This is a genomic window from Pseudoalteromonas sp. C12FD-1 (assembly GCF_037414265.1).
Classification (GTDB): Bacteria; Pseudomonadota; Gammaproteobacteria; order Enterobacterales; family Alteromonadaceae; genus Pseudoalteromonas.
On the sequence record NZ_JBBEVD010000072.1, the window covers coordinates 171558 to 286900 of the forward strand.

The following is a 115343-nucleotide window of genomic DNA, read 5'->3' on the forward strand; positions in this document are numbered from 1 at the left end:
GCCGCCATGGCGTGGCCGCCAAATTTATTAATTAAGTGCGGGTCGGTGGTATTTAGCCCTTCGAGTAGGTCGCGCATGTGTAGCCCCTCAATTGAGCGGCACGAACCTTTTATTTCACCGTTTTCGCCACCAGCAAAAATAACAGTTGGGCGGTGGTACTTTTCTTTTAAGCGGCCCGCTAAAATACCAATAACACCTTGGTGCCAATCCTCTTGGTATAAACAAATAGCATCGGGAATGTTGTCGTCGTTAAAGGCGAGTCTATCAAGTACAGCTTGCGCCTCGGCTTGCATGCCCTGCTCTATTTCACGCCGTGCATGGTTTAAGCTATCAAGCTCACTGGCAATGCGCCTGGCTTGGTTTATATCATTACTTAGCAAACACGCTATGCCTAAGCTCATATCGTCTAATCGCCCTGCGGCATTTAAACGCGGCGCAAGCGAAAAACCAAAGTCACTGGCGCTTAATCGTGCTGCGTTTCGGTTAGCCACTTCAATAAGTGCCGTTATACCTGGGCGTGTTTTACCACTGCGAATACGTGCTAAACCTTGGTGCACTAAAGTGCGGTTATTTGCATCAAGCGCAACGACATCGGCTACAGTGCCAAGGGCAACTATATCAAGTAGGTCGGCCAAGTTTGGCATAGCGTGGTTTTCAAAGTGTCCTTGCTCACGCAACGTGCTTCTAAGGGCTATAAGCAAGTAAAAAGCAACGCCTACACCGGCAATAGATTTTGATGGAAAACTACAATCGTGGCGATTTGGGTTAACAATTGCATCGGCATTAGGGAGCTGCTCGCCTTGTAAGTGGTGATCAGTAACCAGCACTTTAATGCCCACTTTTTTTAATATATCTATTCCTGCAATACACGAAATACCGTTATCTACCGTAATAACCAGCTCTGGCTTTATATCTACAATTTGCTCTGCAAGCGCTGGGCTTAAGCCATAACCTAAACTAAATCTATCTGGTACTAGGTAGTCTAAGTTGTTAAAGCCAAACATGGCCAAGCCTTGCATTAAGGTGGCAGTACTGGTTGCGCCATCGGCATCGAAGTCGCCAACAATTAAAATGCGACTTTGCGCATTCAGCGCATCAATTAATAGCTCGGTGGCTTTGTCGATATCTTTAAACAGTTTAAAGTCGATTAGGGTGGCTGCACTATTATTTAGCTCGTGTGCATTTTGCACGTTACGTGTGGCATAAATTTGCTTAATAACAGGGTGCAGATCGTTTGGCAGGTAAGAATCGCCTACTTTTTCGCGCGCAATGATCAGTTTTTTCATGCTGAGGTTTACTTATAAATTCAAAATAAAAAACAAAAAAAGGCCATTACGGCCTTTTAATAAACGCAAGCGCCTTATTAAGACGCTTTGTTTGCCTCAAGCGCTGCACTTAATGCGGCGGCAGGCTGGTAGCCTGGGATCATTGTACCGTCTTCTAAAATAATGGCTGGCGTACCGCTAATACCAAAGCTTTGGCCTAGCTGGTAATGCTCGGCTACTGGCGCACTACAACCGGCAACCACTTTTGTATCTTCGCCTGACTTAGCCTCTGTTAGTGCTTCTTGTTGGTCGCGTGCACACCATACATTCATTAAGTCGGCATAGCCTGAACCTTGCAGCCCACCACGCGGAAACGCCAAGTAGCGCACAGTAATGCCTGCATCAAGCAAGTCGTCTAATTCGCGGTGTAATTTACGACAATAGCCACAGCTAATATCGGTAAACACGGTAATTTGGTGTTTTTCGTTTGGCGCTTTATAAACAATCATTGAGTCTTCATATTCTTTAATGCCTTCAACACGTACACCATTTAGCGCTTGCTCGGTTAAGTTGCTACGGTTGTTTAAATCAATCAATGTGCCTTGCATTAAGAACTGGCCATCTGGGCTGGCGTAAAGTACACCTTTATTTGTAATAAGCTCTTTTAAACCAGCAACAGGGCTTGGATTTATTTGCTTAACGGTTACACCTAACGTGGCAAATTTAGTAACAATAGGATCATTAGCATCTGGCGTTGTGGCTACGCCATTTGCAAATGCACTCATACTTGTGCACAACATTGCACTTGCTAACATTAATTTTTTCATAATTTTCTCTATCTAATAATACATACTAAATTGACCGCTAAGCTGATAATAAATTTCATATTAAGCGCGCGGATGATGCTCTGAGTGTACCGATTTTAATCGCTCATTGGCAACATGGGTATAAATTTGTGTTGTCGATAAGTCACTGTGCCCTAACATCATCTGCACTACTCTTAAGTCGGCACCATGATTAAGTAAATGTGTTGCAAAGGCATGACGCAATGTATGCGGCGATAAATCTGACTCAATACACGCCAAAATAGCATAGTGTTTAATACGATGCCAAAAGGTTTGTCGGGTCATGCCTACACCACGTTTTGACGGAAACACAAAATCGGTGGCGTGTTTTATCATTTGCGCACGCCCACCTTTTAAAAACTGCTCAAGCCAGTACATGGCTTCTTCGCCAAGCGGCACTAAGCGCTCTTTGTTGCCTTTACCTTTTACAAACACAACCGACTGGCGCAAGTTAATTTGCTCCATACGCAGCCCTACAAGTTCGGTTACACGTAAGCCTGTTGCATAAAGTAACTCTAGCATGGCTTTATCGCGCAGCCCCATGGGCTCTTCAATATTTGGCGCACTCAATAATGCTTCTACTTCAGCCTCTGAGAGCGTTTTAGGTAGCGATTGACCTGCTTTTGGTTGAGCAATGTTTTCAAGCGGTGAGCTTGCGATACGTTTTTCACGTACAAAATACTGATAAAACCGCTTTAAAGCACTTATGCTGCGTGCGGTGCTACGTGGTTTTAGCCCTAAATCTACGCGGTGCGCTAGGTAACTTTCTATATCTAAGCTGGTTACCGTCATTAAGTTATCGCCTTTAAAAAATTGGCAAAACTTATCTAGGTCGCTGCGATACGCACTTAAAGTATTTTCGCTTACACCTTGCTCTAAATACAAGCTATCTAAAAAAGTTTCTAAAAAGTCGCTATTACTGTTTAGCTCGGTATTTTGCTCTGGTAAATCGTCAGGTAGCGTTGTCACGTTGTGATCTCATGTTGGTAATACCCACGGTAGAAGGTATCAATTAAAAATACCTTACGGTAAACTGCGCCCTATCATAACAGGCAATTACACAGTGATAAATACGATGCAGATTGGTTTATTTTTTGGCTCTACTACATGCTACACAGAGATGGCAGCAGAAAAAATTCGCGACCTTATTGGCGCCGATGTAGTGACCTTACACAATATTAAAGACGAACCACTAAAAAATGCAGAGCAGTACGACTTTATCATCTTTGGTATTTCAACATGGGATTTTGGTGAAATACAAGAAGACTGGGAGTCTAAGTGGGATGACATTAAAGATGTAAACCTAAATGGTAAAACCATTGCTTTATTTGGCATGGGCGACCAACAAGGTTACGGACAATGGTTTCAAGACGCCCTTGGTATGCTTCACGATGAAATAAATACCCAGTCGTTTACGCAACTTGGTTTTTGGCCAAACGATGAAAACTACGAGTTTGAAGCGTCAAAAGCGCTCACTCCCGATGGCAAACATTTTGTAGGGCTCGCGCTAGATGAAGACAGCCAATACGAGCTAAGCGACGAGCGCATAGCCAGCTGGGTTGAACAAATAATGACAGAGTATAGCGAAACACTATAACGAGTTTGGCCTAAACCATGTTTAGGCCAGCGCATTACAAATAACTCAGTTTTTTAGCGCACTTTTTTTCACGTATTTTTGCTTGCCTTTGCAATAGCCAATTAGGCGCAAAGGTATTGATAATACATGCCAGAACAATAAGCGCTGAGCCTATTACTTGCGATAGACTTAACGTTGTATCGTAAAAAATTAGCTGAAATAACAACGCAAATAATAAGTTAGAATAAATAAGCGGTGCTAGCTGCGAGTTAGAGCTCGCTAATCGGTACGCCTTTCCTCTAAAAAACTGCGTCGCAGCGGTCGAAAACCCAATTAATGCCACCATCAGTAATAAACTGTAATTGCTTATATCGATTGCAAAGCCTTGGTAAAAGCTTGCCTCACCGGAAGAAAACATCAATACCGGCACCATAAAAATGGCGGCCAGCGTAAAACTCCAACCGTTTATTACCATCATGGGGAGATTAATTTTACTGGCTCTAAACAAGGTAATTTGCGAGCAAGCATTAAAAACCCCTGCCCCTAAGCCAATTAATAAGCTCCAGCGCCATTGTATGCCATCGCTATGAATATTTTGAATAATCACACCCGCAAACATAAGCGCCATTGTAGGTAGTAATAGCCAATTTAATTTAGTTTTAAAAAGTACTCGCTCTATTAGCGGTATAAATAACGGCCCAGTGCTAAATAAAATAACCGCCTCCACCAGCGTTAAAGTATTTAGCGCCACTAAAAAGCAGTTTTGGCACAGCACTATAAAAATTGCGCGAATAGCAAAGGTTCGCCATGCTGATTTATTAGGCAGTTGCCATTTAATACCCGCCGCCAAAGCCAGCATAATAATCGCGGGTAAAAACACCCGTAAAAAAACCACTTCGCTGGTGCTAAAGTAATCGGTAAGTAACTTGGCTATAAAGCTATTTAACGCCAAGGTAAATGTAGAGAGCAGCATAAACACACTAGCACGAGAATTTAACGTCACCGCAGTTATCCTTTGAATAAAAAATTAATAAAAACCGATTTAAAAAGCTTAATTTTTTTAATCTATTTATTATTTTTTAAAAAATTGGTATGTGCTTTTATGGTGCTAATTTTACGTGTACTTTATAAATATAAAAGCGAATAATACTAAACTAACCTGTAAGTAAAACTTAACTGTTAATAAGTATCCTATGATTAAATCAGCGCCGTTAAAATCTCTCTATACGTTTATAGCTGTTGCCGAAACTGGCAGCATGGTGCTCGCGGCTGAGCAGCTAAGTATTAGTCACTCTGCAATAAGTCAGTCAATTAAAGCTTTAGAGTTACAACTGAATACGCCACTTTTTAATCGTATTGGTCGCCGCGTTGAACTCAACCCTGTAGGTGAGCGCTATTACAAACGCATAGCCCCAGCCATGGCTGAAATTTTAGCTGCCAGCCAAGAGGCAAAAAACACAGCGAATGAGCCAACCTATTTAACACTCAATATGGTTAACTCGCTAGCTCTGCACTGGTGGATCCCTAGGGTGGCTGATTTTCAGCGCATTTCGCCAAATAGTGACATCCGTATTTCTAACTTGGTGGGAGAATTTGATTTAGATCGCGAAGGGATTGATGCAGCGATTATTCATGGTCAGCCCGATCAGTGGCAAAAATATCACTGTGAAAAGCTAGCCGACGATCAGTTAATTTTAGTGTGTAACCCACAACTTTTAGTTGGATTAAATAAAGATGAATTAACCGCGCAAAATTTGCTGCAGCGTTTTAAAGCAATCTACGTTACCAACCCACGTAGGCAAAACGATTGGCAAACATGGTGCGAGGCCAATAATTTAGCGCAGCCTAAGCAGCATAATAACTTAACCTTTAATATTTCAGTGCAAGCAACGCAAGCCGCTATGCGCCAGCTTGGCGTTTTGGTCACCCACAAACAATTTGTATGCGACGATATTAAGCACGGCATGCTCACGCAAATTGGCCAAAGCATTGTAAATCCGCATCAGCAGTTTTATTTTGCAACAAGCCACGCCATGCTTAATCACCCACAAGTAAGCGCATTACGAGCGTGGCTTAAACGCGAATTTTTAAAAACAGCAAGCGAGTAACGCTACTCTATGCGCTCCCAATATTGGTTACGGTAAAAAAAGCCAATATAGCCACGTACTTCTAACGTTTTACCGTTGTTTTGTGGCGTTAGTTGCACGGTATAGGTTTTACCATTTGTAGGGTCAAGTATTTCACCATCGCCCCACACGCCATCACCTTCTGGCTTAACGTCAGTGATAATAGTCATCCCTAAAATAGGCTGATCTTTTAATGCGCCATCGCACTCTTTACAAATACCGGTTTGTTTAGCAGGGTCTAAAATAGTCTCAACTTTACCACTTAACACCTTATCGTTTTGAGTAATACGTACGTACGATTTAGATTCGTTGGTGTCTTCATCTATGGTTTTCCAAAGCCCAACAGGAGTCATGTTTGCAAGCGCACCTTGGCTTAAAAATAAAGCCGCAGCAAGTGTAGTTAGAAACCCTAGCTTGTTCATTCCTTTCATTTTTAAATTCCTACAAAATTTTTTATTATCATAGCAAGAGTAGTTTTAACATTACATCTTCAAGTAAAACCCTTTACATAACGCAATATAATCATCGCTGTAGCGATTGTTTTCATCTTTTATGCATAGGGAGGTAAGCTCAGGTAAAGTGTTTACTAAGCTAAAGCGCATTAAACTGCGGCTAAATGCTTTACTTGGTGTGGTTTTTACTTGGCAGTGCGCGTTTAAATAAAGCCCGTTTTGTTTTGCCAATTCAATAAATATGCCCGCCTCTGTGGTGGGTAAAATTACGTTAAAACACGAATGCTTATGGCTTAAACGCATATAGGCATGTATTAACTCGTCAAAACTTAAACCATCGGTATGGCGTGCGGTGTTACGGGCATCGCTTAGCCCTTTTAAGCTGTGGTTAAAATAAGGGGGGTTAGATATCACAATATCAAATGGCAGCGCCTGTTTAAACGTTTGAATAGTGGTGTGCTTTACTGTGATATTTGGCCACGGACTAGAGGCTATATTTTGTTGTGCTTGCTTGTAAGCTGCTTCATCAATTTCAACAGCAGTTATACTAAGTGCCGGTTGGCGCTGTTTACACATAAGTGCGAGTAAACCGGTGCCTGTGCCTATATCGAGTAGTGACTTTGCATCACTTAAATTAGCCCAAGCGCCAAGTAAAATGCCATCGGTTGAGACTTTCATGGCGCACTTATCGTGCTCAACCTTAAATTGTTTAAACGTAAACCCTGACATTTTTTCACCTTTTCATTCACCAACTGGCGTATAGCGCGTATAATTGCAGGTAATTGTCCCTTATTTTAGACACTCTATGCAATTTTCTGAATTTGATCTTGATACTAAACTACTCAACGCCATTGATAAAATGGGCTACGAGACACCAACCAGCATTCAACAACAAGCTATTCCTGAAGCGCTGCAAGGTCGCGATATTTTAGCATCAGCACCTACTGGCACAGGTAAAACGGCGGCATTTTTAATTCCGGCTATTCAATACTTAATGGATTTTCCGCGTCGCGACCCAGGTTTTGCACGTGTGTTAATAATGACCCCAACCCGTGAACTGGCTTATCAAATTCATGAGCAATGTGAACTGCTTGCTAAAGGCACTCACCTTAAAATTGGTGTAGTAACAGGTGGTATAAACTACGGTACCCACAAAGAAATTTTTGAAAACAATAACGATATTTTAATCGCCACACCAGGGCGTTTAATGGAATACCTTGAAACCGAAAATTTCCATGCTGAAAACGTAGAAATGCTTATTCTTGATGAAGCTGACCGCATGTTAGACATGGGCTTTAGAAAAGAAATGCTGCGCATATGTGACGAAGCTAAAAACCGTCGTCAGTGCTTTTTATTCTCTGCGACTTTAGAAGGCGATAGCGTTGAGTTATTTGCTGAGCGTATTTTAAACGACCCAGCGTTACTTGAGGCGGAATCATCGCGTAAAGAAAAAGCAAAAATTCACCAGTGGGTTCACCTTGCTGATGACTACCACCACAAGCTTGAGCTGTTGGTTAATACCTTAAATGGCCCAGACGTAAGTAAAGCCATTGTATTTGTTAAAACCCGTGAGCGCCTAGAAACACTTATTGGTGAGCTTACTAATAATGGTGTAAAAGCAGCATGGCTACGTGGAGAAATGCCGCAAGATAAGCGCATGAAAGCCATGGAAAACTTTCACAGTGGTAAAACGCGCATATTAATAGCAACCGACGTTGCGGCCCGTGGTATTGACGTTTCTGACATTAGCCACGTAATTAACTTTGATATGCCACGCACTGCCGATGTTTATGTACATCGTATTGGCCGTACTGGCCGTGCTGGTAAAAAAGGGATTGCAATATCGCTTGTTGAAGCACACGACATTGGTATTTTATACAAGGTTGAACGCTACACAGAGCAAAAGCTTAAGCGCCGTATAATTAAAGGGCTTGAGCCACAGCATAAAGAGGCTAAGCCACCCGCTAAAAAGCGTAAAGACCCTGTAAAGATGAAAGCTAAGAAAAAAGCCAAAGCTAAAAATAAAAAGAAATAACCCCTAAATAAGCCGGCAATTGCCGGCTTATTTGTACCTGTTACAAATGTAACCCAAGCATGTAACTCATTCCCATTAAAATGTAATTATTGCCCACCTGAAATTCCACTTAACAAAATACCCTTACATTTCAATAAATTAAAATTGGCATCGAAATTGTAACTGAGAAAGTAACTCAGCTAATAATTGCTGCACTATTAACCGTAATGTAAGGATAAAGTTATGAACCGCTTTAAGTTAACTATCGCTTTAGTATCATTTTGTTGTTTATTTTTATTAGCTTGCGCTACAAAAGTAAGTGCAGCAACTAACTTAGCCGTAGTAAGCAGTGTGGCTACTCAACCTAACTTACAACAAACAATCACCAATACGTTACGCACTAACCCAAATTTAGCATTAAACGATATTCGCGTGCAGGTAGAAGACGGTGAAGTAGATTTATACGGTGAAGCGCAAACAGGTTTTCAACGTGCACTTGCGCAAAAGTTTTTAGAAAACATGGATGGCGTTAAAATTATCCGTAATAAAATTAGTGTTATTTAATATACCTTTTTCCAAACTTATTTCTCAGCGCTGCTTGTTACTCCAACACAAGCGGCGCTTTTTATAGCCTGCATAATCTCACCGGCTGCAAACATATTCATAAACCAGTTTAAATAGCTTAGTAAATGCATTTTAGCTTACTCCCTTCACACAAAAAACACACAGTGCCCTACTCATATAAACGTTCTTTAAGAAGCGACAAACTCTGTAGAGCTTTAACCAACGTCAGTAGTAATTTAATTAATCTATTTTAATATAGGGTAACCTCGCCGATGCAGTTGTTATAGTTGCAGCAGTTTTAACGCAGCTAGCACATGTGTGAGCTCTTAAACTAGTTAAGCATTATTATGGGCTGGTACTATTGCAGGTTGGGATTGTTGCAGGCTGGAAATATTAACAGCGTAGATGGTTAGCGTTACTTAGCTTAAACTAGCAGCAATGTGAAAGCGCTAGAGCCTGAAAGCACACCGGATAAAAAAGTGTGCATATACCCGCGGGGTATTTAAGGGAGTAGCAAAACTTAAAATATTTTTGCTCACCAATTCCTTTTTTAGTACAAAAAGCGCGCTTTTACTTTGTAAAAACGCGCTGATAGTCGGTAACTATTTCCCAATGCCTTTGCCTTGTGAGTTTTAAATTATTTACTTACCTTGGCTTGCATCAGTATTATTATCACCCTCTTTATTTGTTGATTGCTGGCTTATTTTATCGCTTATCATGGCATCGAGTTTTTCACCGCCTTTTATACCAAAATCTAAAGTACGTATTGGGAATGGAATACTAATATCAGCTTCATCGAGTGCTTGTTTAACGGCCACTACGCCCTTGTGGCGTACTGTCATAAAGTCTGGCTCACCTGGGTATTTAATCCAAAACCATACCAGTAAATTAATGCTACTGTCGCCAAAGCCTTCTGCGTATACAGCGGTTTCGTCTTTGCGTATTACAAAGTCAAATTCATTAATTTTATCTACTATTACTTCTTTGGCTTTTTCGATGTCGTCGCCGTACGAAATACCAACAGGTACTTCTATGCGCCTAACGCCTAACGTGGTGTAATTTTTTAGCACGTTTCTAAATAATACCTTGTTTGGTACCAGTATTAACTGCCCGTAAAAGCTCTCTATTAGCGTGTTACGCAGGTTTATTGAGTGCACTGAGCCAAATACATCATCGGTTTCTATAACATCACCTGCTTTAAACGGTTTGCGTATGCCCATAGCAATACCGGCAATTAGGTTTTCGGTCATGTCTTGAAATGCAAAACCTATGGCTAAACCCACAATACCCGCACCGGCTAACAACGAGGTTACGGTGCCTTTTAGCCCCATAAAATCAAGTGCTATAAATAAGCCTACACATAACACAATGACCTTAAAAATAGAGGCCATTAGGTCGGCTATTTGTTTTGAGTCGAGTGAACGCCTTAATAGGTTTTTCATCAGCTGACCGGCAAAGCGCGCTATTATTGAAAATACAATGGCTATCACCACGGCCACAATAAAGTTTGGGATGTGGCTAATAACGACATCAAACCACCCACCGAGTTTTTCTTCGATGAGCTTTTCGGCTTCGCCAACTGAAGGAATACTGATCATATTTTTACACCTATCTATTTTTTATCTCATTAATAGTAGGTGAAGTTAGCAAGTTTAGCGCCAGCATAAAAAAAGCCATGCATTGCATGGCTTTTTAACTCATTGTTTGCTGAGTATAAACGCTTAGTTTTGTTCGTCGCGCATAAATACAGGCTCAAGATCTTTAGTGGTTGCTTCAGGACTAAAGTAATAACCCGCCACACTAAACTCTTTTAATTGGCTAAGCTGCGTTACTTGGTTTTCTATGATGTAACGGGCCATCATGCCGCGTGCTTTTTTAGCGTAAAAGCTAATTACTTTATATTGACCATTTTTACAATCTTTAAAATGCGGCGTAATAATTTGTGCATTAAGCGCTTTTTTATCTACTGCTTTAAAGTACTCATTTGAAGCAAGATTAACGAGGTATTGTGCGTCTTGCGCTTTTAGTTCCTCGTTTAATTTATTAGCAATAATACTGCCCCAAAATTCATACAAGTTTTTACCGCGAGGGTTATCAAGCTTGGTGCCCATTTCGAGGCGGTAGGCTTGCATTAAATCAAGTGGTTTTAATAAACCGTATAAACCTGAAAGTATACGTAAATGGCTTTGCGCATAATCGAGGTTGGCTGCAGTAAGTGTTGCGGCATCTAAACCACCGTACACATCGCCGTTAAAGGCTAGCACCGCTTGTTTAGCATTACTTTGCGTAAATGGTTGCGACCATTCGCTAAAGCGCGCAGCGTTAAGCCCTGCTAGCTTATCGCTAATTTTCATTAGGCTGCCAATTTGCGCTGGAGTTAGTTCACGGCATACTTTCATGAGCTCTTCGCTGTGCTCTAGTAATTCAGGTTGAGTGAACTTATCTGTTGCGGGTGGCGTTTCGTAATCAAGATTTTTTGCTGGTGAAATAACAGTGATCATAGTTAGCTATTGACTTGTAATTTATTTAATGTCAATTTCAACATTAAATGAGACGAAAAGCACGTTTTGTTTATAAAATACCATTGAAAATTAATCTCAATGGCCTAAATCCTACCTTAATAAATCATGCATCGTCGTTTTTCTATTGATAAGGACATAAGACCTATCAAGCATTGTCACACTGTTGCAGTATTGAATACTTATATTAAGGTAGTTTAGATTTTCTTTTAACTTGCTTGGAATGAGGAAGGCAAATGACTAGCGCTCTACAAAGGCTAAAACAACATTCATCTATCGTAGCCGACACTGGCGATATTGAAGCGATCAAAAAGCATCAACCTGAAGATGCAACCACAAACCCGTCGCTTTTATTAAAAGCGAGCGAGATTGAAGCTTACAAGCCTTATTTAGATAAAGCTTGGAGCTATGCAAAAGAAACAGAGCAAGATGCAGCTAAACAGCTTGAACTTGCATGTGACTACTTTGCCGTATTAATTGGTAAAGAAATTAGCGAAATTGTACCTGGTTATATTTCTACAGAAGTAGATGCTCGTTTATCATTCGACACCCAAGCAACTATTGATAAAGCCCATACCTTGCTTAGCCTTTATGAAAAAGAAGGTGTAAGCAAAGACAAAATTTTAATCAAAGTTGCGTCTACATGGGAAGGTATTAAAGCGGCCGAACAGCTAGAAAAAGAAGGGACTAAATGTAACCTGACTTTATTATTTAGCGATGCTCAAGCACGTGCATGTGCTGATGCAAATGTATTTTTAATCTCGCCATTTGTTGGCCGTATTTTAGATTGGCACGTAGCAAATGGTATGGAAAAACCAACCGACCCGCTACAAGATCCAGGTGTTCAATCTGTACGTAGCATTTTTGAGTTTTATAAACGCCATGATTACAAAACCGTTGTTATGGGCGCAAGCTTCCGTAATACCGGCGAAATTATTGCACTTACAGGTTGTGACAAGCTAACAATTAGCCCTAACCTACTTGAAGATTTAGGCAATTTAGAAGGCGCTGAAGAATACTTACTGCAAAGTGATATTCCTAAAGAGCCAAAGCCTGCTCCACTTACTGAATCGCAGTTCCGTTGGTTACATAACCAAGATGCAATGGCAACTGAAAAACTAGCTGAGGGTATTCGCTCATTCGCAGATGCACAAGAGCAGCTAGAAGCACGTTTTAAAGCTATGTAATACGCGCTAATTATTTATTAAACGCCGCACCTGCGGCGTTTTTTTGTGCCTTTAATATAATCGCTTCTGCTTTAAACTAACCTGCCACAGCATGTACCATTGCCTACACAGCTAAATAGCTAACTTTTAGTATTTTTTTATTTATTTTTTCTATCTCAAAATAGCGCGGCCATTAAAGAAAGTTAGTATTAAACTTCATCAATGCATCACATACCTGTAACAAATTCGTCACTTTTTTATTCTATTTTAGCTAGGCCTGTGGTATAGGTATTCTCGAGGTTCACTAAAATCAATAGGAGATAGTCATGGATAGCCTAAACGATATATTAGAGATATTAGAAGGTCCTGATACAACAAGAAAAACCTCTCAAAAGAATAAAAAAAGAAAGTGGCGCGAGATTGAGGCCATAAAAGACAAACAACGGTTACGTAAAGAACTACAGGAGTTAGACTTTTTTACAGACAGTATTGAAATTGATGAGCTAGATTTTTAATTTTAATACACATCAACTAATCAAAAGGCTTTCACGTATGAAAGCCTTTTTACTATATCAATTAAACCTGCCAATTAATGGGCTTATCGCCTTGGGCTTGTAATAATTCATTTGTTTGTGAAAAGTGCTTACAACCAAAAAAACCACGATGCGCAGAAAGCGGTGATGGGTGCGGCCCTTTTAAAATATGATGGCGAGCGCTGTTAATATTTTTACCTTTTTTTTGTGCATGAGCGCCCCATAAAATAAACACGACCCCTTTGCAGTGTGCATTTATATGAGCTATCACGTTATCGGTAAATTGCTCCCACCCTAAATGCTTATGTGAGTGGGCTTGGCCTGACTCAACCGTGAGTACGGTATTGAGTAAAAACACGCCCTGCTCAGCCCAGTTTTGTAAGTAACCATGCTCTGGTATGTCAAAACCGGGAATATCCGTTGCCAATTCTTTGTACATATTTTTTAGCGACGGCGGTAACTTTTTAACCTCTGGCAACACAGAAAAACATAAACCATGGGCTTGGCCTTCTCCGTGGTATGGGTCTTGGCCTAAAATAACCACGCGAATATTGTTAAGGGCTGTAGCTTCAAAGGCGCTAAATACTTGTGACTCTGGCGGGTAAATAGCAACCCCTTCTTCGCGGCGCTTTGCGACATAATCTAACGTTTGCTGCATATAAGGCTGCTGTAATTCATATTCTAAAAAGGCTGACCAATCGCTCATTGTATACTCTTAATTTGTTTGCGTGATGCATCTATTTTATCACACATATTAGCCAAGCCATCTAGCATGCGCGGCGAAAATCTATGCAGTAAGTCAGCATTTACACGTACAAATTGATTGTGTTTTACAGCGGGAACTTCTGGCCATTTTTGCCAATTAATTTTAGGTTGTGGCTTATCGGCGTGTTCATCAGGAATAATAATAATCTGTGGTTTTTTAATCATCACGTTTTCAATACTTATTTGCGGGTAGTCGGTTGGGCTGTGTGCAAATACATTGCTTACTTGGCAAATCTCAATAAGCTGGTTTATCCAAGTTTTATTATTTACTGTCATCATGGGCTCAGCCCAAAGCTGATAAAAACCACTTAGCGGCTCTTTACTATGGTAGCGCTGTTTAATTGCAGCTAACCTTTTTGTAAAGTTTGCTGCTACCTGCTGACTTTGCTCAACATACCCAGTAAGCTGGCCAAGTGTAATTAGCTCATTAGCCAAGCTCTCTATTGTGGTTGGGTTACTTAAGTGAACATTTATACCTAGGCGCTTTATTTGCTCTAAATCTTCACTTTGATTACCGCTTTTCCACGCAATCACTAAATCAGGTTTTAGCGCTAATAATTTCTCAAGGGAAATACCATAGTAACCTCCAATCCGCTCTATACTTTTAGCTTCAATTGGGTAATCGGCGTAATCAACAGTGCCAACAATATTACTCCCCGCACCTATAGCAAATAGGTTTTCTACTATGTGGGGAGCCAGTGCAACAACACGTAGTTTATCTTGTGTAGTTGTATCACTCGCTGCAGCATTGCCCCCTAGACACAAAAACAGTAGTGCAGCAAAAAACGCGTTGTACATTAGTAATCAAATCCTTCAAGCGCCTTAATACCTGAATCGAAGGCATGTTTAACATTACGCACTTCGCTTACCGTATCGGCAAGGTCAGTTAACGTGCGATGCGCTGCACGACCTGTAATAATAACCGACTGCATGGAAGGGCGATTATTTAGCGCGTTTACTACCTCATCTAAATCAATATAACCGTAGGTCACCATGTAGGTAAGCTCATCAAGTAATACCAAATCAATACTGCTATCGGCCAGCATACGCTTTGCCTCTTGCCATGTTGCTTGCGCGGCTGCGGTGTCTGCTTCTTTGTTTTGCGTATCCCACGTAAACCCTGTATTCATCACGGCAAATTCAACCCCTGCGCCTTGTAATAAGTTACGCTCTCCACACTCCCATGTGCCTTTAATAAACTGACACACAGCAGCTTTTTTACCATGACCAACACAACGTGCAACCACACCAAAGCCCGAGGTTGATTTACCTTTACCATTTCCTGTAATTACTTGAAATATACCTTTTACTTCTTGCGCTGCGGCCACACGCGCATCTACCTGTTCTTTTACTTTTTGCTGGCGCTGCTGGTGCTTATCGTTGCTTTTATCTGTCATTATTGTGTCCTTCATAAATCGATATAATATGTTGTATGTTTAAGTGTGTCTCACACATAGTGGCTAAGCGTTCTAACTGCTGTTCGCGGTGCTTAGCAATACTAATGGGCTTTATTGCGACCTCTGGTTTTACCCAGTTTAAAATTTGCAATGTGGCGTTGGCTTCATCAAACAAGCCGTGTAAATAAGTACCAGCAATGGCATTGTCATCACTAATAAAACCATCGCTTACAAATCCATTAGGGTGCGCGTTAAACATTAAAAATGGCTTATTAAGTGCTGCGCCTTCACTAATGCCCGCATGTATTTCGTAACCACTACAGGGGGTTTTATTATCATTTAACTGCATAGTTGCGGTTACTTTAGTAAGTACTTTTTGTGTGCTAAGAGTGGTATCAAAGTCACTTAATCCAAGGCCTTTAACACGCTTTAATGACGATTCCACTCCCATCGGATCAGCAATGCTTTTGCCTAACATTTGCATGCCGCCACATACACCCAACACTTTACCGCCATAACGTATGTGGCGCTGTATTTGCGTATCCCAGCCTTCACTTTTTACAAAGCTTAAATCGCCCAGCACGTTTTTACTGCCAGGAATAATAATCAGATCAACTGGTGGGATCACGTGTGTGTGGCGTACATAATTGATATTAATATTTGGGTGCAGCCGTAATGCATCAAAATCGGTGTGGTTACTAATATGCGGCAATAAAAGCACGGCTATATTAATAGTGGCAGTCGTCACCTTGTTATCTATAGCAACGGCATCTTCAGCATCAAGGGCTAAATCATGTAAATAGGGCAGTACTCCAAGCACTGGTTTTTTTGTATAGCACTCAAGCCAATCAAGCCCGCTTTGCAGTAAACTTATATCGCCTCTAAAACGGTTTATAACAAAGCCTTTTACGCGCGCTTGCTCGGATTCGCTTAGCAGCGCTAATGTACCCACTAAATGCGCGAACACACCGCCTTTGTCTATATCGGCAATAATAATGACAGGGCAATCTACCGCTTCTGCGTAACCCATATTGGCAATGTCGTTTTCGCGCAGGTTTATTTCTGCAGGGCTGCCTGCGCCCTCAACCAATAATAAATCAAACTGTTTAGCTAAGCGTTTATGCGAGGCAAGCACTGCATCCATCGCAACCTGTTTATAATTATGATATGCCCCTGCCTCCATATTACTAATGGCTTTTCCATGTACAATGACTTGCGCTCCCGTATCACTATTTGGTTTGAGCAATATGGGGTTAAAGTCGTTTTGAGGCTCTACTTTAGCGGCTATGGCTTGCAAAGCTTGCGCACGGCCTATTTCTCCGCCCTCTTTTGTAACCGCGCTATTAAGCGCCATATTTTGCGGTTTAAAAGGCGCAACCTTTGCGCCTCGCTTTGCAAACACTCTGCAAAGCGCAGCGACTAAAGTGCTTTTTCCGGCATCTGACGTCGTGCCTTGAATCATTAAGGTTTTCATCAGCACTATGCCTTTGTTTTTTTAAAAAAGAGTAAGCTTAAAAAAAATACGCTACCCATAGCTGCTGTAATCACCCCTACAGGGAGCTCTTGGTTTTTAAGTAATGAGCGCGAAAGCACATCGACCCACACCATAAACGTGCCACCCACTAAGCTGGTAATTAGTAAGCCAGCGGTACTGCCCTGAGATATAAAAAAGCGCACTATGTGCGGCACCATTAAACCTACAAAACCAATACCGCCACATAAGGCCACCAGCACAGCCGTTATTAATGAGCTCAATACCAACATTAAAATTCTAAAACGGTGCACACGCACGCCAAGCGTTATCGCGCTTTCATCGCCAAGTAATAGCGCATTTAACTGCCTTTTAAAGCTCAGCATAAAGCTAATGCACACCACTATAACCATGCATGGCAACCATAACGTGGTCCATTGTGCGCGGGCAAAGCTACCTAACGTCCAAAACAAAATACCAGCCACTGCTTGCGGGTCGCTCCAATACAACAATAAACTTGTAAATGCGCTAAATAAAAATGACAGTGCCACCCCCGCTAGCAACATAGACTCTACTTGCGAGCTTTTTTGCCGCCCAGCAATAAGTATCAATAAACCCATTGCTAAAAAGCTCCCTAATAAGGCCGCAGCCGATAACATAAACCCAGCACTAATACCCGCAACAGCCATAAGCAGCACTACCCCAAACGACGCGCCTGACGATATGCCAAATAAATACGGATCAGCAAGCGGGTTACGGGTAACCGTTTGTAAAATAAGCCCTGCTATAGCCAAACCTGCGCCCGCCATAAAAGCAAGTAAGGTACGGGGTAATCTAAGCTCATAAATAATACGCGCGTTAAACGAGCCCTCTCCTGCTGATAAAATCCCTTTGAGCACATCACTTAGCGGCGTATCTGCGGCGCCAAAACTCAGTGCACTAAAAAGGCTGAGCAGTGCAATTAATACGGCTGCTATAAATGTTGTCCACTGGTTTATTTTTGTTATATCCATTTAATTAATAGCCATAAAAGTAAGTTATATGAGGGATAGTTTGGCCTTTTTCTGTGCGCTGTGGATGGCAAGTTACGCGCGCACATACTCCAAAAATATCTGCTAGCATGTCCTCACTAAGTACCTGCGCAGGCGAGCCTGTATGTGTTATTTTGCCTTTATTAATAACCACCAGCTCATCGCACATAGCGGCCGCTAAATTTAAATCATGAAATGAGGCAAACACAGTGACCCCTAGCGATTTTGCCAGTTCCATCACTTGTATTTGGTATTTAACGTCTAAATGACTGGTTGGCTCATCCATGATGAGTAATTGCGGTTGCTGCACTATGGCGCGGGCAATCAACGCACGCTGCTTTTCGCCCCCCGAAAGCGACTCAAAATTTTGCTTACACTGGTGCTCAAGTCCTACGGTTTTTATAGCCTGTGTTATTTTTTGTTTATCGTTGTGGGTGGTGGCGCTAAATAAAGATTTATGGGGCGTAAGCCCAAGGGCAACCACATCAAATAATGTGAGGTTAAATTGCGCAGGTGTTTCTTGTAGCACCACAGCAACATATTTTGCGTAGTCTTCATTTTTAAGCTGCCAAATATCCTGCTGATTAAAGGTAACGTTACCAACGGTGGGTTTATTAAAGCGATACAAACAGCGCAGTAGGCTCGACTTACCCGCCCCATTTGGGCCAATTAAGCCAACAAACTTACCCTTAGCTATGCGTAAATTAATATTATTTAAAATGACGCGGTTATCGACTTCCCACGACACATTTTTAACATTTAACAAGGGTGTATTTGGCGCTAATGTAGTTTGCAAAAGTGAGTCCTTAGAAAGCGTGCACTCACTAACACAAAGCTAAAAAGCTAGTGCATCAATAAAAATGAGTTTACCCGCTCGTTAAAAAAGTATACCAATCTAACACTTCTCAAGCTAATTGATATGTTTCATTTGTATCTGACTTAAAGCCTGGTGCTAATTACAGTTACGGGAATAGTTGAGGAATTTCACCCCATTCCAAATGAGGGTCTATTATGGGCGGGTAAGTAAATAATTTAAAGCAAAAAAAACCGCGCTCATCAGAGCGCGGTTAATAAAGGGAGTGTTTAAGCAACGCTTAAAACTTGTATTCCATACCTAGGCCAACGTAGTCTTGGTCAACATTGTTGTCCATATCGAAGCTTGAGTAAAAACCAAATACTTTAATGTTTTTATTTAATTTATGATCAACACCTACAGAAACTGCCGTTTTGTCATCACTGTCATCAAAGTCCATTGCTTGATATTGCACTTTAAATGTGTTTTTACCCATGCTGTAGGCTGCGTTTAATAAATAGCCGTCTGCTTCTGCGCTACCGTCTACTTTTTCTTGAGTTTGGTACATAGCGCCTAATTTAAAGCTCTCTACTTTACCTTGAATTGATGCACGTACTACATCGTAACCATTTACTTCGCTATCAGCTGCAACCGAGGCGTATACCGCACTCTTTTTAAGCGCAGAGTCACCGTAGGTCACTGCCATTGAATAACCGTTATCTGCATCTACATCGTCCTCGGCAATAAATGTAGCAAGTACTTTAAAGCCTTCGTAGCTTTTAGATGTATAAGTGATCGAATCACCTAAGCGGTTTTCACCTTTAAAAACATTTTTAATATCGCCTTCAAGGTCATTAAATAAATCTAACTTACCTTGTGATTGTTTAAGCGCTGTATCGTTACGACCCACAACAACTTGACCATAGGCACCTTTTAAACCTACGTACTGGTTACGTGCAGAAATATTGTCGTCATTATCACCTTTCGAGTCAGCATCAGATACATCAACTTGAAACTCAAACTTATAAACTGCTTCTAATCCATCAGTAATCTTTTCAGATCCTTTTAGGCCAAAGCGAGATGCATTACTTTTAATTTCAGTGAAAGACCCTTCACCATCATCAGACGATTGCACAGTAACATTAGCTTTACCGTATACATCAACGTCTGCAAGCGCACTAAAAGATAAACCACTTACTAAAGCAACGCATAAGCTCGATTTTACAAAATTCATGTTATTTCCTCGATAATCACAAGACTAATTTTTTAAAACAGCTGCAGTTTGTCACCGTTAAATGACAGATATATTACAAAGGAAACATTTTTGTCTTTTTATTTTAATAAAAGTGTCTAAATTCTGAAAACAAACCGACATGAATATTTAATAAACAAAATTGTACCTATTCAACCTCTTTAAAAATCATAGTCGTTATTTAATGTTCATCAATAGGCTGATAAGCATTTATTTTAGGCAGTAAGTTGATCAAGGTTTCTATTAACTCTTTTTGGTCGTTGTCTCTGTGGTAGGCCACAAAAATATCACGCGAAGTATGCTCTACATCTTTTACATGAAACAGCTCACCTTTTTCTAAATGAGACTCAACAAGTACCTCGGGGATAAACGCACTGCCACCACACTGAAGGATTAAATCCAGCGCAATACGCCCCGTACTGGTTCTAAAATAGGGTGGCGTTTTACCGGTAAACTGACGCGCATGCCATAACGAAAAAGTTGTGCCCCAATCAACGTATACATATTGATTATCAAAAAAGTTCTCGTTTGTGGCCGTGTCATAGCCACTTACCGGAATAATTGGCAGCTCGCAAATTCGCTCAACCACCAGCTCGTCTACTTTAGGGGGGTCAAATAATATGGCTAAATCAAGCGTACGCTCTAACAATAACCGCGTGCTTTCTTGTTGGGCTTTAACCTCAGCGACCAACGACACCCCAGGCATAGCCGAAACAATATTAGTAATACCAAATTGTAAAAACGCATCCCATATATTAGGCGTACCCGCTAAACTTATTTGCTTGTGCATGTTATCGGCAAGTGCCACATCCACTTTGGCGCGCTGCATGCCGGTGATGATCATTTTAGCATGCGGAAGTAATCGCTCTCCTGGCGCCGTTAATTGAATGTTGTTACGCTGGCGAATAAACAAGTTTACACCCAACCCCTGCTCTAACTGGCGAATTCGAAAGCTTACTGCCGATTGCGTGATATACAGGTTTTCAGCCGCTTTACCAAAGTGACGCGTGCGCACAACCTCTACAAATGTTTTTAATAAATCTATATCCAATTTTTTATCCTCACGATAAAAATAACTTGTTTAATAAATTGTCAAACTTGCATCATACTCCAGCAATAAACAGGGTATGAGGATACAGTTATGAGCAACGATATTTCACTACTTCGCCAAGCGTTTGTTAGCCAACGTCAATTTTATGATGATCAAAACTTTCCTCGCGGGTTTAGCCGCAGCGGAAACTTTACCTTATTAGAAGCCAGCATATTAGAGCAACACGGTGTTGTACTAAAAGGGCTTTATAATAAAACTTTAGCGCCACAAAATGCCCTACAAGAGCAATTTGTTGACGTAGTTTGTGATAGTAAAGAGCCTACAAACCCAATCGAAAAAGCGTGGGTTAAATATTTAAAACTAACAACCTGTAAAACTAAGTTTCATACACTTTTTGGTCGCTCAAAAATGTCAGGGCCAATGCCAATAAGCCAAGAAGATTATAGCGAGTCTGATAGCGTATAAGCCTCTAACTTATTTGCTTTTTTGCGTTTTAACAGTTACAACTTGTATAAGCAAACAATTTTGCAAAATATCAAACAAGGTTATTACGTGACGCGAAAAATACTCATAGTTGAAGATACGCCTACTATAGCGCGTGTGCAAAAGCATATCGCGCTTAAAGCGGGCTACGAAGTAGACATAGCCAAATCTTTAGCGGCAACCAAAGAGTTAATAAAACACAATAGCTACTTTTGTGCCGTTGTTGATTTTATCCTCCCTGATGCTCCCGCGGGAGAGGCGATTCCGCATACTATTAATGCCGACATTCCTACCATCGTAATGACAGGTAACATAGATAAACAAACTCGCGACACAGTAGAAAAGTACCCAATAATTGATTACATAATCAAAGAAAACAAACAAGCTTACCAATACCTAGAAAAACAACTAAGCCGTTTACCACGTAACGAAAACGTAAAAGTGTTGGTCGTCGACGACTCCACCTCTACACGTAAATATATTTGCAATTTACTAAAACGCCATAAGTATCAAATACTCGAGGCAAAGGACGGCAAAGACGCGCTAGAGGTACTTGAAAGCCAAAAAGACGTGGCTGTTATTATTACCGATAACGAAATGCCAAACATGAATGGTGATGAGTTATGCGCTGAAATTCGCAGACTTTACAGTAATGACGAAAAAGCCATTATCGGTATTTCGGGTGCCGACTCATCAGCATTATCGAGCCTATTTTTAAAAAATGGTGCTAATGACTACCTCCATAAACCCTTTAACAGCGAAGAGTTTTACTGTCGACTAAGCCAAAACGTCGACATGCTTGAACAAATAGCAACAATTAAACGCCAAGCAAATACCGACTACTTAACAAAACTACCTAATCGCCGCTACTTTTTTGAAGAGTCGAGCAAGTCACTCAAGTATTTAAAAAAATCGAATCAAGATGGCGCGCTTGCCATGCTTGATATAGACCATTTTAAATCGATTAACGATACATACGGCCACGATGCTGGCGATGAAGTCCTCAAAGGATTGGCGGTGTGTTTTAAAAAGTACTTTGAAAAGCAGTTAGTCGCTCGCTTAGGCGGTGAAGAATTTGCCGTTTACTTTACTGATGCAACCACAGCGCAAGCGCTAAAACGCCTTGAAGGATTTAGGCAATTTATAGAGCTTAATAGCCAAGAATTTAGCCAAGAAAAAATTAAATTTACAATTTCTATTGGTTTTGCAAGCGGCCCTATTTACCAAATAGATGAGCTACTTAAACAGGCCGATTTAAAACTATATGATGCAAAAGAAACCGGCCGCAATAAAGTAATAAGCTAAACCTTCACACTATTTTATCAACTTGCCTAAACTAGTATTCTATTTTGAGGATTAAACATAACGATAGCTAACGCCATGTTTAGCTCCTCAAAATAATTAACTATTATTACGCATAGGTATTAAACTTCGGCGGCAGTTATAGCCGCCTTTTTACGCTTACGTGATTGATGATAAGAGTCCCACGTAAATATAGCCAGCGCACTCCAAATACAGGCAAATGTAATCACTCGCTCTGCATCAAACACTTCATCGTAAAACACCACAGCAAGCATAAACATTAAGCTTGGCCCTATGTACTGAAAAAAGCCCAATGTTGTGTACTGCAAACGCTTGGCCGCTCCGGTAAAGCAAAGCAGCGGCAAGGTAGTAATAATACCGGCACTAATTAACAGCGCATTGGTATGCCAATCGTTTAGGGCTAAATCGGAAGTAGGCGTTGGTGCCATTACCCACCAGTAAATTAAAGCAACCGGCAATAAAATTAGCGCTTCGAGTAAAATGCCTGGCAGCGCTTCAACAGGTAACTTTTTACGAACTAAGCCATAAATAGCAAAAGACGTTGCAAGCGAAAACGCCACCACCGGAAACGAGCCAAAACTGACCAATTGCAGTAGCACGCCAGCAAAGGCTAAAAACACCGCAAACCCTTGTAATTTTCGCAGCCGCTCACCTAAAAATAGCATGCCCAACAGCACATTAAGTAGTGGGTTAATGTAATACCCTAAACTGGCATCAAGCATATGGTTATTGTTAACAGCCCAAATAAACAACCCCCAATTAAAGCCCAGTATAGAGGAGGTAAGCACTAACATTAAAATAATTTTTGGCTGAGCAACTATACGCTTAACTTTATCCCAATATTTAAGCACACTAACCACAAGCACTAAAAAAACCACAGACCAGACAACACGGTGAGTTAAAATTTCAAAGGCAGAAACATGCTGAATTTGTTTGAAATAAATAGGCGCGAGGCCCCACATTAAAAAAGCTAAACAGGCAAAAATGCCGCCTTTACGCTGCTCGTTTGCAATCGACATATATAATACTTACTAATACTAAAAGGCCGACAGTTTATATCAATTTGCGCTATTAAGTGATTTATTTTGAGGCGAGTAAACCTAAACGCAAGACAATTTATTTTAACAACTTTAGCCAACTAAATACGTACCGGTGCCATAAGCAATTTGTATTGCCTTTTCGTTGTGCAGCTCCATTCTACATACACACACTTTATTCCCAGAGCGTATCAAAGTAGCACTGGCTGTAAATATCTCCCCTTTACCAGGGCGTAAATAATCTGTGCGTAAATCAATAGTGCCTAAGGTAGCTAGCTTTTGCTGTACGCTAGGAATGTCTAAGTCGGTTAACTTATCGATAACACTGGCTGCTGCAAGCATGCCGCCCACATTATCGAGCACCGCTGATATAATACCGCCGTGAAGAATTTTTTGCGCAGGATTGCCTATAAATACATCCTGCCATGGGAAGGTAATTTTAGCTTGCTCAGGGCTAAGCGACTCTACCGAGATATTTAAAAACTGATTAAATGGCATGCCGTTTACAAACAGTGCGCCTACTTGTTCAATTAACATTTCTTTATTCATTATTATTCTCTATGTTTAAATTAACACTGGTATGACGAATTAAGCATACCTGAAGCAAAACCACGAGGCACTAATTAAATCATTTACCGCTAAGCTAAAGACATCCCATAAAAAAAACACTAAAATAGCCGCCGATGAATACTCTAATCCCAACACCTAGCACATTGGTCCGCAAGCCCGACACGGTTCTTAAACAAGTGTTTGGCTACAGCGAGTTTCGCGATGGCCAAAAAGCCGTTATCGACGCAGCTATAAACGGCCAAGACTCATTAGTACTATTACCTACAGGCGGTGGTAAGTCTGTGTGTTATCAAGTACCTGCTTTAGTGCTTGATGGTGTTACCGTGGTTATTTCTCCGCTTATCTCGCTCATGCAAGATCAAGTAACGCAACTGCAAGCACTAGGTGTAAAAGCCGCTTATATTAACAATAGCTTGGCTCGCGAAGAGCAACAATTAGTGTACCAGCAACTGCACCAAGGGCTAATAAAATTACTGTATGTTGCCCCTGAAAAAGTACTTCAGCATGAATTTACTGAACGACTAAGCCACTTAAATATTAGCTTATTTGCAATTGACGAAGCACATTGCGTATCGCATTGGGGGCACGACTTTAGACCGCATTACTTTAGATTAAATGAGCTTAAACAACGCTTCCATCATGTGCCTATGATGGCACTGACCGCCACGGCTGATAAAGCCACACGCTTTGATATAGTTGAGCAATTAAAATTACAACAGCCCTATATACATACCGGCAGCTTCGACAGGCCTAATATTCGTTACACCATCGAAGAAAAGTTCAAGCCCATGGCGCAACTACTGCGCTATTTAAAGGAGCAAAAAAATCAAAGTGGCATTATTTACTGCACCAGCCGTAAACGCGTTGATGACATTGCCGAAAAACTAGCAGATGCAGGTTTAAATGCCGCAGCGTATCATGCAGGCATGAGCAATGAACAACGCCAATTTGTGCAAACCGGATTTGCCCGCGATGACATTCAAATAGTGGTTGCAACCGTTGCCTTTGGTATGGGCATAAATAAACCAAATGTGCGTTTTGTACTACATTACGATATTCCAAAAAGTATTGAAGCCTACTACCAAGAAACCGGTCGCGCTGGGCGTGATGGCTTAGCCGCAGAAGCCATTATGTATTTTGATCCCGCCGATATAGGCCGCGTTAGGCGCTTTTTTGAAGACATAGACGATGAGCAACGTCGCCGCGTAGAAGAGCAGCGTTTTAATGCCATGGCCAGTTTTGCCGAGGCGCAAACCTGTCGTCGGCAAATATTATTAAATTACTTTAGCGAGTATAAACGCGAGCAATGTGGCAACTGCGATATTTGCATTAATCCGCCAAAAAGCTTTGATGGCACATTAGTAGCACAGCAAGCACTTTCGTGTGTATACCGAGCAGGGCAGCGCTTTGGCTTAGGCTATATTGTAGAGTTATTACGTGGTGCCAATACCAGCCGCATACGCGACAATAACCACCACGAACTCAGCACTTATGGTATAGGTAAAGATAAAAGCAGTGAATTTTGGCTCAGTATATTACGCCAACTTATACACCAAGGCTTATTAAGCCAAGATATTACCCAAGGTGCCTCGCTGCGCTTAACCGAAGCAGCGCGCGCAGTACTTAAAAGTGAATACGCCTTACAACTTGCCGAGCCTCGCTTGCAAGCTAAGCACGTATACCAAGATAAACTAGCGCAGTTTAATTACGACAAAAAACTATTTGCCCGCTTACGGGCTCTGCGTAAAGAGCTCGCTGATGCCGACGACGTACCGCCGTACGTTGTATTTAACGATAAAACCCTCGCCGAAATGGCGCAGTTAATGCCTACCAACGACAGCGAGTTTTTAAAGGTGTCGGGCGTTGGCTTTACTAAACTCAACAAATATGGCGGCGAATTTTTAACTGCAATTCGCAACTACCTAGCAACCAATTAAGAACCCTATGACCCAGATTGAATATAATCACGCCCATAAATGCATTGTAGTTAGCCCCGTAGAACCACCCCACGATGAAGACTTTGAGCTGTGGAGCACATTGTTTTTACACGCAGATGAAATAACAATTATTGACTACGCAGCCGGTGCTGACCGTCATCAATTGCGCTTTAGCTATCAACAACAAACCTTTAATTTAAACTTTGAACACTACAGCGAAAGTATTTGGATTAATGGCGAAGGCCAAGAAGCCGAGCACTTATTGGCAGCCCTTGCTTTTTACTTAAGCTAAAACGCCTCGTATATGCTCTAATTAACAAAAGTGCATAACGGTAACAATTAATTAGTTTCAAAATCCATACCTTTTACTTACATTGTAATAACAATGATGTAAGCTGATATTACGACTCGTATTGGCAGTAGTATTGAAGAGGTTCAATGGTGAATAAAAAGTGGATAGCACACTGTTGTATAAGCTTAGCCCTTGTAAGCTTTAGTGCGCCTAAGGCCTTTGCACAACAGCCACCCAATAAAACTAACACCTGCCCCACGGTGCAAACTCACTCAGACAAAAGCAATAATTTACGCCGTGAGGTTGAAGATAAAACCACACTAGTTAATAGTCGCAGTGATGCCCAAATAGCTTCAATTACCCTAAAACAGCTTAATGTGTTTAATACCGAGCTGGAAGAGGAAAATAACGCGCTTTTTCGTTTTGCCAACCGCGCGCATATTCAAACCGAGCCAGACGTTATTAGCAATATCTTGCTATTTAAACACGGCGATAATTACAATGCCAAAAAGCTCGCTGAGTCGGAGCGTTTATTACGCCAACAAAACTATTTATATGACGCGCAAATAAGCGCGGCTGAAAATTGCGACGGCAACGTAGATGTAACGGTGGTAACTCGCGATTTATGGACATTACTGCCCGAAATTAGTTTTAGCCGCAGTGGTGGCGAAAATAAATCGAGTATTGGTTTTCGCGAGTCAAACTTACTGGGCTGGGGTAAGCGTTTATCATTCTCTCGCACCACCGACAGCGACAGAAATGGTTACTTATTTGTTTATGACGATCCTAATATATTATCAAGCCGCTATCGCGGGCGCTTAGAATATGCCGATAACAGCGATGGTAAACGCCACTTAATAGAGCTTACCTACCCATTTTATGCCATAGATACGCCTTATAGCTACGGTATTAAAAGCTTTTCAGAACAGCGAGAAGAGTCGCTGTATCGCCGTGGTGATGAATACAGCAAATTTGATCAAACCACCGATTTTTTTAGTGCTTTTTTAGGACACTCTAAAGCATTGTCTGATAGCTGGACACAGCGCTTAACGCTTGGCTATGTAAACCAAGAAGACCGCTTCGCAGAAATAGAAACAACCTTTGCTCCTCTTGCTCAAAACAGAAAACTGAGTTACCCGTATGTAAGCGGGCACTGGTTTGAAGACAGTTTTATAAAGGTGCGTAATTTTGACAGTATTTCGCGCACCGAAGATTTAAACTTAGGTTGGAACATCAAGGCCTTATTAGGCTACTCAGATAAGTCACTTAGCAATGACGACAGCAGAGCCGTATATTCATTAAAAGCTAAAAAAGCGCACTTTACCACCGACAGAACATTGTGGCGCTTTAGTGCTCAAGTGGATGGTTATTGGAATAAAGAGCAAAAGCAACTAGAAAACTTTTTAGCCACCAGCGAAGTGCAGTACTACTTAAATACCAGCGAAAACCAATCTTGGTATGTTAAAGCTCGCGCCCAGTATGCTAAAAACCTAACCGCTGATAAGCAGCTAACACTTGGCGGCGAAACAGGTTTGCGCGGCTATCCAATGGATTACCAGCACGGCGATCGCAGCTTTTTAGTTAGCCTAGAGAAACGTTATTACTGGGAATACGATTTACTGCAACTTTTTAAAGTAGGTGCGGCAGGCTTTTTAGATGTGGGCCGTGCTTGGTTTAACGATGAAGATAACGGCGAGAACGATCATGTTTTAAAAAATGTTGGTATTGGACTGCGCTTAGCGCCAAGCAGAGCAAATTCTGGCACCATGATCCACCTTGATATTGCCGCTCCTCTTGATAGCTACGATGATGTTGATTCAGTGCAGTGGTTAGTTAGCGTCAAAAACACCTTTTAAATAGCGAGTAATAAGCGAAAGCGCTAAACTAGCGCTTTAAACTTACTTATAAATAGTACGGGGAGCACACTTTGGAATTGTTCGAGCTTCTAGAGCTAATGGGTACGCAATATAAATTAATTGTTACCCTTATTGCTATTTTACTTTTTCCACTTTTATTAAAAGCCACAAAAAAACTGCTCGAAAAAGCCATTAAGGGCAAAGTAGATATACATCGTAAATTTAGGGCGGAGCTTTTATTAAAAATCATTTTAGCGTTTGTTGTACTGTGTTTAGTGCTGATATTTTGGGGCATTGAGCTGCGCGGCTTATTAGTACTTGGCTCATCATTATTTGCTATGCTTGGGGTGGCTTTATTCGCAGCTTGGTCTTTATTAAGTAACCTTACCGCTTTTTTACTCATGTTTATTCAAAACGGTTTTCATGTAGGTAATTGGGTACGTATTGTTGATGGCGCAAACCACATAGAAGGCCGCATAGTCGAATTAGGCTTAATGAACGTACTACTTGAACATGTAGATGGACATAGGGTTGTTTATCCTAATAACCTGTTTGTTACCCGCCCTGTTATAGTGTTAAATAAAGAACCAAAGCCTACTAAAGCGCCGGTAATAAAACGCATAATCGGCCCTAAAAAGACATAGTTTAAAAAGTCATATTCACAAAAAAGCCGCAGTAAGGCAAACCTCACTGCGGCTTTTTACTAGCTAACACAATGCTAATTATTTAGCTCAGCTGTTTTAAGCTCTTCATCTAAATCATTTATCTCATCAATAAAATGCTCTAGCTGCTGCTCTACTATGCTATTTGCACTTGCAAAATAAGCCAAATGAAAAACTGCATCCCCCTCGTTTACAAGTGGCATTGTTTGCTGGCCTATAACAATACCGCCTTTAGGCGCTAAAAGTTCAAGTTCAGCGTCTCCAAGCGGACTACTTATGTATGCCAACACTTGGCCTTTTTCTACATGCTCACCAAGTGATACCTGCGCGCGTACAATGCCATCTACCTCAGCACGTATCCAACTTGTAGAACCTGCAATAATAGGATCAGGCAGCTTTTTAGGACGTTTGCCACGGATCATTTTTAAATGACGCATCACATAATCTACCCCTTGCACACCGGCGGCAATTGCAATCGGGTCAAATCGTAGTGCTTCACCCGCTTCGTAAGTAATAACCGGAATACCTAAATTAGCAGCTTCGCTGCGCAAAGAGCCATTACGCAAAGATGCATTTATAACCGCTGGCGTACCAAAAGCTTTAGCCATCTCTGCAGTTGCTTCATCTTCTAAATTAGCGCGTATTTGCGGTAAGTTAGTCCGATGAATAGCACCGGTATGTAAGTCAATAATATGCGTACAATGTACCGCCACCTGATTAAAAAACATATGTGCCATACGCCCCGCTAGCGATCCGCGCTCAGAACCTGGGAAACTTCGGTTCATATCGCGTCTATCTGGTAAATAACGCGATTTATGAATAAAGCCAAATACATTAACAATCGGCACCGCGATTATGGTTCCGCGTAACTGGCTTGCATCTATTTTAGAAAGCAGCTGGCGTACAACTTCTACACCATTTAGCTCATCACCATGAATAGCTGCACATACCATTAAAACAGGCCCTTCCATCACACCATTAACCACCTCAATAGGTATATTAAGTGGTGAATGGGTGTAAAGTTTAGCAGCCTCTAAAGCAAGGGTTTTACGCTCGCCCACGCCAACGCTTTCACCTAATAAGGTAAAAGGGCGGTTAATTTTAACCTTTGCCACGAGTTGCAGTTCCTTTAATAGCAGCATTTTTTTCGATAAAGTCGATTACCATGCCCGCAATATCTTTACCTGTTGCTACTTCAATACCTTCAAGGCCTGGTGAAGAGTTAACTTCCATTACCAGTGGTCCACGAGATGAGCGAAGTAAGTCAACACCCGCTACATTTAAGCCCATTGCTTTTGCTGCAGCTACAGCCGTTTTACGCTCCTCTGGGGTAATGCGTACCAGTGTAGCGCTACCACCGCGGTGAAGGTTTGAACGGAACTCACCCTCTTGAGCTTGGCGCTTCATCGCTGCTATTACTTTATCACCTAATACAAAACAACGAATGTCGGCACCGCCGGCTTCTTTAATGTATTCTTGAACCATAATATTGGCTTTTAAGCCCATAAACGCTTCAATAACACTTTCAGCCGCTTTGCGTGTTTCAGCAAGCACCACGCCAATGCCTTGTGTTCCTTCAAGTAATTTAATAACAACCGGTGCACCACCTACCATTTCAAGTAAGTCTTTTACATCATCGGGTTTGCTGGCAAAACCAGTTACTGGCATGCCTACACCTTTACGTGACAACAGTTGAAGTGAACGTAATTTATCGCGCGAACGTGAAATAGCCACCGATTCGTTAACAGGGTAAACCCCCATCATTTCAAACTGACGTAAAACAGAGCAACCATAAAACGTCACCGATGCACCAATACGCGGAACAATGGCGTCAAAATCTTTTAAGTTTTCACCACGGTAGTGAATTTCTGGCTGCTCTGAGTTTATATTCATATAGCAACGAAGTGCATCAATCACTTTTACCTCGTGACCGCGTGCCTCAGCCGCTTCAATTAAGCGGCGCGTTGAATACAAATTTCTGTTGCGAGATAAAATACCAATTTTCATAGTTAAAACCTTAACTATCTAATAAATGAGATAAAGCCGGGTCAACGACTATACGATTTTCCATGGCAGTACGCCCTAATAACATTCTAAACTTCATTGTTGCTCTACTTGTTAAAGTAACTTCTATTGGCCAGCTATGCTGCCCTGCATACAATGTTGTTTCTACAAAATAACGTAACTCTTTTTGCCCACTTGAGCTGGTTACGTACTTCATTTTTTTAACTTTTGCATTGCAAGTGATTTGCGTTTGTTCATCATCTTGCAATGGCTGGGCGGTAAATTTAACCCATTTTTCTCCGCTAACTTCGTACTCTTCAATGTTAATTGCATGAATACATGAAGTGCGGGCGCCAGTATCAATTTTTGCTTTTATCTTCTCAATGCCTAGCTCAGGTAAACTTACCCACTCACGCCAACCAACGGTGATCTTTGCTGTCATAAATGTGCCCTTATTAAAAAAGTGACTTATACGCTATGGGTCAAAAAACACCAACGAAATAAATTTATCTAGTCGATTAGTAAATTAAATTGATCTTTAATAGGAACTAATCACACAATGCGCGCCTTGCTAATTACAGCTTATAGCCGCTTTATTACGCATAAATACTCTGCGTATGTTTTATAAAATAAACTTAACTTATTAAAAGTTAAGGTAAGTTTGTAAAGCACTGTGCAGATACACTATAGTTAACTGTATTAAAAATACACTATTATATGAGTTTTAAATATGATTAATGGTTTACTGCATGCACTGGTGCTTGATGAAAAAGGCGGCGCTCGCGCCATAGAAAACACCCGCGATTTAAATAATTGGCAGCCAAACCAAGGTAAACTTTGGATACACATGGACTATAGCCAAAGCGAAGCGGTTACATGGCTAAAAAACCAAGAGCACCTTACCGACTTTGAGCTTGACTCGTTGATTGCAGATGAAACTCGTCCACGCTTAACACCGAGTACTAACGGCCATATGCTGTTTTTGCGTGGTGTTAATTTAAATCCAGCACAAAGCCCTGAGGACATGGTCTCAATTCGTTTATTTATCAGCGAATCAGTGGTTATCACAACGCGCAAACGTCGCCTGCTTTCGATTCAAGATATATTAGCAGAGCTCAATGCTGGTCATGGCCCATGCACTATATCTGAACTGGTGTGCGCTATTACCCAAAAGCTGACATCACGAATGCAAAGTGTTATTGATTCGCTCGATGAAACACTCGACGAGTTTGAAGAAGAAATAGATGAACCAAGTAAAAAGTTTGATAACCAAGGTTTATCTCAACTGCGCCGCCAAACAATTGCCTTAAAGCGTTACTTAAAACCGCAAAAAGAAGCACTTAGTTTAATGGTAAATAACCACTACCCATGGCTTTTAAATGAAGATAAAGCAAAGCTAAACGAAACCACTAACTTACTTATTCGTTACTTAGAAGAGCTTGATAGTGCAATAGAGCGTGCGCAAATTATTCAGCAAACCATTACCAACCAAGTATCTGAGCAATTAAACCAGCGTATGTATGTTATGTCGGTGGTGGCTGCACTTTTTTTACCGCTGGGCTTTTTAACGGGCCTTTTAGGGGTAAATGTCGGCGGTATACCTGGCACTGAAAACCCTTATGCATTTAGTGCATTTGTGATTTTTTTAATAGTGCTTACAGGTGGTATCGGCGTGTATTTTAAAAATAAGAAATGGCTGTAAATTAAAACGCATATTTAATATGGCCACTCAATTGAGTGGCCATAATTAAGTGACTACTTAGTTTGTTTGACGGGTATAACTAACATTCGTCATCGTCACTTTAGACTCTGTAATGCCTAAATCCTCAAAACAGTTTTTAAACGAGTTAGAGTTTCCTGCCTCACCACATTTATCAAGTGTGTATGGGTCTTGCGATTGCAGATAGTTACCAAACTTAAAGTATGACTGCGAATCATCCTCTACCGGTATACCGAACGAGTTTCCAAATGCCGTAACCTCCACATCGCCGTAGTTGTTAACAACACGCAAGTTAAATGACTCGCCGCTGGTCATTGTACCCAAAGCAAATTTTTCTTCATTACCGCTGGTATTTCGTAAACGGACATACACATCAAAAATACCGTTATTCGCTACACTGTCATTAAAACCAGACTCATCAGTATCTGACACATACACTTTAGATATAGTACCGGTATCGCTAGCATGGTGCTGCGATATAATTGTTTTGCCACCATCTGACATCTCAACTTTTACAGTAGCTTCAAACACCTCATAGGTTTGAGTCATTGCAACGCGTAAGCTTTCTTTAACCTTATATTCATGACGCCAGCCATTACCATTAGGCGTAATATGTTGCGCTTCTAAAGGCACAAACACCAAGGTGCTATCGTCAACGAGAGGGTTTGGGTTATCCCCTTCTAAATCAAAAATACTACCACTGGTTATGCTACTAGGAATTGTTGAGCTATCTGAGTTATCGCTGCCGCCACCTGAACCACCATCGTTGCTGTCACTGCCTTCAACCAAGGCAAAATTATCAAATCTTACATCGCTGGTGTTGTTGTAGTGTTTAGCGAAAACCTGCAGTGAATTGGTATTGGCTGAGGTAAAAGTTTTTGTAACTTTAGTCCACGAAGAAACATTAAAAGTTTGGTTTTTAAATAAACCATTTAAATCGTTTACACCAATTTGCCCTTTACCCAGCACATAAGCACTTAGGGTGTATTCAGTATTGGGCTGTATATCTACCACTTGATAAACCCGTGCTGGGCTACCCTGAATTTTTAACGATTTTGAGCCACTGTAAGCATCTGAAGAAATAGCGGCTGGATCAGTTTCGTTCCAGTTACTAAAGCCACTTTCAAAGCCTGCATTATTAATTGTTGCAGCATGAGATAGTGCTGAACTTGTCGCAATTGCGCTGTAAAAAAACATTTTTTTATGGTTAATCATTATCTTTATTCCTTTAAACCTGAATATAAAAATAACCTAACTACCTAGTTTTGTGTCAGTCACTAAAACTTAGATCACCCTGTGTAAGCAGGTTTCTATTTTTGTGTGTGAATAGATTTGGCAAGAAACTCAAGGTTACAAAAAGTGTTAAAAAACCCCAAATTGGCCTTACCAATACTAATGCCATATGGCGACATAAAGGCTATATTCTTTGTTACCAATATGTCAACACAACTTGTAATAGCAAATAAGTATTAGTTTTATTAAATATTGTATTTATAACATATAAATAATCACAATTATTCAATTAGTTACACATTAGGAACATGATAGCGATAAATATAAATATTTTTTAATTTAATAAATAAGTAGTATGGCGAAATAAGCTCTATTACCAAAAAAATATAAACAAGCTTAACTTTTAATGAATAAACTAAGGGGAATTACATTTTTTATATGAAAGATAATAATTGGTTATAACAAAAACAAAATTGGTAATATGGAATAAGTTGAATTTTTGCCGTTAAATAAAGGGGAATATTAAAGCGAAATTACACAAAAACGTGAATTAATATCTGAAAATAGGCTGCGGTTTAAAGAGTCATGTTTAGCCTAAGCACAAAAAAGCGAGCATATATAAATGCTCGCCTTTATCAACTAGCTAACGCCTTACTCTTGAAAGTAAGTGCCCCAACCGTCGTATTCAACGTCACACTCAACAGCTAGCGCTGCAAGTTTATCAACGTCTTCCATTATAACTTCTACATCCAGCTCAGCTTCAACGACTATATCAAAGCTCCAAATTTTGCTGCCATCTTCCAGCTCAAGCTCTGCTGGTTCTTCAACATCGTAACCTAATTTAAAGGCAGCCAGTGCCGCTTGCTCTAATTTGCTAAAATCTTCGCACACAAAATGATGCTCAACTTCATAAAGTATTTCAGGATCAGAGCCATCTTCAAGTAGTGAACTTACGATGTCTTCACTTATTTCACGCCAGTTTTCCATTATTTATCTCTCGCTTGAGCATCTAATTCAGTTATTTTAGCGGCCATAATACTATGTACTTGGGTGGCCTGTTCACGGGCACCCACTTTTTTATCAAGTGATATTGGCGCTAACATTTCAATGTAAATTGTACCATTATCCCAGCGATTTAGCTTAATAGTTTTATCAGTTGTGCTCATACATACCGGTACTATGGGTACATCTGCGCTTAAAGCGGTGTGAAATGCGCCAGTTTTAAAAGGCAGTAAACCACGGCCATAGCTTCTTGTGCCTTCTGGAAATACCCAGATAGATAGCCCTTTTTGTTTAATTTTTTCAGCGGCTTTTGAAATTGTACCTGCCGCTTTTGAGCGATTAGCTCTATCAATCAATATGTTGCCAGACAACCAGTAAAGTTGTCCAAAAAATGGGATCCACTTTAAACTTTTTTTACCTAAGCTAACGCAGTTTTCTGGCACCATGGCCGAAACAGTAAATAAATCGTAATTATTTTGATGGTTTGATAGGTAAACAGCAGGGCCAATATTGAGCGCATCAGGGTGGCGCTTAAGGACAAGTTTAACCCCTAACATTTTAGCCATCGAGCCAAACCAGCCGGCTATCACATGCACATTATTAGGATGAAATGGCCTCACTACCGACAATAACAACCCAAACACGCAGCTGAAAAATATAAACAGCACCATAATTAAAATACGTATAACAGCTAACAAACTACTCTCCAAAATGTGTGTGCAATGCGCTAAAAGCCACGCATATTTCACTATTATAACGTGATTTTATGACGATCACGAGACAATAGCGAACAGCTGTAAGCTGAAATGTACAGGATAAACAAAAACGGCCTGCAAAAGCAGGCCGTTAGAGGTATATATTACGGGCTTATTCCTCAGCTAACGTATCATCACTTTGCTCATCAGCCGGTGTAAATTCAACAACTGCTTCATCAACACGCTGTAAGCCTCGAGGTAACTTATTACCTCTGCGCCCACGCTCACCATGATAATGCTCCAAGTCGCTCGGTTTAAGTGTGAGCTTTCGTTTACCAGCATGGAGCGTAACGCTACTGCCTTGTGGTACTACTGCAAGCACTTTTACAAACTCTTCTCGAGCTTGCACTTTAGCGCCTGGTATAGAGATAATTTTATTGCCTTTACCTTTACCCAGTTTTGGTAAGTCACGCAGTGGAAATAACAGCATGCGCCCTTCGTTCGAAATAGCCATGCAGTAATCGGTTGCCACATCGTTTACTCTAATTGGTGAGAGTAACACTCCGCCCTTAGGTACACTTACCAACGCTTTACCGTTTTTGTTCTTACTCACTAGGTCTTTAAAGTCAGTAATAAAACCATAACCCGCGTCAGAGGCCATAAGTAGTACTTGGCTATCCTCTCCCATAACCACGTGCTCAAAATTAGCCCCTGCGGTGAGGTTAAAACGCCCAGTCATTGGCTCGCCTTGGCTACGTGCCGATGGCAAGCTGTGTGCATCGGTTGCAAATGCACGCCCTGCTGAATCTAAAAATACCGCAGGCTGATTGCTCTTCCCTTTAGCGGATGCTTTGTACTCATCGCCAGCACGGTAATTTAGCCCTTCTACGTCTATGTCATGGCCTTTACCAACACGTGCCCAGCCTTTATCAGAAAGTACGACCGTTACCGACTCTGAAGGTATTAAATCTTTTTCACTAAGTGCTTTTGCTTCTACGCGCTCAATAACCGGTGAGCGGCGATCGTCGCCATACATGTCGGACGCTTCTTGAATCTCTTTTTTAAGAAGCGTGGACATACGACGGTCTGAGCCTAAGGTTAGCTCTAACTTGTCGCGCTCTTTGGCCAGCTCATCTTGCTCGCCACGTATTTTAAACTCTTCTAATTTTGCTAAATGACGAAGTTTTAACTCTAAAATGGCTTCGGCTTGAATTTCGGTTAAATCAAAGCGCTCCATTAACACAGGTTTTGGTTTATCTTCTGTGCGAATAATTTCAATCACTTCATCAATATTTAAAAAGGCAGCGAGTAAACCTTCTAAAATATGTAGCCGCGCAAGCACCTTATCTAAACGATACTGCAAACGTCTACGTACTGTTTCACGTCTAAATGTTAACCACTCGGTTAAAATACTGCGTAAGTCTTTAACTTGTGGGCGGCCATCAAGGCCCAGCATGTTTAAGTTTACACGGTAGTTTTTTTCAAGGTCGGTGGTGGCAAATAAGTGCGCCATTAACGGCTCAGCTTTAATGCGATTTGAACGCGGTACTATCACGATGCGGGTTGGATTTTCATGATCAGACTCATCACGTAAATCAGCGACCATTGGCAGCTTTTTAGCATTCATTTGCGCTGCTATTTGCTCAAGTACCTTAGCCCCTGAACACTGATGCGGTAGCGCCGTAATAACAATATCGCCGTGTTCTTCAGTATACACCGCGCGCATTTTAATTGAGCCTCGGCCGGTTTTGTATATTTTATGAATATCGGCTTTAGGGGTAATTATTTCAGCGTCGGTTGGGTAATCAGGCGCGTGTACAAGCTCTAGTAATTCATCAAGCTCGGTTTTAGGCTTATCAAGTAATAAACAACACGCACTGGCTACTTCGCGCACATTATGTGGTGGAATATCGGTTGCCATACCTACTGCAATACCGGTTACACCATTTAACAAAATATGCGGTAAACGCGCGGGTAACACTAATGGCTCGTCCATGGTGCCGTCAAAATTTGGCGTCCAATCAACGGTGCCTTGGCCTAGCTCTTTAAGTAAAACCTCAGAGAACTTTGATAAGCGTGCTTCGGTATAACGCATGGCCGCGAAAGATTTAGGGTCATCTGCTGCACCCCAGTTACCTTGCCCATCCACCAGCGGATAGCGATAAGAGAATGGCTGCGCCATTAATACCATAGCTTCGTAACAGGCGCTGTCGCCATGCGGATGGTATTTACCTAATACATCACCTACCGTACGAGCCGATTTTTTATATTTAGCTGCGGCCGATAAACCCAGCTCGCTCATAGCATAAATAATACGACGTTGAACCGGTTTTAAACCATCACCAACATGCGGTAATGCACGGTCCATAATTACGTACATAGAGTAATTTAAGTAGGCGTCTTCGGTAAAACGCCCCATTGTTTGTTGTTCAATTCCTTGCATTAGCAAGGTATCTGTATCACTCATTAAAGCTTACCTAGTTTTTCTTATAGCTTACGCGGTAGATCACGTTTGCGTAATCGTCGCTTATTAGCAGACTGCCGTCATTTAATTGTGCAAATGCTACTGGGCGTCCAAATGTTGTTTCGTTATGCATAAAGCCGGTAATAAATGGCGTGTATTTAGTAATACGCCCTTGCTCTACATTGGCTACAGCCACTTTATAACCTGACTTTTTAGTGCGATTCCACGAACCATGTTCAGCAACAAATAGCTGCTCTTTATAATTTGCTGGAAACTGCTTGCCGGTATAAAAGTGAATGCCAAGGGGTGCAACGTGAGCACCTAGCGCAAGCGCTGGCGCACTGTAATCACTCATGTTTTTACCTTTACCAAACTCTGGGTCTACAATGGCACCAGCGTGAACGTAAGGAAAACCAAAGTGCTCGTTTTCTTTACTTACACGGTTAATTTCATCCGGTGGAATGTCATCGCCCATCATGTCGCGGCCATTATCACTAAACCACAGCGCTTGCGTACTTGGGTGAAAGTCAAACCCTACTGAGTTACGAACGCCTTGTGCAATCGTTTTTATTTGTTTGGTTTCTACATCAAGAGCAAAAATTCGCCCGTAACGCTCATCTTCAGCGCATATGTTACACGGAACACCAACCGGAATAATAAGCTCACCGGTGGGTGCAAAACGTAAAAATTTCCAGCCGTGGTGACGATCCGATGGCAGCGCGTTGTAAACCACGTCAAATTTAGGGTCTTTTAATTGGGTATCGATATTTTTAAATCGAATAATACGATGTACTTCACCTACGTATAAATCGCCATCTTTAATAGCTAATCCAGAGGGCATATTTAGCCCCTCGGCAATCACCATTTTTTTATCGGCTACGCCATCACTATTATGGTCGATTAACGCATACACATTACCTGCTTTACGCGAGCCTGCGTAAACAATGCCTTTTTTTGATACTGCAATTTGGCGTGCATTTTCAACATCATCAGCAAATAAGCTTACCTCAAACCCAGGTGCTACGGTAAGTTTGTCTAGTATGTCTTTTGCCATTGCTGGGGCAGTTGTTAAGCCAAGCAGTAATAAACTTCCTAGTATTTTATTCATTTGCCTCTCCAAGTGTTAAACACAAGCCTATTAAACTTGTGCTTTATTACCGTGATCTTCTAGCCACTGGCGTCTGTCTGACGAGCGCTTTTTAGCAAGTAGCATATCCATCATTTCTAATGTTTGCTCTTCTTCATCAAGTGTAAGTTGCACTAAGCGGCGAGTATTTGGGTCCATTGTGGTTTCGCGCAGCTGTAGCGGGTTCATTTCGCCCAGCCCTTTAAATCGTTGTACGTTTACTTTACCGCGTTTTTTCTCAGCTTCTATGCGGGCCAAAATACCTGTTTTTTCATCTTCATCGAGGGCGTAATACACCTCTTTACCAATGTCGATTCTAAATAGTGGTGGCATAGCCACGTATACATGTCCTGTTTTAACCAGTTGTGGAAAATGACGCACAAACAAGGCACATAATAAAGTGGCAATGTGTAGTCCATCCGAATCAGCATCGGCCAGTATACAAATTTTATTATAACGCAGGCCGGTTAAATCACTTGAGTCTGGGTCAATTCCCAACGCCACCGAAATATCATGCACTTCTTGCGAGGCTAATATTTGCCCTGATTCAACTTCCCATGTATTTAGAATTTTACCACGTAGCGGCATTATTGCCTGAAACTCACGATCGCGTGCTTGTTTAGCCGAGCCACCTGCTGAGTCACCCTCTACCAAAAATAGTTCTGTACGGTCGTTATCGGCTGCACTACAGTCGGTCAGCTTACCGGGCAGTGCAGGGCCTGAGGTAACGCGTTTACGCACTACTTTTTTAGCCGCTCGCAACCGTCGCTGTGCATTTGAAATACACAGTTCAGCAAGCAGTTCTGCCGTGTCCGTGTGCTCGTTTAACCATAAGCTAAATGAGTCTTTAACCACACCCGATACAAACGCTGCACATGAGCGAGAAGAAAGCTTTTCTTTGGTTTGGCCGGCAAATTGTGGGTCTTGCATTTTTACCGATAACACATAGCTACAGCGCTCCCAAATATCATCTGGGGTAAGCTTTACGCCACGCGGTAATAAGTTTCTAAATTCACAAAATTCGCGCATGGCTTCAAGTAAGCCTTGGCGCAAACCATTTACGTGTGTACCACCTTGTGCAGTCGGAATAAGGTTTACATAGCTCTCGGCAATTGACTCGCCGCCTTCAGGTTGCCATACAACAGCCCAATCAGCCCCTTCTATCGAACTTGAAAATTCACCTACAAATGGGTCTTTAGGCAGTACCTCAAAGCCTTTAACCGCTTCAATTAAGTAATCCTTTAAGCCCGTTTCGTAAAACCATTCTTGGGTTTCTTTAGTTTGTTTATTAACAAACTTAATGCGCAAGCCTGGGCATAAAACCGCTTTAGCTTTTAATAGATGGTTTAATTTAGTAATTGAAAAGTTAGCTGAGTCAAAGTAACTCGCATCAGGCCAAAATCGTACAGTTGTACCCGTGTTGCGCTTACCGACAGTGCCAATTACATTTAAGTCTTCAACTTTATCGCCATTTTCAAAGGCCATTCTAAATTGTTGCGCATCACGTCTAACCGTTACTTCTACACGTGTCGATAACGCATTTACAACCGAAATACCTACCCCGTGTAAACCACCCGAAAACTGGTAGTTTTTGTTTGAGAATTTACCACCTGCATGTAGTTTGGTAAAAATCAGCTCCACCCCCGGAATGCCTTCCTCAGGGTGAATATCTATTGGCATACCACGGCCATCGTCTATAACTTCAAGTGAGTTATCTTCGTGTAAGATCACATCAATTTTAGTGGCATGGCCCGCCATGGCTTCATCGACACTGTTATCGATAACCTCTTGGCCTAAATGGTTTGGACGTACCGTGTCGGTATACATACCTGGGCGGCGTTTTACCGGCTCTAATCCATTGAGAACCTCAATGGCTTCGGCGTTATAATTTTGCTGACTCATAATTTTTATCTTTATATGCGCTTAGGCTAATTTGTTTTAGGTAATTTAAGAAACTCTACAATACTATCTAGGGTACGCTCAAAGCCCACAAAGCTGTGATCGCCACCAAACTCAACTAACTGTTTGCATTGTGAAAAATAATTTACTGCGTGTTGATAATTTAACACTTCATCTCCCGTTTGCTGTAACAAATAAAGCAATTCGGGTGATGTTAATTTAGGCACATACAATGCTTTTAATGCATTCATGTGGCTGGTATTTAACTTATAATGATAATCTTGGTACGGATTATAATTGTGACCAATAAGCGGCGCTAATAAGTTAAATGGTGCTACTGCTGGGTTTATTAATGCTGCTCGCAGGTTGTAACGCTGCGACAAATAGGTAGCATAAAATCCACCTAGTGAGCTCCCGAGTAACGCGGTATCTGGCGTTAATAAATGCTCAAGCTGCAAAATAGCTTGTAAGGGCTCGTGATTTAAACGCGGTACGCAATAGTCAACGTCATAGTTTGCCATAAGCTCGCCAAAGCGCACAGCTTTATATGATTTTTCAGAACTATTAAAACCATGAATGTAAATTACGCGTTTAACCATACAACATCCGTTTTAACTGTTAAAGCATTGTCCTGGGTAGTTAAATACAACATGCGATAAGCGGGGCCATGGTTTTCTTGGTGCCATTGCGAGCTATGTTTTGTAAATTGCACTGAACTGGCGGGCGTTGCATAAATACTCAGCTCTCTAAATGATTGCGTATATTGATTATGCACATGGCCATGAAATACCCCTGCAACATTGCCACTATTAACAAGTACGTTTAATAATTGCGGGCCGTTTTCAAGCATGTGTTTATCAAGGTAGCCATTTATAGCAAGCGGATTGTGATGACAAAATACCACTTGCTGCGATTGCGAACTTGCTAAACAGTGGGTAATTTCATTTAAGTGCTCGCAAGACACCCACCCTGCAGGTGTAGGCCCTTTTGAGTTTATGAGTAACAGCTCAAATCCTTGTGCAATAATGTGCTTAGCTGACACTATTTGCCCACCACTGATGCGATTTAGCATGGCAATTTCATCATGATTGCCTGGTACCCAAAATACCGGACAGGTTAAATCAGCATTGTTGACCAATTCGGCAAATAATAAATACGACTCAAAGCTATGATCTTGTGTTAAGTCACCACCAAATATAACCGCGTCTAATGACTGCGTGGCCATGTGCGCTAATGCTTGGGCAAAATGCGCGGCGGTATTTACGTTAAAGTACTCTGCGTTAGGGTTTGCAAATAAATGGCTATCGGTTATGTGCGCTACTCGTAGCGATGAGGCATTAAAGTGATATTTCTCATCAAACCAAGCCATTATTTACATCCCAATTTAATACTGCTCGGCCATGCTCTACGCAGGCTACTAACCAGTCATATAAAAATGCGTTAAGTTGATATTTTTCATCTTTTTGGTGCATTTTAGGGTTTGGATAACCATACGATGGTTTTATACGTTGATGGTAGTCGTGATGAATAATCTCAGCCACTTTCGCATCTTGATAAAGCCTGACTGTTAAATACAAAGGAGAAACGCCTTTAACCATCCCTGTTAGCTGCTTAATAGAAACATCCAGTGTGTACTTAGCACTATCGTCAATGATAATGGCAAATTCACTATGACCTAATTTAATTTCACGCACGCTATTTGCGCTGCGCTCTTTAGGTAATAGTTTTGAAAGACGTACGTAATTATGCTCGCAAAGTGTCATATACTTTGGGAGGCTCTGAATATATCGTTGGGTTGCTAAAAGTGCTGTCAAAGTACCGCCGTATTAAAAAGTTAAAATTATGTCCACTTACTGCTTATTTTTTCTCGATTTAACGCCAACCACTGCAAACATATTACCGTTGCCGCGTTATCTATTTCACCGTTATTGAGGCGCGCAAGCGCATCATCAAGGGTTAAAATATGGGTTTTAATATCTTCACCTTCGCTTTCAAGGCCGTAAACACCACTTTGTACTTGGCTTAAATCTGCCCGCGCTAGGTATAAATGTAAGCGCTCAGTTGTACCACCAGGACTTGAAAGGTAAGAGAGCATAAATTCAAGCTCTGTAAGCTCAAGCCCTGCCTCTTCATAGGCTTCTTTTTTTACCACCCCTTCGTAATCAGTACTGCCATCGGTCATACCAGCAATACATTCTAGCAGCCAGGGCGAGTGTTTGCTGTTAATAGCGCCAATACGTATTTGCTCTATTAAAAGTACACTTTGCGTAGCTACATCATAAGGTAGAACAGCAATCGCATCGCCCCGCTCTAGTATTTCGCGCTTTATAAGCTGCGATGTACCACCATTAAACAGGCTATGCTCAAACTCATACATATCCACTTTAAAAAAACCATTATACAGACTTTTAACTGCTTTTAAGCTCACATCTTTATGTGTAAATTGCACCAAGCTTTTATCTGCCATATTATACATCCCGCTTATTTAAACGATTAAAAATTGTTAATATATTCTGTTACATTTGAACATACTGTTTTACTAATTTCTTTTTTAGTTATTGAGCAAAACACGTTACCATGCTTTTAGTACAAAATTTGTCTAAGGACTGAACCTAACATGAAAAAGAACATCCTTGCAGCGCTCGTTAGTTTATCGTGTGCATTAGGCACAACCACAGCAAGTGCTGAAGATTTAATGCAAGTTTTTGAAATTGCTACTGCCAACGATCCCACTGTTTTAAAAGCAAAAGCGCAAGCAGATGCGCAATCTTACGAAAGCGATTTAGCCATGAGTGCATTACTGCCGCAAATAGGCGTAAGCATGGGCTATGAAAAAAGCGATTCTACCTCTTTTCAGAGCGTTGGTAATTTAGCTGACCAAGTTAAAATAAATAGCGATACCGACCAATTCACGCGTGGTGTGAGTTTAAGCCAAACCTTATTCGACTTAGGCGCATGGAATACGCTTGATATTGCCGAAAAACAAGCACTGCAAGCCAATGCGCAATACGACAACGCAAAACAAAACTTAATTGTGCGTGTTGCTGAAGGCTATTTTAACGTATTAAGTGCAATTGATAACCTTGAATTTGTACAAGCCGAAAAACGTGCCATTGAACGTCAGCTAGAGCAAACAAAACAGCGCTATGCCGTTGGCCTTACAGCAATTACAGATGTTCACGAAGCGCAAGCACAATACGATAACTCAGTAGCACAAGAAATTATTGCCACCAATGCCGTAGAAACCGCTCGCGAGCAACTGCGTGAAATAACCGGTAAATACCACGCTAAGCTTGATTTTTTGAACACCGAAACATTTTCAACAGTAAAACCTGTTAAAAAATCGACTGACTTTGTAAAAGTGGCTGAAAACAATAACATCAGCTTACAAGTATCAAAGGTAACGGTTGATATTGCAAAAGACCAAATTACACTGGCTAAAGCGGGTCACTACCCAAAACTGACACTTGATGCCAGCTACGGTGACTCTTTAACTGACCAAAATATAAATGGTTTAAGCTTTAACGACCAACCACGCGCCGATTCAACCTCGGTTGCCGTTAATTTAAGCGTACCACTGTACACAGGGGGCGCAACCGTTGCTGCAACTAAGCAAGCCCGTGCGTTTTATGTTTCAGCCAGTCAAGATTACGAAACAAATTACCGCGCCGTAACACGCACCGTTATTACCTCATACAATCAAGTTGTATCAGATATTGCGACCTACAAAGCACTTGAACAAGCCGTGGTATCAGCACAAAGTGCACTTAAAGCAACAGAAGCGGGTTTTGAAGTAGGCACCCGTACAATTGTTGATGTACTTGTAAGCACGCAAAACTTGTATGATGCTAAGCGTAACCTAGCTGATGTACGCTATCGTTACGTATTATCTACGCTTCGCTTAAAGCAAGCTGCAGGTACACTAACAAGTGCCGATTTACTGGGTATTAACCAAGGCTTAAAAAAAGCCTAATAAGTTAAAAAGTAACGTTTAAAGCCAGCCATTGCTGGCTTTTTGTATTTTATAACACTAAGCGTTAAACTAGCGTTTTTATTTTAGAGAGTATTTTGTGGTCACCTCATCTCCTTTTAAAGCCTCGTTTTTAGGCCCTCGTTATTGGCTAACCTGGATTGGCGTTTTCTTTTTGTATTTGATTTCGTGGTTGCCACAAAAACTTCAGCTTAGCTTAGGTAAATTATTAGGACGCTTAGTACATAAATTTATGAAACGTCGTCGCCACATTGCCGAGGTTAATATAAAGCTGTGTTTTCCTGATATGAGCGAAGCCGAACAACAACAGCTTGTGCTAAAAAATATGGAAAACACCGGTATTGCCATGGTTGAAACGGGCATGGCTTGGTGGTGGCCGCAGTGGCGCGTTAAAAAAGCGTATGGCTCTATTAAAGGGTTAGAGCACTTTGAGCGCGTGCAGGCTCAAGGTAAAGGCGTACTGCTATTGGTGCCGCATATTTTGCATTTAGAAATGGCGAGTCGTGTTATGGGCACCAAATGCCAAGGGCTTGGGTTTTACCGCCCACACAACAATGCACTCATGGAATACTTTACAACCAATGGCCGCCTTCGCTCTAACGAATACCTAATTGGACGAAAAGACGTAAAAGGCTTGTTAAAGTCGCTTAAAAACAAAAAGGTGTGTTATTACCTACCCGACCAAGACTACGGCCGTAACCGCTGTGAATTTGTGCCTTTTTACGCTGTGCCAGATACAGCCACCACCACAGGCACACTACTTTTTGCAGCAAGTAAACACTGCGAAACCATGAGTCTAATTAGTCGCCGAGATGAGCACGGTAAATACCACCTAGAAATAGTACCTGAGCTTGACAATTTTCCAAGCGGTGATGATAAAGCCGATGTAACACGTGTAAATCAGCGCGTTGAGCAATCAATTAACGCAGCCCCTGAGCAGTACATGTGGCTGCACCGCCGTTTTAAAACACGCCCCGATAAAAATACCCCTTCTTTTTATAAAAAGTAGTGGTATAAATAAATAATGATAATAAATGAGCATGAGTTATGTGGTTTTGGGTTAAGCATTTAATACTAGCAGTTGCATTAATCTTACTAGCTACCTATGTGTTAGTTGGTACGGGTCCATTGTTTGATATAAAAGAGAGCAAAAACGCAGCTGCCGAGGGGCTTTCTCGCTTTTACTCCTCTATCCGTAACCAAGTTAAATCCGATAGGGAGCGCGATAAGTTTGTACTACAACTTAAAAAGCCCGAGCAAACGCTTGATCGTGTTTTAGCAGAGCGCGGCAGGGCCGTTGAACCTATGCCTGCTAGCTGGACAGGAACAAATGAACCTAGACGCTTTGAAAATGGCTCTACATTAAAAGACGTACTAGACCAATACGCCAAAAACGAAGGCATTCAGTTATATTGGTATTTGAGTAAAGACTACGTGGTAAAAGATCATTTTAGGGTTGATAGCAACTTTACCTCAGCGCTTTATCAAGTTGGCCGCGCCATTAATGATGACTTTGAAAATGAAGTTTATACTTTCTTTTGCTCTAGGCAGCGCGCTGCGGTGATCACAGAGCTACCTTCTGAATTTGTACGCAGTAATTGTTTAAAGCTAAAAACATAAAACAATAAAGCCAACTAATTCGCTAAAAGCTCAACAGCGCCTATTTATTAAAAACCCAAGCTAAGCTTGGGTTTTTTAGTATTTACGCCTCAAGTTCAAATATACTGTGCCAACACGCCGATACACTCTCAATATCTGTTTGGTACTCTTTACGCAACACTAAGCGACCTTGCTGATTTAAGCTTAATACGTGGTAACGTGAGCGATAATCAATATATGCTTGAATTAACTGCTGCTTTTGCGCTTTAGTAATACAACCAATTGCGGCAGCGTCTGTGAGTATTCTTACATTGTCAGAAAACACTGTTAACTGGCTAAACTGATTTGCGTTTTTTAGCACTAGGTATTGAGTTATAAATTCAATGTCGGTCATGGCACCTACATCTTGTTTTAAATCAAATTGCTCGGCGTTTCCTTTAGCTAAGTGGTTCCGCATTTTTTCGCGCATTTTAAGTACATCTTGCTTAAGCGTATCTACATCGCGTGGGGCACATAATATCTCTTTACGAATTTGCGCAAAACGCGCTCTTAGCTCATCTTGGCCTAATATAACGCGGGCGCGCACAAGCGCTTGGTGCTCCCAAGTCCATGCTTGGGTTTGCTGATAATGATTAAAGCTCTCCAAGTTAATAGCCAATAAACCAGAGGCGCCTTCAGGGCGCAGGCGCGTATCAAGCTCATACAATATGCCTGAGGCGGTACGGGTGTTAAATAAATGCATTAAGCGCTGTGCAAGTTTTAAATAAAACTGTCGGGAGGTAATCGATTTATCGCCATTAGTGCTGCTATTACCGTCGTGATTATGCACAAACACAAGGTCTAAGTCAGAATCGTACCCAACTTCAAAACCGCCCGTTTTACCGTACGCAATAACCGCAAAACCTTTGTGCTCGTCATCTGTATTTGGCGGCATGCCAAAGCGCTTAACCGTATTATACCATGCTATATTTACTGCCTGGTCTACTACAGCCTCGGCAAGAGCAGTTAAGTGATCGCTTACTTTCATAACATCAATCACACCCGTTGCATCGGCAGCCGCAATACGTAATTGATGTGTTTGTTTAAACTGCCTAAGTGCTTCCATTTGCAGCTCTAGGTCATCATGCTCTATACGTAAAAAATATTGTCGTATTTCATCTTTGTAGGCGCTCAATGGCGTAGGTTTGTAAAGCGCCGCTGGGTCTATTAGCTCATCAAGCAAAATAGGATAACGGGAAATATGCTCCCCTATCCACTTACTGTGGCAACATAATAATACCAACTGCTTTAGCGCACCTTGGTTTTCGTACAGTAATTCAAGGTAAGCAGTACGCGATACAATTTTATTTAAAATTTGGCACACCATGGTAAATGTTTCACCGCTGGCATTAAAATCACTCAGTTGCTTAAGCAGTACAGGCATAAGTTTATCGAGAATATCGCGCCCTCGATTACCTATATTCACCTTACTTAAACGCTGTTTAAAATCATGAAGTGGCACTTGCCACTGCTCTTTTATATCGTTTAAAAAGCTAACATCACCATGATCCCACGCACTAATAAACGCACCTTCGCAGGTATCAAGAGGAACGATTTCCTCCCCTATCACCAATAAAAATTCATCGTGAATTTTCGCCATGACCTGCTCAATCTCGCTCATGGTATGGTTAAAGCTTTCAAACTCGAGTAAGTAATTTAAGCGTTCTTGATTAAGCTCATCATCGGGCAGAGTTTGCGTTTGTTGATCGTCAAACATTTGCAAGTATTGCTCTACTTTACGTAAGTGTAAGTAGTTGCGCTTTAGCTCATTCGCTTCTTGCTCATCCATCGCTTGGTTTAACGTTAACTGCTCTAAGGCATACAGTAACGATTGGGTTTGTAAGTTAGCTTCTCGCCCACCACGCACCATTTGCAAAGCTTGTACGATAAATTCAACCTCGCGAATGCCACCAGCACCTAGTTTTATATTGTTCGTTAAGCGTTTTCGGCGAACCTCTTGCGCTATCATTAGCTTCATTTTTCTTAGCGACTCGATTACCGAAAAATCAATATAACGTCGATAAACAAAGGGTTTTAAAAGTTGTATAAACTCATCCCAATACTGATTAGGTGTGCCTATTAGCCGCCCTTTTAACATGGCGTAACGCTCCCAATCGCGACCTTGCTCTTGGTAGTAATCTTCTATAGCGTGAAAGCTCATTACTAAAGGTCCGCTTTCACCAAATGGGCGCAAGCGCATATCGACCCTAAATACTTGGCCATCGCCAGTTACTTGATTAAGCGCATTAATCAATTTTTGCGCAACTTTGGTATAAAACACTTGGGCTTCGACAGCTTTACGCCCACCTTGAGTGGGAAAATTGCGCGGATAGGCAAAAATTAAATCTATATCCGATGAATAATTAAGCTCGTGGCCGCCCAATTTACCCATGCCTAAAACCATTAAAGGTAAAGAGTTACCTTGCTCATCGAGGGGCTCGCCTGCTGTTTTTGCAATTTGCGCATGCGCCCATCTATTGGCGCTATTAATCAGCATATCAGCCAATAGGCTTATGTATTTAATACTGTCACCGATTGGGTTATCGCAACACAAATCGAGGTACGCTACTTTTAACCAGTATTTTTCTCGGTACTGTCTTAAAATTTTATTGCACTGGTTTTCATCTACCTGCTGCAGATCAAGGTCATCGAATGGCGCGGGGACGTCTCGGCTATACTGCTCATCTGGGTTTATCAACCACTCTTTTAATTGAGGTTGCGATTCTAAGCAGCGAAAGGCAAAGTCGCTCAGAGCACATAATTTTACAACTTCTTCTTGTGGGTTTTGCTGCGGGTAAAGCTGCGCAAAGCGAGTTGAGCCAAGTTTTTGTAATTGAATAGGAAGTTGCATTTTGTTACTCATCAATCCTCTCTTTTATATATTTACTAACCATACTAGAATAACTAAAACCAAGAAAGGTTATCTCTACTTAGGATCAGCATGTCATATTTATCATTATCTAACACCAGTTTAATTGCGATTGCCATTAGTTTTGCGGTGATATGCATTACTATTTTTAGTCTTAGAATTGTTGCTCAAATAAAAGCGAAACAAGCACTTAAAGATGAGTTAGCGCAGCATGATAATTTTGCTATGGGTATTAGTTTCGCCTCAGAAATTACCGTAGTTATTGCTACTATGGCATTTTTATTTGACGAAATAAGTATAAGTACAGCGCAACACAATCCATTAAAAGTCGTTATTTTAATTGTTTTGTTATTCACATTTATAAAAGTAGGCCACTTAATCCATCGAAAGTGGATATTGCACAGATTTAATGAAGAAGCTGCCATATTAAAGCAAAATGTATGCGCCGCACTGGTTGATTCTGGCATGTTAATAGCCAACTGTATTATTGCACTTGGTTTATACACGTGGACTCATGCGCAAGGCTTTAGTAACTTACTGATTGCTTTTGTTAGCTTTTTTACGCTGCAAGGGATGTTTGCATTAGATAGTAAACTGCGTGAATACCGCTTTGCTAGAGCAAATCAAGGCGCCTCACTGCAAAGTAACTTTAACCTAGAAAATACCTCTATAGGGATTAGATATGCAGGTAAATCAATAGGTTTAGCCTTAGCTGTTTATGCAGGACTGTCTAGTGCTGCATTTCAAAATGGAAAAATGGTCGAAAATATATTTACACTTGTAATGCATTGCGGTGTAATGTGGTTGTTACTATATTGTTTAAGTTTTGTAATAAAAGCAATTTCACTACCCAATATTGATACCGCTTTAGAGGTAGACCATCAAGACAATATAGGTATAGCATGCATTGAGTTTGCTGTTTTTTGTGCTATAGGCTATTTACTTATTAGCATGTTTTCACTTTAACGCCACGCTATTAAATAAGTTGCCAAGCGCCCCGTATTTAGTTAACTGGCATTACAAATTTGCATAACGCAACGGGGCCCTATGTCATTTGAAGTTACTAACTATTTGTTAATTGATATAGATAACGAATTTAGTCGAACATTTGCCGAGCATTACTTTAAGCGCGCAACACCCAATACCGCCAGCACCTTAATCGTTGCAGGTAGTAATACCCGTAAGCTTGTAAAGATGATGTTTGACGAACTTATTAAAGATTATTGCTATTGCGACCTAGAAAATGAAATTAGCGTATCTGAACTTGCCAGCTATATGCATGAGCACCACGATATTCAAGGTGTTTTATTCAACAAAACTGATTACCTACTTGCCAGCGATAACCAACGCTTTATATATAACTCTCTGCATGAAAAACGCTACCTAGTCAGTATTGATGACAGCGGCTATACATTTAATCGTATTACTGACGAAGGCTTTAAAAATCACCTATCGTGCGATACAGAAATTGCTGAAACACCCAAAGATTTAATCGCCCTTGCCAATACACTTAAACAAAAATAAATAATTGCGTACAACGCGCTGCTTACTTACCATAGCGACATACACCTTTACGCTATAAAATAAGTGACTTTCATGCGAGTACCTCATATTTATCAGGCATCAAGTATTGCCTTAAACACCCCGGTTTCTTTAAACGATGATGCAGCCGGCCATATTGGCCGTGTATTGCGCATGAAAGTAGGCGAACATGTGTCTATTTTTAATGGCGAAGGCGGTGAATACTTCAGTGAAATTATTGAAGTAACAAAAAAATCAGTTGTTGTTATGCCACTGCGTTTTGATGAACATGATGTCGAATCTGAGCTTAAAATTCATTTAGGGCAATGTGTATCACGTGGCGATAAAATGGACTTTACTATCCAAAAATCTGTTGAGCTGGGTATTACTGAAATCACCCCTATTTTTAGCCAGCGCTGCGGCGTTAAACTCAGTGGCGACCGCTTAGAGAAAAAACACCAACAATGGCAAAAAATTGCAATTTCAGCTGCCGAGCAATCGGGGCGCAACTTTGTGCCTGTTGTACACACACCGATTGATTTAAAGCAATGGCTTGAGCAACAAACAAACGCCATTAAGCTCACTTTGCACCCTCGTGCTGAGCACAGTATTAAAACAATAACCGTTCCAAGCGCCGGTGTGCGCTTTTTAGTTGGTCCTGAAGGGGGCTTTACCGATGAAGAAATGCTGCAAACTAAAGATCAGCACTTTGTAGATATTCGCTTAGGGCCACGTGTTTTGCGAACAGAAACAGCTGCTTTAACGGTCTTAAGTGCATTACAGTTACAATTTGGCGACTTAGCTAATTGAAATAACTAAAAGCACCCTCATATAAACACTAATATTTATAGTAAGGCATAGCGCATGGCAATTAAGTTAGGAATTATCTCTGATCCTATTAGTGGATTTAACATCAAAAAAGACACCGGTTTTGCAATGATGATGCAAGCGCAGGAGCGTGGTTACGAAATTTACTACATGGAGATGGATGATTTATCACTTCGCCAAGGTAAGTCGTATGCAACCGCAGCGAAAGCGCAAGTATTTAATAACACCGAAAAGTGGTATGAGCTTGAAGAAAAAACCACAATAGCCCTTGCCGACCTAGACGTTATTTTAATGCGAAAAGATCCACCGTTCGACACGGAATACATTTACGCAACATATATATTAGAGCGTGCAGAGCAAGAAGGTACGTTAATTATTAATAAACCACAAAGCCTGCGCGATGCTAACGAAAAGCTATTTACAGCGTGGTTTAGCGAGCACACCCCCGATACATTAGTAACTCGCAGCCAAACGCAAATACGTGCGTTTTTAGCCGAGCACAAAGACATTATTTTAAAACCACTTGATGGCATGGGTGGCGCGTCTATTTTCCGCATTAAAGAAGATGATGCAAACATTGGTGTTATTTGTGAAACGCTCACCGAGCACGGTAGCCGTTTTGCTATGGTGCAAAATTATATACCAGAGATCAAACAAGGCGATAAACGCGTATTGGTTGTTGATGGTGAAGTAATCCCGTACTGTTTAGCGCGTATCCCACAAAACGGTGAAACCCGGGGTAATTTAGCAGCAGGCGGTCGCGGTGAAGCGCGCCCTCTTAGCGAGTCAGACCTTAAAATAGCCCAAGCAGTTGCCCCTACCCTTAAAGAAAAGGGCTTGGTGTTTGTAGGGCTAGATATTATTGGCGACAAGCTCACCGAAATTAATGTAACTGCACCAACGTGTGTACGTGAAATTGAAGCCGCTTACGATATATCTATCACCGGTATTTTGTTTGATGCCATCGAGCGCAAGCTTGCTAAATAAACACCATAGGAAAGTTCATTAATTTAAGTATTTCATACAATTAATGGACTTTTTATACGCTACGTATATATCTATGCCATACTCAAAGTTCAATTAGTATTCATAAACTAAAAGGGTGAAATCTATGCAATCATTAGAAAATCATTTTTTAATCGCAATGCCGTCGATGCAAGACCCTTTTTTTAAACGTGCCGTTACCTATATTTGTGAGCACAATGAAGATGGGGCTATGGGATTGGTGATCAACCAGCCTATTGATGTAACCGTTGGTGAGCTTTTAGATAAAATAGAAATAGACAACGACAAAACCCAACAAGCTGCGCAAGTCTCTGTGTTTGCAGGTGGTCCGGTTAAAACCGACCGAGGTTTTGTACTTCATTCACCTCAGCCTGGTTACTCTGCAAGTCAAAAGCTTAGCAGTGAAATAATGATCACCACATCAAAAGATGTACTTGCTAACCTGACCACCGCCCATGCGCCTGAGCAATTTATTATTACGCTTGGTTATTCGGGCTGGGAACAAGGACAACTTGAACAAGAGCTTTTAGATAATAGTTGGTTGATCATTAAAGCCGATCCGAAGATCATTTTTGATACGCCGGTAGAAAAACGCTGGGAAAAAGCAGTTTCGATGCTGGGCTTTGATGTTAGCCAGCTTTGCAGCGAAGCTGGACACGCTTAAAGAACGATAATGACGAAAAAAAACCTTAAGCCGCAAGGCCAGCGCACCGTAATGGGCTTTGACTTTGGCACCAAGAGCATTGGTATAGCCATAGGACAAGAGCTCACAGGTAGTGCGTCTAGCCTTAAAGCAGTAAAAGCCCAAGATGGTATTCCTAATTGGGATCATATTGCGGTTCAAGTTAAAGAGTGGCAACCCGACTTAATGGTGGTGGGCTTGCCACTTAATATGGATGGCACCTCGCAAGAGGTAACCTTTAAGGCTAAAAAGTTTGCTAACCGCTTGCACAACCATTACGGCATACCGGTGCATACACAAGATGAGCGACTCACAACCGCCGATGCAAAAGCCCGTTTATTTGAGCACGGCGGCTATAAAAATTTAGGTAAAGGAAATGTCGATAATATGTCGGCAGTGATTATTTTAGAAAGCTTTTTTGAAGCCAGTTATGGTGAATAACTTCCTTAAAACAAAAAGCGCCAATAGGCGCTTTTTTTATGCATTAAATAATTAAAAATGAGTAACTTACCTACACATACTGTAGGTTAATTACCGTTTTTATCATCGAGTCCATCAATGGTTACACCTTGTAAAAAGCCTGCGCCTTGTTGCTCGTTATTGCGCAGCTTAATCATTAAGCGTAAATCGTTTGGCGAATCAGCATGATGCAGCGCATCGGCGTAATTAATACGTTGCTGTTTATATAGCTCAAATAAGGCTTGGTCAAAGGTTTGCATACCCATTTCTTTAGACTTAGACATAGCCTCTTTAATGCCACCAATATCCCCATTTTTAATTAGCTCTGCCACCATGGGTGAGTTTAATAATATTTCAATCGCGGCAACTCGCCCTTCCCCATCAGACGTTGGAATAAGCTGCTGAGCAACAATGGCGCGTAAATTTAGCGCTAAGTCGTACTTGAGCTTGTCGTGCTTTTCTTTAGGGACTAAGTGCATAATACGGTCAATGGCTTGGTTGGCATTATTAGCATGCAGTGTAGCCACACATAAGTGGCCCGTCTCGGCAAAGCTCAGTGCGTATTCCATGGTCTCTTGTGAGCGTATTTCACCAATTAAAATAACATCGGGAGCTTGGCGTAAAGAGCTTTTTAGTGCCGATTCAAAGCTGTCGGTATCAAGCCCTACTTCGCGCTGAGTAATAATACTTTTACGGTGCTCGTGTACAAACTCAATTGGGTCTTCAATAGTGAGTATATGGCCGCGTTGGTTGCGGTTTCTGTAGCCAATTAAAGCAGCCAATGAGGTTGATTTACCTGTGCCAGTTCCCCCCACAAACAGCACTAACCCGCGCTTAGCCATAATTACATCGGTAAGTGTTGAGGGCAGGCCTAAATCACTTACATCAGGTATTTGCGTTACAATACGGCGAATAACCATACCCGCTCTATCACGCTGCCAAAAAGCCGATATACGAAAACGCCCTTCGTCTGTGGCTATCGCAAAGTTACACTCTTTAGTGGTATGAAATTCGTTTTTTTGTTTATCGCTCATCGCTGACTCGACAAGCGCAAGCGATTGCTCATCAGTTAGCTTATCGTCGCTAAGAGCGATAAGCTCACCATTAATTTTTGCGCTGACTGGCAATTGGCTAGAAACAAATAAATCCGAGCCTTTTTTCTCAATCATTATTTGCAAAAAGTGATTTAAAGATAAATTCATAATATGTCCTTAGCCACCAAACTGGGTTTTATCTTGGGCTTTTTCTTTTGCGGCTGCGGTTGTCACAATGCCGTGATTAACTAAATTGTTTAAACATTGATCCATGGTTTGCATACCGTGTGATGCACCCGTTTGAATAGACGAATACATTTGTGCAATTTTATCTTCACGTATTAAGTTACGAATCGCCGGCACACCAATCATAATTTCGTGCGCGGCCACTCGTCCACCGCCAATTTTTTTAAGCAGTGTTTGCGAAATAACGGCACGTAACGACTCAGAAAGCATTGAGCGCACCATATCTTTTTCTTCACCTGGGAATACATCAATAATACGGTCAATGGTTTTTGGTGCCGAGGTGGTGTGTAGCGTACCAAACACTAAGTGACCGGTTTCAGCGGCGGTCATCGCAAGGCGAATGGTTTCTAAGTCACGTAGCTCACCGACAAGTATTACATCGGGGTCTTCACGCAGCGCGCTGCGCAATGCATTAGAAAAGCTGTGCGTATCTCGGTGCACTTCACGTTGGTTAATAAGGCTGAGTTTATTATCGTGAACAAATTCGATAGGATCTTCAATGGTGAGGATATGGTGATGTTTTGTTTGATTTATATAATCGACCATAGCCGCAAGTGTTGTTGATTTACCTGAACCCGTTGGGCCGGTAACCAATACTAAACCACGCGGGTTATCGGATATTGTTTTAAAAATATCTGGCGCACCTAAATCCTCAAGCGTCAGTACATCGCTTGGGATGGTACGAAACACCGCTGCAGGGCCGCGGTTTGAGTTAAATGCGTTAACACGAAAACGCGCAAGGTTAGGCACTTCAAACGAAAAATCCACTTCTAGGTTTTGTTCGTAGTCCTTGCGCTGATTATCGTTCATAATGTCGTAAACAAGGCTGTTTACGTCTTTGTCTGCAAGTGCAGGTATATTAATGCGGCGAACATCACCATCTACGCGTATCATAGGTGAAACACCTGACGATAAGTGTAAATCAGATGCTTTGTGTTGCACACTAAACGCTAATAATTCGGTAATATCCATTTATGACTCCACAACTAACTGATAAATATATGGTTACAATAGCAGAACGACTCACATCCGCCTACGCTAGAATTGCCAGCGCGGCAAATAATGCCAAGCGTAGTAGTAACGAAATTACACTACTGGCGGTATCTAAAACAAAGCCTAGCGACGACATTATTGCCGCTTACGAGCATGGCCAACGCCAATTTGGTGAGTCATATGTTCAAGAGGCTGTAGATAAAATAGCTCAACTAAACACATTTAGCGATATCATTTGGCATTTCATTGGCCCAATTCAATCAAATAAAAGCGCCCTTGTTGCCGCTAATTTTGACTGGGTACAAAGCGTAGATAGAGTAAAAATAGCTAAGCGTTTAAACACTCAGCGCCCCGCTGATAAACCCCCTTTAAACGTGCTTATTCAGGTAAATATAAGCGCCGAGGAGGCTAAGTCGGGCTGTAGCATTGAGCAAATACCCGAGCTAGCTGAGTTTATTGACCAATGTGAGCAACTCACTTTGCGTGGTTTAATGGCTATTCCTGCTAAAAGCGACGACCTGAGTGAGCAAAGTCAATCTTTTGAGCAATTACAAACTTGCTTTGATAAACTAAAGGCCCAATATCCTCATATAGATACGTTGTCGATGGGGATGAGCAATGATGTTGAAGCTGCTATTAGCGCAGGTTCAACCATGGTGAGGATCGGCACAGATATTTTTGGAACTCGAACTTAAAAGGTGATAACAGACATATGTCAGATAAAACAATCGCATTTATAGGCACAGGTAACATGAGCTACGCCATTATTGGTGGCATGGTAAAAAACGGTTTTAATGCAAACAACATTATTGCGACAAACCGCAACCAAGAAAAGCTTGCCAAGGTAGCAGACGATTTCAAGGTGAAAACCACCAGCGACAATAACGAAGCCTTACGCGATGCTGATGTCATTGTATTGTCTGTTAAACCACAAATGATGGGCGATTTATGTAAATCGTTTCAGGAATCGGGTATCGACTTTAGTGATAAACTGTTTATCTCGGTAGCGGCTGGCTTAACCGTTAAACGTTTACGCGAAATGCTTGGCCAAAACGTTAAAATGGTACGTTGTATGCCAAACACGCCATCACTACTTGGCCGTGGTGTATCGGGTTTATTTGGCGCAGATGAAACAGCCGAGGAGCACGACTTTGTACAACAAGTGTTTGAGTGCACTGGTATTGTTGTTTGGGTTGAGCAAGAGTCGCAAATTAACGATGTCATTGCAGTAACCGGCTCATCGCCAGCTTACTTTTTCTTATTTATGGAAGCAATTGAAGAAAAAGCGAAAGCACTTGGCTTTAACGATGAAGATGCGCGTCGCTTAGTACAGCAAACTGCGCTGGGTGCAGCCGAAATGGCCCTTAGCCAACCAGAGATAAGCATTTCGCAATTACGCGCTAATGTAACCTCTAAAGGCGGTACTACACATGCCGCAGTTGAACATTTAAAAGGCGAAGGCCTAGTGCAAACAGTTAGCGATGCAATGGATGCGTGTATTGCGCGTGCGATGCAAATGGAAAAAGAACTTTAAAACTACTTTTTATTGAAGGTTACACTATGAATGCCATGCAATTTTTGATCAGTACCCTGTTTGATTTGTTTTTAATGGTGGTACTACTGCGTTTTTGGCTGCAGTGGGCAAAAGCCGACTTTTACAACCCAATGAGCCAATTTGTGGTTAAAGCAACGTCGTTTGCAGTTAACCCATTGCGTAAAATTATACCTGGCCTAGGAGGGCTTGATTTAGCCTCGCTATTGCTGGCATTTATTGTAGCCGTTGCCAAAATTAGTACTTTAATGCTGGTAATATACGGCGCATGGGCTGCGCAACCTGTGTTTATACAAGCACTTATTACCGTACTTAAAGAAGGCTTAAACCTTGTATTTTGGGTATTGATTATTCGCGCTATTTTAAGCTGGGTAAGTCAAGGTTATAACCCAATAGAAGCGGTTTTCCATCAGCTTACTGAGCCAATGCTCAAGCCACTTCGTAAAATTATTCCACCAATGGGTGGCTTAGATTTATCGGTGCTTGTACTAATTATCGGTATTCAATTTTTACAAATGCTGCTAATGGACTTTTTAGCCTAAATTTTTGTTATAAGCAAAAGAGGCCCTTTGGCCTCTTTTTTATATAGGACACCACAATGAACCGTTTAATTAAATTTTGCTTTATTAGTTTTTTAGCCTTTGCCTTTAACGCCCACAGTGAAGACATGCAAGGCGCACAGTACAAAGAGCTGGGCCCTTGGCAAGTGCATTATATTGCTTTTCCATCTACTTTTATTCAGCCACAAATAGCAAAAACCTATGGCCTGGAGCGTAGTGGCTATAAAGGCATTGTTAATATTTCAGTACTAAAAAATAACAGCGATAAAACCGCGCAAACTGTAAAACTAAGCGGCATAGCAAAAAATCTACTTGGTAATAAACAAACCCTTACTTTTAAAGAAGTAAAAGAAGGTGACTCAATTTACTACCTTGCACAAGTAAACTATACCAACGAAGAGATTTTACGTTTTGAAATTGAAATACAGCAAAGTAATCAATTTCAAAAATTACAATTTCAGCAAAAATTTTACGTAGATTAAAAACATGACTAAAACATTAGTGCTTGCCACAGGCAATCCAGGTAAAGTTAACGAGCTGGCCAATATGCTCAGCCCATTGAGCATAAACGTCGTTCCGCAAAGCGATTTTAACGTAGGCGAAGTAGCCGAAACCGGCACCACCTTTGTAGAAAATGCGATAATTAAAGCCCGCCATGCAGCCAAAATTACCGGCATGCCAGCTATTGCAGATGACTCAGGTTTAGAAGTAGATGGCTTAAATGGCGCACCAGGGGTGTACTCTGCACGGTTTGCCGGTGAAAACGCAAGCGATCAAGACAATATAGATAAGCTGCTTAATGATTTAGGTAACAACCCTAACCGTAAAGCGCGTTTTTGGTGTGTATTAGTATTAATGCGCCACGCCGATGACCCTACCCCGCTTATTTGCAGCGCAAGTTGGGAGGGAGAAATTACACAAACCCAAAATGGCGAAGGTGGCTTTGGTTACGATCCGGTATTTTTTGTTGCTGAGCAAAACTGTACCAGCGCCGAGCTCACCAAAGAGCAAAAAAATGCAGTGAGCCATCGCGGCCAAGCACTTAAAAAATTACTACTAGAGCTACAAAGCAAAGGCGGCCTGTGAACCTTCCACCACTGAGCTTATATGTGCACGTACCTTGGTGCGTGCAAAAATGCCCCTATTGCGATTTTAATAGCCATGGGCAAAAAGGCGACATTCCTGAAGCTGAATATGTTCAGCATTTAATTGACGACTTAAAAGCCGATTTGCACTTGGTGCAAGGGCGTAAAATTCACAGCATTTTTATTGGCGGCGGTACACCAAGCTTATTAACGGGTGATGCTTATACCCGCTTATTAAATGAAGTTAATAACCTAATTGGCCTTAGTGATAACTGCGAAATAACCCTTGAGGCAAACCCTGGAACCGTAGAAACCGGACGTTTTAAAGAGTATGTAAAAGCAGGTATTAACCGTATTTCTATTGGCGTGCAAAGCATGCAAAACGACAAGTTAAAAGCGCTTGGCCGTATTCATGGCGCCGATGAAGCGCACTACGCTGCAGAGCAAGCTAAGCAAGCCGGGCTAAACAGTTTTAATCTAGATTTAATGCATGGCTTACCTGGGCAAAGCCTTGACGATGCCCTGAGCGATTTAAAAAAAATAATAGCTTTAAACCCGCCACATATATCTTGGTATCAGCTCACTATTGAGCCAAATACACAGTTTGCTTCAAAACCACCAACTTTGCCACAAGATGAAACCCTATGGGATATTCAAGAACAAGGCCAAGCGCTGCTTGCCCAAGCCGGTTACTTACAATACGAAATATCTGGCTATGCAAAGCCAGGCTTTCAATGCCAACATAACTTGAATTATTGGCGTTTTGGCGATTATCTCGGTATTGGCTGTGGCGCTCATGGTAAGGTTACTGATGCAAAAACAGGCATTATTACTCGTACTGAAAAAATTAAGCATCCGCGTGGTTACATGGATATGCTTAAGCCGTACTTGTATAAAAGCTGGCAAGTAGAGCAAGAAGATTTAGCCTTTGAATTTTTTATGAATCGTTTTCGCTTAGTAGAGCCTTGCCCAATCAAAGATTTCAGTGCGCTGACTAGTCAGCCGCTACAAAGCCAGCAAGCGGCTTTAACAAAAGCGATAGACGCAGGATTATTAATACAAGAAAACGGCCACTGGCAAGTAAGCCTTAAAGGGCATCGTTTTTTAAATGACCTGCTAGAATTGTTCGTGTAGTGGTTTTAACCACGCGCGATAAACATAAAATACAAGCAAATAAATATAATACACCCTAATGGGTTTCTAACAACAAAAGGGAAAACAATGCGTAAACTTACCTTTATTGCAGCGGCCGTGAGCGTTGCTATTTTAGCCGGCTGCCAGCAGGCACCACAACAAACAACCCCAGCGCCTGCAGTTCAAGCGCAACCTGTGCAAAGCGAAATCGACAAAGCTAATGCGTTTTTTGAAGATACCTTTAACCGCGATGTAATGAACAGCCCGGTTTACCAAACTTACATGGGTATTAAAAAAGATTACGATAAATGGGATGATGGCAGCGAAGAACAAAAACTAAAAGACTTAGCACAAGCTAAAGAAGATTTAGTCACTCTAAATGCTATCAATCGCGACCTACTCGATGATGCAACAAAAGTAAGCTACGACTTAAAAAAACAAGATTTAGAAAGCTCAATTGCTGATTTTAAATGGCGTTACCATAATTACCCAGTTAACCAAATGTTTGGTACACACTCTATGGTACCTGCATTTTTAATTAACCAGCACTCAATTAGTAACGTTAAAGAAGCAAAAGACTATATTGCACGTTTAAACGGTGTACCTACAGTATTTGACCAGCTAATTACTGATTTAGAAACCCGTGCAGATAAGGGGATTATTGCGCCTAAATTTGTGTTCCCACATGTAATTGATTCGAGCAAAAACATCATTCATGGCGCGCCATTTGAAAAAGGTGAAGACTCAACGCTATTAGCCGACTTTAAACGTAAAGTAAGCGCCCTTGAAATTAGCCAAGATGAAAAAGACGCCTTAATTGGCGATGCAACTGATGCATTAAAATCAGCAGTTAAGCCTTCTTACTCTAAGTTAATTAATTACTTAGCACAGCTTGAAAAACGTGCTGACAACCGCGATGGTGCATGGAAACTGCCTGACGGCGAAACGTTTTACAATAACGCACTTAAGCGCACCACAACAACTGACTTAACCGCTAAAGAAATTCATGCCATTGGCCTTGCTGAAGTAAAACGCATTCATGATGAAATGCGTGAAATTAAAGACAAAGTAGGCTTTAAAGGTGATTTAAAAGCGTTTATGCAGTTTATGAAAACGGATAAACAATTTTATTATGCCAATGACGAGCAAGGTAAGCAGCGTTATTTAGATGAAGCCACTGGCCTGATCAATACCATGAAAACTCGCCTAGATGAGCTATTTATTGTTAAGCCAAAGGCTGATCTTAAAGTTAAAGCCGTTGAAGCATTCCGCGAAAAAGCAGCAGGTAAAGCATTTTACCAACAACCTGCGCCAGATGGCTCACGCCCTGGTATTTACTACGCAAACCTTTACGACATGGAAGCAATGCCAACGTACCAAATGGAAGCATTAGCGTACCATGAGGGTATTCCGGGTCATCATATGCAAATTGCTATCTCTCAAGAGCTTGAAGGTGTACCTAAGTTCCGTAAGTTTGGTGGCTACACAGCATACATTGAAGGTTGGGGCTTATACTCAGAGTACATTCCTAAAGAAATGGGCCTGTATTCAGACCCTTACTCAGACTTTGGTCGCCTTTCTATGGAATTATGGCGTGCGTGTCGCTTAGTTGTTGATACGGGTATTCATGCAATGAAATGGACTCGCCAAGAGGGTATTGATTACTACGTAAATAATACGCCTAACGCAACATCTGACGGTGTTAAAATGGTTGAGCGTCACATTGTAATGCCATCGCAAGCGACAGCTTATAAAGTGGGTATGCTTAAGATACTAGAGCTGCGTGAAGATGCTAAAAAGCAACTTGGCGACAAATTTGATATTCGTCAATTCCACGACGTTATACTTAAAAACGGCCCTGTACCACTTAACGTACTAGAGAACTTTGTAAACGAGTGGGTAGCAAGTAAAAAAGCTTAATGCTTGGTTATAAATAGAAAAAGGTCGCTGATGCGGCCTTTTTTGTTTTATAGTAATAAAAACGCTCAAAGGTAGAGTTAAGAATGGATTTAAGCATACAGTTACTTAATGCGCGCATTGCAAAGCATCAGCTAGACGAGCTTGATAACGACTTTAAACAGTTAAGCCCTGCTCAGCAAACATTGCAGCTTAATCATTTATTTCAAAGTGCAGAGCGCATGAGTATTAAATACGACTTTATGCAAAATGTGGCAACACGGATATTAACAACTAACCCTCCACCTGCGCCATTTATAAACCAATTAACAACAACGGACTCATTAACATTTTTTACGCCCGCATTAAAAGCGAATAAAGGGTTTTTAGCACAAGATATGCAAGGCAATAATGTGCTGCACAGTGTATTTAAACACGCCCATGCTCAAAAGCTGCCTTTTAACTACGTGCGCTCATTAATGTTATTCGAGTCTAACGATGAGCTAGCAAAAGCCCTTGTACAAACCAATGCTCGCGGCCTTACCCCTGTTGCTTGTTACATTGCCTATGCCAAAAAGCCCACAACACCTGTTAAGCACGAATTTTCAGCGCTGCTAGCGCTTATGGAAATAGAGCAAAAACAAAACCCAACCGCCAAACAACAGTTGGTAAATACGTTAAAAGGCGCAAATATTAACGAAACCGATATTTTACTTAGTGCCGCTTACCTACAACGTTCAACAGCACACATTGCCCATTTAGTGAGATCGATTTAGTCACTTAAATAATATTCAACACTGGTGACTACCCTCACCTTTTTAATATGCGGGGTATTAGAATCGCGATTGCTAATACTAAATTGCCCTTGGCGAGCCGATTTTATTTTACCAAGCGTTGAGTTAGAGTCCTTAGCAAATTTATTGGCCACTTCTCGGGCTTTTTCTGTTGCCTCTTGCACCATTGCTGGTTTTATATCGTTCAGGCCCGTAAATAAATATTCAACTTTGGTTTCGTAACTATCCTGTACTATTGCAATCCCTTGCTTAGCGAGTTGGCTTACTTTGCTTAATGCGTTTTGTACTTTGTCAGGCGCGTTCGAATACACAATGATATTAGCGCGTACTAAATACCTAAATTTTTGATTATCATTACCATATTCACGGGCTTGCTTATCAATAATCGACTGGCTGCCGGTGCTTATTTCGTCATCATCAAAGCCATGTAGCTTTAAAAAGGCAATAACAGCATCATTTTTTTTCTCAACTCGACTAACCAGTTTTTCTAAGTTGTTGTCTGCATCACTGTATTGCAACGGCCAAATAACCGTATCAGCATTTACTTCACGCTCTGCTAAGCCTTTCACCTGCACACTACGTTCCATGCTTTTTACATCTACTGCAGCACTTTTAATAATAAAGCCTAATACAATTAAGCTTATACTTAGGCAAATTGCGGCTATAACGGTGTAAAAACCGGGTGTTTTATTCACAAAAAACTCCTTGATTGATATCAATAATAAGCATCTATGCGCTCGAAATAACACAGCAAACAGGGTACATTGAGACTATAAATAACGCAAAATATAATCAGCCAAGGATATGCCATGAGCTTAAAGCGCATTAGCCAATTTTTTAATCCGGCCTCGGTAGCCGTTATTGGCGCCTCGAATACCCCCACACGCGCGGGGTTTGTGGTTATGCGCAATTTATTACAAGGTGGGTTTAAAGGGCCTATTATGCCCGTCACCCCTACCCACAGTGCAGTGCACGGTGTACTTGCCTATCCAGATATTGCCGCGCTGCCCAAAGTGCCCGACTTAGCCGTTATTTGTACTAATAAAAAAACTTTATTGAGCATTATCGAGCAGCTAGGCCAACTTGGCTGTAAAAGTGCCATTGTAATTGCTGATGGGCTCTCATTAAGCCAAAAAGCGGCGTTAAAACGCGCTGCAAATACACATCACGTTACTTTGCTTGGGCCTAATTGTTTAGGATTGCTTATTCCGCATATTGGCTTAAATGCCAGCTTTTCTCACACAGTGGCTGCACCAGGAAAATTGGCATTCATATCGCAGTCCGCAGCGGTGTGTTCCACTATTTTAGATTGGGCTAAAAATAAAGAAATCGGCTTTTCGTATTTTGTTTCGGTCGGCGATTGTCTAGATATTGATTTTGACGAGCTGCTCGATTTTTTAGGCCGTGATGCTAAAACCAAAGCCATTTTGCTCTACATCGATAATATTGAAGATATTCGCGGGTTTATATCCGCAGCACGGGCAGCGGCATTTAGTAAGCCCGTTATTGCCATTAAAACGGGCAAAACCGGTGCAGGCGCATTAGCCGCAGAAATTCATACCGGTGGCAAACAAAGCTCAGATGCCGTGTACGATGCGCTTTTTCAGCGCGCTGGTATGCTGCGTGTGAGTGATTTGCGCGAACTTTTTGCGGCCACGCAAACGCTCGCTATCCACCCTAAATTATTAAAAGTTGAGCAGTTAACCATTTTAACCAATGGCGGTGGCCCAGGAGTTATGGCGGTCGATGAGCTTATTTTAAATTCGGGCAAGCTTGCCGAGCTCAGCGAGCAGACGCGATCAGCACTAAATAAAGTTATCCCACAGTCAGATACTACATCTAACCCTGTTGATATTTTTGGCGACTCTGCCCCTGCGCGCTACAAACAAGCGTTGGAGATTTTACTACGCGCCGAGGAAGTTAAAAACTTACTTATTATTCATACCCCTTCGGCACTTGCACCAAGCGAAGAATACGCCGATATGATAGTGCAAACCTTGCAAAAAATACCAAAAATGGCGCGCCCCTATGTAATGACCAACTTTATGGGGGAAGATGCGGCTTATGCAGCTAGACGTGTTTGCACTAACCATACTATTCCAACCTATCGTACTCCCGAGGGAGCCGTTGGTGCATTTATGCATTTGGTCAGCTATCGTCGTAATCAAAAGCATTTAACACAAACCCCCGAATCAAACACTGATGATGCAAAAATAAATAAATCAGCTGCCACCACACTAATTAACGAATTTTTAGAAGAAGAGCAAAGCTACCTACCCACTCATCAAGCAAGCCAAATTCTAAGTCATTATGATATTGAGTGTATTCAAACAGAAGTAGCCTACACACCTACAGAGGCGCGTGAGCAGGCAATTGAACTTGGCTTTCCGGTAGCGTTAAAGCTGATTAGCCCAAGTATTGCCTCAAAATCAGAAGTGGGGGGGGTGGTACTTAACTTAAACGATGCAAACGAGGTTGAGCAAACCGCATTTGCAATGCTGATCCGTATTAAAAACACCTATCCAGATGCGGTGATTGAAGGGTTTTCGCTGCAAAAAATGGCGCCGCGCGCCGGCGCTAATGAGCTTAGAATAGCCATTAAAACCGAGCCTAATTTTGGCCCTGTGATATTACTTGGAGAAGCAGGGAATGGGTTAGAGTATGCCCAAGCAGCCGTTGCTTTGCCGCCACTTAATATGAACTTAGCTAAATACCTTATTGCTGCAGCAAACGATAAAGGCGTATTAAAAGATCGTATTTTGCCAGAAAAAGTCGATAAATATCGCTTGTGCGCCCTGCTTACACGTATATCTCAACTTGTTGTCGATCAACCCGATATAAGTGCCATGGAGCTTAATCCTATTTTAGCCAGCAATGGGCAGTTTTTAGTACTTGATGCCACCATTAGTGTTAATCGTTATCAGGCTCGCAGCGATCGTAAACGTTTATGTATACGCCCTTACCCTATAGACCTTGTAGAAGAAGTAACCCTTAAAAATAATACGCGTGCTACATTAAGGCCTATTCGTCCAGAAGATGAAAAAGCCCACCAAGAGTTTGATCAATCACTCAATAAAGAAGATCGCTACAAACGCTTTTTTGGTGAGCTGCCTCAGTTTAACCACGATCAACTCGCAAAAATGACGCAAATAGATTACGACCGAGAAATGGCTTTTATTGTATGTCAGCGCTTTGAAGGTAAAAGCCGTACGTTAGGCGTGGCACGTGTAATTATGGACCCCGATAATTTACATGCTGAATTTGCCACCGTTGTTCGCTCTGACTATCAAGGTTTAGGACTTGGCACCATACTAATGAGCGCAGCCATAAACCATTGTAAACGCCAAGGCGTAGAAGTAGTTGAAGGTATAACTCTGCCCGAGAACACTGGCATGATAGAGCTTGCCCGTAAGTTAGGCTTTACCATTAGCCGTGATTTTGAAGAAGGCAGCATAAATATGGTGCTAAATTTAAAATAATGAATATAACCCTTAGGCAAAAAATGGCACGCCTTTTTGAAGGTACCGGCGATTATCGCAAAGCGGGGCATAGGCTTGATATAGCGCTTATTAGTTTAATCATGATCAATGTGATTGCCATTGTATTAGAGTCGGTCCCAAGCATTAATGAACGCTACTACACGCAGTTTTTACTATTAGAAGTGATCTCGGTGGCTATTTTTAGCCTTGAATATCTTGCTAGGCTCTGGGCCTGTGTCGATAAAAGTAAATACGCAGCTATAAAAGGCTCAAATGCAAAGCGCCGCCTACATTATTTTTTATCACCTTTGGCTCTCATTGATTTAATAGCCATTTTGCCCAGCTTGCTAATGTTTGTGTTTCCGCTGGATTTGCGTTTTTTACGTGTATTAAGGCTACTAAGAGTATTTAAACTCACTCGTTACTCACGTGCAATGCAGTTGTTATTACAAGCATTTAAAGACGAAGCGAGTTCGTTATTAGCCGCATTTTTTATTATGTCGGTACTGCTAATACTTGCCTCCTGCGGTATTTATTTAATAGAGCACGATGTTCAGCCAGATAAGTTTGGCTCTATTCCTGCAGCTATGTGGTGGGCAATGGCGACCCTAACAACGGTCGGTTATGGTGATGTTGTACCGCTTACACCCCTTGGTAAACTATTTGGTGGCGTAGTCACTTTAGTGAGCATGGGAATGGTGGCTATTCCAACAGGCTTGCTTGCTTCCAGTTTTTCGGAGCAAATACGTAAACGCCGGCAATTTTTTGAAGATGCCGTACACGAGCAAATCCATGACGGCTATTTAGATGACTCACAGCGTTTGCACTTAGAGGAGCTGCGCTACAAACTAGGTTTAAGTGTGCTTGAGGCCAATAAAGCAATTAAAACGCAGCTTAATCAACGCAACAGCCATTTATTTTGCCGCCACTGTGGAAAGCGCCCATAGTCATATTATTGAGTGTTAAATAAGGCGGCCCAATCTTGTTTGATCAGTGTGGGCACAGCTTCTATAGGTACTGGCTTACTAAATAAATACCCCTGAAAATGCTTACACCCTAGCTGCTTTAAAAACTGCAACTGTTGTTTGTTTTCAATGCCCTCAGCCACACACTCTTTACCTAAGCTATGAGCTAAGGTAAGCGTTGATTGAATAATGGCTTCATCATCCGTGTCCACGCCAATATCTTGCACAAAGCTTCTATCTATTTTTAGTACATCGATAGGGAAGCGCTTTAAATACGTTAACGAAGCATAGCCTGTTCCAAAGTCATCCATGTACAGTTTACAGCCAAGCTTTTTCAGCATTTCCATACTGTGCAGCGCATGTTTAGAGTCGCGCATTAAAATAGACTCGGTGATTTCAAACACGATGGCTTCTGAGGGCACATTAGCGTGGCTCAGCGCTTTATGTATGTCGGTTACAAGCTCTTCGTATTCAAAATCAAGTGCAGAGAGGTTTATCGACAAGTACAGCTGAGGCGAAATCTCGCGCCATTGTTTAAGCTCTTGCAACGCTCGGGCAAGGGTTTGTAGCATAATTTTTGTAATTAACCCTATGCTCTCAGCCGCTAAAGAAAACTCTTGTGTAGGCACTAACGTGTTTTCTGGCCAGCGCAACAACACTTCAAAACCTTCAGTTTGTTGAGTGTGCGCATTCACTATAGGTTGGTAGTAATTGCAAAATTCTTGCTCTTGATACGCCTTAGTTAACAAAGACTCTAAATGCAAAGCTTTTTGTACATGCTGGTTCATCTCCTGCTTATAAAACTTATAACTGCTTTCGAGGGACTCTTTTGCATGGTACAAGGCTATACTGGCAGCTTTTAACAACGCAGCATGATCTGCGGCGTCATCAGGTGCTATTGCTACGCCAATGCTTACATTAACGTTTATCACCTGGCCATTAAATTCCATGTTTTGGCTTACAGAATCTATTAATTTAGAGCAAATAAGTAAAACTTCTTCAATTTGTTGTACATCTTCAACCAGCACCACAAATTCATCGCCACCAAAGCGCGCAACACTTGCCGAGGGCCGCAAAGAGCGTTTAATACGTTTAGCCACTTGCTTTATTAGTTCATCAGACACTTCTCGGCCAAATGAGTCGTTAAAGTATTTAAAACGCTTAATATTTAAATGCAGCAGGGCCACTTTACATTGATGATTTTGTGCTTGTTCAATAGCATGCTCAACTCTATCGTTAAACAGCATACGGTTAGGCAAGCCAGTTAATGAGTCATAGTTGGCTAAAATATGAAGCTCATTTTCAGCCAATTTTTGCGCATGAATGTCGGTTAAAATAATAACGTAACTGCTTAAGCGCTGCTCAGTGTCGGCCACTGCGCTTATTTTTACTAACACATGGCGCTGCTCACCACTGGCTAAGGTGACTAAGTCTTCACAGGAAAAATGCTCACCCACATTCAGCTTTTGCATTATCCGTAAATAATCAAAGCGATTACTTCGCGATATGCCTAAATTAAGGGCGCGGCTGGAGCGTGGTTCACTAGGAAAGTTAAAGGCCGTTTGCAACGATTTGTTAGAGGCGCGAACCGTAAAGTTTTTATCAAGAATAAATACCCAATCGCGGGTTTGCTCAAACGCAGCGGTAAATAAACGAGCATGTTCTTCAAACACCATTTCGCGGGTCATATTGGTGTAAGTACCCGCTACTTTTTTAGGAAGTTGTCCGCTCCATTCCACCACTTTGCCAAAGTCTTTATACCAACGCCAATAGCCTTTGGCATGGCGTAAACGATACGTACAATTAAAGTAGCCTTTATCGGTTGATAAAAACTCTAACCATTCTAATCTGAAAAGCGCTTTATCTTGCGGGTGAATTTTAGCTAGGTAATCATCTAAACTCACACTTTCTTGATCATACCCAAGCTCATTACATAGGCGCGGTTGGTAAATACTACTCGATGTAGACTGCCAATCCCACATACCCGACTCACTACCCTCTAAGGCTAGTTTTAATCGCGCTTCACTGTCTTTACTTTCTTTATTTGCGGCCAGTAATATGCGCTGAATTTTGTTGCGGCGCATTACCCAAAAAGCAATAAATGCGATAAACAAAACGCCATAAAGCACCATAAAGTAAGGCGCTCGCCACAGTGGATACTTAACCCGAATTTTTAGCACTGCAGGCGGTGTGTACTTGCCGGTTAACGGATCTTTAGCCCATACTTTGAGCTGATAATTACCTGGGTTTAACTTAGGGAATAACACCCGATTATTATTACGGGTATAGGTTTTTTGGCCGTTATCAAGCTGGTACTCATAAATTATGCGCTCTTGATAGCTAAACGCCATCGCCGAAAATGCGACCTCTAAACCTATATCATCATGATTGAGCACGATTTCATTTAACGGCTGTTTTAAATCGATGGATAAGTCGCGCGACATTAAATCAACCCGGGTTATATTTACATGGTCAATTAATGAATGATAATTTTGATTTTCCATTGGGTGAAAATATGTAACGCCCTTTAAGCTGCCATAGGCAATTCGGCCATCACGTAAGTGGGCCATGGCACTGCTGTTAAATTCAGCCGAAAGTAGCCCCTCAGATGTAGTAAACTGCTGAAAATGAAGTGTTTCTGGGTTTAGCCGCCATATACCTTTATGGCTACTCATCCAAATCATGCCATCATCATCCAGCACCATGTTGTAAAGTAAGGTACCTAGCTTATTTTTTTCTAAATCAATGGTGTGTACTAACTTGTAACTGGCTGCATCAAGGCCTATCAACCCAAAATTAGAGAGCGATATCCATAAAATATTGTTGTTATCTACCACGTAAGAAAGCACATTAATAGCCACGTTATCGTGCTGCTTTGGCACTTTGTAAATGCTGTTTAATGCCAATGTGGTTGGGTTTACTTGGTATAAAATACCCGCGTTAAAAAACAGCGGCATATTAGGCTTAGTTGCCAATGCTGGCGAAAAGCCATGCGCCAAAAATGGCTCTATTGTGCTAAAAGCACCTTCTAATCGGGTGAGCTGCTGAGCATCAATATTATATACAAACATACCGTGATCTGAGTGCACATAATATAAGTCACCATTAGGCATTAAGGTTACGCCATGAACCCAGCCTTCTATGAAGGCTCTATTATTGGGGTTTGTTATTGTTGGTTCATTAATTTGGTGTGTTATGGGGTTAAACTCAAACAAGCCTCGGTTTGTATGTAACCAAAGCTTTTGTTTGTAAGGAATAATTTCGTAAACGCTAAATTCGGTAGTGAGTAAGTCGACTTTATAGTCTTTTAAGTAAACTTGGCTGGTGTTAGTGGCTAAATCAATTTCAGTTAAGCCATTGTGTGTTGCTAGCCATAGGCTGTTACCATACTCTGTAATACCCCAAACAGAAGGATGAGAAAGGCCATCGCCGCCCAGTTTACTGCCATCTATGTTGCTAAAGTGATAGGTATTATTCGACAGATAAAATGCACCATCGGTTTTAGTTGCGAGCCAATACCCGCCCGATTTATCTTTCACCATGTCTATCATACTGGTGTCAGATAAACTGTATTTACTTTGCGTAATACGGGTGTTTTTTACTAACTCTTTAGTATTTAAGTCAAACTCAAAAAGCCCCTTATTAGTCGCCAGATCTAGCTTTTCACCTTCGTTGATGATGCGCCACACATTTAAATCGGCAATAACAGCTTGGTTTTTAAACGCCAAGTCGGGGCGCTCAAACATGCCAGGCAAGTCGCTAATATCAACCTGATACAAGCCCTTTACAGTGCCGACTAACAACTGATTATTTTCAATTACCGAAAACGATTTAACGTTGTTTTGATAAATATGCTCAGCTTTGCTTTTTAAATGTTGCAGCTCTCTAATTTGCTCAGAGGCAATATCAAACACAAACGCACCATGGCTAGTGCCGATAAAAATATACCCATTGTAATGAAAAAGCTCTCTTACTAAGGTATTTTCGTATTCTTTAGGTAGCTCAAATAAGCTGGTTATTTTACCTGTTTCAATATCTAATTTAGCAAAGTCGCGACCACGTCCAATCCATAAAGTTTTGTCATCAACCGCTGCCATACTAAATACCGACTGGCTTAAAATTTGTTTTTCGCTGGTAGGCTGAGAAATAAATTGCTGGTAGGTATCGGTACTTGGGTCGTATTTAAATAAGCCGGCTAGTAACGATGCTATCCAAATATTGCCTGCGGGGTCTTGGTAAATACAATCAATTATGGCTTCTTCAAGCTCGCCATTAGGGCCATTAATTGCAACTACTTGGTAACCATCATAGCGGTTTAATCCCCCTTCAGTTGAGAGCCATAGGTAACCGTTATTATCAAGCAGCATCGTGTTCACATAGCTTTGCGAGAGGCCTTCACTAGGAGATAAACGCTTAACTTGTGCGCCAACTTGGCAACTAAATATAGCGATTAAAGCTATAAAGCAACTAATGATCCAATGAACGCCTTTACTCATGGCTTGATCCGTTGTTTTTGTTATAGGTATTCGAGTGCAACTATATTTCGATGCGTGTATATATCAAAAAGTGCTTTTAAACCAGGAGTATATGTTAATATCTGGTTAAAACCAAGACTCGTATATAAAGCTGTAATATTTTTATAAGCAAAGGTGTAAAGCGGTTTAGTTTGCTGTTTTATAGCGGCGCCTAAAAGTTGCTTTGCCAGCCCTTTTTTACGGTGCTGCGGGTTAACAAACACGGTCGATAAAAATAAAAAATCGTGCTTACTTTGTATCCGGCACGCTGCAACTATCTGCATTTCGTTGTAAACAACCCAAACCTGATCTTGCTTATTAGCACGTCCTCTGACGCTATACAGTGCATAAAACTTATTAACTAAAGGAATCTTAAGTGTGTCTAACTTTTGTACTGTGTACATATATTAGCTTAGCATTAACGCCAAATACTGCTCAAACTGTTGCTTTAAATACGTTTGCTCTGCCACTGGACGGCTATGAATCGTGTTATACACCTGCTCACGTGTTTTTTTATTACGTTTAATTTGATAAGCCCAAAATGAGGCTTCGTAATCTAATTGAATTTGATATTTTTGCTCTCGGGGTAAAGCACATAAATTAAAACTCACAACCACTCCTAAGTACGGTTAGTTATCCGCATTTATTATACGTATATTCGAACCCATTTACTGTTTAAAAAGCAACAAATATGGGCAAAAACCAGACTATTTTGTTATTATTCGCTGCGTTCATTTTCACTATCCCCATTTTAAACGGAAGTAACCTTGCAGATACAGCTCAATGCTTTGTTTTTATTAGTCGTTTTATTTTTTAGTAAAATTGCACTCGCCAATCACAATAACGTTATATTTAACCGCCCTGCCGACTCAGCTCAAGCAAGCTATGCGCTCGCTTTACTCACGTTGGCCTATAAAGAACTTAATTATGAAGTACACATAATTGATTTTAATCGCCAAAATGCGCTATTAGCGGCTAATAACGGAGTGTTAGATGGGCAACTTGGGCGCGATATAAGCATAGAAGCGAACAATAAAAACCTGATCAGAATTAACTACCCTCTGTTTGACTATAAGCTTTTACTGTTTAAAAACTGCCAACCTACTACGCTTGATAAACTCGACAATGTTGCTGTTTTGTCAGGTTACCCGGTGCAACACCATTATTTAAACGAGCATAAGTTTAGCGGTAATATTATTGAGGTAAAAAATATTACAACCCAACTTAACCTACTAGCCCAGCATAAAGTTGATGGTGCAATTATGCTCGACTTTGTGCTTAAAGCCGATAACTTTTCTCTGCCAGAGACGTGTATGCAAACCCAGCTGCTAAGTACGTTTTCACTCTATCACTATGTACATAAAAAGCACGCAGCTTTGGTAAGTAAACTATTGAATACTTTGAATAAACTACACGATAACGGCACTAGCCGCGCATTGCGCGCAAAATACAATTTAAAACCCTAACAAGTACAACAAGGTTTAAAATTCAAAGCCTTGTTGTTTATTTAAAGTCCCTTGTGATTGCGCTGCTTGGCGCTTTTGTAAATACCGCTTGTAACGTTGCTGGCACAAGCTAAGTACTTTCTTTTTTTGCGCATTGGTTAACGCATTCCAATTAAAGCGCTCATCTCGGCTTCGGTAACAGCCTTTGCAATAGCCTCGGTTATTTACTTGGCAAATACTTTTACAGGGGCTTGGAATATCAAATATTTCAATTTGTTGCATTGCGCCCCCTAAGTAGATTAATTGCTTAGTATGAGTATAGCGTTATTTATGCACAAAAAAAAAGCAGCGTTTACGCTGCTTTTTACACCAAGGGAGCTGCCTAATGGCTTTCCTCGCATGCTTTGTTTGTGATTTCAGCTTTGCGTTGAAATGGCTTTGCATACATGGCTAAAACAAGTGGCTTTAGCTCATCTGGCACCAAGGCTAAACGCTGCTCAAAGGTGGCGGTATCGGGCTCATCTATTACTGCTTGCTTACAACCACCGGCAATGTAATTACCTGGGTGTAAGTAAAAAGACTCAACAATGTGCTTATCAATTGTTTGCGCCAACTCATCAGCATCATCACAGCCGCTTTCAACCGGCTCTCCAAAAGCTAAGTGTACGTGCCCTTTAGCAGAGCTAAATCCCTCAACAATACTTGCTATGTCTTCGCCTGCTGATTTAACGTACTCACCGTGCTGTTGCTTATGGTAAAGCTCTTTGGCTTTAGAAATAGCACAAGGCTCATACTGGTAAGAAATAGACACAGGGACAATTTTTAACTCTTTTATGTACTCGCCAAACTCTTTCTTTTGTTTTCGTCCGTTTAGTTGCAGCATTTTTAAAAGCGCCGGATCTGTTTGATCAAAACCGTCTTTTGCACGCCCCTCTTTTTGCGCAATCCAAATAGAATTTCCTGCTGTTAGCGAGTCATAAATATACGATGACAACTGCGTAAGTGCTTTAAGCATCTCTTTAGGTGCTTTGGCTGAACGCTTAACGATAAAGCTTTTATTTAAACGCATCAGCTCGGTTATATAGGGTATTTGCAATAAATTATCACCAATTGCTATACGCACCGTCTTCATTTTATGTTGATACAACCCCCAATTAACAAGTGCGGGGTCTAGTACTATGTCGCGGTGGTTAGATATAAATAAATACGCCTGCTGTGGATCAAGTTTATCTAATCCCGAAAAGGTAACTTTTGAGGTAGTGCGTTTTATAAGTTTATCTAAATACTCAGCCACTTCATTTTGTACATCTTCAACGCTTGTAAATTTACCCCATTTTTTTCGTAGCTGGCTTCTCACCACTGCGCGAGCTATAAAAGGCATAGCCGATATAAAGCGCGGTAAGTTGTACTTTGCTATTACATCTATAAACGCATTATCGTTAATTAAGCGTGCTAGCGAAGCCGCAACTTCATCGTCGTTGTAAGGTCTTATGTCTGCGTATTTATCTTCTAATTCACTCATTACTGCATCTACAATGTTAAAAAACGGCACGCAAAACGTACCGTTTATATATAATTTTGATTATAACTCAGCCACTCTTAAATAAGAAATAGCCATTTGGTTATGCTTATTTGCGAACCACTTTAGTCTATGACCACGCAAAAAGGGGTTGGTGCATTGTTTTTTAGTTTTATCAACGTTAATAAAGCTTGTTGACCTTTCAGAGGAAAGTGAGTTCAATCTCAAAAAATAAACAGGCCCCAAAGATATAGCCCGCTAAAATATCATGTTATTTATATTTGAGTGGGCAGACCAGCCAATTTAAACTTTTATCAGCAATCTGACTTTTTGCACTAATCATTTGGTAGTAATAGCATTAACAAAGGGATTTTTTCGTAGTACCTTAGCTCCTCTCGCAATTTTATTGTACGTATATTGATAGGACACACGATGAAAATCACTATTCTCGATAACGCCACTTTAGCTAAAACATCTTTAACCTGTATTGAAGAATTAGGTGAGCTAACCACCTATGAGCTCACATCACCAGAACAAGTTGTAAAACACAGCCAAGGCGCTGATGTGCTTATTACCAATAAGGTGGTATTAAATCGTGACACCATTAGCCAGCTTAAAACTCTCAAGCTTATTTGCGTAAGCGCAACAGGCACCAATAATGTTGACTTAAACGCTGCACAAGAGTTTGGCATTGCCGTTACCAACGTAGCAGGCTACTCAACCCCTTCGGTTGTACAACACACATTTTCATTAGTGACTAATTTATTAGGTAATACACATCGCTATCAGCGCGACTGCCAGCAAGGCGCTTGGCAAAAAAGCGACATGTTTTGCAGATTAGATTACAGCTTTAATGATTTACAAGGTAAAACATTTGCCATTATAGGTGGTGGTACGCTAGGTAATGGTGTGGCTGCAGTCGCGCAAGCATTTGGCGCAAATGTAGTGGTTGCAGAGCGAAAAGGCGCCCCTTGTAGAGAAGGCCGTACACCTTTTGAAGAGGTATTAAAAACCGCTGATATAATTAGCGTGCACTGCCCGCTTACTGATGAAACTCGTGATTTAATTTCGTTAGATGAGCTAAAAATGATGAAACCTAGCAGTATTATTATTAATACCGCCCGCGGTGGCATTATAAACGAGGCTGACCTAGTAACAGCTCTTGAACAAAATTTAATTGCTGGAGCAGGCGTTGATGTACTAACAAAAGAGCCGGCAGAGCAGACTAACCCACTGGCAAATTACACAGGCGAAAACTTGCTTCTTACACCACACATTGCATGGGCCAGCACAGAGTCAATCGTACGCTTAATTAATGAGGTGAGCTTAAATATAGCAGCCTTTACTAATAGTGAATCTCGTAACCGCTTGGTGTAACGTATTTTGGCTATTCTAAATTAACCAAGATTAGCCTAATCGTTAAAAAAACTAAAAAGTGGCTGTTTTTACTAATGATTTTTATAATTCATCATTTAAAAATAGCCATACAAACTTAACTGTTTGAATTTTATAGTTTTGTTATATTGGCCTATTACTTGCCTTTAATGAGTAAATAATTAAATTATACCAATCCACTTAATGAAGTGATCTATTTTGAGGACAGGTAAACGTGTTGATAGCTAGGCAAAAAATTCGCTATTTAGTTGTTCTCGGCAATTGCTCATGCATTGCTCTACCTTCTGCATCCATGCAGTCGTAAATGAGAATTTTTTAACGCAGATAGCAACACGTTTAGCTCCTAAAAATGATTAAGTATTATTGCGGATTGGTATTAAAACTCATCAAGGATTTAACAATGAAAAAATCACTTTTAGCTGCTGCACTTATCACTCCATTTTTAACCGGTTGTGTTATTGCCGTATCAGATGGCGAAGCAGAAACGCATTGGGCAGGTAACGACTCATCAAGCTGGCAACATCAGCATAAAAAAAACCGCGAAGCGATTGCAGATTTAACAATGGATAGCAGCTATCAATCTGTTTTAGCGCAACTAAAAACGCCGAGCTTTACCGAACTATTAAAAAAAGACGATGATGTTTACCAGGTACTGTTTTACATGACTCACAGTATTCACTCTGATGGCAAAACAACAAAAGATGAATGTACGCCATTAATATTTAAAAACGATAAATTGGTGGGTATTGGTGAAAGCGCACTGGGCATGATCACTAAATAGTAGCTCAGTAGCGTAAATTGCCCCGCTCTGTCATAGCGTTAACCGTGTGGGGCCGATTAAAATAACGCTTAAGTGTAAATAAAGCGCACTATAAGTTAAGCGCAACCACTTGATCGCGCCCAGCATCTTTTGCGGCATACAGCCCTAAATCGGCTTGCTCAAGTAAGGCCTGCTCAGCACTTGCATTGCCATTTTCCATACTAGCAATACCAATACTAATTGTTATGTGTTCTGCATTTAAAGAAGCTTTGTGCTCTATATTTAAGTTGTTTACCGCTTGCCTTAGCTTTTGTGCAAATGCTAATGCCTGTTGTTTATTAACATCGGGTAATACCGCTGCAAACTCTTCTCCTCCGTAGCGGGCAATAAAGTCAGTACTACGCTCACATTGCGCTGCTAACGCCTGTGCAACCTGCTTTAAACATTCATCCCCTGCTCGGTGACCATAGCAATCGTTATAACGCTTAAAGTGGTCTATATCCATTAATAAAACCGACAAACACGAGCCATTGCGTTTACTTCTACGCCATTCACGAGAGAGATTTTCATCTAAATAACGCCTGTTGGGTATCTCTGTTAAACCATCTATTGAGGCAAGCATTTCAAGCAAATCATTTTTTTGCTTGATCAGTAATTGGTTGCGCACTCTCACTTTTACTATGGAAGCATTAAAGGGTTTAGTTATGTAATCCATTGCGCCTAACTCAAGGCCTTTTGCTTCATCAGTATGGCTATTATTAGCCGATATAAACACAATAGGAATAGACTGCGTAATAGGGTTTTCTTTAAGTTGCACAAGCACTTCGTAGCCATCAATGCCTGGCATCACCACATCTAAAATAATTAAATCTACTTGGTTAGATTTAATAAAGGTGAGTGCTTTTTCGCCGCTTTCAACTAAATATACGTCATACTCCGTACCCAGCGTTTTTTCAAGCACCAGCCGGTTAAGGGGATCATCATCTACAATCAGTATTTTAGCTCTTTTCGGCATCCCGTCCCCCTAAGGTTTCTATAAAAATAATCACTTGTTTTAGTTGTATGATTAGTTCTTTTAAAGTTTGTTGAAGCGGCTCGTTAGTAGTTTTAAGGTGCGTTTCACATTGTTTTGCACACAGTGAAAGCCTGATAAAACCTAAATTACCCGCCACGCCTTTAATACTATGCACTAAGCGTACCACTTCATCTCGCTGGGTATTTTCTTCAATTTGTTCTAACTGGGTTTCACACAACTTAGCAAACTTTCCAACCATAGTTGCTAGTAAATTTTCATCAAAATTAAACTGGGTGAGCGCAAAGTTTTGGTCATAAAACTTAGGTTTTATAAAGTCTACGTCTCTAATTGCATCTAACAGTACAGCTGCAACCACAGGTTTGGTTAAATGCTTGTTCATGCCGCTATTAAGTGAGCGCTCAACATCTGCAGGTTCACAATGTGCTGTTAAAGCAAAAATAGGCAGTTGGCGCGCGTCAAACTGTTGGCGAATCAATTGCGTTGCTTGGCACCCATCAATATGCGGCATTTGCACGTCCATCAATATTAGATCTGGCTTTAATATTTGTAGCAGCTCTATTGCATCTGGGGCATTAGTGACTGTTATTACATTAACATGGGCGTGCTTTAGTACACTGCTAATAATGTCTAAATTGAGCGGGTTATCATCAACCGCCATAATAAGTAGACCCGATATATCTTTTTTTACTTCTTCATTATTTTCAGCAGCTTTAGAGTGCTTATCATCGACATTAGCATTTAAACTAATTAATCGCTGCGCCAAGGCCGTTGCTTTAATATGCTGTACGTTAATTTGCGTAGTACAAGGCAATGCTAAAGTGTGCTCATGATTAATTACCACTACAGGGAATGAGCTGGCACTGAGTGTTTCGTGTATAGATTCAACACTTAATAAATCGTTCAATGTGGTTTCATCAATAATCAGTTGCTTTGCATCAGCAAGCTTTATTGGGTAGCGTAGCGCCTCTTCTAAGTCAATAGCTGTCACTTGTGAGTAAGCATTAACGACTTCGTTTAGCTTTACAGTGTCATCGCTCACAATGGCTAACGTACTAGGAATAAATACACTACTCTTAGCCGTATCTACCGCAAGCGCTAGAGTAAAGTAAAACTCACATCCACGGCCTTTGTCGCTATTAATGGCAATTTCGCCCCCCATTAAGGCGACACCATGTTTAACTATAGCAAGTCCAAGCCCGACCCCTTGATGAATACGCGTAGAGGATTCGTCCCCTTGAGTAAACGCATCAAATAGTCGTCGTTGGTCAGCTTTAGCAATACCTACCCCTGTGTCGATCACGTGAAAACAAATACGTTGCTGATCTAAAACGTCATTTTCATCAAGCACCATTTTTAAGGTAATACTGCCTTTATTAGTAAACTTAACGGCATTGGTAAGTAAGTTACCTAGTATTTGTTGCAATCGTATTGAATCACCAATAATCACAGGGTTAATTAAAGGGTCTATTTCAATATTAAAGCTTAATCCTTTGTTTTGGCATAACGGCGCCGTTAAGCTCTCGCAAATATCAATCAGTTCAACTAAACAAAAAGGCACCGGTTTTATTTGTGCTTGCGCACTTTCTACGCGAGCAAAGTCAAGCATTCTGTTTAGCATTAGCAATAAGCTTTGCGCTGCGTTTTTAGCCTGCTTTGTTTGTTGCAGCTGCTTATTTGTTAAGCCTTGCTCTACTATCATGTCTAACAAACCGAGTACTGCGTTAAGCGGCGTGCGGATCTCATGACTTAAATTAGCAATAAAGCGGCTTTTAGCTATTGTTGCACGCTCTGCGTCATGCTTTGCTTTAGTGAGCGCGCTCACATCTTGAATATGAATAACATAGTAAGAAGGGTCTCGGTTTTCATCCCACACCAGCGACACACTCAGCTGTAGCCAACTTGTTAATTTTCCTTGTGAGAGCGTTAAATGATAAACCCGTTTTTTATCATCTAGTAAGTGACAAAGCGTTTTTTTTATTTCTTGCCACTGCGCCTCATCAAACAGCTTTTTAAGCGGTTCACCAGTTAAAATATCTTGCTGTGAAAATAACTTACGAGCCGCTTTGTTAACTTGCAATATGGTATGCTCAAGCGAGAGTAGCAACACACTGTTTGCTGCAAACTCTATCGCGCTTCTAAATTTAGATTCTGACGCTTTTAACGCCGATAGGGTTTGCTGCTGCTCAGTAATGTCTCTTCCAATCCCCATAGTACCTAATAAATGCTGGTGCTCGTTATAAAATGGGGCAATGGTTAATTGATACGATTTATCGGTGCTATCTATGCGTTGTTCAATACTACTTTTGGTTTGCAGCACTTGTTTTTCAAGCAGGCTTAACTGTAAATCGTCACTGTCTAAATCTTCAATACGCTTACCGACTAGGGTTGCTTGTTCTTTGCCTACATAGGCTTCAAATGCTTTGTTACACCCTAAAAAAGAGCCATCAATATTTTTAAAATAAATCAGATCAGGCACACTATTTAGCATCGTATTTAATAGCGCTAAGTGTCGCTCTTTTGCTTCGTAGCTGCGTTTTAGCTTTTGTGATTGTAGCTGTAGCTGCTCATCGAGTTCTTTATTAGCCTCTTGTAATGACTCAACTAACTGCGCATTTTTATCAAAAACATATTTAACGCGAGAAAACCAAGGCTGCCAATTTAATGGGATCGGGTAACTTGAAAGTGTTTCATTAGGGCCATCATTTTGCTCAAAATACTGCATTAAATGGGTCATTGGTCTCACAAAAATACGTTGGCTTAACCAAAAAAATACGGCAAACATTAAGCTTAAAAATAACGTTAAAAACACAAATTCCAAAAATACCTCATACCTAATTGGCGTGATCATATTTATTTGCGGTTCATAAAACGCCGCATGAATAGGCAAGTTCCCCATGGCTTGCATAAAAAACTGTGCATCTGTGTTATTCGCTAAGTTTATTTTTTTATCGTCATGAGTTAATTCAGGCCAATAATCTTTTAAGGCTGTTGCTTCGTTTAACTGCTTAACAGAGCTGGCTATCACCTGATGCGATTGGTTCATAAACACATATTCACCCTCGCTTGGAGCTACCTTTTTAAGCCAGCTAGACATGGCTTCTAAATCGTATATTAAAATTATATAGTCGGACGAATTTGGCTGTTTTTTGCGACCAATGGCAAAATAAGCGCTATCGTGTATTTTTACTATGGGGCTGGAAGTAAGCTGGCCAGGTGCAAATGTAGGCTTAAAACGGCCATTTAAAATTTTACTAAGCATGGTGCTTTGACTTTTGTTGCGTCTTACAACATACGCAAACCCCGCGTCATCAACATAGGCAACGGCCGATAACGATTGCATAAGTGATAACGCGGTATTAAAAGTTGGGCTTAAGCTTGTAGCTTGCTGCCACTGAATCAACGCACGGTTAGAAAAAGCAAACTGCCCTTTACCGACTATTTCGCCTCGGCGCTGACTAAAGTGGCGGTAGTAGTAATTATCGTACTGATTTATACCTTCAAGTAAGTTACGGTTAAATTGTTCAGCACTAGGCTGTTGATATGATGTAAAGGCATTGTCGAAAAAGTCATTTACCGAGCTCATTATATGGCTAACTTGAGCCGATACTTGCTCAAAATCGGCTTGGCGTTTTTCTATGGCACGATCAACTTTTATATTATACAAGTGCAAACACAGTAAAAATGCCACAAATAAGGGAACAAATAATGCTACAAATAAAGAGCGGTAATAGTCTTTTAGAGGTAAAAATTTCAACGTTTTGCCTAAGTTTTGGCCCGATAGTCAGCCACTAGACTATCGAGCCAAATTGTTCTGCGCAAGTTATAAATTTTCTTCTGCAAAGGAGGCTAAACGGCTGCGCACTACCCCGTTTAAATTAACTGTTGCACTGCCTTCAAAGTCTTTAAAACGCTCAACAATATAAGTAAGACCTGAAGTAACGGGGGTTAAATAGTTGCTATCTATTTGTGCTAAATTACCGCTACAAATTAGTTTTGTTCCCTCACCACAGCGGGTAATAATGGTTTTAAGCTGAGACGCCGTTAAGTTTTGGCTCTCATCCAAAATAACCACTGCATTTTGAATACTACGCCCACGCATAAAGTTTACCGACTTAAACTGTATATTGGCTTTTTCCATTATGTAATTACGGCTCGAAATTGGGTTTTCATCTCCTTTGTGTAGCACCTCTAAGGTGTCGGTAATTGCCGCTAACCACGGTGCCATTTTTTCTTCTTCGGTACCGGGCAAAAAGCCAATAGACTCGGCTATTTCAGGCGTATTACGCGTTACTATAACCTTGTCGTAAATACCGCGTTCAATCACCATTTCAAGTGCACTAGCAAGCGCTAGCAACGTTTTACCACACCCAGCTGGGCCGGTTAAAATAACCAACTCAATACTTGGGTCTAATAAAGCATCAAGTGCCATACCTTGATAAACATTTTTAGGTTTAACACCCCATGCTTGCTGGTGCATTAAACGCTCAACACTAATATCTTTTAATTTAATACGCTCGTTATCGTACGATTTTACCCGCGCAGCAAAGTGCTCGCTGCCATCAAGTATGTACTCATTGCAAAATACATCTGGAATTAAGTTTTTTGCTACATAATGAAACGTATCACGGCCATGCTGCTGTGTTTCGCATTGCCCTACGTGCTGCCAAAAATCTCCCTCTATTTTTTTATAACCACTGGTTAAAAGCGCTATATCGTCAATGAGTTGGTCGGTTCGGTAATCTTCAACATATTTTAGGCCTGCGCCTTTCGCTTTAAGGCGCATGTTTATATCTTTTGTCACCAATACTATTTTTGAATCGCTGTGCTGTTTTTGTAAATACACGGCGCAGTTAATAATGCGGTGGTCGTTTTCATCCCCCGGTAATCCAGAAATAGAATCTGCAAAAAGGTGGTCATTAACAATAATGAGCGTACCGGTTGAATTAGCATTTGCTTTTTTATTGCTCGGCAGTGCAACCCCCTGCAACATTTGCTCAGGAGTCGCATCTTTTAGTACTTCATCTAGGCCGCGAATAGCCACTCGTGCATCGCGGCTTACATCGTGTTTTCTATCTTTAATGTGGTCAAGTTCTTCTAAAACGGTCATTGGGATGACAACATGATGCTCTTGGAAAGACAAATAAGCGAGGGGTTCGTGGAGTAACACATTGGTGTCTAGCACATACATTTTACTTTCAAGGTTCGAAGCTTTTTCCATAGCACTTTCCTTACGTTTTATGATTTTTATGCTATACCAAAATAACTAAGTAAAACGGGCCTAAATTTAAACCTGCAATACTTAATTGCTAAGGCATAATCTAAGTTTAGTCTATTTGTCATAAAAGTCCGTTTTATTACAAACACAATATAGTTTTTATTTACCTAAAAAAGAGCCATTTGTTAGCACTGTTAATGGGATTAATTCGCACTTATAAAATTAATTAAAAGTGAGTCAAATAGCGCCTTGCAGTGGTGTTATGTAACAGGTAACATAGCCGCCTTTTTCTTCATAGACGAGACATACATGAATTTTTCCTTAGGTCAGCGTTGGATCAGTGATACAGAGTCAGATTTAGGATTAGGCACCGTAGTTGCCATTGAAGGCCGTCAGGTCAGCATTTTATTTCCTGCCAGTGGTGAAAACCGTGTTTATTCTACAGCAGAAGCACCGGTTACCCGTGTGGCATTTAATCCAGGTGATGTGATCAAAAGCGTTGAAGAATGGGAATTAGAAGTAGAGTCTATTGAAGTGCAAGGTGAACTACTTTGCTACGTAGGTACACGTATCGATACCGGCGAGCAAGCAAAGCTAAAAGAAACCTTTCTAGATCATTTTATTAAGTTTAATAAACCGCAAGATCGTTTATTTGCGGGCCAAGTAGATCGTTTCGATCGCTACACTTTGCGTTACCAAACATGGCAACACCAATTCCAGCGCCAGCAATCGCCTATTAAGGGTTTGATTGGTCAGCGCGCTAACCTTATCCCGCACCAGCTTTACATTGCACAAGAAGTAGGTAAACGTTTTGCTCCACGTGTACTGCTTTCAGATGAAGTAGGCCTTGGTAAAACCATTGAAGCAGGTATGATTTTACACCAACAAATAATTAGCGGTCGTGCTAGCCGTGTACTTATTGTGGTGCCAGAAAACCTACAACACCAATGGTTAGTAGAAATGCTACGCCGCTTTAATTTACGTTTTTCTATTTTTGATGAAGAGCGTTGCGACGAAGCCTTTGCCGACTCACCAAACGTATTTGATACCGAGCAACTGGTACTTACCAGCCTTGAGTTTTTAACCAAGAAAAAACGTTGGTTTGAACAAGCAACATTGGCTGATTGGGACTTATTAGTTGTTGATGAAGCGCACCACCTAAGTATTAACAATGGTAAGCCGAGCACCGAATATCAGCGTATGGCCGAACTTAGCCAAGATATTCCAGGGCTTATTTTATTAACTGCAACGCCAGATCAACTTGGTCATCGTAGTCACTTTGCCCGCTTACAATTGCTCGACCCAGATAGGTTTTACGACTACGACGTATTCAAAGAAGAAGAAGCTAACTACAAAGACGTTGCCGAAGCGGCAAATCAGCTGCTGCAAGCGCAAGCCCTTGATGATACAGCCAAAGCCACACTCATTGAGCTATTAAAAGAGACCGATATTACCGATGTGCTTGAAAAAGCGCAGCAAGGTGATTTACCGGCCCGTAAAGAAATACTTAACATGCTGCTTGATCGCCACGGCACAGGCCGTATTTTGTTTAGAAACAGCCGCAGCGGAATTGATGGCTACCCTAGCCGTAAATTACATGCTTACCCTATGGCACTGCCAAAGCAGTACAAAACAGCTATGTCGGTGCTTGGCAGCATGAGCGGTATACAAAGTGCAGAGCTAAGTGCACAACGCGCGCTATTCCCTGAAAAAATCTTTCAAGAGTTTGAAGGTGAAAGTGCAAGCTGGGGCGCATTTGACCCACGTGTAGATTGGTTAATCAACACACTTAAAACCCTAAAGCACGAAAAAGTACTGCTTATTTGTGCCAAAGCCGAAACTGCGATTAGCCTTGAACAAATTTTGCGTGAGCGTGAAGCAATAAAAGCCTCTGTGTTCCACGAGGGCATGTCGATTATTGAGCGTGACCGCGCAGCAGCATTTTTTGCTGATGAATACGACAACGCACAAATACTGCTGTGTTCAGAGATTGGTTCAGAAGGTCGTAACTTCCAGTTTTCGCATCATTTAGTGTTATTTGATCTACCACTAAACCCTGACTTACTTGAGCAACGTATCGGCCGATTAGACCGCATTGGTCAAACGCAAGATGTAAATATTCATGTGCCGTATTTTGAAAACACCGCGCAAGAAGTATTACTTCGTTGGTACAACGAAGGCCTTGATGCGTTTGAGAGCACATCGACTACCGGCCAACTATTGTATAAAGAGTTTAGCGAAGACTTACTTGAGTACATTGCTGCACATAATTGTGATGAAGAAGAGCTCGACCCACTACTTGAGCAAGTAGCCAAGCAAAATGCCGTGTTGCGCAAGCAAATGGAAAGTGGCCGTGACCGTCTATTAGAGCTACATTCATCTGGCCAAGGCGCTGCCGACTCGCTGGTTGAAGATATCGAAGCACTTGATAACCAATTTGAGTTACCAAGTTATATGATCAACGTATTCGACACGTTTGGTGTAAGCCAAGAAGACAAAGGCGAAAACACCATTATTTTAAAGCCAACAGAGCATATGCTAAGTGCTTCGTTCCCAAGCTTAAAAGAAGATGGCATGACGGTTACCTTTGACCGCGATACTGCTCTTTCGCAAGAAGACGTGCATTTTATTAGCTGGGATCATCCTATGGTGCAAGGCACGATGGACATGATTTGTGATGATGACTTTGGTAGTGCATCGGTTGCTTTGCTTAAAAACAAAAAATTGCCGCCAGGCACCTTTTTTGTTGAGCTGATTTTTGTAGCCGAAGCTATGGCACCAAAAGCCCTGCAAGTAGGACGCTTTTTACCACCAACGCCTATTCGCATATTGCTTGATAAAGCCAGTAATAACCTAGGTGAAAATGTAGCGTTTGATAGCTTTAACCAGCAGCTTTCAGCCGTTGGTCGCCAAACAGCAAGTAAATTAGCAGGTGCTTTACAAGGTGCGGTTCATCCAATGATCAACACCGCAAAAGACATGGCGCAGCAGCAGCTTGAGGTTATACGCAGTGCATCTCTTGAAAAAATGCAAAGCACCCTAGGCGAAGAACAAGCCCGCCTTGAAGCGCTTAAGCAAATTAACCCTAATATTCGCCAAGAAGAAATTACCTTCTTCGATAAGCAGCGCACTGAGCTCACTACGCACATTGAAAAAGCGCAGTTAAAGCTTGATGCAATACGTTTAATTGTGGTTTCGCACTAAGGTTTTTTTGAGCTTTCAGTTTATAGCTGTCAGTCGTTAGATCAGGTGTAGCTAAACTACAATTTTAAAAGCACGGTTTACAGGCCGTGCTTTTTACATTCACCTCTAGAACCACTCATCAGTATCTTGGCCACCTAATATAGCCATTATTTCAACATCAGTTTCTGTAATTCTGTAATAAATGCTGTCCGAGCCACAAACGGCACGTCGATAGCCTGTGCGTATATGATCAACTGATTGGTATGAATAAGGATTTGCTGCTAGTTTTTCAAACATAGAGAAGAAACTATAAAAATAATTATCCGCTTGCTGTTGTGAAAATGCGTGACAGTCATATTGATAAATGCGACGTAAATCCTCTTTGGCATCGTTTGAAAGTTTAAATGTGCGCACTACTTAATGCTTGCTTTAAATTCTACTAACATTTGATCGGCAGATTGAGCACTAAAACCGCTTTTTTCTGCGTTAGCAAGCTTACTGTTTATAGCTTCAGCCCTTCTTGCACGGCGAATTAAATCGTTCACCAATTCACTTTTATTAGCATAATCACCTATGTTTTCAACGTGATTACGTAGCCATAAATCATTTTGTTCAGTAAGTGAAATACTTTGCCTTGCCATAATATGTTCCCATAACTTTAGGTTGGTGTAATTTTACACCAGATTAAAAAGCATGCAATTAAACTTTTACCTTTTCCCTTGAGCCTTTGCGCTCGCTCCACTAAAATAGCGCCCTGCAAAATTACTGAGGTCGGCCGTGTTAGTTAACTACAATCCCCCAATGAGTCCGTATTTAACAATACTGTATCAAGATGACGACTTGCTCATCGTTAATAAGCCCAGCGAACTTTTAACCGTCCCAGGTAAAGATCCAAAACATGCCGATAGCTTAATTAGCCGCGTTAACCGTGTTTTTCCTACAGCTAAAATAGTGCACCGCTTAGATATGGCAACCTCAGGCATACTATGTTTGGCCATGAATAAAGCAGCGCATAGGCATTTAAGTATGCAATTTCAAGAACGCGAAACAGCAAAGCGTTATATTGCGCGTGTTTATGGGCAGCTTGAAGAAAATGGCTCTGTAGATTTACCGCTTATTTGCGATTGGCCTAACCGCCCTAAACAAATGGTTGATCATGAAAATGGCAAACCATCGCTTACGCATTACAAAATACTCACGCGCGAAGCATTTGCTACCCGCGTGGAGCTAACACCCATTACAGGGCGATCCCACCAATTACGTGTACATATGTTAAGCCTTGGTCATCCTATTTTAGGTGACAGGCTCTATGCCCACAAAGAGGCGCTTGCAGCTGCACCGCGTTTACAACTGCATGCTCAAATGCTTCAACTAAAGCACCCTGTGAGCGAGCAAGTGCTTACTTTTGAAGCCGAGCCTGATTTTTAACTAAACTTTTTATCCTTCGCGCCGATAGCTAAGTAATGGTATTTATTAGAGCTTGTGATGATATTAGCGCGATTTTTAAAACCCGTATTAGTTAACCTACTGCTGGCTTGTGGGTTGTTAATTGGCAGCCCTAGTAATGCAATTGATCATATTTCGCCGCCCGCCCTGTCGACAATAGAAAACACTGATATAAAACGTTTCTTACCAAATGATGAAATAAAGCCAATACTTGCTGGTGATACCGAGTTTTTAAGCCTTTACAGCGAGTATATGAGCCGCGACTTTAGAGGGGTTGCGTTACTTATACCCGATTGGAACTCAACTCCAAGTAATAACACTGGCATGAGCTATCTTCGAAAGGAGCTGAATAATTTAGGTTATACCACTTACGCGATGACAGTGCCTGACATAGATTGGCAAGCCAGCGATATGCAAGCCCCTAGCGAAGCGCAACAAAACGCGGCGCAAGAGCAAACTGAGCAAAAAAATAGCGAGTCAGAAGCACCAAAGCCCAATACTGAGCCGCACTATGTAAATGCAATTGACTCGGTAAGTAATGCGGTGCTTAACAACTATAAAACTAACTTAATATTGCGTTATGAGGCACTTTATCAACGTGCTATGAGCGAGCCTAATAATATTGTAGTGATAGCCCAAGGAGCCAGTGCGGGTGTGTTAATGGAGTACTATGCAGACTTTCCAGACTCGCAAATTAATGCATTTATTAGCTTAAGCAGTTATTTACCCAATACACAGCGTAATGAAAGTTTAAGCCAAACCACATCACTGGTTACCCCAGCATTACTTGATATTTACTATGCAAACGATAATACCGATATACTTATGAGCCTAAAAAATCGTCAGCGCTGGGTAAATCGTAATGCTAAATTTGATTACCGCCAGCGCCAACTGTTTGGCCTGCGTGATGCGCCAGAGCAACATGCACGTTTAAGCAAAGAAATAGACGGCTTTTTACGCCGCCTTTTTTAAATACTCGTAAGCTGCTTGTATGTCTTGGCTTTTTTTAACCGCCACTTCCATCATGTGTTTAGGCAGCCCTTGAGATACTAATTTATCAGGGTGATGCTGCGCCATTAATTTACGATACGCTACTTTAATGTCTCGTTGCGTTGCATCACTATTTAACCCTAATAAAGCCAAGGCTTGTGAACGGTTCATGCTGTTATTAGGGGGCACATGATGGCCAGACCCTTCACGGTAACTGCTACTTTGACCTTGCTGCTGCCTATGCTGTTGTTGCTGCTGTCTAAAACTAAATTCAGCTTGGTAGCGCTTAAGAATAAAAGCAAAATGGGTTTTAGAAATACCTAATTGCTTACTTACCTCTTGTAACAGCTGTTTTTCTTGCTCGGCGAGCACACCATCAGAAAACGCCATTTGAATTTGAATTTCTAAAAACAGTTGCAGTAAGTCGTAACGTTTTGCAAAGCGTTCTTTAAAGTCATGCACTGTTTCTTTAATCGAAAAGTCGCTATCTTTACCTGATTGAAATGCATGCTGAGCTTCGCGGCGCTCATCGCCCTTTAGCCCCATTTCATCCATAAACATACTTGCCGCTTTTATATGCACCTCACTTACGCGACCGTTCGACTTTGCAATATGCCCCATAACCGCAAAGCAGCTCGAAAAAAACAACGCTTGGCGCTCGTTTACATCATCACCTTTAAACAAACCTGAAAAGCCCCCGGCTTTATCAAAGTCGTTTTTTAGGCTTTTATCAAATAAATGGCCAAGGTATAAACCTAAAATGGCGCCAAAAATTTTGCCAAACATAAAGCCAAAACAAAAACCGAGTATTTTTCCCCACATCTAATTAACTGCCTCTATTAAAGTGTGTTTTGTATGCGCTCGTTGAGCTGGGTGAGCCGCTGTGGTGTGCCTATATCGTCCCACTGACCAATATAAAGCTCAGTTGAGATAACCTGTTGGGCGAGTTTTTCTCGCAATATTGGCCCAAGTGGGCGTATGCCAGGCTCTAACCCTTTAAAAAAATTAGCGTGGTAACGGCTAATTCCCGAAAACGTATACTTTTGGCTCTCAGCCGATAAGTGACTTAACGCAAAATCCCCTTTTTCGTTATGAGGTGGGTTTTCTACCAACACTATGTGGGCCTCGCCGTCTTGCAGGTGCAGCTGTTTAAGCGCACTCACATCGTAATCTGTATATACATCGCCATTAATCACAATAAATTGCTCACCTAGTAATGGTAGCGCCTGAATAATTCCGCCTGCGGTTTCTAGGCCGCCCTCAGCCTCTTGGCTATATTCAATGCTCACACCAAACTCAGCGCCATTTTTAAAATAACTTTTTATTTTATCCCCTTGCCAAGCTAGGTTTATAACAATGTTAGTAATGCCAGCGGCTTTAAGGTTATTGATATGGTGCTCAATCAGCGGTTTATCCGCCACTTTTAGCATAGGTTTAGGCATAGCTTGCGTAAGCGGCATCATTCGCTGACCACGTCCAGCCGCTAAAATCATGGCTTTCATGTGCGCTCCTTTGTAAGTTTTAGTGTTACCTGCGGTATAACAGTACTGCTTACCCACTCACTTAATGCTGTAAGCTCTGGGTAGGACTTGGCAACATCAACAATGTAATCTAACGTCGGTAAAATATTATCAAGGTAACCACTTTTGCCATCGCGTAAATAAAGCCGGCAAAATATTCCCGCTGCCTTTAAATGGCGTTGAATACCAGTTAAATCAAACCACTGTTTAAACTGCTCAAAAGAGGTATTTGTTATTAATGTTTGTGTCTTAAATTCTTCATAGCCGTACTTAAGCAGTTGATTAAGCTGTGGCTGTGGCAACTTAAAATAGCAATCGCGGAGCAGCGACACTAAGTCATAACACAGCGGGCCGCGCACGGCATCTTGATAATCTATAATTGCCCACTGCTCATTGCTATACATAATATTACGGCTGTGATAATCACGATGAACTGTGACCGTAGGCTGTGCTAGCATAGCGTGCGTTAATAGCTCACAGCTTTGCTGCCAAAGCGCTTGCTGCTCAGTGCTTAATGTTAAATCAATAAAATCAGTCACCAGCCATTGGCTAAAAATATTCAGCTCAAGGTGAATAAACTCTTTATTATAATTTTGCATAGCTGTTGATGCAGGCGTTTTGGCCCAATTCGCCGCTACACGTATTAATTGTTTGTAATATTCATCTCTATTTGGCTCATCGAGCTTATCGGCTAAGTGTGTATTTCCTAAGTCACTTAACACAAAAAAACCTTGCTCTTCATCGCTTGCAATGATTTCAGGCAATAAAAAGCCGTTATCGGTGAATACTTTATTTAAAGAGATATACGGTGCGTTATTTACTTTTTGTGGGTCGGAGTCCATCACAATAAATGCTTTTCCAGCACAGCTTAAACGGTAATAACGGCGAAAACTGGCATCCCCAGTAATGGCTACTAAGGAGTGTGGTTTAGCATCAAAGTGCGTATTTATAAATAGTTGTAAATTATCAAAGCGTGTCATTATATAAGATGTCTATTTTTATAGGTCAATTACTGTATTTGCCATTGTTTTCCTTTATTATGTCTAGCTTATAATAAACCAAAGAGCATTAAGGTCGATAAATGAGCAAAACCTGGGGCATATTGATGCTAGGCGTAATTAGCGCACCATCGCTTGCCGAAACTGAACTGGCACACAATTTATGTGGCATTTCAATGCAAACCAGAGCTTGGCAACCTCTACCCAATTTAGCGGTAGGTTCGGTTGATATACAAGCTGACGATGTAGAGCTCCTAGGCACACAAAGCGCTGAATTTACCGGCAATGTTGATATTAACACCCTTGATATGAGTTTGTCCGCACAAACTGCGCTTATAGATAAACAGCGTGGTTTACTTAATGCAACAGGGCCAATTACTTATCAAGACCGTGTAAGCCTAGTAAACAGCTCAGGTTTAAATGCCGATTTAAATAATTCACAAATAAGCCTATTGGGTGCCGATTACAGCTTAACCGCACAACAAGGTAAAGGTGGCGCCGAAAAACTCACCGTCAATGAGTCTGGCTTATTGTTAATGAATGCAAGCTTTACTACCTGTCCAAGCGATACACCCGTGTGGGAAATAGAAGCCGACGAAATTAACCTCTCTCGTGAAGAAGGCTGGGGCGAAACCTATAACGCCGTTTTACGTATTCTTGATACCCCTGTTTTATATTTACCTTATTTTACGTTTCCGCTTGATGAGCGACGTAAGTCGGGCTTATTAACACCGAGTATTTCAAGCTCCGACCGTTACGGCCTTGAAACTGTTACACCTTATTATTGGAATATTGCGCCTAATTTTGACGCTACCATTACACCTCGTTATATGTCGCGCAAAGGCTTACAATTGCAAACCGAGTTTAGATACCTCAGTGAGCAACATGAAGGCTTAGTCGGTATTGAATACTTAGATAGTGATGATTCGGAGCCAAGCCTTGATGAGCGTTACATGTTTCATTGGCAGCAACAAAGCTATTTAAGTGAAGACTGGCGCGCTAATATAGATGTAACTAATGTTAGTGATGATAACTACATTACTGACTTAAACTCTAATTATGCAAATAAAACTGATACCCAGCTTTATCGTACTGGCTCTGTGACTCACCTTGGTGATACATGGCGTACCGATATTAAATTTCAAAACTTTGAAGTACTGGGCGACCACTTAGAGTCGTATGCAGCGGTCCCGCAAATCAGCTTTACACAAACCGCCCCGTGGCGTTTTGATAACTTTGACTTTAGTTTATCTGGCGAAGTGAGCCACTTCACTAATGATTCATCTGAAGTTGCCATCGATAGCGCGACCCGTGTGCACATTGAGCCAAAAGCACGCTTTGACTATGCTACGCATGCATGGTCGTTTCTCTCTGAAGTGAGCTTATTACAAACGAACTACAAGCAAAGCGGAAATTTAACGGGTACCCAATATAGTGATAGCGTTTCACGTACCTTGCCTAAAGTGCGTTTGTATTCGCAGCTTAATTTTGAACGCGACACCTCCTATTTTTTTGAAGATGGCATTCAAACCCTTGAGCCGCAAATACAATATTTATATACACCGAATAAAGATCAATCTGAGATAGGCCTATTTGACACCACCCGCTTACAGGATGACTTTTTTGGCCTATTTAGAGATACGCGCTTTTCAGGTGTAGACCGCATAGCCGCAGCTAACCAATTTACGTTAGGTGCAACAACACGCTTATTTGATAACAAACACGAAGAAGTATTTAACTTTAGCGCGGGCCAAATTTTTTACCTAAACGATTCGGCTAAACCGACTGAACAAGATTTAGACTCTCAGACAAACTACAACGCGCTTTTTGCAGCGCAAACGATGCTACATTGGCACCGCCGTTGGTACTTGTCAGCGGGTATGCAATACGACACGGATGGTAAGCAAATGATCCAGTCAAATGTCACCCTCGATTACAAAGGTGACAATAATGAGCTAGTTCAATTGAACCATCGCTATGCAAATGATGTCTCAGGAAATACAATCGAGCAAACGGGTGTATTTACAAGCATCCCAATTAGTGAGCAGTGGCAATTTATTGCAAGCTACCACCGGGACCTTGAAAATAATCGAAGCATCGAATTTTTAAGCGGATTACAGTATGAGTCATGCTGTTGGGCAATCCAAATTACTGGCCACCGCCAGATTGAAACCGATTTAAATCAGTCTATCGGGCAGCAACAAGCCACTTTTGATTCAGGTATTAGTTTAAACTTTGTATTAAAAGGACTTGGCAGTAAGAGCCGTTACGATGCACAAAAATTATTACAACAAGGTATTTTTGGCTACCGTAGACCGTATTTTCTTAATAATTAAGGCAAACGAGCAATTAAGGTGATACTTTAAAGCCCTAAAATGCAGTACGCCCTGTTTTAAAGCAGTACTATTAGAAGAGTAGTAAAAAGAATATGAATTTAAAAAAACTATTATCAACAGCTATTTTAAGCTTAAGCTTATGCCACGGTGCATTTGCTGCCCCACAGGAAATCGACAGAGTAATTGGTGTTGTAAACCAAGGCGTTATTTTAAAAAGTGAAGTAGACACCATAATTAATCGTGTTAAAAAGCAAGCCGCAGAGCAAGGCCAGCAACTTCCTAAAGACGAAACATTGCGCGTACAAGCCGTTGAGCGTTTAGTTAACCAAACGCTTATGATGCAGATGGCTGAGCGTATGGGCCTTGAAATTTCAGACAGTCAGTTAGACCAAACTCTCGCTAATATGGCAAAAGATCAGGGCGGCAGCATTGCCGATCTTCGTCGTACCATTGAAGCCGCTGGTGAGAGCTTTCAAGCTTACCGCGAAGAAATTCGTAAAGAAATAACCACCCAACAAGTTACTCGTGCCAATGTAGATCGCCGTATCTATATTAGCCAACAAGAAGTAGATAACCTGTTAAAAATAATGGAAAGCCAAGGGCAAAATTCAGAAGAGTATGATATTGGCCACATTCTTATTGATATTCCTAACGATGCAACACCCGATGAAATAACCAGTGCTAAAACCCGTGCTGATAAAGTTATTGAGTTATTAAACGATGGCCAAGAGTTTAAGCGTATCGCAATCTCTTCATCAGGTGGCTCAAAGGCACTTGAAGGCGGACAACTCGGCTATATGGGTATTAACGAAATGCCTTCGTTATTTGCCGAAGCAGTAAAAGGTCAAAAGAAAGGCGCTATTGTTGGCCCTCTTCGCTCTGGTGCTGGCTTTCATATAATTAAGGTGCAAGATGTACGTGGTCGCCAATTAGTAGAAACCACAGAAGTACGCTCACGCCATATTCTTATTAAGCCTTCAATTATTTTAAGTGAAGAAAAAGCACGTAGCATGCTCGCTGGGTTTGCCAAAGATTTACGTGCAGGAAACGCTGACTTTGCAGAACTTGCTAAAGAATACTCAGAAGATCCAGGCTCAGCCCTTAAAGGCGGTGAATACGATTGGACTGACCCTACAACGTATGTACCCGCGTTTAAAGATACTTTGTTATCACTTGATAAAAATCAAATTAGTGAACCATTTAGAACACAATTTGGTTGGCACATAGTACAACTTTTAGATAAACGTGTAGCAGATAAAACCGAGCTAGCTAAACGTAACCGTGCGCACGGCATGTTGTTTAATCGTAAATTTAAAGAAGAAAGTTTTAACTGGCAGCAAGAAATGCGCGAACAAGCCCATGTTGAAATTTTCCCTGTAGACGAGTAATTATGACATTACGAATTGCAATTACCCCGGGTGAGCCTGCGGGGATTGGTCCAGACTTGTTGCTGCAATTAGCGCAGCAACAATGGCAAGCTCAACTTGTTGTGATAGCCGACAAGCAATTATTAAAAGAACGCGCCCAACACTTAGGCCTTAACATTGAGCTAATTGATTTTGATGAAGATGCCCCTGCAGCCATTGCGCCAGCAGGTAGTGTTTATATTCACCAAGTCGATTTAGGCACCTCTGTGAAGCTCGGTGAACTAGATGATTTAAACGGTCAATACGTGCTTGATACCTTGCGCATTGCTAGCGAAAAAAACATGGACGGTACCTTTGATGCCGTCGTCACCGGCCCTGTTCATAAAGGAATTATTAATAAAGCCGGTATTTCGTTTAGTGGCCACACTGAGTACTTTGCCCAGCAATCAGGTACCTCCGATGTAGTAATGATGCTAGCGACCGAAGGTTTACGTGTTGCCCTTGTTACCACACATATACCGCTTGCTTATGTATCGCGTGCAATTACACAAGAACGTTTAACCAAAGTTGTTAGTATTTTAAACCACGACTTACAAACTAAGTTTGGTATTGAGCAACCAAAAATTTTAGTGTGTGGATTGAACCCTCATGCTGGTGAAGACGGTCATTTAGGCACAGAAGAAATAGAAACGATTTCACCTACGCTTGAGCTTTTAAACAGCCAAGGTATGAATTTAATCGGTCCGCTTCCTGCCGATACCTTATTTCAAGATAAATACCTATCTCAAGCCGATGCCGTGCTTGCTATGTATCACGATCAGGGTTTACCTGTGCTAAAATACAAAGGATTTGGTAACTCGGTAAATATAACCTTAGGTTTACCATTTATCCGCACTTCGGTTGATCACGGTACTGCGCTTGATTTAGCAGGCACTGGTGACGCTGAGGTTGGCAGTTTTGAATTAGCGATCCGCGAAGCAATTAAGCTCGCCCATGAAAAAGCACAGAATCAATGACCGATAAAGTACATTTAGGACACCGCGCCCGTAAACGTTTTGGGCAAAACTTTTTATTTGATGAATCTATCATTGATAAAATAGTGACTGCAATCGATCCTAAACCACAAGACAATCTAGTAGAAATTGGCCCAGGTTTAGGCGCAATTACCGAACCTGTTGCCGATTTAAGCGGCCAACTTACTGTTGTTGAGCTAGATAAAGACTTAGCCCAGCGTTTAATTGAGCACCCTTTTTTAGGTCCTAAATTAAACGTAAACCAAGGCGATGCAATGAAGTTTGACTTTGCAAGCCTTGTACGCGATGACAAAAAATTAAAAGTATTTGGCAACCTGCCTTACAATATTTCTACGCCATTACTGTTTCATCTTTTTGAGTTTGCTGATCATATTGAGCACATGCACTTTATGCTGCAAAAAGAAGTAGTAAAACGTATGGTTGCAGGCCCTGGCAGCAAAACATTTGGCCGCTTAAGTGTGATGACACAATACTACTGCCACGCAATGCCAGTGGTTGAAGTACCGCCAGAGTGCTTTAAACCAGCCCCTAAAGTAGACTCTGCGGTTATTCGTCTGATCCCTAAAAAAGCCGAGCAACGTACAGCTAAAAGCGTGAAAATTTTAAACACCGTGTGTTTAGAAGCGTTTAATCAGCGCCGTAAAACACTGCGTAACAGCTTAGGCAATTTACTCACCGCCGATGAGCTTACCAGCATTGGTATAGATATTACCTTGCGTGCTGAAAGCCTAACGTTACAACAATTTATTGATATAGCTAATTGGATTTATGACAACAAGCAGTAATATTGGCTCTCCTGTAAAAGTCTCTGTAGAGACTTTTTATGTTGAAGGGCAATCTCAGCCTGAGCTAGAAAAATACGTTTTTGCCTACTCAGTGACAATTAAAAACCACAGCCTTTGCAGCGCTAAACTTTTAAGCCGTTATTGGTTGATCACCGATGCCAACGGGAAAGAAGTTGAAGTAGAGGGCGAAGGCGTTGTGGGCGAAACCCCCGTTATAGGCCCAGGCGAAACTTACAAATACACCAGTGGCGCAATATTAGATACTCCTGTTGGCACTATGCAGGGACATTATACACTGCGCAATGAATTTGGCTCTGAGTTTGAAGCACCTATAAGCGTATTTCGTTTAGCGTGCCCTAACATTTTACATTAGTAAAAAGCACCATGGCTGATTACGCAATTGGTGATTTACAAGGCTGCTTTAAAGAGTTTAGTCGCTTGCTCAAACGGGTTGATTTTAACCCAAGCAAAGATCACCTTTACTTAGTTGGCGATATCGTCGCACGTGGCCCCGACTCTCTAGCCTGCCTAGATTATATTTATCGCCATCAAGACAGCATGACTGTTACTTTAGGTAATCATGATTTACACATGGTTGCCTGCCACTACCTTAATAAGCCGATAAACCCCAAAGATAAACTCGGTGATATTTTTGATAGTAAAAAACTGCCTAATTATATTGCCTATTTACAAACCCAACCGCTTGCACTTTATTTAGCTCAGCACAACAGCTTTATATCGCATGCAGGGCTTAACCCAGATTGGTCTATAAAAAGCGCACTTAAACATGCACAGTTTGCTCAGCGTTGTTATCAATCAGCTAATGCGAAGCACTTTTTTGAAAAAATGTATCAGCCGCACCCCAGTGTTTGGCATGACGACTTAAACGATTTTGATAAGTTTAGATACATAGTTAACTACTTTACCCGCATGCGCTTTTTAACCAGTAGCAACACATTAGAGCTCAGTGCAAAAGGCGCAATTAACGATAATAAATCGTTAACAGCTTGGTTCACCCACCCTAATATAAAAGCATTAGAAAAAAACCTCATTTTTGGCCACTGGGCTGCTCTTGAGGGAGTTACTCAGCTCAATCACATACATGCGCTTGATACAGGGTGCGTATGGGGCGGCGCTTTAACAATGATAGACTTGCAAACTAAGCAAAAAATAGTAGAAAAATCCACGCTTTTATCTAAATAAACTGTAAAACCCCACTACATATGTTAAATTTAAATTAATAGATATTAATTGCTTAACTTATTGGTTAGCAAGCCGATAAGATGTGATTGAAGTACTTTAAATGGAAATCCATATGAATCTGACAGTAAGCCAACGTATTTGGTGCGGTTTTATATTTATCACCTTATTACTCATAATCATTGGTGGTAACTCTTTAATAAAAATTGCGAGCATTGACCGTTCTACCCAGCAGGTAAATCAGTTATCACTGCCCGCGCTAAATAAAAGCTCAGAACTACAAGCTGAATTTATTTTAATGAGTAAAGCAGCGCAAGCTAGTTTTTATACCACCTCAAGCGCACAGCTCACTCCTATAAAACAAAAAGTACTTGAGCAAAAAGACAAATTCAATTCACTGCACGCCGACTTACAACGCGTCGTGAAAGACGATGCATCACTTAGTCAAAAAAGCCAAGCTGTAGAAAAAACCTACTTAAGCTTTTTAAGCACAGTAGAAAACTTATTAGCTGATAAAGATAAACAACTGGCGCTTAATAAAACTCTCACAGCGCAACTAGAAACAATAGAAATTGCAGCGGAAGATGCCAATTCTGTGGTACTTGATATTACTGATATTGATAACTTTGAGCAAAATCACCCGCGCGCCTATCAAGCAGCCAATAACTTAGAAAACAATTTTATGTCGGTGGTAAGTAACAGTACCGATATGCTAACGGTGAAAACAACAAACACATTAGATATTGTTAAAAATGAACAAGCTTACTATCTGGAAGAGGTAATTCGTACCTTAGCTTTAATCAAACCAGCCATAGAGCAAGATAACAACGATTTATATAGTGATTTACAAGAATACGTTGATACGCTGATAGAAAATATCAACGGCAATAATAGCTTAGTAGCCAATAAACAACGCCTAATTGATGCCATTGCTCTTACCGAAAAGGAACTTGCCCAATCAGAGCAAGCTACCGCGATGGCACTGTCGCAAATTGATGATTTAGTGACGCAGGCAAGTACTGTTGCATATAAACTGCAAGAAGGTGTACGCAAAGATGTAGACTCTGCAAATTTATGGACATGGGCAGGTATGATCATCGCAACGATAATAGCAATTGCTATCGCGATCCTTACTGTAAATAGAATCACTAAGCCACTGGCTGAAGTTAATCGTATTTTAGATATTGTCGCCAGCGGTGATATGACCCAACGCTTAGATGACTCTGCAAAAGATGAATTTGGCGAGCTGTCAAAAAGCTGTAACACTTTAATAGACAGCTTACGTAGCTTAATTAAGGGTATTATTTCACGCTCAACTCAATTAGCAGCAGCGTCTGAGCAAACATCGGCCATTACCGGTGAATCAAGCCAAGCTATCCGTAACCAACAAGCACAAGTAGAGCAAGCAGCCACAGCGACAACCGAAATGAGCAGCACGTCGCAAACAGTAAGTAATAGCGCACAACAAGCACTAAACGAAATTAAAAATGCCGATAAAGAAGCTGAACGTGTAAAAGGTATTTCTCATCAAAACAAAGCGACTATTGAGCAACTTGCTCGCGAGGTTGACGATGCAGCCGGTGTTATTAATAAACTTCATCAAGACAGTGCATCTATAGGCAGTATTTTAGATGTAATACGCGGCATTGCAGAGCAAACCAACCTATTAGCACTCAACGCTGCAATTGAAGCGGCACGTGCAGGTGAATATGGCCGAGGTTTTGCGGTAGTAGCGGATGAAGTACGCTCACTGGCAAGCAAAACGCAAGAGTCGACCCAAGAGATACAATCTATGATTGAATCGCTTCAAAGTGGCGCAGAAGCGGCTGTAACAGCAATGGATAAAGGTAAGCAGCAAGCGGTATCGTGTGTTGAGCAAAGCGACCTAGCAAGCAGCGCATTAGACTCAATTACGCTTGCAGTATCGCAAGCACACGACGTAAGCGAAGAAATATCTACCGCAGCGCAAGAGCAGCAACAAGTATCACAAGAAATTAGTGAACGTTTAGAGTCAATTGTGGCTATAGCCGAGCAAACGGCTGAAGGTGCAAATCAAACAAACATTTCAAGCTCAGAAGTAGCCAAACTTGCTGAAGAGCTAAGAATATCGGTAGAAAACTTTAAGGTGTAATGCACACCTAATAGCAGTAAATTAACGCAATAAAAAACCCGATACTGAGTAACAGTATCGGGTTTTTTATTTGTTTATTTTAACGCTTACCGAGAAGCACGTTGGCGATTCCCACCCACTTTAGGCTTAGTGTTAGCCTTTTTAAATTGGCTAAAGCCAGTATGGCGCGTTAGTGCAAGACGCCCACCTTTACCTTTATTACCGCCTTTGCTTTTTTCATCTCGCCCTTCTTCGGGTATCAAGCAACTAGGGCCTTTACCAATTAAATTAGCTTTCCCCATACTACGCAGTGCTTCGCGGATCATTGGCCATCCTGATGGATCGTGATAACGCAATATTGCTTTGTGTAGGCGACGTTGGCGTGCTCCTTTTGGTACTGGCACTTGCTCTTTGTTGTTTTTAATATTCCGCAACGAGTTCATTTCTGTATGGTAAATAGTGGTTGCATTGGCCATAGGCGACGGGTAAAAGTTTTGCACTTGATCCAATTTAAAATCGTTAGATTTAAGCCACAATGCCATGTTAACCATGTCTTCGTCTTTGGTACCTGGGTGCGCTGAAATAAAGTATGGTATTAAATACTGCTTTTTACCGGCTTCTTTTGAGTACTTATCAAATAGTTCTTTAAATTGATCGTAAGCACCCATACCTGGCTTCATCATTTTAGACAAAGGACCATCTTCTGTGTGCTCAGGGGCAATTTTTAAATAGCCACCCACATGATGTGTCACCAACTCTTTTACATAACGAGGGTCTTGAACAGCTAAATCGTAACGAACGCCTGAGGCAATTAAAATCTTTTTAATGCCTTTGACTTCACGGGCCTTTTTGTACAAATCGATAGTAGGTGTATGATCTGTGTCCATGTGCTTACATATATCAGGGTAAACACATGAGAGTCGCCTACAGGTACTTTCTGCCTTTTTACTCGTACAGCGCAATTTATACATGTTGGCCGTTGGACCACCTAAATCAGAAATAACACCGGTAAACCCAGGTACTTTATCTCTAATTTGTTCTATTTCGTCGATAATCGACTCTTGTGAGCGACTTTGAATAATACGCCCTTCATGCTCAGTTATAGAGCAAAACGAACAACCACCAAAACAACCACGCATAATATTAACTGACGTTTTAATCATGTCGTAGGCGGGTATTTTCGCATCACCATAACTTGGATGCGGTATACGCTGATAAGGTAAACCAAATACATCATCCATTTCATGAGTTTCCAGCGGAAAGGCCGGCGGGTTAACCCAGATAGAGCGATCGCCATGACGCTGAAATAACGCACGAGCACAACCTGGGTTGGTCTCTTGATGTAAAATTCGAGATGCGTGGGCGTACAAAGGCTTATTAACACTTACTTGTTCAAATGCAGGGAGTTTGACGTAGGTTTTTTCCCACGGTTTAGGACGCGCAGGCTGAATAGTAATAGGCTTTGCAGCTTCTGCTTTTAAATCGATACCGGCTTGTTTAAACTCTGATTTACTACACCCAACATCATCAGCGCCGTAAGGGTTTGGAATAGGATCAATTTTTCCTATTTTATCAATCGCTGTTGAATCACTTCCGCGCCAGCCCGGTATTGGCTCTTTACGAATAACCGCGGTACCCCGAATATCCTGAATGGTATCCATAGTCTCACCGGCAGCAATACGGTGAGCCACTTCCACCAGCGGACGCTCTGCATTACCATAAATAAGAATGTCGGCTTTAGAGTCAAATAAAATACTACGGCGTACTTTTTCTTGCCAGTAGTCGTAATGAGCAATACGGCGCAAGCTTGCTTCAATACCACCAATAACAATAGGTACGCCTTTGTAGGCTTCGCGTAAGCGCTGAGAATAAATCATCACCGCTCGGTCGGGACGCTTTCCGCCTACATTACCTGGTGTATAGGCATCGTCATGGCGCATGCGCTTTTCAGCCGTGTAGCGGTTAATCATCGAATCCATGTTGCCGGCTGTTACACCAAAAAATAAGTTTGGTTTACCAAGCCCCATAAAGGCATCTTTTGATTGCCAATCTGGTTGAGCAATTATCCCGACTCTAAAGCCTTGCGCTTCAAGTACACGGCCAATAACTGCCATACCAAAACTAGGGTGATCAACATAGGCATCGCCGCTAATTATTATAATGTCGCAGCTATCCCAGCCAAGAGCGTCCATTTCTTCGCGAGTGGTAGGTAAAAATGAGGCGGTACCATAACATTCAGCCCAATATTTGGGGTACGAAAATAGCGCGCGTTCAGCTTTAAGGGAGCTCATAGTGTTGGCCGTTAAATAACAAAAGGCGCGAATTATATCCTAATATATTGCTTATTTATACAACATTACCTACCTATATCGCACCTTGCTAAAATGTGGTCTGTTTATATTAAGTTTTTTTATTTCGTTCCTTAATAAACTCTAAAAGTTCTTGCTCAGGCATTGGCTTAGCGTACATAAAACCTTGTACTTCATCACACCCTAAGTTTTTCAAAAACTCTGCCTGCTGTTGTGTTTCTACACCTTCGGCAATTGTTTTTAGTCCTAGTTTAGCACCAAGCGACACTACCAAAGCAGCAATGGCACCTGTGTCGTTATCGGGTAAGTCTTTTACAAATGCACGGTCTATTTTTAGCCTATCAAGTGGCAAACTTTGTAAATAACTTAACGAAGAAAAGCCCGTTCCAAAATCATCAATCGCCACTTCTACGCCTAATTCCTTTAACTCTTTTAAAGTATTAATTACAGTTTCTAATTCATCCATGACTACACTTTCAGTCACTTCTAATTCTATATTGCACGGTTTAACATCGTACTTTTGCAAGGTGTTTTTTACTGTTGTCGCGTAGCCTTTCACCTTAAATTGCGGCACAGATACATTTACAGCTATACAAATTTCTTCACCCAGCGCCTCTAAACGTTTTTGCTGCTGACATGCTTGCTCTAACACCCATTGGCCAATATCAACAATTAAACCAGCATCCTCTGCTAATGGTACAAATACAGCTGGAGATATAAACGAGCCATCCTCTGAAGGCCAACGTAATAAGGCCTCACAGCCAATTAACGATAAATCATCGAGTGCAAGCTGGGGTTGGTACCAAACCTGTAACTTTTCTCTGGCAAAGTCATGGCGTAACTGCCTAATAATACCTAAGCGCCAAGCCATTTTGTCTTGCATATCAATATCGTAATAAACACCTTCTTTGCTTTTAAGCTTTTTAGCTTGGTTTAAGGCAATATATGCCACTTTGAGTGTATCTAACCCTGTGCTCTGAAAATCTTGTTGCTGACACAAACCAATTCTAAAATCGATTGGCAAAAGATGCTCACCAGCACTAAAAGGCTTGCTGAGTACCTCATTAAATTGCTCAACATTAAATTCAGTTTGACGAATAATAAAGCCAAATACATCAGCCCCTATACGTGATAGCAATTTTGCATCTGGGTAAGCATCTTTAAGCCTTTTCACAATTCCAATTAATAAGTGGTTGCCAATTTCTTGCCCTAAGCCATTGTTAATATCGGCAAAACCAATCACATCAATTAATACAAAAACGTAGTCATTCACATGTGGTTTTTGATAACGCACCACCCGCTCAATAAAATTAGTACGGTTGGAAATACCAGTGAGTACATCTTTGTAGGCTGCATCTCTTAGTTTTACAAACAGCCTAACGTTATCAAGAGCTACACTCACATTAGTAAGAAAAATCTCTGCAAATTGCAGTTGTGCATCACTCGGTTTATGCTCACACTCTAAATAAATAGCAGCTTGGCGGTGCTTACTTTTTACAATAAAAGTGACACTCGAATCGGATTGAGTATGCTTTGCTGTTTCAAAACACTGTTCAACTTGAGCAAATGCAACACTGTCTACATTAACAAGCTTTTCGCCAAAGTAACTTTCATAATGGCCGCTACCACCAAGTACTTGTATATGGTTTTCACCATCAAGTTTACTGCACACTAATCCCACTTGCTGGCACTCTAAAATAATACCTAAGTGCTTTATAATTTCTTTGCACAGCACTTTTATGTCAGTAAGCCCTAAAATAGACTTTGAAGCCGACACTATGGTGTTCATTGCATCGCTTTGATACTCAAGTTTACACACTTGTTCGTACGAGCGTATTGCTGTAATGAGCGATGTAACAAGCTTTGAACGGGTTAACTCGGTTTTTGTTTTATAGTCATTAATGTCGTATTCGCGAATCACCTTTTCTTCAGGCGTGTTACCAGCTTGCCCCGTACGTAAAATAATTCTCACATGTTGGTTATCAAGCTCCTCGCGTACGCGTTTTACAACTTGCAAACCCGCATCATCAGACTCCATAACCACATCTAAAAATATAACTGATATAGTTTTGTTATTTTTAAGTATCTCGATTGCCTCCTCACCAGAGTAGGCATCATGAAAACGTAGCCCTGCCCCCCAAAACTCAACGCCGGATAAAGCAAGCTTAGTCACCGAATGTATTTCAGGATCGTCATCAACAATTAAAACATCCCAAAAATCAGCTAGCTCTGGGCGTATTTCTTCTTCTGTATCTGGCGCTAAAAATAAAAAATCGCTTTGTTCTGACGACATTATCTTCCCTTTATCAGTTTTAATACTTAAATAAACTCATACCTATTTACTAAAAAATATATTTTTGGTTTATAGGCTAATTCATACTATAGTCGATTAATAAAAAGTTGTTATATTTCAAACTAAAAAACTCGTAAAAGGTGTGCCTATTAAATTTTTTAAAATCCTTATAAAAACGCTCTTATTGTTAGTTTTAGTGGCTATTTTGATTGGTTTAACCCTGCCGCAAAATTACAGCGTAAATAAAAACATACAAATAAATGCCAATGTAGCGACCGTTAAATCGCTCGTGTCAGATTTTGGCCTCTGGCATACGTGGTCACCTTGGGGCAAAGTAGACCCGTCTATCACTTTTACTATAGGCGAACCAAGTAGCGGTATAGGCGCGCATCAATCGTGGCAAAGCGACTGGGGGGATGGAGAAATGACCATTACTTCGCTTTCACAAAATAAAATGACCTTTAATGCACTTTTAAAAAATGAGCATATTATTGAAGGTGAAATTACATTTACCCAAGTAGAAGGTATGGTAAATGTAACCTGTAATATTAATGGCCAAACAAATACCCCGCTAATTTCGGGCTATCTCTCAGTGTTTAATGAATATGTATTAAGTAATACAGTGTTGCTTGGCTTAAATAATTTACAAACGGTAGCGCAACTACGCGACCAAAAAACACAGCTGGATAATAATGACAGTAAAATCAGCCCAAGCGAGAATTAACCTCGCCAATATAATTGAGTCTTTACTTGGTTACCCTGTAAAAAAAATAACCACCAATACAGGGCAACCAAGTACAGATCAAAGTTACGGATCTAAAGGAGATCTAAACCCGCTGTATCATATAAATAGCGACAACACTATTTTAGCGCGCGCCCAAAAGCGCCAAGATTTACTGCTTATAAAACAGCAGCAAAACATAGAAACTATTTTAGCTAAAGCAATGGGGTTTTGCCCAGACGTGGCAAGTAATAAGCAACCAGATGCCGACTGGATAGAGCGTTTTATTGCCCTATGTGAAGACACCTCAAATGAATCGATGCAAACACTGTGGGCTAAAATTTTAACGGGCGAGACGCTCAACCCCGGTACGTTTTCTATTAAAAGCTTACAAACACTCAAACACATGACCCAACGCGAAGCAGACGCATTACAAAAATGTGTATCGCTGAGCAGTTACAACGCAAAAGACGATAGCCACTTTATTTTATTAGGATTTTATAAAAAGCCTTCGCTTTTCGATTTGCTACGAAAAGGCAATAAGGTATCGCTAAATCTAGGAAAAACGGGGATCAGTTTTCCTGATATTTTAACGCTAATGGATCTTAATTTACTCTACAGAAAAGAGATAGAATCGGCGGTTTTAAAGGCAGGCCAAGAGCTAACCCTGTCGTTTTTATCACAAAAAGTAACATTAAAAGCCAAAAGCAGTGACTTGGTATTAAGCTATTACAAGTTTACACAAACCGGCGATGAGCTTTCAAAGCTCATTAACTACCCTGTAAATAAGGTGTATAAGCAATTAATTAATAATGCCTTGGAGGGAGAGTTTGATTTAACGTGGCATGTGAATAAATCACACACCACGTAGTAGCCTCACTTATTAAAAGTGAACCTGAATACCCGCAAATGGGCCTGATGCATCAATATCGCTATTAATATCATCAACATCATCAAGCTCAAGCGTCATTGAGCGGTAACCGGCTTTAACAGCTACATCAACCGCTAGGTTATCAATCAGTTCCCACGCAACACCTACTTGGTAATCTTGTACTTTGCTATCGTCGATGGCTAAAAAGCTGCCTTCAAAAAATACACTTAAACCCGTAAATGGTAAGCCAGCTTCAGCACGGCCGTATGCCAGCGGTACAAAGCCCGAAAAATCAACAGTTTCAGAGAAATTAGTACCACCTTGCTGAGTAGTACCAGTGACAACAATATCACCGTCAAACTGCTTTGCGTTTAAACCTAAATCAATTGAAATTAGATCGTTATCAAAAATTTCATAATAAAGAATGTAATCAATGTGCGTTAAATCACTTAGTGTGTTGGCAGTTGTACCAACTACGTAGTCTGAGCCATTAAAGCTAAACGTATCAGTAAGGGTTGCTGAGCCATTAAGCTCAAGCTCTGTGTATTTAAGCTTTAGATTAGGAACTAATGGCACTGGATGTTCAAGTGCCGCATAGTAGCTAATAAAGGTTTCGTCTTCAAAATTAAAATCTTGTGGTGCGTTATCTTTGTAAGAAAACTGACCGTCGTTATCTGACTGCCAACCATCCACGCCTACATATAAACCTAATAGAGTGTCTGCCTGTGCTGCAGGGGCTAAACATGCCATTGAAAGGGCAGCTGCTAAACAATACTTTTTCATTTTTTATCCTTGAGCTAGTAGTTCGCTAAGTTCGATTAAAGCCGCATTGGCTCTTGAAATATAATTTGCCATTACCAAAGAATGATTAGCCACAAAGCCAAAGCCATTCCCGTTTAAAATCATTGGGCTCCACACTGTTTCTTGTGTTGCCTCAAGTTCACGTATAATTTGTTGTAAACTTACACGTGCGTTTTTCTTTTCTAGTACATCAGCAAAATCATATTCAACCGCTTGTAAAAAGTGTAATAACGCCCACGTTGCTCCGCGAGACTCGTAAAACACGTCATCTATTTCCCACCACGACGTCCTTACTTGCTGCTGAAGTGGTGAATAAGTTGCTTGCGTGTTTGAAGAATTACCCGCTAAATCAGTATTGACCTTGTCTTGACCAACACTTGCACTTAAACGCTGGCTTAAACTGCCTAAACGCTTTTCGGCTTCTTTTAACCAGCTACGTAGGTTATCTGCACGAGAGTAAAATTGGCTATCTCGCTCATGCTCATTAGCAATTTGTGAGCGGTACACTACTAAATAGTCAATTCCCTTTTGGTACTCTCCCTCGGCACTTGGCCATGCCCATGCCTCAGAGCTAATATTAAATTGCGGCTGCGCTTTTTTTAGGGCTTCGTGCTCGGTAGATTGCGACTGTGAGCGACTAAAATCTTTTCGCATAGATAGCGCTAAATCGCGAACCATTTCAAGCGCACCATATTCCCACGCAGGCATATCATCCATTATTACGCTTGGCGGCATCACATCATTTGATAAATACCCACCTTGCTTATCAAGTAATGTACTAGCAACAGTAATTAGTGTTGAGGTTGTTGTGTAGCCTGTTACCATTTTTTCGTTGCGTGCTTGCGCGGTCTCCTTTGCATTAGTTACCACGTTAAAGCGTGCTGGTTCAATGCTCCAATAAACGGCAATAGCGTAAAAAATAATGAGTAGTACCACCAAAGCACCAGCTATTTTTCCTTTGTGTTGCGACATTTATCCTCCTAGTGATGAGCGTGTTGTTTTTTAGATGGCTTTGAATACGCAGCTTGCGCTTCAAGCGAAACCACTTGGGCATTAGTAAACAAGCGGTTACCGTCACTAAAATATAGCGTGAGTTTACGTTCTTGCCCTACTTTTAGTGGCTCTTGTGGATCAAATACCATTAAATGATAACCACCAGGCTCAAAGCTTAAGCTTTCGTGGCCTTTAATGGTGACGGCTTGAACTTGTTGCATCTTCATCATGCCATTGACATGTTTGTGCTCATGTATTTCTACACGACCTAAACCTTCGATAGTCGCTTTAGTTAATTTAGCAACACCACCGCCGTGGTTAAAAATTGTAAAATAGCCAACACTCGACTTACTACCAGGCAAAAACGCCCTTACTTGTGCATGGCTTACTTCAAGCTTAGCTTCGTCTGTATCATGGCTGTGCCCAGCATGTGCAGCAACCGATGACGAAAACACATTAATCATTAACGCCGAGGCCATAAAAAAGCACTGCTTCATCATCGCTTTATTCCTTGTGAAAGCATAAAATTTCACTTTAAATTTAACATAGTTAACTAATAATAGTCAGTTAAATTAAGGCTTAAGAGGTTACTTTTTTGTTATCAAGCACCAACCAGCACAGTACAGCCACAAATAACAATGGCCATGCAATCATAACTGAGCCAAATAACAGTGCCAAAATGGTCCCTACCAGCGCAACAATTCCTGCGCCTATTAACCCCATTGTCACTAAAGCCACTACGGCTACAACGGCAATAATAGCAACTAATACCCCAGCCAGCTCTAACCCTACCCAGCTCATATCTGCAATCCACAACGGAAACTGCCATGAATCAAAATGTATTAGCGACACCGCATCAGTAAAAAGTAACACATAGATGAGAACACATATTGCTAAGGCTTTCATACCCTTCTCCTAATACCCACGCTCTTCAAGGCAGCAATGTGCAATTAAATAAGCAAGCGCCACCGCAAACGGAAAACTGATAAATAATAAAATAGTCACTAAGCGCGTTGACCACACTGGAAAATCAAGGCGGTGCGCAAGGCCGCTACATACACCCGATATTTTTTTATTAAGTGAATCTTTGTACCAACCACGCTTTGTTTTAAAGTTATTCATTTCCAACTCCTTAAGCGCTTGGCGCTGTTGTATTAATATCATTGTGCTTAACACTCGCTTTTAAACGAGCGAGCTCTGCATCAATTTTTTCGTTTTTGACTAAAGACTCAATTTGCTCAGCAGTTGATTGCGCTGTATTAGTTAGCTCATAAGCATCAACCTGTGCTTCTATGCCTTCCACTTTTTGTTCTATCATTTCAAAGCGAGACAGGGCATTAGCAACTTTGTCGCTGTGTAATTGCATATTCACTTTTTCACGTGCAACAACAATATCGTGACGTTTCATTAATTGAGCTTGCTTGGCTTTAGCTTGCGCCATTTTTTGCTGTAAACGCTCACAATCTGCCGTCATTTTCTCTATCGACGCTTTAAGAGCACCTAATTGCGTATTTTTTTGTGCAATTTGCTCATCTACTCGCTGTTTTTCTACTAACGCAGACTTGGCTAAATCATCACGGTTTTTAGCTACTGCAAGCTCAGCTTTTGTTTGCCACAAAGTTAAGTCTTTTTGTTTTTGTGCAATTTGGCGCTTAAGCGTTTTTTCTTCGCACAGTAAGGTAGCAGCCGTGCTTCTGCACTCGTTAAGTGCCTCTTGCATTTCGCTTAGCATAAGATTGAGGAGTTTTTCTGGGTCTTCGGCTTTATCCAGCATGGCTGCAATATTAGATTTGATAACGTCATTTACGCGATTAAATACACTCATTGTTTTGTCCTGTTGTTTTAATTAATAACAACAATAAGATTCCAAGAGTTATGCCAAGTAACAGAAAATAAAATATTAAGCTTTATAAACAGTAGGTTAAGTTCAAGTAATCATCATTTTAAGTGACCAGAAGCTGAACATGAAAAAGTATAATTAACTAATATTTTGTTCTTTTGACTAAATTTTAGGATCAAAAAAAGCCACTAAAAGTGGCTTAATTTAAAAATTTATACGGCTTAAATTTATTCGGGTACAAAGCTCAAGGCTTTATCCATAACCGACAAATCAGCCTGTTTCCCGTGGCCATTTTCTGAAAGGTGTCGTCTAAACCCACGCGCCCCAGGCTGGCCTTGAAAAATACCCAACATATGGCGTGCTATATGCCAAAAATTAGCACCTAAACGCATCTCTTCTTCTATGTAATCATACATAGCGCGCACCACATCGTGACGAGTCTGGGTATTAGCCACCTCACCGTAAATTTTTTCATCCACTTCATTAAGCATAAATGGATTGCTATACGCTTCGCGACCAATCATAACGCCGTCTATATGCGCTAAATGCGCAAGGCTCTCTTCAATTGTTTTAACGCCGCCGTTAATGCTTAAATCGAGCTGTGGGTAGTCTTTTTTTAGTTGATAAACACGTGGGTAATCAAGAGGTGGTACTTCACGGTTTTCTTTAGGGCTTAGGCCATTTAGCCACGCTTTACGGGCATGAATAATAAAATCATCACAACCAACTTTATGGCTAGCTTCAATTAACGCACATAAAAACTCATACGAGTCTTGCTCATCAATACCAATGCGCGTTTTTACGGTAACCGGAATACTTACTTCACTCTTCATTGCCGCAACGCACTGCGCAACTAGCTCAGGCTCTGCCATAAGGCATGCACCAAAACGCCCGTTTTGCACTCTATCTGATGGGCAGCCAACATTTAAGTTAATCTCATCGTAACCGCGCTCACCGGCAAGCTTAGCGCATTTTGCAAGCGCCTCAGGATCAGAGCCTCCAAGCTGCAAAGCAACCGGCCCCTCGTGCTGATTAAAGTGTAAGTAATCGCCGCGACCAAATAAAATCGCCCCCGTGGTGATCATCTCAGTGTATAAAACAGCATGCTTACTCATTTTACGATGAAAAGTGCGGCAATGGCGATCAGTCCAATCAAGCATAGGGGCAACTGACATTCTACGAAAGCTTGTTTTTACTTGGTCGCCAGAGATTACAACATCTTCAAGGGTTTCTTCATTCATAAAATTACTGCTCCGAGTTGCTTTGAATTGCACTGAATTACCTAGATGGGTCCCCTATAGGCACCCTCGCAGAGTAGGACAGATCAATAGCTTACATAGCTTTGCTAGTTGATAATTGAAAATATTAAATTAGGCGGGGATTATACACAAACAGACTGTGAAAATGCAGTATATCTAGCACTATATTCCACAGTGCCTGAATTATTAATCAATTAATAGAAGGAATGTTGTTAACTACAGACTACAACATGATGCGGTGCACACTCACTCTCCAAAATATGAAATAAAGTTAGCTTATTAAGCCAATAAGCTAACTGCGATTCAGTGAATACTTTTAATTAAACTGAGCTTTCATTTTCAATTGTTTAGTTACTTTCATCCGGCGTTGTTTGTATTCGATCATAACGCGCATCACTAAAATGGTTTTTATAATCAAAATTATGTAAGTTGGCATGAACTATTTCTCTTTGTGGGATAGAGATTAAAAACTGGCTAATATCTGCACCCTCATGCTCTTGTTGGGGTAAAGTTTTTGAGCATAAAAAAACCCGCATTAAGCGGGCTTATAATTATCAATATACTCTACAGTACCGAATTATATGAACTTAAAGCATCACCCAGATCATCTTTAACTTTACCTAAGTTTTCTTTTGATACCTTTTTATGCTCAAATAAGTTAAGTGTGAAATTATCAAACTTAATATTACTAGAAACTTTAACCTTTCTGAAGCATTCATTACCAACAACGTTTTCTAACGTATCAATAATAATATCAACATCATTACTTGTAAGAGGGTTATCCCAGTTCCCACCTCTGCCTTGGCCTTTGCATAATTCTTTATTGCCATTGCTGTCTTGATAATATGATAAACTAATTCGTCCCTGTATATGAGTAACATTTTCAAGATTAATCATTCCGTTACCATAATCATACCAACTATCTGATGTTGTATTTCCACAACCTGATAGAAGAGCACAAGCCCCTATTAAAGAACTTATTAATGCTACTTTCATATTTCAACTCCTGAGTAAATTTAAAATACCTAAATGGTATTTAACGTAAATTCCATAATATTACGACTTAGCATAATAGTATTTTAAATATAAAACAGCAACTTACTGAGTGATAATAATATAAATTTGAGTATTTAAGGTGTCTGGTTACAAAGCAGCAACCAATCATGGGCGCACAAAGTTGGGGAGCTGAGCTAATACAGCTGAGCTTTACCAAGGTAAAGATATTTATGGCGAAACATTACCCGCTTTAGTGTGTTTGCTAACTTTTAAGATATTGATTCACTCTACCTAAAGAGCAGTTTAGCTGCTCTTTAGGGGTGCTTCGTACTGAGTGAGGACTTTCATCTAAATAGAATAATTTAAAATTCTGATAGTGCTACTTTTTAATCACTACCAAATAAATCACGCGTATACACTTTATCTGCTATATCACTCAGCTCTTCCACCATACGGTTTGATACAACCACATCAGCGAGTTGCTTAAACTCGTTTAGGTCTGTAATTACCCGTGAGTGATAAAACTCCTCCTCTTTAAGCACCGGCTCATACACTACCACTTCAATGCCTTTGGCTTTGATACGCTTCATTATCCCCTGGATAGACGAAGCCCTGAAGTTATCTGAGCCCGACTTCATAACTAAACGGTAAATACCCACAACACTTGGATTACGGCTTAATATTGACCCAGCAATAAAATCTTTACGAGTGGTGTTTGCATCAACAATCGCTCCAATTATATTATTGGGCACATCTTGATAATTCGCGCGTAACTGTTTGGTGTCTTTTGGTAAACAGTAACCACCGTAACCAAATGATGGGTTGTTATAATGATTGCCTATACGTGGGTCTAAACCTACACCTTGGATAATTTGCTTTGAGTTCAAGCCGTGTGCTTCTGCGTAGCTATCAAGTTCATTAAAGTAAGCAACCCGCATAGCAAGGTAGGTGTTAGAAAACAACTTAATTGCTTCCGCTTCCGTTGAGTCAGTGAATAGCACTTCAACGTCTTGTTTAATTGCACCTTGCTTCAGTAAATTAGCAAAAATAGTGGCGCGCTCGCTTTGCTCACCCACAACAATACGAGACGGGTGCAAGTTATCGAAAAGCGCTTTGCCTTCACGTAAAAACTCAGGAGAAAATATTAAATTATCAGCGTTTAATTGCTTTTTAATATCTGCCGTAAAGCCTACCGGAATAGTCGACTTAATCACCATAACCGCATTAGGGTTATGTGCAATAGTATCTTTAATTACAGCTTCAACCGAGCGCGTATTAAAGTAGTTTGTTTCTACATCATAATCCGTTGGGGTGGCGATGATAACAAAATCAGCGTTTTCATAGGCCACTTTTTTATCGGTGGTTGCTGTGAAGTTTAAATCATCACGTAGTAAAAATTCACTAATTTCAGTATCAACAATCGGTGATGTCTTATCGTTTAAAAGAGCTATTTTTTTTTCGTCTATATCAAGTGCAACCACCTCATTGTGTTGCGATAAGAGCATAGCGTTTGAAAGACCCACATAGCCAGTCCCTACTACAGCAATTTTCATGTTATTCCCTTAATTTTTTGATAGTAATTAATAAATAAATAAATTTTATCAGAATCGCACTACATCAGCTATAAAAAACGATACAAGGTTAACAGCAAAAGTAAAATGTGGAGATTTTTACAAAACACGCGGGCCAATCATAGAAGGGGTTGCTCTTATTCATCTTAGCGGCTTAGAGTAAAATGATGCGCCAGTGGAGAATAACCAATTCAAAACTAATGCTACACAAAAACTTACGTTTTTACTGCTCAAAACCCTATGAGCAGCTTTTATATTACCCCATCTTTTTTCGATTTCATTACTTAGAATCTGAGCTTGCAAGTTATTAAGAGTACCCACCCTCTTAATACACTATAAATTTCATTTGAAATCAGCAATAACTAAGTATACTATTTTGCGGCTAATCGATTGTAGTACTTATCAAATTGGATGATGAGTTAACATGGAAGTAAAGCATAGTCATTTCCCAGTATCCCTATCCAAGATGTACCCATATGATCGCGATTTAGAACCGTTGCTTTGTAAATCAACGAGTCGCAGCACACTCTGTCATTAATCAAATAGAAATCGATTAAAAACTAAATATTATAGGGATATAAAACATGATCAAATGTGATGTTATCTACAAAGGGCTCAGTCATAAAAATAATATTGCTAGCCTTGCAAGCATTATTAAACGCTGTTTTCCGGACGCATCTAAAGCTGATATCATCAGCTATTTAAAACAAGACGATCTCGTTCTTTTTACTGATCTAGACGAGGAAAAAGCTAATAAAATTGAGTTGGCAATTATCAATTTTGGCGGTAAAGCTGAGCTTCAATTTAAACATAATAATGACGATCTTTTTGATCTTGAAAAAATTGAAGAAGTAGATGACTTAGCCACAGAAGAAAACATTGAAACCGTTGCTGTGGTTGAAGACATCTCGACAATAGGGGCAGCTCCAACCTCCGCTGCTGCTCAAGAAGCCACCCAGGAAAATGATACCGTCAACGTAGA

107 protein-coding genes and 1 riboswitch (2 of these 108 cut by a window edge) are annotated in these 115343 nt (G+C 41.0%); of the genes, 48 read left to right on the forward strand and 59 right to left on the reverse strand.

Features of this window, described 5'->3' with window-relative positions; all coding sequences use genetic code 11:
* From recJ to xerD, 3 genes are all read right to left on the reverse strand, one after another.
* Nucleotides 1–1286: the 5' portion of a single-stranded-DNA-specific exonuclease RecJ gene (recJ, locus tag WDB87_RS15200; protein WP_337850317.1), read on the reverse strand. The gene continues 436 nt to the left of window position 1, outside the view; the window shows 1286 of its 1722 coding nt (coding positions 1–1286); it begins with the start codon at nt 1284–1286; its stop codon lies off the left edge, out of view.
* A 77-nt stretch (nt 1287–1363) separates the two neighbouring features.
* Entirely contained in the window at nt 1364–2092 is a 729-nt protein-coding gene (gene dsbC / locus WDB87_RS15205; protein ID WP_286246177.1) for a bifunctional protein-disulfide isomerase/oxidoreductase DsbC, read from the reverse strand.
* A gap of 60 nt (nt 2093–2152) precedes the next feature.
* The gene (xerD, locus tag WDB87_RS15210; protein ID WP_286246176.1) at nt 2153–3079 is read right to left on the reverse strand and encodes a site-specific tyrosine recombinase XerD; all 927 of its coding nucleotides are present in this window, start codon (nt 3077–3079) and stop codon (nt 2153–2155) included.
* A 106-nt stretch (nt 3080–3185) separates the two neighbouring features.
* Between xerD and fldB the strand changes: the two genes are divergently transcribed.
* A complete protein-coding gene (gene fldB, locus WDB87_RS15215) occupies nt 3186–3707 on the forward strand; it encodes a flavodoxin FldB (protein ID WP_004588002.1) in 522 nt (173 codons plus the stop codon).
* Nucleotides 3708–3741: 34 nt separating this feature from the next.
* Here fldB and WDB87_RS15220 read toward each other — a convergent pair whose 3' ends face one another.
* Nucleotides 3742–4689 (reverse strand): DMT family transporter, encoded by a 948-nt coding sequence (locus WDB87_RS15220; RefSeq protein WP_337850318.1) that lies wholly within the window; start codon nt 4687–4689, stop codon nt 3742–3744.
* Between the two features lie 190 nt (nt 4690–4879).
* On the opposite strand from WDB87_RS15220, the gene WDB87_RS15225 reads away from it, so the two are divergent.
* A complete protein-coding gene (locus tag WDB87_RS15225) occupies nt 4880–5794 on the forward strand; it encodes a LysR substrate-binding domain-containing protein (protein ID WP_337850319.1) in 915 nt (304 codons plus the stop codon).
* Nucleotides 5795–5796: 2 nt separating this feature from the next.
* Here WDB87_RS15225 and WDB87_RS15230 read toward each other — a convergent pair whose 3' ends face one another.
* Together WDB87_RS15230 and WDB87_RS15235 are read right to left on the reverse strand one after the other, a co-directional pair.
* Nucleotides 5797–6243, reverse strand: a complete 447-nt coding sequence (locus tag WDB87_RS15230; RefSeq protein ID WP_286246173.1) for a DUF2147 domain-containing protein — start codon at nt 6241–6243, stop codon at nt 5797–5799.
* A 51-nt stretch (nt 6244–6294) separates the two neighbouring features.
* Complete coding sequence (locus tag WDB87_RS15235; RefSeq protein WP_337850320.1) at nt 6295–6993, reverse strand: tRNA1(Val) (adenine(37)-N6)-methyltransferase; 699 nt, start codon at nt 6991–6993, stop codon at nt 6295–6297.
* A gap of 76 nt (nt 6994–7069) precedes the next feature.
* Here WDB87_RS15235 and srmB point away from each other — a divergent pair, with 76 nt between their 5' ends.
* Nucleotides 7070–8299, forward strand: a complete 1230-nt coding sequence (srmB, locus tag WDB87_RS15240; protein WP_055016341.1) for an ATP-dependent RNA helicase SrmB — start codon at nt 7070–7072, stop codon at nt 8297–8299.
* 222 nt (nt 8300–8521) lie between these two features.
* Nucleotides 8522–8842 carry a BON domain-containing protein gene (locus WDB87_RS15245; RefSeq protein ID WP_054983750.1) on the forward strand — a complete coding sequence of 107 codons (321 nt, stop codon included), beginning with the start codon at nt 8522–8524 and terminating at the stop codon, nt 8840–8842.
* A 641-nt stretch (nt 8843–9483) separates the two neighbouring features.
* Here WDB87_RS15245 and WDB87_RS15250 read toward each other — a convergent pair.
* Both WDB87_RS15250 and yaaA read right to left on the reverse strand, forming a co-directional pair.
* Entirely contained in the window at nt 9484–10440 is a 957-nt protein-coding gene (locus tag WDB87_RS15250) for a mechanosensitive ion channel family protein (RefSeq protein WP_337850321.1), read from the reverse strand.
* 123 nt (nt 10441–10563) lie between these two features.
* Nucleotides 10564–11343, reverse strand: coding sequence for a peroxide stress protein YaaA (yaaA, locus tag WDB87_RS15255; RefSeq protein WP_055016339.1), 780 nt, complete (start codon nt 11341–11343; stop codon nt 10564–10566).
* 254 nt (nt 11344–11597) lie between these two features.
* Between yaaA and tal the strand changes: the two genes are divergently transcribed.
* Nucleotides 11598–12548: a transaldolase gene (gene tal / locus WDB87_RS15260; protein WP_054983753.1), complete on the forward strand. Its 951-nt coding sequence runs from the start codon at nt 11598–11600 to the stop codon at nt 12546–12548.
* 305 nt (nt 12549–12853) lie between these two features.
* Nucleotides 12854–13042 (forward strand): DUF3545 family protein, encoded by a 189-nt coding sequence (locus WDB87_RS15265; protein WP_004587992.1) that lies wholly within the window; start codon nt 12854–12856, stop codon nt 13040–13042.
* A gap of 61 nt (nt 13043–13103) precedes the next feature.
* On the opposite strand, the gene ung is transcribed toward WDB87_RS15265, so the two are convergent.
* From ung to WDB87_RS15305, 8 genes are all read right to left on the reverse strand, one after another.
* On the reverse strand, nt 13104–13766 hold the full coding sequence (gene ung, locus WDB87_RS15270) for a uracil-DNA glycosylase (protein ID WP_337850322.1): 663 nt from the start codon (nt 13764–13766) through the stop codon (nt 13104–13106).
* On the reverse strand, nt 13763–14623 hold the full coding sequence (locus WDB87_RS15275) for a cobalamin-binding protein (RefSeq protein ID WP_337850323.1): 861 nt from the start codon (nt 14621–14623) through the stop codon (nt 13763–13765). Before WDB87_RS15275 ends, ung begins: the two co-directional genes overlap by 4 nt.
* On the reverse strand, nt 14623–15222 hold the full coding sequence (cobO, locus tag WDB87_RS15280) for a cob(I)yrinic acid a,c-diamide adenosyltransferase (RefSeq protein WP_337850324.1): 600 nt from the start codon (nt 15220–15222) through the stop codon (nt 14623–14625). Before cobO ends, WDB87_RS15275 begins: the two co-directional genes overlap by 1 nt.
* Complete coding sequence (locus WDB87_RS15285) at nt 15212–16696, reverse strand: cobyric acid synthase (protein WP_337850325.1); 1485 nt, start codon at nt 16694–16696, stop codon at nt 15212–15214. Before WDB87_RS15285 ends, cobO begins: the two co-directional genes overlap by 11 nt.
* A 5-nt stretch (nt 16697–16701) precedes the next feature.
* Entirely contained in the window at nt 16702–17706 is a 1005-nt protein-coding gene (locus WDB87_RS15290) for a FecCD family ABC transporter permease (RefSeq protein ID WP_337850326.1), read from the reverse strand.
* Nucleotides 17707–17710: 4 nt separating this feature from the next.
* Nucleotides 17711–18520 carry an ABC transporter ATP-binding protein gene (locus WDB87_RS15295; RefSeq protein WP_286246163.1) on the reverse strand — a complete coding sequence of 270 codons (810 nt, stop codon included), beginning with the start codon at nt 18518–18520 and terminating at the stop codon, nt 17711–17713.
* A gap of 68 nt (nt 18521–18588) precedes the next feature.
* Nucleotides 18589–18720: riboswitch (cobalamin riboswitch) on the reverse strand.
* Nucleotides 18721–18818: 98 nt separating this feature from the next.
* The gene (locus WDB87_RS15300) at nt 18819–19751 is read right to left on the reverse strand and encodes a porin (protein WP_337850327.1); all 933 of its coding nucleotides are present in this window, start codon (nt 19749–19751) and stop codon (nt 18819–18821) included.
* Between the two features lie 199 nt (nt 19752–19950).
* Entirely contained in the window at nt 19951–20820 is an 870-nt protein-coding gene (locus tag WDB87_RS15305) for a LysR family transcriptional regulator (RefSeq protein ID WP_286246161.1), read from the reverse strand.
* Nucleotides 20821–20910: 90 nt separating this feature from the next.
* On the opposite strand from WDB87_RS15305, the gene WDB87_RS15310 reads away from it, so the two are divergent.
* Both WDB87_RS15310 and WDB87_RS15315 read left to right on the forward strand, forming a co-directional pair.
* Nucleotides 20911–21285 (forward strand): DUF413 domain-containing protein, encoded by a 375-nt coding sequence (locus tag WDB87_RS15310; RefSeq protein WP_286246160.1) that lies wholly within the window; start codon nt 20911–20913, stop codon nt 21283–21285.
* An 87-nt stretch (nt 21286–21372) separates the two neighbouring features.
* A complete protein-coding gene (locus tag WDB87_RS15315) occupies nt 21373–22608 on the forward strand; it encodes a response regulator (protein ID WP_286247663.1) in 1236 nt (411 codons plus the stop codon).
* Between the two features lie 119 nt (nt 22609–22727).
* On the opposite strand, the gene rarD is transcribed toward WDB87_RS15315, so the two are convergent.
* Nucleotides 22728–23645, reverse strand: a complete 918-nt coding sequence (gene rarD / locus WDB87_RS15320) for an EamA family transporter RarD (protein WP_337850328.1) — start codon at nt 23643–23645, stop codon at nt 22728–22730.
* Nucleotides 23646–23756: 111 nt separating this feature from the next.
* A complete protein-coding gene (locus tag WDB87_RS15325; protein ID WP_286246158.1) occupies nt 23757–24212 on the reverse strand; it encodes a thioesterase family protein in 456 nt (151 codons plus the stop codon).
* A gap of 134 nt (nt 24213–24346) precedes the next feature.
* Here WDB87_RS15325 and recQ point away from each other — a divergent pair, with 134 nt between their 5' ends.
* The 4 genes from recQ (at nt 24347) to WDB87_RS15345 (ending at nt 28962) form a co-directional block, all read left to right on the forward strand.
* Complete coding sequence (gene recQ, locus WDB87_RS15330; RefSeq protein WP_286246157.1) at nt 24347–26170, forward strand: DNA helicase RecQ; 1824 nt, start codon at nt 24347–24349, stop codon at nt 26168–26170.
* 7 nt (nt 26171–26177) lie between these two features.
* Nucleotides 26178–26462, forward strand: a complete 285-nt coding sequence (locus WDB87_RS15335) for a DUF3630 family protein (RefSeq protein WP_286246156.1) — start codon at nt 26178–26180, stop codon at nt 26460–26462.
* Nucleotides 26463–26608: 146 nt separating this feature from the next.
* Nucleotides 26609–28318, forward strand: coding sequence for a ShlB/FhaC/HecB family hemolysin secretion/activation protein (locus WDB87_RS15340; protein WP_337850329.1), 1710 nt, complete (start codon nt 26609–26611; stop codon nt 28316–28318).
* 71 nt (nt 28319–28389) lie between these two features.
* Nucleotides 28390–28962, forward strand: a complete 573-nt coding sequence (locus WDB87_RS15345; RefSeq protein ID WP_286246153.1) for a mechanosensitive ion channel domain-containing protein — start codon at nt 28390–28392, stop codon at nt 28960–28962.
* Nucleotides 28963–29036: 74 nt separating this feature from the next.
* Here WDB87_RS15345 and WDB87_RS15350 read toward each other — a convergent pair whose 3' ends face one another.
* The 3 genes from WDB87_RS15350 to WDB87_RS15360 are packed head-to-tail and all read right to left on the reverse strand — an operon-like array spanning nt 29037 to nt 31426.
* On the reverse strand, nt 29037–30095 hold the full coding sequence (locus tag WDB87_RS15350; protein WP_286246152.1) for a succinylglutamate desuccinylase/aspartoacylase family protein: 1059 nt from the start codon (nt 30093–30095) through the stop codon (nt 29037–29039).
* Nucleotides 30082–30987 (reverse strand): 30S ribosomal protein S6--L-glutamate ligase, encoded by a 906-nt coding sequence (rimK, locus tag WDB87_RS15355; RefSeq protein WP_004587974.1) that lies wholly within the window; start codon nt 30985–30987, stop codon nt 30082–30084. Before rimK ends, WDB87_RS15350 begins: the two co-directional genes overlap by 14 nt.
* Before the next feature lie 10 nt (nt 30988–30997).
* Nucleotides 30998–31426: an ATP-dependent zinc protease family protein gene (locus WDB87_RS15360; protein ID WP_286246151.1), complete on the reverse strand. Its 429-nt coding sequence runs from the start codon at nt 31424–31426 to the stop codon at nt 30998–31000.
* Nucleotides 31427–31714: 288 nt separating this feature from the next.
* On the opposite strand from WDB87_RS15360, the gene WDB87_RS15365 reads away from it, so the two are divergent.
* On the forward strand, nt 31715–32686 hold the full coding sequence (locus tag WDB87_RS15365; RefSeq protein ID WP_286246150.1) for a zinc transporter ZntB: 972 nt from the start codon (nt 31715–31717) through the stop codon (nt 32684–32686).
* Between the two features lie 57 nt (nt 32687–32743).
* On the opposite strand, the gene WDB87_RS15370 is transcribed toward WDB87_RS15365, so the two are convergent.
* From WDB87_RS15370 to WDB87_RS15415, 10 genes are all read right to left on the reverse strand, one after another.
* Nucleotides 32744–33919 (reverse strand): polysaccharide lyase family 7 protein, encoded by a 1176-nt coding sequence (locus tag WDB87_RS15370; protein WP_286246149.1) that lies wholly within the window; start codon nt 33917–33919, stop codon nt 32744–32746.
* Between the two features lie 669 nt (nt 33920–34588).
* On the reverse strand, nt 34589–34924 hold the full coding sequence (gene rraB, locus WDB87_RS15375) for a ribonuclease E inhibitor RraB (protein WP_004587970.1): 336 nt from the start codon (nt 34922–34924) through the stop codon (nt 34589–34591).
* Nucleotides 34924–35637, reverse strand: coding sequence for a 1-acylglycerol-3-phosphate O-acyltransferase (locus WDB87_RS15380; RefSeq protein ID WP_337850330.1), 714 nt, complete (start codon nt 35635–35637; stop codon nt 34924–34926). Before WDB87_RS15380 ends, rraB begins: the two co-directional genes overlap by 1 nt.
* A gap of 169 nt (nt 35638–35806) precedes the next feature.
* Complete coding sequence (gene parC, locus WDB87_RS15385) at nt 35807–38101, reverse strand: DNA topoisomerase IV subunit A (RefSeq protein ID WP_286246147.1); 2295 nt, start codon at nt 38099–38101, stop codon at nt 35807–35809.
* A 10-nt stretch (nt 38102–38111) separates the two neighbouring features.
* A complete protein-coding gene (locus WDB87_RS15390; protein ID WP_286246146.1) occupies nt 38112–39206 on the reverse strand; it encodes a PQQ-dependent sugar dehydrogenase in 1095 nt (364 codons plus the stop codon).
* A 30-nt stretch (nt 39207–39236) separates the two neighbouring features.
* On the reverse strand, nt 39237–41126 hold the full coding sequence (parE, locus tag WDB87_RS15395) for a DNA topoisomerase IV subunit B (protein ID WP_286246145.1): 1890 nt from the start codon (nt 41124–41126) through the stop codon (nt 39237–39239).
* Between the two features lie 26 nt (nt 41127–41152).
* Complete coding sequence (locus tag WDB87_RS15400; protein WP_337850331.1) at nt 41153–41722, reverse strand: YqiA/YcfP family alpha/beta fold hydrolase; 570 nt, start codon at nt 41720–41722, stop codon at nt 41153–41155.
* On the reverse strand, nt 41707–42492 hold the full coding sequence (locus tag WDB87_RS15405) for a metallophosphoesterase (protein ID WP_337850332.1): 786 nt from the start codon (nt 42490–42492) through the stop codon (nt 41707–41709). Before WDB87_RS15405 ends, WDB87_RS15400 begins: the two co-directional genes overlap by 16 nt.
* Nucleotides 42479–42937 (reverse strand): DUF1249 domain-containing protein, encoded by a 459-nt coding sequence (locus tag WDB87_RS15410; RefSeq protein WP_286246143.1) that lies wholly within the window; start codon nt 42935–42937, stop codon nt 42479–42481. The genes WDB87_RS15405 and WDB87_RS15410 overlap by 14 nt, the downstream gene beginning before the upstream one ends.
* A gap of 26 nt (nt 42938–42963) precedes the next feature.
* Nucleotides 42964–43590, reverse strand: coding sequence for an NUDIX domain-containing protein (locus WDB87_RS15415; RefSeq protein ID WP_337850333.1), 627 nt, complete (start codon nt 43588–43590; stop codon nt 42964–42966).
* A 150-nt stretch (nt 43591–43740) separates the two neighbouring features.
* Between WDB87_RS15415 and tolC the strand changes: the two genes are divergently transcribed.
* From tolC to WDB87_RS15430, 3 genes are all read left to right on the forward strand, one after another.
* A complete protein-coding gene (gene tolC / locus WDB87_RS15420; protein ID WP_286246141.1) occupies nt 43741–45096 on the forward strand; it encodes an outer membrane channel protein TolC in 1356 nt (451 codons plus the stop codon).
* Between the two features lie 97 nt (nt 45097–45193).
* On the forward strand, nt 45194–46123 hold the full coding sequence (gene lpxL / locus WDB87_RS15425; RefSeq protein ID WP_286246140.1) for an LpxL/LpxP family Kdo(2)-lipid IV(A) lauroyl/palmitoleoyl acyltransferase: 930 nt from the start codon (nt 45194–45196) through the stop codon (nt 46121–46123).
* A 38-nt stretch (nt 46124–46161) separates the two neighbouring features.
* Complete coding sequence (locus tag WDB87_RS15430) at nt 46162–46734, forward strand: toxin co-regulated pilus biosynthesis Q family protein (protein ID WP_286246139.1); 573 nt, start codon at nt 46162–46164, stop codon at nt 46732–46734.
* 82 nt (nt 46735–46816) lie between these two features.
* Here the strand turns inward: WDB87_RS15430 and glnE are convergent, their stop codons facing one another.
* Nucleotides 46817–49615 carry a bifunctional [glutamate--ammonia ligase]-adenylyl-L-tyrosine phosphorylase/[glutamate--ammonia-ligase] adenylyltransferase gene (gene glnE, locus WDB87_RS15435; RefSeq protein WP_337850334.1) on the reverse strand — a complete coding sequence of 933 codons (2799 nt, stop codon included), beginning with the start codon at nt 49613–49615 and terminating at the stop codon, nt 46817–46819.
* A 78-nt stretch (nt 49616–49693) separates the two neighbouring features.
* Here glnE and WDB87_RS15440 point away from each other — a divergent pair, with 78 nt between their 5' ends.
* From WDB87_RS15440 to ruvX, 6 genes are all read left to right on the forward strand, one after another.
* A complete protein-coding gene (locus WDB87_RS15440; protein WP_286246137.1) occupies nt 49694–50587 on the forward strand; it encodes a DUF350 domain-containing protein in 894 nt (297 codons plus the stop codon).
* 81 nt (nt 50588–50668) lie between these two features.
* On the forward strand, nt 50669–51145 hold the full coding sequence (locus WDB87_RS15445) for a hypothetical protein (protein ID WP_286246136.1): 477 nt from the start codon (nt 50669–50671) through the stop codon (nt 51143–51145).
* Nucleotides 51146–51217: 72 nt separating this feature from the next.
* Nucleotides 51218–51952, forward strand: coding sequence for a 16S rRNA (uracil(1498)-N(3))-methyltransferase (gene rsmE / locus WDB87_RS15450; protein ID WP_286246135.1), 735 nt, complete (start codon nt 51218–51220; stop codon nt 51950–51952).
* A gap of 54 nt (nt 51953–52006) precedes the next feature.
* Complete coding sequence (gshB, locus tag WDB87_RS15455; RefSeq protein WP_337850335.1) at nt 52007–52957, forward strand: glutathione synthase; 951 nt, start codon at nt 52007–52009, stop codon at nt 52955–52957.
* 124 nt (nt 52958–53081) lie between these two features.
* Nucleotides 53082–53639, forward strand: coding sequence for a YqgE/AlgH family protein (locus tag WDB87_RS15460; protein WP_286246133.1), 558 nt, complete (start codon nt 53082–53084; stop codon nt 53637–53639).
* A gap of 9 nt (nt 53640–53648) precedes the next feature.
* Nucleotides 53649–54098 carry a Holliday junction resolvase RuvX gene (gene ruvX / locus WDB87_RS15465; RefSeq protein WP_286246132.1) on the forward strand — a complete coding sequence of 150 codons (450 nt, stop codon included), beginning with the start codon at nt 53649–53651 and terminating at the stop codon, nt 54096–54098.
* Between the two features lie 86 nt (nt 54099–54184).
* On the opposite strand, the gene WDB87_RS15470 is transcribed toward ruvX, so the two are convergent.
* Together WDB87_RS15470 and WDB87_RS15475 are read right to left on the reverse strand one after the other, a co-directional pair.
* A complete protein-coding gene (locus tag WDB87_RS15470; protein WP_286246131.1) occupies nt 54185–55318 on the reverse strand; it encodes a PilT/PilU family type 4a pilus ATPase in 1134 nt (377 codons plus the stop codon).
* A gap of 9 nt (nt 55319–55327) precedes the next feature.
* Entirely contained in the window at nt 55328–56368 is a 1041-nt protein-coding gene (locus WDB87_RS15475) for a type IV pilus twitching motility protein PilT (protein WP_004586840.1), read from the reverse strand.
* A gap of 2 nt (nt 56369–56370) precedes the next feature.
* On the opposite strand from WDB87_RS15475, the gene WDB87_RS15480 reads away from it, so the two are divergent.
* From WDB87_RS15480 to WDB87_RS15515, 8 genes are all read left to right on the forward strand, one after another.
* Nucleotides 56371–57084: a YggS family pyridoxal phosphate-dependent enzyme gene (locus tag WDB87_RS15480; protein WP_286246130.1), complete on the forward strand. Its 714-nt coding sequence runs from the start codon at nt 56371–56373 to the stop codon at nt 57082–57084.
* Nucleotides 57085–57101: 17 nt separating this feature from the next.
* The gene (gene proC / locus WDB87_RS15485; RefSeq protein WP_004586838.1) at nt 57102–57923 is read left to right on the forward strand and encodes a pyrroline-5-carboxylate reductase; all 822 of its coding nucleotides are present in this window, start codon (nt 57102–57104) and stop codon (nt 57921–57923) included.
* Nucleotides 57924–57949: 26 nt separating this feature from the next.
* On the forward strand, nt 57950–58483 hold the full coding sequence (locus WDB87_RS15490) for a YggT family protein (protein ID WP_004586837.1): 534 nt from the start codon (nt 57950–57952) through the stop codon (nt 58481–58483).
* Between the two features lie 56 nt (nt 58484–58539).
* Nucleotides 58540–58983 (forward strand): DUF4426 domain-containing protein, encoded by a 444-nt coding sequence (locus WDB87_RS15495; RefSeq protein ID WP_337850336.1) that lies wholly within the window; start codon nt 58540–58542, stop codon nt 58981–58983.
* Between the two features lie 4 nt (nt 58984–58987).
* Nucleotides 58988–59587, forward strand: a complete 600-nt coding sequence (locus WDB87_RS15500; protein ID WP_337850337.1) for an XTP/dITP diphosphatase — start codon at nt 58988–58990, stop codon at nt 59585–59587.
* Nucleotides 59584–60720: a radical SAM family heme chaperone HemW gene (hemW, locus tag WDB87_RS15505; protein ID WP_286246127.1), complete on the forward strand. Its 1137-nt coding sequence runs from the start codon at nt 59584–59586 to the stop codon at nt 60718–60720. The genes WDB87_RS15500 and hemW overlap by 4 nt, the downstream gene beginning before the upstream one ends.
* An 87-nt stretch (nt 60721–60807) precedes the next feature.
* On the forward strand, nt 60808–62640 hold the full coding sequence (locus WDB87_RS15510) for a DUF885 domain-containing protein (protein ID WP_337850338.1): 1833 nt from the start codon (nt 60808–60810) through the stop codon (nt 62638–62640).
* Nucleotides 62641–62723: 83 nt separating this feature from the next.
* A complete protein-coding gene (locus WDB87_RS15515; RefSeq protein WP_337850339.1) occupies nt 62724–63392 on the forward strand; it encodes a hypothetical protein in 669 nt (222 codons plus the stop codon).
* Here WDB87_RS15515 and WDB87_RS15520 read toward each other — a convergent pair.
* Entirely contained in the window at nt 63389–64105 is a 717-nt protein-coding gene (locus tag WDB87_RS15520; RefSeq protein WP_337850340.1) for an SIMPL domain-containing protein, read from the reverse strand. The genes WDB87_RS15515 and WDB87_RS15520 overlap by 4 nt on opposite strands.
* Nucleotides 64106–64219: 114 nt before the next feature.
* Here WDB87_RS15520 and WDB87_RS15525 point away from each other — a divergent pair, with 114 nt between their 5' ends.
* Together WDB87_RS15525 and WDB87_RS15530 are read left to right on the forward strand one after the other, a co-directional pair.
* Nucleotides 64220–66889 (forward strand): bifunctional acetate--CoA ligase family protein/GNAT family N-acetyltransferase, encoded by a 2670-nt coding sequence (locus WDB87_RS15525; RefSeq protein WP_337850341.1) that lies wholly within the window; start codon nt 64220–64222, stop codon nt 66887–66889.
* 23 nt (nt 66890–66912) lie between these two features.
* Nucleotides 66913–67836 (forward strand): ion transporter, encoded by a 924-nt coding sequence (locus WDB87_RS15530; protein WP_337850342.1) that lies wholly within the window; start codon nt 66913–66915, stop codon nt 67834–67836.
* 5 nt (nt 67837–67841) lie between these two features.
* On the opposite strand, the gene WDB87_RS15535 is transcribed toward WDB87_RS15530, so the two are convergent.
* The 3 genes from WDB87_RS15535 to WDB87_RS15545 are packed head-to-tail and all read right to left on the reverse strand — an operon-like array spanning nt 67842 to nt 72979.
* Nucleotides 67842–72350, reverse strand: a complete 4509-nt coding sequence (locus WDB87_RS15535) for an EAL domain-containing protein (protein WP_337850343.1) — start codon at nt 72348–72350, stop codon at nt 67842–67844.
* 20 nt (nt 72351–72370) lie between these two features.
* A complete protein-coding gene (locus WDB87_RS15540; protein ID WP_286246120.1) occupies nt 72371–72772 on the reverse strand; it encodes a GNAT family N-acetyltransferase in 402 nt (133 codons plus the stop codon).
* Nucleotides 72773–72775: 3 nt separating this feature from the next.
* On the reverse strand, nt 72776–72979 hold the full coding sequence (locus WDB87_RS15545; RefSeq protein WP_286246119.1) for a DUF3283 family protein: 204 nt from the start codon (nt 72977–72979) through the stop codon (nt 72776–72778).
* 156 nt (nt 72980–73135) lie between these two features.
* On the opposite strand from WDB87_RS15545, the gene WDB87_RS15550 reads away from it, so the two are divergent.
* On the forward strand, nt 73136–73834 hold the full coding sequence (locus WDB87_RS15550) for a substrate-binding periplasmic protein (protein ID WP_337850344.1): 699 nt from the start codon (nt 73136–73138) through the stop codon (nt 73832–73834).
* 15 nt (nt 73835–73849) lie between these two features.
* Here WDB87_RS15550 and WDB87_RS15555 read toward each other — a convergent pair whose 3' ends face one another.
* Together WDB87_RS15555 and WDB87_RS15560 are read right to left on the reverse strand one after the other, a co-directional pair.
* Nucleotides 73850–74095, reverse strand: coding sequence for a DUF1289 domain-containing protein (locus WDB87_RS15555; RefSeq protein ID WP_337850345.1), 246 nt, complete (start codon nt 74093–74095; stop codon nt 73850–73852).
* 100 nt (nt 74096–74195) lie between these two features.
* Nucleotides 74196–75335 carry a 1-acyl-sn-glycerol-3-phosphate acyltransferase gene (locus WDB87_RS15560; protein ID WP_337850346.1) on the reverse strand — a complete coding sequence of 380 codons (1140 nt, stop codon included), beginning with the start codon at nt 75333–75335 and terminating at the stop codon, nt 74196–74198.
* A gap of 429 nt (nt 75336–75764) precedes the next feature.
* Between WDB87_RS15560 and WDB87_RS15565 the strand changes: the two genes are divergently transcribed.
* Nucleotides 75765–76709: a D-2-hydroxyacid dehydrogenase gene (locus tag WDB87_RS15565; RefSeq protein ID WP_286246115.1), complete on the forward strand. Its 945-nt coding sequence runs from the start codon at nt 75765–75767 to the stop codon at nt 76707–76709.
* 418 nt (nt 76710–77127) lie between these two features.
* Nucleotides 77128–77508 carry a DUF3192 domain-containing protein gene (locus tag WDB87_RS15570; RefSeq protein ID WP_286246114.1) on the forward strand — a complete coding sequence of 127 codons (381 nt, stop codon included), beginning with the start codon at nt 77128–77130 and terminating at the stop codon, nt 77506–77508.
* Nucleotides 77509–77596: 88 nt separating this feature from the next.
* Here WDB87_RS15570 and WDB87_RS15575 read toward each other — a convergent pair whose 3' ends face one another.
* From WDB87_RS15575 to WDB87_RS15585, 3 genes are all read right to left on the reverse strand, one after another.
* The gene (locus tag WDB87_RS15575) at nt 77597–78502 is read right to left on the reverse strand and encodes a diguanylate cyclase (RefSeq protein WP_337850347.1); all 906 of its coding nucleotides are present in this window, start codon (nt 78500–78502) and stop codon (nt 77597–77599) included.
* A complete protein-coding gene (locus WDB87_RS15580) occupies nt 78486–82277 on the reverse strand; it encodes a PAS domain-containing hybrid sensor histidine kinase/response regulator (protein WP_337850348.1) in 3792 nt (1263 codons plus the stop codon). Before WDB87_RS15580 ends, WDB87_RS15575 begins: the two co-directional genes overlap by 17 nt.
* A gap of 66 nt (nt 82278–82343) precedes the next feature.
* Complete coding sequence (locus WDB87_RS15585) at nt 82344–83741, reverse strand: PhoH family protein (RefSeq protein WP_286246111.1); 1398 nt, start codon at nt 83739–83741, stop codon at nt 82344–82346.
* A gap of 306 nt (nt 83742–84047) precedes the next feature.
* On the opposite strand from WDB87_RS15585, the gene rapA reads away from it, so the two are divergent.
* The gene (gene rapA, locus WDB87_RS15590; protein ID WP_337850349.1) at nt 84048–86942 is read left to right on the forward strand and encodes an RNA polymerase-associated protein RapA; all 2895 of its coding nucleotides are present in this window, start codon (nt 84048–84050) and stop codon (nt 86940–86942) included.
* Between the two features lie 105 nt (nt 86943–87047).
* On the opposite strand, the gene WDB87_RS15595 is transcribed toward rapA, so the two are convergent.
* Both WDB87_RS15595 and WDB87_RS15600 read right to left on the reverse strand, forming a co-directional pair.
* Nucleotides 87048–87335 carry a type II toxin-antitoxin system RelE/ParE family toxin gene (locus WDB87_RS15595; protein ID WP_055018590.1) on the reverse strand — a complete coding sequence of 96 codons (288 nt, stop codon included), beginning with the start codon at nt 87333–87335 and terminating at the stop codon, nt 87048–87050.
* A complete protein-coding gene (locus WDB87_RS15600; RefSeq protein WP_337850350.1) occupies nt 87335–87562 on the reverse strand; it encodes a ribbon-helix-helix domain-containing protein in 228 nt (75 codons plus the stop codon). Before WDB87_RS15600 ends, WDB87_RS15595 begins: the two co-directional genes overlap by 1 nt.
* Before the next feature lie 136 nt (nt 87563–87698).
* Here WDB87_RS15600 and rluA point away from each other — a divergent pair, with 136 nt between their 5' ends.
* Together rluA and WDB87_RS15610 are read left to right on the forward strand one after the other, a co-directional pair.
* On the forward strand, nt 87699–88349 hold the full coding sequence (gene rluA, locus WDB87_RS15605) for a bifunctional tRNA pseudouridine(32) synthase/23S rRNA pseudouridine(746) synthase RluA (protein WP_286246107.1): 651 nt from the start codon (nt 87699–87701) through the stop codon (nt 88347–88349).
* Nucleotides 88350–88406: 57 nt separating this feature from the next.
* The gene (locus WDB87_RS15610; RefSeq protein WP_286247661.1) at nt 88407–89339 is read left to right on the forward strand and encodes a DUF3530 family protein; all 933 of its coding nucleotides are present in this window, start codon (nt 88407–88409) and stop codon (nt 89337–89339) included.
* Here WDB87_RS15610 and djlA read toward each other — a convergent pair.
* Genes djlA through WDB87_RS15625 form a run of 3 tightly spaced genes read right to left on the reverse strand, consistent with a single transcriptional unit; the run spans nt 89322 to nt 91857 of the window.
* Nucleotides 89322–90179, reverse strand: coding sequence for a co-chaperone DjlA (djlA, locus tag WDB87_RS15615; protein ID WP_286246106.1), 858 nt, complete (start codon nt 90177–90179; stop codon nt 89322–89324). The genes WDB87_RS15610 and djlA overlap by 18 nt on opposite strands.
* A gap of 17 nt (nt 90180–90196) precedes the next feature.
* Nucleotides 90197–90859 carry an N-acetylmuramate alpha-1-phosphate uridylyltransferase MurU gene (gene murU / locus WDB87_RS15620; protein WP_337850351.1) on the reverse strand — a complete coding sequence of 221 codons (663 nt, stop codon included), beginning with the start codon at nt 90857–90859 and terminating at the stop codon, nt 90197–90199.
* Nucleotides 90856–91857: an aminoglycoside phosphotransferase family protein gene (locus WDB87_RS15625; protein ID WP_337850352.1), complete on the reverse strand. Its 1002-nt coding sequence runs from the start codon at nt 91855–91857 to the stop codon at nt 90856–90858. The genes murU and WDB87_RS15625 overlap by 4 nt, the downstream gene beginning before the upstream one ends.
* Nucleotides 91858–91958: 101 nt before the next feature.
* On the opposite strand from WDB87_RS15625, the gene lptD reads away from it, so the two are divergent.
* The 7 genes from lptD (at nt 91959) to WDB87_RS15660 (ending at nt 100728) form a co-directional block, all read left to right on the forward strand.
* Complete coding sequence (lptD, locus tag WDB87_RS15630) at nt 91959–94211, forward strand: LPS assembly protein LptD (RefSeq protein WP_286246103.1); 2253 nt, start codon at nt 91959–91961, stop codon at nt 94209–94211.
* A 92-nt stretch (nt 94212–94303) separates the two neighbouring features.
* The gene (gene surA, locus WDB87_RS15635) at nt 94304–95599 is read left to right on the forward strand and encodes a peptidylprolyl isomerase SurA (RefSeq protein WP_286246102.1); all 1296 of its coding nucleotides are present in this window, start codon (nt 94304–94306) and stop codon (nt 95597–95599) included.
* Between the two features lie 2 nt (nt 95600–95601).
* The gene (gene pdxA, locus WDB87_RS15640; RefSeq protein WP_286246101.1) at nt 95602–96594 is read left to right on the forward strand and encodes a 4-hydroxythreonine-4-phosphate dehydrogenase PdxA; all 993 of its coding nucleotides are present in this window, start codon (nt 95602–95604) and stop codon (nt 96592–96594) included.
* Nucleotides 96591–97397 carry a 16S rRNA (adenine(1518)-N(6)/adenine(1519)-N(6))-dimethyltransferase RsmA gene (rsmA, locus tag WDB87_RS15645; protein WP_004585856.1) on the forward strand — a complete coding sequence of 269 codons (807 nt, stop codon included), beginning with the start codon at nt 96591–96593 and terminating at the stop codon, nt 97395–97397. The genes pdxA and rsmA overlap by 4 nt, the downstream gene beginning before the upstream one ends.
* Nucleotides 97381–97770, forward strand: a complete 390-nt coding sequence (gene apaG, locus WDB87_RS15650; protein ID WP_286246100.1) for a Co2+/Mg2+ efflux protein ApaG — start codon at nt 97381–97383, stop codon at nt 97768–97770. Before rsmA ends, apaG begins: the two co-directional genes overlap by 17 nt.
* A gap of 11 nt (nt 97771–97781) precedes the next feature.
* A complete protein-coding gene (locus WDB87_RS15655) occupies nt 97782–98600 on the forward strand; it encodes a symmetrical bis(5'-nucleosyl)-tetraphosphatase (RefSeq protein WP_337850353.1) in 819 nt (272 codons plus the stop codon).
* 112 nt (nt 98601–98712) lie between these two features.
* Nucleotides 98713–100728 carry a methyl-accepting chemotaxis protein gene (locus WDB87_RS15660; protein WP_286246098.1) on the forward strand — a complete coding sequence of 672 codons (2016 nt, stop codon included), beginning with the start codon at nt 98713–98715 and terminating at the stop codon, nt 100726–100728.
* Nucleotides 100729–100814: 86 nt separating this feature from the next.
* On the opposite strand, the gene WDB87_RS15665 is transcribed toward WDB87_RS15660, so the two are convergent.
* Together WDB87_RS15665 and WDB87_RS15670 are read right to left on the reverse strand one after the other, a co-directional pair.
* Nucleotides 100815–102998, reverse strand: coding sequence for a YgiQ family radical SAM protein (locus WDB87_RS15665; RefSeq protein ID WP_337850354.1), 2184 nt, complete (start codon nt 102996–102998; stop codon nt 100815–100817).
* A gap of 109 nt (nt 102999–103107) precedes the next feature.
* Nucleotides 103108–105309: a bifunctional diguanylate cyclase/phosphodiesterase gene (locus WDB87_RS15670; protein WP_286246096.1), complete on the reverse strand. Its 2202-nt coding sequence runs from the start codon at nt 105307–105309 to the stop codon at nt 103108–103110.
* A gap of 142 nt (nt 105310–105451) precedes the next feature.
* Here WDB87_RS15670 and WDB87_RS15675 point away from each other — a divergent pair, with 142 nt between their 5' ends.
* Nucleotides 105452–106033 (forward strand): SRPBCC family protein, encoded by a 582-nt coding sequence (locus WDB87_RS15675; RefSeq protein ID WP_286246095.1) that lies wholly within the window; start codon nt 105452–105454, stop codon nt 106031–106033.
* Nucleotides 106002–106901, forward strand: coding sequence for a TIGR03899 family protein (locus WDB87_RS15680; protein WP_286246094.1), 900 nt, complete (start codon nt 106002–106004; stop codon nt 106899–106901). The genes WDB87_RS15675 and WDB87_RS15680 overlap by 32 nt, the downstream gene beginning before the upstream one ends.
* A gap of 12 nt (nt 106902–106913) precedes the next feature.
* On the opposite strand, the gene WDB87_RS15685 is transcribed toward WDB87_RS15680, so the two are convergent.
* The 9 genes from WDB87_RS15685 to WDB87_RS15725 all read right to left on the reverse strand — a co-directional run bounded on the left by WDB87_RS15685 (nt 106914) and on the right by WDB87_RS15725 (nt 114343).
* Nucleotides 106914–107684, reverse strand: coding sequence for a TIGR04219 family outer membrane beta-barrel protein (locus tag WDB87_RS15685; RefSeq protein WP_286246093.1), 771 nt, complete (start codon nt 107682–107684; stop codon nt 106914–106916).
* A 3-nt stretch (nt 107685–107687) separates the two neighbouring features.
* Complete coding sequence (locus WDB87_RS15690; protein WP_286246092.1) at nt 107688–108674, reverse strand: DUF2333 family protein; 987 nt, start codon at nt 108672–108674, stop codon at nt 107688–107690.
* An 8-nt stretch (nt 108675–108682) separates the two neighbouring features.
* Nucleotides 108683–109195, reverse strand: coding sequence for a copper chaperone PCu(A)C (locus WDB87_RS15695; protein WP_286246091.1), 513 nt, complete (start codon nt 109193–109195; stop codon nt 108683–108685).
* Between the two features lie 79 nt (nt 109196–109274).
* Complete coding sequence (locus WDB87_RS15700) at nt 109275–109601, reverse strand: hypothetical protein (protein ID WP_286246090.1); 327 nt, start codon at nt 109599–109601, stop codon at nt 109275–109277.
* A 9-nt stretch (nt 109602–109610) separates the two neighbouring features.
* A complete protein-coding gene (locus WDB87_RS15705; protein WP_286246089.1) occupies nt 109611–109817 on the reverse strand; it encodes a PspC domain-containing protein in 207 nt (68 codons plus the stop codon).
* A 10-nt stretch (nt 109818–109827) separates the two neighbouring features.
* A complete protein-coding gene (locus WDB87_RS15710; protein WP_337850355.1) occupies nt 109828–110520 on the reverse strand; it encodes a PspA/IM30 family protein in 693 nt (230 codons plus the stop codon).
* Nucleotides 110521–110762: 242 nt separating this feature from the next.
* Nucleotides 110763–111776 (reverse strand): tRNA dihydrouridine(20/20a) synthase DusA, encoded by a 1014-nt coding sequence (gene dusA, locus WDB87_RS15715; RefSeq protein WP_337850356.1) that lies wholly within the window; start codon nt 111774–111776, stop codon nt 110763–110765.
* 582 nt (nt 111777–112358) lie between these two features.
* On the reverse strand, nt 112359–112790 hold the full coding sequence (locus WDB87_RS15720; RefSeq protein WP_337850357.1) for a hypothetical protein: 432 nt from the start codon (nt 112788–112790) through the stop codon (nt 112359–112361).
* Between the two features lie 386 nt (nt 112791–113176).
* Entirely contained in the window at nt 113177–114343 is a 1167-nt protein-coding gene (locus tag WDB87_RS15725; RefSeq protein WP_337850358.1) for a nucleotide sugar dehydrogenase, read from the reverse strand.
* 602 nt (nt 114344–114945) lie between these two features.
* Here WDB87_RS15725 and WDB87_RS15730 point away from each other — a divergent pair.
* Nucleotides 114946–115343, forward strand: partial view of an RDD family protein gene (locus WDB87_RS15730; RefSeq protein WP_337850359.1) — the beginning only. It continues 814 nt past the right edge of the window; 398 of the gene's 1212 nt are visible here — the first part of the coding sequence; it begins with the start codon at nt 114946–114948; its stop codon lies beyond the right edge, outside the window.

Excerpts from the sequence above, each read along its gene's own strand:
- ung (WP_337850322.1), bottom strand. The coding sequence starts at position 13,766 with ATGAGCGATTGGTCAGCCTTTTTAGAATATGAATTACAGCAGCCTTAT.
- WDB87_RS15480 (WP_286246130.1), top strand. The coding sequence starts at position 56,371 with ATGACTCCACAACTAACTGATAAATATATGGTTACAATAGCAGAACGA.
- apaG (WP_286246100.1), top strand. The coding sequence starts at position 97,381 with ATGACAACAAGCAGTAATATTGGCTCTCCTGTAAAAGTCTCTGTAGAG.
- WDB87_RS15515 (WP_337850339.1), top strand. The coding sequence starts at position 62,724 with ATGGATTTAAGCATACAGTTACTTAATGCGCGCATTGCAAAGCATCAG.
- srmB (WP_055016341.1), top strand. The coding sequence starts at position 7,070 with ATGCAATTTTCTGAATTTGATCTTGATACTAAACTACTCAACGCCATT.
- WDB87_RS15290 (WP_337850326.1), bottom strand. The coding sequence starts at position 17,706 with ATGGATATAACAAAAATAAACCAGTGGACAACATTTATAGCAGCCGTA.
- WDB87_RS15310 (WP_286246160.1), top strand. The coding sequence starts at position 20,911 with ATGAGCAACGATATTTCACTACTTCGCCAAGCGTTTGTTAGCCAACGT.
- WDB87_RS15325 (WP_286246158.1), bottom strand. The coding sequence starts at position 24,212 with ATGAATAAAGAAATGTTAATTGAACAAGTAGGCGCACTGTTTGTAAAC.
- WDB87_RS15530 (WP_337850342.1), top strand. The coding sequence starts at position 66,913 with ATGGCACGCCTTTTTGAAGGTACCGGCGATTATCGCAAAGCGGGGCAT.
- dusA (WP_337850356.1), bottom strand. The coding sequence starts at position 111,776 with ATGAATGAAGAAACCCTTGAAGATGTTGTAATCTCTGGCGACCAAGTA.
- WDB87_RS15490 (WP_004586837.1), top strand. The coding sequence starts at position 57,950 with ATGAATGCCATGCAATTTTTGATCAGTACCCTGTTTGATTTGTTTTTA.
- rsmE (WP_286246135.1), top strand. The coding sequence starts at position 51,218 with ATGCGAGTACCTCATATTTATCAGGCATCAAGTATTGCCTTAAACACC.
- WDB87_RS15510 (WP_337850338.1), top strand. The coding sequence starts at position 60,808 with ATGCGTAAACTTACCTTTATTGCAGCGGCCGTGAGCGTTGCTATTTTA.
- WDB87_RS15700 (WP_286246090.1), bottom strand. The coding sequence starts at position 109,601 with ATGAAAGCCTTAGCAATATGTGTTCTCATCTATGTGTTACTTTTTACT.
- WDB87_RS15405 (WP_337850332.1), bottom strand. The coding sequence starts at position 42,492 with ATGGCTTGGTTTGATGAGAAATATCACTTTAATGCCTCATCGCTACGA.
- WDB87_RS15500 (WP_337850337.1), top strand. The coding sequence starts at position 58,988 with ATGACTAAAACATTAGTGCTTGCCACAGGCAATCCAGGTAAAGTTAAC.
- surA (WP_286246102.1), top strand. The coding sequence starts at position 94,304 with ATGAATTTAAAAAAACTATTATCAACAGCTATTTTAAGCTTAAGCTTA.
- WDB87_RS15625 (WP_337850352.1), bottom strand. The coding sequence starts at position 91,857 with ATGACACGCTTTGATAATTTACAACTATTTATAAATACGCACTTTGAT.
- pdxA (WP_286246101.1), top strand. The coding sequence starts at position 95,602 with ATGACATTACGAATTGCAATTACCCCGGGTGAGCCTGCGGGGATTGGT.
- gshB (WP_337850335.1), top strand. The coding sequence starts at position 52,007 with ATGGCAATTAAGTTAGGAATTATCTCTGATCCTATTAGTGGATTTAAC.
- yaaA (WP_055016339.1), bottom strand. The coding sequence starts at position 11,343 with ATGATCACTGTTATTTCACCAGCAAAAAATCTTGATTACGAAACGCCA.
- WDB87_RS15575 (WP_337850347.1), bottom strand. The coding sequence starts at position 78,502 with ATGCCGAAAAGAGCTAAAATACTGATTGTAGATGATGATCCCCTTAAC.
- WDB87_RS15495 (WP_337850336.1), top strand. The coding sequence starts at position 58,540 with ATGAACCGTTTAATTAAATTTTGCTTTATTAGTTTTTTAGCCTTTGCC.
- WDB87_RS15600 (WP_337850350.1), bottom strand. The coding sequence starts at position 87,562 with ATGGCAAGGCAAAGTATTTCACTTACTGAACAAAATGATTTATGGCTA.
- WDB87_RS15370 (WP_286246149.1), bottom strand. The coding sequence starts at position 33,919 with ATGATTAACCATAAAAAAATGTTTTTTTACAGCGCAATTGCGACAAGT.
- WDB87_RS15525 (WP_337850341.1), top strand. The coding sequence starts at position 64,220 with ATGAGCTTAAAGCGCATTAGCCAATTTTTTAATCCGGCCTCGGTAGCC.
- WDB87_RS15265 (WP_004587992.1), top strand. The coding sequence starts at position 12,854 with ATGGATAGCCTAAACGATATATTAGAGATATTAGAAGGTCCTGATACA.
- tolC (WP_286246141.1), top strand. The coding sequence starts at position 43,741 with ATGAAAAAGAACATCCTTGCAGCGCTCGTTAGTTTATCGTGTGCATTA.
- WDB87_RS15535 (WP_337850343.1), bottom strand. The coding sequence starts at position 72,350 with ATGAGTAAAGGCGTTCATTGGATCATTAGTTGCTTTATAGCTTTAATC.
- WDB87_RS15470 (WP_286246131.1), bottom strand. The coding sequence starts at position 55,318 with ATGAATTTATCTTTAAATCACTTTTTGCAAATAATGATTGAGAAAAAA.
- WDB87_RS15400 (WP_337850331.1), bottom strand. The coding sequence starts at position 41,722 with ATGGTTAAACGCGTAATTTACATTCATGGTTTTAATAGTTCTGAAAAA.
- WDB87_RS15300 (WP_337850327.1), bottom strand. The coding sequence starts at position 19,751 with ATGAATTTTGTAAAATCGAGCTTATGCGTTGCTTTAGTAAGTGGTTTA.
- rimK (WP_004587974.1), bottom strand. The coding sequence starts at position 30,987 with ATGAAAATTGGTATTTTATCTCGCAACAGAAATTTGTATTCAACGCGC.
- parC (WP_286246147.1), bottom strand. The coding sequence starts at position 38,101 with ATGAGTGATACAGATACCTTGCTAATGCAAGGAATTGAACAACAAACA.
- murU (WP_337850351.1), bottom strand. The coding sequence starts at position 90,859 with ATGAAAGCCATGATTTTAGCGGCTGGACGTGGTCAGCGAATGATGCCG.
- WDB87_RS15725 (WP_337850358.1), bottom strand. The coding sequence starts at position 114,343 with ATGAAAATTGCTGTAGTAGGGACTGGCTATGTGGGTCTTTCAAACGCT.
- WDB87_RS15365 (WP_286246150.1), top strand. The coding sequence starts at position 31,715 with ATGATTAATGGTTTACTGCATGCACTGGTGCTTGATGAAAAAGGCGGC.
- WDB87_RS15245 (WP_054983750.1), top strand. The coding sequence starts at position 8,522 with ATGAACCGCTTTAAGTTAACTATCGCTTTAGTATCATTTTGTTGTTTA.
- djlA (WP_286246106.1), bottom strand. The coding sequence starts at position 90,179 with ATGTGGGGAAAAATACTCGGTTTTTGTTTTGGCTTTATGTTTGGCAAA.
- WDB87_RS15275 (WP_337850323.1), bottom strand. The coding sequence starts at position 14,623 with ATGTACAACGCGTTTTTTGCTGCACTACTGTTTTTGTGTCTAGGGGGC.
- WDB87_RS15695 (WP_286246091.1), bottom strand. The coding sequence starts at position 109,195 with ATGATGAAGCAGTGCTTTTTTATGGCCTCGGCGTTAATGATTAATGTG.
- WDB87_RS15585 (WP_286246111.1), bottom strand. The coding sequence starts at position 83,741 with ATGGAAAAAGCTTCGAACCTTGAAAGTAAAATGTATGTGCTAGACACC.
- WDB87_RS15680 (WP_286246094.1), top strand. The coding sequence starts at position 106,002 with ATGACAGTAAAATCAGCCCAAGCGAGAATTAACCTCGCCAATATAATT.
- WDB87_RS15430 (WP_286246139.1), top strand. The coding sequence starts at position 46,162 with ATGTGGTTTTGGGTTAAGCATTTAATACTAGCAGTTGCATTAATCTTA.
- dsbC (WP_286246177.1), bottom strand. The coding sequence starts at position 2,092 with ATGAAAAAATTAATGTTAGCAAGTGCAATGTTGTGCACAAGTATGAGT.
- WDB87_RS15360 (WP_286246151.1), bottom strand. The coding sequence starts at position 31,426 with ATGACAGCAAAGATCACCGTTGGTTGGCGTGAGTGGGTAAGTTTACCT.
- rarD (WP_337850328.1), bottom strand. The coding sequence starts at position 23,645 with ATGTCGATTGCAAACGAGCAGCGTAAAGGCGGCATTTTTGCCTGTTTA.
- WDB87_RS15390 (WP_286246146.1), bottom strand. The coding sequence starts at position 39,206 with ATGAATAAAATACTAGGAAGTTTATTACTGCTTGGCTTAACAACTGCC.
- parE (WP_286246145.1), bottom strand. The coding sequence starts at position 41,126 with ATGAGTCAGCAAAATTATAACGCCGAAGCCATTGAGGTTCTCAATGGA.
- recQ (WP_286246157.1), top strand. The coding sequence starts at position 24,347 with ATGAATACTCTAATCCCAACACCTAGCACATTGGTCCGCAAGCCCGAC.
- WDB87_RS15235 (WP_337850320.1), bottom strand. The coding sequence starts at position 6,993 with ATGTCAGGGTTTACGTTTAAACAATTTAAGGTTGAGCACGATAAGTGC.
- WDB87_RS15335 (WP_286246156.1), top strand. The coding sequence starts at position 26,178 with ATGACCCAGATTGAATATAATCACGCCCATAAATGCATTGTAGTTAGC.
- glnE (WP_337850334.1), bottom strand. The coding sequence starts at position 49,615 with ATGAGTAACAAAATGCAACTTCCTATTCAATTACAAAAACTTGGCTCA.
- fldB (WP_004588002.1), top strand. The coding sequence starts at position 3,186 with ATGCAGATTGGTTTATTTTTTGGCTCTACTACATGCTACACAGAGATG.
- lptD (WP_286246103.1), top strand. The coding sequence starts at position 91,959 with ATGAGCAAAACCTGGGGCATATTGATGCTAGGCGTAATTAGCGCACCA.
- WDB87_RS15610 (WP_286247661.1), top strand. The coding sequence starts at position 88,407 with ATGATATTAGCGCGATTTTTAAAACCCGTATTAGTTAACCTACTGCTG.
- tal (WP_054983753.1), top strand. The coding sequence starts at position 11,598 with ATGACTAGCGCTCTACAAAGGCTAAAACAACATTCATCTATCGTAGCC.
- WDB87_RS15660 (WP_286246098.1), top strand. The coding sequence starts at position 98,713 with ATGAATCTGACAGTAAGCCAACGTATTTGGTGCGGTTTTATATTTATC.
- WDB87_RS15690 (WP_286246092.1), bottom strand. The coding sequence starts at position 108,674 with ATGTCGCAACACAAAGGAAAAATAGCTGGTGCTTTGGTGGTACTACTC.
- WDB87_RS15540 (WP_286246120.1), bottom strand. The coding sequence starts at position 72,772 with ATGTACACAGTACAAAAGTTAGACACACTTAAGATTCCTTTAGTTAAT.
- WDB87_RS15670 (WP_286246096.1), bottom strand. The coding sequence starts at position 105,309 with ATGTCGTCAGAACAAAGCGATTTTTTATTTTTAGCGCCAGATACAGAA.
- WDB87_RS15225 (WP_337850319.1), top strand. The coding sequence starts at position 4,880 with ATGATTAAATCAGCGCCGTTAAAATCTCTCTATACGTTTATAGCTGTT.
- WDB87_RS15555 (WP_337850345.1), bottom strand. The coding sequence starts at position 74,095 with ATGCAACAAATTGAAATATTTGATATTCCAAGCCCCTGTAAAAGTATT.
- WDB87_RS15440 (WP_286246137.1), top strand. The coding sequence starts at position 49,694 with ATGTCATATTTATCATTATCTAACACCAGTTTAATTGCGATTGCCATT.
- WDB87_RS15460 (WP_286246133.1), top strand. The coding sequence starts at position 53,082 with ATGCAATCATTAGAAAATCATTTTTTAATCGCAATGCCGTCGATGCAA.
- WDB87_RS15475 (WP_004586840.1), bottom strand. The coding sequence starts at position 56,368 with ATGGATATTACCGAATTATTAGCGTTTAGTGTGCAACACAAAGCATCT.
- WDB87_RS15250 (WP_337850321.1), bottom strand. The coding sequence starts at position 10,440 with ATGATCAGTATTCCTTCAGTTGGCGAAGCCGAAAAGCTCATCGAAGAA.
- cobO (WP_337850324.1), bottom strand. The coding sequence starts at position 15,222 with ATGACAGATAAAAGCAACGATAAGCACCAGCAGCGCCAGCAAAAAGTA.
- WDB87_RS15445 (WP_286246136.1), top strand. The coding sequence starts at position 50,669 with ATGTCATTTGAAGTTACTAACTATTTGTTAATTGATATAGATAACGAA.
- ruvX (WP_286246132.1), top strand. The coding sequence starts at position 53,649 with ATGACGAAAAAAAACCTTAAGCCGCAAGGCCAGCGCACCGTAATGGGC.
- WDB87_RS15560 (WP_337850346.1), bottom strand. The coding sequence starts at position 75,335 with ATGAGTGAATTAGAAGATAAATACGCAGACATAAGACCTTACAACGAC.
- proC (WP_004586838.1), top strand. The coding sequence starts at position 57,102 with ATGTCAGATAAAACAATCGCATTTATAGGCACAGGTAACATGAGCTAC.
- WDB87_RS15710 (WP_337850355.1), bottom strand. The coding sequence starts at position 110,520 with ATGAGTGTATTTAATCGCGTAAATGACGTTATCAAATCTAATATTGCA.
- WDB87_RS15340 (WP_337850329.1), top strand. The coding sequence starts at position 26,609 with ATGGTGAATAAAAAGTGGATAGCACACTGTTGTATAAGCTTAGCCCTT.
- rraB (WP_004587970.1), bottom strand. The coding sequence starts at position 34,924 with ATGGAAAACTGGCGTGAAATAAGTGAAGACATCGTAAGTTCACTACTT.
- WDB87_RS15565 (WP_286246115.1), top strand. The coding sequence starts at position 75,765 with ATGAAAATCACTATTCTCGATAACGCCACTTTAGCTAAAACATCTTTA.
- rsmA (WP_004585856.1), top strand. The coding sequence starts at position 96,591 with ATGACCGATAAAGTACATTTAGGACACCGCGCCCGTAAACGTTTTGGG.
- WDB87_RS15685 (WP_286246093.1), bottom strand. The coding sequence starts at position 107,684 with ATGAAAAAGTATTGTTTAGCAGCTGCCCTTTCAATGGCATGTTTAGCC.
- WDB87_RS15570 (WP_286246114.1), top strand. The coding sequence starts at position 77,128 with ATGAAAAAATCACTTTTAGCTGCTGCACTTATCACTCCATTTTTAACC.
- WDB87_RS15230 (WP_286246173.1), bottom strand. The coding sequence starts at position 6,243 with ATGAAAGGAATGAACAAGCTAGGGTTTCTAACTACACTTGCTGCGGCT.
- WDB87_RS15415 (WP_337850333.1), bottom strand. The coding sequence starts at position 43,590 with ATGGCAGATAAAAGCTTGGTGCAATTTACACATAAAGATGTGAGCTTA.
- rapA (WP_337850349.1), top strand. The coding sequence starts at position 84,048 with ATGAATTTTTCCTTAGGTCAGCGTTGGATCAGTGATACAGAGTCAGAT.
- WDB87_RS15665 (WP_337850354.1), bottom strand. The coding sequence starts at position 102,998 with ATGAGCTCCCTTAAAGCTGAACGCGCGCTATTTTCGTACCCCAAATAT.
- WDB87_RS15720 (WP_337850357.1), bottom strand. The coding sequence starts at position 112,790 with ATGAAAGTAGCATTAATAAGTTCTTTAATAGGGGCTTGTGCTCTTCTA.
- WDB87_RS15705 (WP_286246089.1), bottom strand. The coding sequence starts at position 109,817 with ATGAATAACTTTAAAACAAAGCGTGGTTGGTACAAAGATTCACTTAAT.
- WDB87_RS15285 (WP_337850325.1), bottom strand. The coding sequence starts at position 16,696 with ATGAAAACCTTAATGATTCAAGGCACGACGTCAGATGCCGGAAAAAGC.
- WDB87_RS15655 (WP_337850353.1), top strand. The coding sequence starts at position 97,782 with ATGGCTGATTACGCAATTGGTGATTTACAAGGCTGCTTTAAAGAGTTT.